Here is a 115343-nt window from a genome sequence, read left to right as displayed (position 1 = left end):
TCACCAGCGAGCCGAAGATCGCCGGCGTGCTCTCCGCCAACGACGGCCTCGGCAACGCAGCCATCACCGTGCTGAAGAAGAACAACCTCAACGGCAAGGTGCCGGTCACGGGCCAGGACGCCACCGTGCAGGGCCTGCAGAACATCCTCGCGGGCGACCAGTGCATGACCGTCTACAAGGCCGTCAAGAAGGAGGCCGACGCCGCCGCCAAGCTCGCGGTCGCGCTGGCCAAGGGCGAGAAGCCGGCCGCGAGCGGCAGCGTCAAGGACCCGGAGACGGGCCAGGACGTCCCCGCCGAGCTGCTGGACCCGCAGGCCATCTACGCCGAGAACGTCAAGGACGTGGTGGCCGACGGTTACGTGACCAAGGAAGAGCTGTGCACCGGCGACTTCGCCGACAAGTGCACCGAGGCGGGAATCCAGTAACAACCAGGCACCTCGTAGAACCGGTAGAAGGCACGGCTCGCGCTCAGGGGCGCGGGCCGTGCCCCTCGTGAGGGAGCCCCATGACCCCCCTGCTCGAAGTCCGCGGGATCGACAAAAGCTTCGGTCCCGTGCAAGTCCTGCACGACGTGGCGTTCTCGGCCAACGCCGGAGAGGTGACCGCACTGGTCGGCGACAACGGCGCCGGCAAGTCGACGCTGGTCAAGTGCATCGGCGGCATCTACCCGATCGACTCGGGTGAGATCCTGTTCGACGGCAAGCCGGTGCACGTGCACGGCCCGCGCGACGCGGCGGCGCTCGGCATCGAGATCGTCTACCAGGACCTGGCGCTCTGCGACAACCTCGACATCGTCCAGAACATGTTCCTCGGCCGCGAACGCCGCCGGGGCATCATGCTGGACGAGGCCGCGATGGAGGAACAGGCCCAGGAGACGCTCACCGGCCTGTCGGTCCGCACGGTCAAGTCGATCAGGCAGCAGGTCTCCAGCCTGTCCGGCGGCCAGCGCCAGACCGTCGCCATCGCCAAGGCCGTGCTGTGGAACAGCAAGGTCGTCATCCTCGACGAGCCCACCGCCGCGCTGGGAGTCGCCCAGACCGCGCAGGTGCTCGAACTGGTGCGCAGGCTGGCCGACAAGGGCCTGGCCGTCGTGCTCATCTCGCACAACATGAACGACGTGTTCGCGGTGTCCGACAGGATCGCGGCCCTCTACCTCGGCAGGATGGCCGCCCAGGTCCGCACCGCCGACGTGACTCACGCGCAGGTCGTCGAACTGATCACATCCGGCCGCAGCGGAGACCTGGGGATCACGCAATGAACAAGGTCAAAGAACTGCCCGGCGACGCGATCGCCGCCGCGAAGACGTCGCCGTCGATCGGCCTCAGCGTCCGCGCCTACGCCGAGCGGGTGCGCGGCGGGGACATGGGCGCGCTGCCCGCGGTGCTCGGGCTGATCGTGCTCTGCACGGTGTTCGCCGTCGCCCGGCCGGCCTTCCTCACGGCGATCAACTTCGCCAACCTGTTCACCCAGGGCGCCGCGATCACGGTCATCGCGATGGGCCTGGTGTTCGTGCTGCTCGTCGGCGAGATCGACCTGTCGGCCGGGTTCGCCAGCGGCGTCTGCGCGGCGGTGCTCGCGGTGACGCTCACCAGCCTGGGCCTGCCCTGGTACGTCTGCGTGCTGGCCGCGATCGTCACCGGCGTGGTCATCGGCGTCACGCTCGGCGGCCTGGTCGCCAAGGTGGGCATCCCGTCGTTCGTCGTCACGCTGGCCGCGTTCCTCGCCTTCCAGGGCCTGGTGCTGGTGCTGGTCAGGGAAGGCACGAACATCTCGATCAGGGACGACGTGATCGTCGCGATCGCCACCAGGAACCTGCCGCCGTGGCTCGGCTGGGCCCTGTTCGCGGTCTGCGTGGCGGTCTACGCGGGCATCCAGCTCCTCCGGGCCAGGAAGCGCACCGCGCGCGGCCTGGTGGCCGACCCGATGTCGCTGATCGCCGCCCGGGTGGGGGCGCTCGTGGTCATCGGCGGCCTCGCGGTGTACGTGCTCAACCTGGAGCGCAGCCGCAACCCGCTGCTCACCTCGCTGACCGGTGTGCCGATCGTGGTGCCGATCATCCTGGCGCTGCTGGTGCTGTGGACGTTCGTGCTGCACCGTACCGCGTTCGGCCGGCACATCTACGCGGTCGGCGGGAACCCGGAGGCGGCCCGCAGGGCCGGCATCCCGGTGGACCGGATCAAGGTCGCCGCGTTCGTCATCTGCTCCTCGATGGCCGCGGTCGGCGGCATCATCGCCGCCTCGCGGGCCAGCTCCGTCGACCCGAACACCGGCGGCAGCTCGGTGCTGCTCTACGCGGTGGGCGCCGCCGTCATCGGCGGCACCAGCCTGTTCGGCGGCAAGGGCAGGGTGCTCGACGCCATACTCGGCGGCGCCGTGGTGGCGGTCATCGAGAACGGGATGGGCCTGATGGGGTACGGAGCGAGTGTGAAGTATCTGGTCACCGGATCGGTGCTGCTGCTCGCCGCGGGCGTGGACGCCATCGCGCGCAAACGGGCCTCCGCCGCTGGTCTAAGGTGATCAGCGACTTCCACCCGTTGAAGGAACCACAGCCTATGCGTGCCGGTCCGTCCCAGGAGGACATCAGGCGCCACAACCTCGGCGCGCTGCTGCGTCATGTCCATCTGGGCGGGCCGATCTCGCGCGCCGAGCTCACCTCCAGGATGGGGCTCAACCGCAGCACCATCATGGCGCTCACCTCCGACCTGACGGCGGCCGGGCTGGTGCGCGAGGAGCTGCCGCGCGAGACCGGCCGCGCCGGGCGGCCCTCCCTGGTGGTCCGTCCCGAGTCGTCGCGGGTGTACGTGTTCGCGTTCGACGTGGGGCCCGACCGGCTCGTGGCCGCCCGTGTCGGGTTGGGCGGGGTGATCCTCGACCGGCGGGAGCTGCCACGCCGGCGCGGCCCGTTCGAGCTGCCGGAGCTGGTCGGCGCGCTGGCCGGGTTCGCCCGGCAGATGCGACGCAAGACCAGGCCCGACACCGTGTGCGTGGGCGCCGCCGCGGCCGTGGCCGGCGGGGTGCGCAAGGGCGACGGCGTCATCACCTTCGGCCCCAACCTGATGAAACCCCATCAGGAGGTGCCGTTCGGTGAGGAACTGGGCCGCAGGCTCGGCCTCGGCCTGCCGGTGAGCGTGGGCAACGACGCCAACCTGGGCGCGCTGGCCGAGCACAGCCGCGGCCTGGGCGTGTCCGTCAAGGACCTCATCTACCTGCACGGCGACGTCGGCATCGGCGGCGGCATCATCGCGGGCGGCCACCTGCTGGGCGGCCACGACGGCTACGGCGGCGAGGTCGGCCACATGGTCGTTAACCCCGGCGGCCGGGCGTGCGGCTGCGGCTCGCACGGCTGCCTGGAGGCCGAGGTGGGGGAGCGGGCGCTGCTGGAGGCGGCGGGCCGGGCCAAGGCGGACCAGAACGGGGACGCCCAGCAGGGCAAGCACGGCCGGGAGGCGGTGCGCGCCGTCGTCGACGCCGCCGACCGGGGCGACATCGTGGCCCAGGAGGCGCTCAAGCGGGTCGGCGACTGGCTCGGCCTGGGCGTCGCCAACCTGATCAACATCTTCAACCCGGAGATGGTCATCTTCGGCGGCATGCTGAGGGAGATCTACCTCGGCTCGGCTGCGCGGGTGCGCAGCCAGCTGACCCTGCACGCCATGACACCCCAGCGCGAACGGTTGCGGCTGCGCACCTCGGCACTGGCCGACGACGCGACGCTGGTGGGCGCGGCCGAGCTGGCCTTCGCCCACGTCCTCGCGGACCCGCTGGAGGTGCTGGCCAGGGCGGGCGGCTAGGCGACCCGCGCGTTCGGCGCCGTCCAGGTGTTGCAGGCGCCGGCCGAGCCGGCGTCGTAGCCGCGGTCCTGCCAGTAGGCGAGGTTGCGCGGCTTGCCGTGGATCTCGCTCTCGCGGCTCCGCTTCACCCCGTCGATCCACTGCGCCCAGGTGATGTCGGAGTTGAGCGTGTCGAGCGTGGACCGGTAGAAGACACCGGCGAAGCACTCGGCCTGCATCTCCAGCCGGCGGCTCAGCGCCGCGCGCCGGGTCTTGCCGGAGCGCCAGTAGAGCGTGTTCTGCGCGTCCAGGATGCCGGTGAGCTCCTGTACGTGGTGGCCCCACTCGTGCGCGACCGAGTGCGCGAGGTTCAGCTTGATCTGGTCGCGCAGGTCACGCTTCATGATCCGGATCGCGACGGTGCGCTGCTGCGGGCAGTACTGCGCGCCGTTGGTGGTGATCTTCCCGCAGACCGAGCGGCTTCCGGTCGTGATCTGCAGCTTGGGCGGGCTGTAGCGCAGGCCCGCGGCCTTGAACCGGGCGGCCCAGAAGCGGTTGGCGCACCGGGCCAGCTCCTGCTGGAACCTCTTCACCGAGGCGGCGCTGCCCGGCCTGACCTCGGAGGTCGCGCAGGACATGGGGGCCGCGGTGCCCGACCGGTAGATCTTGTTCTTGGTGAGGACGGCCGGCAGCGCGGCGGTCGCGGTGGTGCTCGCGGCCGCCGCGCTGCTCGCCGTACCCGTGAGGCCCAGACCCGCGATCATGCAGGACGCCACTGCGATAAGGGGAATACGCACGATCGCGGATCTTAGACCAGTTCATGGTGTTTTGTTTACGCAACCTTGGCATTCGGCCGTGGAAGGCACGGCCGCGCCGGTGACGCGGCCGTGTGTCACGACGTCAGGCGACCGCCCTGGAGGACGCCTTCCAGGTGTTGCAGGAGCCCGGCTGCGCGGAGTTGTAGCCCCGCTCCATCCAGGCAGCCTGGCTCCGGCCCTTGCCGTGGTCGTTCTGCGCCCAGCCCTTGTGGCCGTTCTCGCGGAACCAGTTCACGGTGTGGTCCCAGTGCTCCTGGGGAACCGGCAGCGAGTGGGCGATCGTCCGCATGAAGACCGCGGAGAAGCACTCGGCCTGGAGCTCGTGGCGGCGCGACAGCTGCAGCTGGGCCGAACGGCTGGCCCGCTGCCTGGCCTGGAAGTAGTAGTTCGAGATGCCGGCCAGCTGCTGGACGTGGTGGCCGTACTCGTGGGCCATCAGCCGGGCGATGCCGACCGCGAACGGGTCGCGCAGCTCGCGCTTGGTGATCAGCATGTACATGGTGCGGTCGGCGCTGCAGTACACGCCGGCGGCGCCCGAGACCCAGCGCCCGCAGGCGTTGTTGACCTTCCTGGTGACGATGCGCAGCCTCGGCTTGCTGAAGCGCAGGTTCGCCTTGCGGAACTGGGTGGCCCACGCCTTGTTCAGGCAGTTCGTCATCCGCTGGAGGAAGCGCTTGTACGCGGCCGTGCTGCCCCGCTGGATCTCGCCCGGCGAGCAGTTGGTGGCGGCCAGGCGGCCGGTCCGGTAGAGCCGGCTGTTCGTCGCCGCGGACTTGGGGGCGGCCTGCAGGGCCGCGACCTGCTGCGCCGCCGCGGGCCGGCTCGTGACCTGCTGGACCCCGGGCTGGGCGCTGTGCGTCTGTGCGACCGCCGTCCCCGTGCCGGCCAGCGTGATGACCACGCCGGCCGCCGTGAGTGACGCCAGTTTCTTCATGGGGAGAGTGTTCATAATGTGCCAAAGACTAGGTCAAGAGCTGACAAATGTGGGTGGATTTAAGTCGATGGGTCTAGTGCGGCATCGGCGAACTAGACTCGTCCCAGTCGGCGAACAAGAGCAGAGGGGAGCCGAATCCGTGAGCGGGTTGCTGGGCTCGATCAAGGGACCGCACGACGTCAAACGGCTCGCGGCGGGAGACCTGCCGCTGCTGGCGGGTGAGATTCGCGACCTGCTCGTCGACTCGTGCGCGCGCTTCGGCGGCCACCTCGGCCCCAACCTCGGTGTGGTGGAACTCACCATCGCGATCCACCGCGTCTTCGACTCGCCGCGCGACCCGGTCATCTGGGACACCGGTCATCAGGCGTACGTGCACAAGCTGCTCACCGGCCGGGTGGCCGGCTTCGGCGCGCTCAAGCAGGAGGGCGGCCTGTCGGGCTACCCCAGCCAGGCCGAGTCCGAGCACGACTTCGTGGAGAACTCCCACGCCTCCACCGCCCTGTCCTACGCCGACGGCCTGGCCAAGGCGTTCAAGCTGCGCGGCGAGCGCGACCGCACCGCCGTCGCGGTGATCGGCGACGGCGCGCTCACCGGGGGCATGGCCTGGGAGGCGCTCAACAACATCGCCGCCGTCAAGGACCTGCCGGTCGTCATCGTGGTCAACGACAACGGGCGCTCCTACTCGCCGACCATCGGCGGCCTCGCCTCCCACCTGTCGTCGCTGCGCGTCGACCGCCGCTACGAGGACGCGCTGGAGTTCGTGAAGGAGAAGCTCGGGAACGTTCCCGTGCTCTACGACGCCCTCCACGGCCTCAAGAAGGGCGTCAAGGACGCCATCGCCCCGCAGGTCATGTTCGAGGACCTCGGCCTCAAGTACGTCGGCCCCATCGACGGCCACGACGAGCAGGCCATGGAGGCGGCGCTGCGCAGAGCCCGCGGCTTCCGCGGCCCGGTCATCGTGCACGCGCTCACCCAGAAGGGCCGCGGCTACAGCCCGGCGGAGAACCACGACGAGGACCAGTTCCACTCGCCGGGCGCCTTCGACCGCGCCACCGGCGCCGAGAAGCCCAAGGGCCGCATCTGGACCGACGTGTTCAGCGACGAGCTGGTCCGGCTCGGCAAGGAGCGCGAGGACGTGGTCGCGATCACCGCCGCGATGCTCCACCCGACCGGCCTGGCGCGCTTCGCCGACGCCTTCCCCGACCGCACCTACGACGTCGGCATCGCCGAGCAGCACGCCCTGACCAGCGCCGCCGGCCTGGCCATGGGCGGACTCCACCCGGTCGTGGCCGTCTACGCCACCTTCCTCAACCGCGCCTTCGACCAGCTCCTCATGGACGTCGCCCTGCACCGGCTGCCCGTCACCGTGGCGCTCGACCGGGCCGGCGTGACCGGCGACGACGGCGCCAGCCACAACGGCATGTGGGACCTCTCCATCCTCCAGGTCGTGCCCGGCCTGCGGCTCGCCGTCCCGCGCGACGGCGAGCGGCTGACCGAGCTGCTGCGCGAGGCGGTGGCCGTCACCGACGGGCCGACCGTGCTGCGCTTCCCCAAGGGCCCCGTCGCCGAGGCGATCGAGCCCGTACGCAAGCTCGGCGGCATGGACGTCCTGCGCGACCCCGATACCTCCGACCCCGACGTGCTGCTGGTCGGCGTGGGCCCGATGGCGCACGTCTGCCTGGAGGCCGCCACCCTGCTCGACGCGCAGGGCATCAGCGCCACGGTGGTCGACCCGCGCTGGGTCAAGCCGCTCGACGAGGCCCTGATCGGCGCGGCGGCCGGACGCCGGCTCGTCGCCGTCGTCGAGGACAACGGCCGGGTCGGCGGCGTGGGCGACGCGGTCTCGCGGCTGCTGCGCGACGCCGACGTCGACGTGCCCGTGCGCAACTTCGGCATCCCGCAGCGCTTCCTCGACCACGCCAAGCGGGCCGTCATCCTCGGCCGGATCGGACTCAACGGCCAGGACCTCGCCCGCCAGATCACCGAGGCGGTCGCCAAGCGCAGCTCGCAGGTCGTCAGTCCTTCGTAGGAGAGCCTTCCCGGGTTACGCTCACGTGAGATTCCGCACCTCGCATGATCGCCCCGGACCCGGGAAGGATCACCGACCGTGGACATCTTTCGCACGAAGAGTGTCGAGCAGTCGATCCGTGACACCGAGGCGCCCGAGCACCGGCTCCGCAAGCGTCTCACCGCCGTCGACCTGACGGTCTTCGGCATCGGTGTGATCATCGGCACCGGCATCTTCGTGCTGACCGGTCAGGTCGCCAGGGAGATGGCCGGGCCGGCGGTGGCGATCTCGTTCGTGGTGGCCGGGGTGGTGTGCGGGCTGGCCGCGCTGTGCTACGCGGAGTTCGCCTCCACGATCCCCGTGGCCGGATCGGCCTACACCTTCTCCTTCGCCACGCTGGGCGAGTTCCCCGCCTGGATCATCGGCTGGGACCTGCTGCTGGAGATGGCGCTGGCAGCCGCCGTGGTCGCCGTCGGCTGGTCAGGCTACTTCAGCGCGCTGCTCACCTCGGCCGGCGTGCACCTGCCCCCGTCGATCGCGGGCGAGGACCCCGTGGTGGACGTGCCCGCGATGGCCGTCGTGCTCATCCTCACCGCGGTCCTGATCGCCGGCATCAAGCTGTCGTCCCGGGTCAACCTGGTCATCGTGATCATCAAGGTCACGGTCGTCCTGCTGGTGATCCTGGCCGGGCTGTTCTTCATCTCCATGGCCAACTACACGCCGTTCGTCCCCGAGCCGCAGCCGACCCCGGCGGTGGAGGGCGTGCAGGCGCCGCTCATCCAGGTGCTCTTCGGCATCACGCCGGTGGCGTTCGGCGTGCTGGGCATCTTCACCGCCGCGGCCATCGTGTTCTTCGCCTTCATCGGCTTCGACATCGTGGCCACCGCCGCGGAGGAGACCATCGAGCCGCAGCGCGCCCTGCCGCGCGGCATCCTCGGCTCGCTGGTGATCTGCACGCTGCTGTACGTGGCGGTCTCGCTGGTGGTGGTGGGCATGCAGCCCTACACGGAGCTGAGCACCGCCGCGCCGCTGGCCGACGCGTTCACCGCGGTCGGGCAGCCCTGGGCGGCGGCGCTCATCAGCATCGGCGCGATCGCCGGCCTGACCACCGTGGTGATGATCCTCATGCTGGGGCAGACCCGGGTGCTGTTCGCCATGTGCCGCGACGGGCTGCTGCCGCGCCCGCTGGCCAAGGTCCACCCGAGGACCGGCACGCCCGCGCTGCTCACCGCGATCGTCGGCGTGGTCGCCGCCCTGCTGGCCGGGTTCATCTCCCTGAGCGCGCTGGCCGAGCTGGTGAACATCGGCACGCTCTTCGCGTTCGTGGTGGTGTCCGCCGGTGTGATCATCCTGCGGCGCACCCGTCCGGACCTCCCGCGGGCCTTCAGGGCGCCGCTGGTGCCGCTGCTGCCGATCCTATCGGTGCTCGCCTGCCTCTACCTGATGCTGAACCTGCCGGTCGAGACCTGGCTCCGGTTCCTCATCTGGATGGTCATCGGCGCGGTGCTCTACTTCGCGTACGGCTACCGCCACAGCATGGTGGCCGGGCCCGACCGGCGGTCGTGAGGGGCGGCCGGAGCCGCCCCCGCCGAGACCCGCGGATCAGGGCGTGAAGAGCGCCCCGCCTGCCGACTTCATCAGGCACGCGTTCGAGTACATCCGGCCGAACGAGATCGGCTCGCCGCGCCACCGGCCCGTCACGACCACGGCGGCGGGCCGGAACTCGCGCGTGCAGGCGGCCTTCGAGCTGCCCACCAGCCGGGCCGGATCGCCGCCGGCCCGCGCCAGCAGCTTGCAGGCCGCGCTCGCCGACCGGTGGGTGCCGCCCGCCGGACGGCAGGTGAGCGTGGCCGTCCGCGTGGGACCGTTCTTCACCGTGACCAGGATCCGCAGGACCGCTCCCGGCGTGCTTGCCGCGACCGCCGGGGCCGGGACCGTCAGGAGGGACCCGCACAGCGCGATCGCGCCGAACGCCTTCATCATGATCTTTTCCCTTCGTAGCACACGGCATCAGAGGCTACGACGGAGAGTGACGACCGGGAGGGAGGCCCGCCGGGCGAGCCTCCCCAAAGGCAGGTCAAGCGGGGAGCGAGGCGACTCCCGGCGGCAGGAACCGTGACGGCGAGTGACCGGCGCGGTCCAGGTACGGGGTGATGCCGCCCAGGTGGAACGGCCAGCCGGCGCCCAGGATCATGCACAGGTCGATGTCCTGCGGCGCCGCCACGACGCCCTCGTCCAGCATGATCCGGATCTCCCCGGCCAGCGCCCTCAGCACGCGCACGCGTACCTGATCGGCGGTGGACGGCCCGTCCGCGACGCCGGAGCCGCCCGCGAACAGCGCGACCGCCTCCTCGTCCAGCGAGAAGTCCGGCCGGTACACGCCCGGCTTGCCGGCGGCGACCAGCTTGGCCAGGTTGGCCGAGACCCCGAACCGGTCGGGGAACGCCTCGTGCAGCGTCTCCGCCACGTGCAGGCCCACCGCCGGGCCGACGAGCTGCAGCAGCGCGAACGGCGTCATCGGCAGCCCGAGCCGGTCCAGCGCGTGCTCGGCCGTCTCCAGCGGGGTGCCCTCGTCCACGGCCCCGATGACCTCGCCCATGAACCGGGTGAGCAGCCGGTTGACGACGAACGCGGGGGCGTCCTTGACCAGCACCGACGACTTCTTCAGCGCCTTGCCGACGGTGAACGCGGTGGCCAGCGTGGCATCGTCGGTCGCGCCGCCCCTGACGATCTCCAGCAGCGGCATGACCGCGACCGGGTTGAAGAAGTGGAAGCCGACCAGCCGCTCCGGGTGCGCCAGGTCCTCGCCCATCGCGGTGACGCTCAGCGAGGAGGTGTTGGTGGCCAGCACGCAGTCGGCCCGCACCACGGCCTCCACCTCGGCGAACACCTGCTTCTTGACCGCCAGGTCCTCGAAGACCGCCTCGATCACGAAGTCGGCGTCGGCGAAGGCGTCCTTGGTCAGCGAGCCCGTCACCAGCGCCTTGAGCCGGTTGGCCTGGTCGGGCGAGACGCGGCCCTTGCCGGCCAGCTTGTCGACCTCGGCGTGCACGTACGAGACGCCCTTGTCGAGCCTGGCCTGGTCGAGGTCCGTCAGCACGACCGGGACCTGCAGCCGGCGGGCGAACAGCAGCGCCATCTGCGAGGCCATCAGGCCCGCGCCGACGACGCCGACCTTGGTGACCTTGCGCGCCAGCGACGCGTCCGGCGCGCCCGCGGGCCGCCTGGCCCGGCGCTGCACCAGGTCGAAGGAGTAGAGACCGGCCCGCAGCTCGTCGCTGAGCAGCAGGTCGGCGAGCGCCTCGTCCTCGGCGGCGAAGCCCTCGTCGCGGGAGGCGGTACGGGCCAGCGCGATCAGGTCGAGCGCCCGGTACGGCGCGGGAGCGGCGCCGTGCAGCTTCATGTCGACCAGGAAGCGGGCGTCGGCGACCGCCTTGTCCCAGTCGGCGGCGGTGTGGTCGGGGCGCTCGACCGTCACCTCGCCGGTGAGCACGCGGGCCGCCCAGCGCAGCGACTCCTCCAGGAAGTCGGCCGGCTCGAAGAGGGCGTCCGCGACGCCCAGCTCGAACGCCTCGCGGCCCCTGGTCATGCGGTTCTGCGCGAGCGGGTTCTCCACGATCAGCTTGATCGCGTTTGCCGGGCCTGTCAGGCGGGGGAGCAGCTGCGTGCCGCCCCAGCCCGGCACCAGGCCGAGCGAGCATTCCGGCAGCGCCACCGCGGGGACGCCCGAGGAGATCGTGCGGTAGGTGCAGTGCAGCGCCACCTCCAGGCCGCCGCCCATGGCCGCGCCGTTGACGAACGCGAACGACGGGACGTCCAGCTCGCCCAGCCGGCGGAACACGTGGTGGCCCAGGGCGCCGATCGCCAGCGCCTCCTCACGGGTGGTCAGCGCCGCCGCGCCCTTCAGGTCGGCGCCGACGCCGAACACGAACGGCTTGCCGGTGACGCCCACCGCCGCCAGGTCGGTCCGCTCGGCGATCTCCGACAGCGCGCCGTTGAGCGCGAACAGGCCGTGCGGGCCGAACGTGTTGGGCTTGGTGTGGTCGAAGCCGTTGTCGAGCGTGATCAGCGCCATCGTGCCCGCGCCGCCGGGCAGCTCCACGTCGCGGACCAGGGCCTTGGTGACGACCTCGTCCGTGGCCCGCTCGGTCAGCAGCGCGCGCCAGGTGTCCAGAGTGCTCATGCCAGGTTCTCCCAGATCACGGTGCCGCCCATGCCCATGCCGACGCACATGGTGGTGATGCCGTAGCGCACGTCGGGGCGCTCGCCGAACTGGCGGGCGAGCTGCGTCATCAGCCGTACGCCGGAGGAGGCCAGCGGGTGGCCGAACGCGATCGCGCCGCCGTACGGGTTCACCCGGGGGTCGTCGTCGGCGAGGCCGAAGTGTTCCAGGAAGGCGAGGACCTGGACGGCGAACGCCTCGTTGATCTCGATCAGCCCAATGTCCGACATTTCGAGATTCGCCAGGCGGAGGGCGCGCTCCGTGGACGGGATCGGGCCGACGCCCATGACCTCCGGGTCCACACCGGCGAACGCGTACGAGACGAGCCGCATCTTCGGCGTCAGGCCGAGCTCCGCGGCGACGTCGGCGGCCGCCACGACGCAGCCGGTCGCGCCGTCGTTGATGCCCGAGGAGTTGCCGGCCGTCACGTGGCCGTGCGGGCGGAACGGCGTCTTCAGCGTGCCCAGCGCCTCCAGGGTGGTGCCGGGACGCGGCGCCTCGTCCTGGGTGGCCAGGCCCCAGCCCTTCTCCGCCGTGCGCACCGCGGTCGGCACCAGGTCGGGCTGGATCTTGCCGTCCGCGTACGCCTTGGCCACCTTCTCCTGTGACAGCACCGCGTACGCGTCGGCGCGCTCCTTGGTGATCGTGGGATGGCGGTCGTGCAGGTTCTCCGCCGTCATGCCCATGACCAGGGCGCTCGGGTCGACCAGCTTCTCCGACAGGAACCGCGGGTTCGGGTCGACGCCCTCGCCCATCGGGTGGCGCCCCATGTGCTCGACGCCGCCCGCGATGGCCACGTCGTAGGCGCCGAAGGCGATGCCGCCGGCGACCGTGGTCACCGCGGTCATCGCGCCCGCGCACATCCGGTCGATCGCGTAGCCGGGCACGGACTTCGGCAGCCCGGCCAGCACCGCCGCCGAGCGGCCGATGGTCAGGCCCTGGTCGCCGATCTGGGTGGTGGCGGCGATGGCGACCTCGTCCACCCGCTCGGGCGGCAGGGCGGGGTTGCGCCGCATGAGTTCGCGGATGACGCGCACGACCAGGTCGTCAGCGCGGGTCTCCGCATACAGCCCCTTCGGCCCGGATCTGCCGAAAGGGGTGCGCACGCCGTCGACGAACACGACGTCACGAGAGGAAGGCACGGATCAGCTCCTCGTTGCTGGACAGCTTCCGCCCTTATGCTACTCATCAGTAACTACCGCGCACGCGACCCCCGCGGCGACCAGGGCGCAGATCACCACCGGATCGAGGTCCCACACCCTCCCCCTTACCCCCAGCACCCCGGTCACAGCCACCATCACCCCTGCTCTCCGTGTCACCGCCCGCACGCGCCCGAGGCGGGGACCCGCTCGATGCCTGGGCGCCCTCCCGCTCGTGGGGGCCTGAGGTCCGGCGGTGTTCCCGGCGAGCCGGGCGGGGTCCCAGGGGTCGCTGGGAGGTGTGCCCGGGTGGCCGACGCGCGCTGCCAGGTCACGGGCCCACCAGGCGGCGAAGCAGACCGCCGCTCCCGCCCCGGCCCAGCCGAGCGCCGTCATCGCGCTCTCCAGGACGGCGGCGAGCGCGGACTCCCCGAACAGGCCCGGCAGCGTGCCGCCGAGCAGCAGCACCACCGCCCACCCGCACGCCATGACCAGCCTGCCCACCGGCAGCAGCGGTGGGGGTGGCGGCACCGCGTACAGCTCCCGCTCCCGGCGCCGGGCGGCGCGCGCCCGCGACCCCCACACCACCTGCGTGACGGCCAGGGCGGCCAGCGCGCCGGCGAAGCACGCCAGCGAGAGCAGGGCGAGCGGCGCCGCCCACGCGCCGTCCGCCCGCTCGGCGAGCACCTGCGTGGCGGCCGGGAACAGGAGTGCGGCGGCCAGCGCCACACGGGCGCGGCGCCGCGCGTCCCGGACCCGCGCCCGCAGCGCCGCCACGGCCACGGCGCCGGGAGGGGGCGCGATCTCGCTCGTGAGCATGGTGGTCATGATGCGGGACAACGCTCCGTGACGTCCCGGTTTCGGCAAGCTGGAGTCACCGATCCACCCGACTCCCGAATCCGCGCCCAAGCGAGGCGGAATCGTCGGTGGTCCCGTCGGGTCGTGACCGGCCGTCTGTGTGAGTTGGGAACGTTGGGGGTGTCGTCAGGTTGTGACGCCGGCGTCCACGGGGATGGCGGCGCCGGTGATGTTGCGGCCGCCCTTGCCGGCCAGGTGGGCCACGGTCGCGGCGATGTCCTCCGGTGAGCAGTAGCGGCCCAGTGCGGTGTACGAGCGTTCCTCGTCGGCGCTCGGCCCGTCGGCCGGGTTCATCTCGGTGTCGGTGGAGCCGGGATGGACCAGGTTGGCCGTGATGCCGCGGGAGCCGAGGTCGCGGGCCAGCCCTTTGGTGAGGCCGACGAGCGCGGACTTGCTCATCGCGTACAGCGTCCAGTCCGGGTACGGGACGCGCTCGGCCAGGCTGCTGCCGATCATGATGATCCGCCCGCCGTCAGGCAGGTGCCGCGCCGCGGCCTGGGCCAGCACGAACGACGCGCGGGCGTGCACCGCGAGCACACGGTCCACCTCCTCAAGCGTGACATCCTCCAGTGGCCCGTACGGGGCGATGCCGGCGTTGCCGACCACCACGTCGAGCCGGCCCAGGGTGGCCACCGTGCGCTCGACCGCCGCCACCACCTCGCCCGCGTCCTCGGCCCTGGCCCTGATCGCCAGGGCACGCCGCCCCAGCGCCTCGGCCTCCGCGGCCACGGCCGCCGCCCGGCCGGCCTCGGCGGCGTACGTGATCGCCACGTCGAACCCGTCGGCGGCGAGCCGGCGGGCGATGGCGGCGCCGATCCCCCTGCTGCCTCCGGTGACCAGCGCGACCTTGCGTCCCATGATTCCTCCAATGAAGCGGAATGGATTCCGCTTGAGATAGTAACCGGAATCTATTCCGTTTGTCTCGGGTGGAAGGATGGACGCCGTGAGAAGCGAGCGCAGCGACGCCGCCCGCAACCGGGCGAAGATCCTCGCCGCCGCCGCCGGCATCGTCGCCGAGCAGGGGGTGGAGGGCCTGGCGATGGCGGAGGTCGCCGCCGCGGCAGGGGTCGGCGTCGGCACGCTCTACCGCCGCTTCGGCGACCGCTCCGGGCTCGCCTACGCGCTCATCGACGAGCGGGAGCGCGAGTTCCAGGCGGCCTTCGTCGGAGGGCCGCCGCCGCTCGGGCCGGGGGCGGAGCCGCGCGAGCGTATCCGCGCGTTCCTGCACGCCCTGCTGGAGCGTACGGTCGAGCAGCTCGACCTGCTGCTGATGGCCGAGACGGCCGCGCCGCTGGCCCGCTTCGGCGGCGCCTACCAGGCCCACCACGCCCACCTGGCGATGCTGGTCGCGCAGGCGGCGCCCGGCGCCGACGCCGCCCCGCTGGCCGACGCGCTGCTGGCGCCGTTCGCCGCGCCGCTGCTGGCGCACCGGCTGCGCGAGGGTGTGACGCCCGAGCGGGTCAGGTCCGCGCTCGACGCCCTCCTCGCCGGGATCCGCTGAAGGCCCTCCGGCGTCTCCGATGGTGGGACGTCGAGTCACGGCAGGGGCCGATGTGACTGTGAGTAGTCTTCGGGAAACGAGTGAAATATCCGGACAGATGTTGGTTAAATCTGTTATGAAAGGTTGCACTCCGTATTCGCACTAGAAGAGGTTCAGCGTGGCGCGCGACGACAACGACAGGCCATACGACGACGGGCAGGGCAGGCCGGTGAACCCGGACCTGACCGGCGATGTCCTGTCTCCGCGCTGGAGCACGGATGACACCGACGAGCAGCCCGCCATCCAGGTCTCGGGCAACGAGACGTACATCCTGCCCCCGGACGACACCCCCGCCGGCGACCCGTACCCGGCCAAGGACGAGCCCTCCTACCTCGACGCCCCGTACGCCGAGAGCGGCCCGTATGCCGAGGGCACCCAGTACGCCGAGGGCACCTCGTACGCCGAAAGCGGCCCGTACGCCGTGAGCGGCGGTTACACCGACGACCAGGGTGCCTCCTACATCGACGGCTACCCCGACTCCCAGGGTCCGGTGTACACCGACGCCTTCGCCGAGAGCGCGGCCGGCGAGTACGCGGGAGACGAGCCGAGCGACCCGCGCAGGCCCGCCGACGACCCGGATGGGGCCGGTTACCTGCCCCTCGACCGGGGCTACGAGGAGCCCGAGGAGGAGCCCAAGCGCGGGTTCCTCGGCTCCGGCTGGACCGGCTCCTCCGGCGACGGCGACGACCACGGCAAGGACTACGGCAAGGACTACGACAACGGCGACGGCGAGGTGCGGCGCCGCACCAGGCTGCTGCTGGCCGCCGCCGCGGCCGTGGTGGTGCTCGGCGTGGGCGGCGGCTGGATGCTCACCAGCACCTCCTCCGACGACCCCTGCGCGGGCGGGCGGTGCGCCTCCGTCAGCGACCTCAGCTCGCCCTCCGCCGACGAGGAGGCGGAGACGGACGTCCCCATCGAGGAGGCGACCGATACGGCCACTCCCGAGCCCGAGGTCTCCGAGACCCCCACCACCGCGCCCACGACGCAGACCAGGGTCCGCCCGACCCGGACGGCCTCGGCCGAACCGGAGCCCGAGCCCGAGCCCACCCGCACGCGGACCCGTGCCGCCGAGCCGGACCCGGAGCCGTCGAGCAGGGCCACCCGCGCGCCGGTCAACGAGATGAACGAGGCCAAGGTCAGTGCCCGGCCCGAGCCGGACCGGACGGAGGACACCGAGTCGAGCGCGCCGACCAGTGATCCCGTCACCGACATGCCGCAGCCGGAGGAGACCAGGCGAGGCCTGCTGGACATCCTGTTCCCCTGGGGCTGAGACGTGTAAGGATGCGGTTCCGGACGCTTGTTTTCCGGCATACTGGAAACCGTTTTCCTGGAGGGTCTCTTGGTCACGCTGGAAGACGTCGCCAAGCAGGCGGGCGTCTCGCTCGCGACCGCCTCGCGGGTGCTCAACGGCAGCACCCGCCAGGTGGGCGCCACGCTGCGGGCGCGCGTCGAGCGCGCCGCCGACGAACTGGGCTACCGCGCCAACATCGCCGCCCAGACGCTCGCCCGCGGCGCGAGCAACGTCATCGGCATCGTGGTGCATGACCTGACCGACCCGTACTTCGCGGCCCTGGCCGACGGCGCCATGCGGGCCGCCGCCGGTGAGGGCCTGCTGGTGATGGTCGGCACCACCCACCGCGACCCCGAGCAGGAGATCGCGTACGTGTCCACCCTGCACGCGCAGCGGGTCCGCGCCGTGCTGCTGGCCGGGTCCCGCATGGCCGACCCCGAGGTCACCGGCCGTTTGGCCGCCGAGCTCGCCGCCTACCGCGCGAGCGGCGGGCGGGTGGCCTGCGTCGGCCAGGACCTGCTGGGCGTGAACACCGTCGCGCCCGCCAACCGGGAAGGCTCCGCCGCCCTGGCCCGCGCGCTGGCCGGGCTCGGCCACACCCGCTTCGCCGTGCTCGCCGGGCCGCCCCACCTCATGACCGCCGCCGACCGGTGCGCCGGGTTCACCTCGGCCCTGCGGGAGCTGGGGCTGCCGGAGCCGCTCGTCCTGCACGGCCCGTTCGACCGCGACGGCGGTTACGCGGCGGCCCGGCGCACCGGCGACGCGACCTGCGTGTTCGCCGTCAACGACGTGATGGCCGTGGGCGCGCTCGCCGCCTACCGGGAGCACGGCATCCGGGTTCCGCAGGACGTGTCGGTGGCCGGTTTCGACGACATCGCCACGCTGCGTGACCAGGTGCCCGCGCTGACGACGGTCCGGCTGCCGCTGAAGGACATGGGCGCGCGGGCGCTGGAGCTGGCGCTGACGACCGACGAGGGCGTGGTCGTGGAGCGGGTGGCCGGCGAGGTCGTGCTCCGCGAGAGCGTCCGAGACCTGCGGTGACGGGAGAACCCACCTGATGCGACTGGCCTTCAGCACCCTGGGCATGCCGGGCGCCGGCCTGGACGAGGCGATCGAGACCGGCCTGCGGGCCGGCTGCGCGGGGCTGGAGCTGCGGCTGCATCCCGACACCGGCGTGCACGCGGGGCTCGGCGGCCCGGAGCGGCTGTCGGTGCGGCGGCGCGTCGAGGACGCCGGGCTGGAGATCGCCGCGCTCGCCGGCTACGTCGGCGTCTGCGAGCCGGCGGACGACGAGGCGGTGATCGGGGCGCTCCGCGCCGACCTGGAGCTGGCCGCCGACCTGGGCGCGCCGGCGGTGCGGGTGTTCCCGCGCGGCGACGATCCCGCGCTGGGCGCGCGCCGGCTCAAGGCGGTCTCCGGTACGGCGGCGGCGCTGGGCGTGCGGGTGCTGGTGGAGACCCACGACAAGATGGCCACCGGGGCCGCGGTGGCCGCCCTGCTGGCCGAGGCCGGCACCCCCGCGACGGCCGGCGCGCTCTGGGACCTGCTCCACCCGTGGCGCCACGGCGAGTCCCCGGCCGCCACGCTCGCCGCGCTCGGCCCGAGCCTGGCCTACGTCCAGGTCAAGGACGCGGTGTCGGCCGCCGACACCACCCCGGTGCCGATGGGGACCGGTTCCGTGCCGCTGGACGAGGCGGGCGAGCTGCTCCGCGCGGCCGGATACCGCGGCTGGGTGTCGCTGGAGTGGGAGCGCACCTGGTATCCGCAGGTCGCGCCGGTGGAGGAGATCCTGCCGGGGGCCGCCGCGTGGGTGCGGCGGTTCGGCGTCTAGACGATTGATTCCAAGGGGTGTGGGATATCCTTCTTCGCCGACGTGACGCACCAGATACTCGAACAAGACATCCACGCCAACGCGAATGACCTTCGAGTCATCGGGCGGAAGGTGATGGCGGGCATGCACGAGGAGATCATCGATGCCATCGAAGCGGGTAACCCCATCGCGGCGGCGGGCGCTGTCGACCGCCTCTTCGCGCGGCACCTGTGTGTGCCACGAGCCGTCGACGTCCGCGGCTGATACCGGCGACGTCGCCCCAGCCGCGCTGAGGGCCGGCGAGCCCTGCCTGGGAGCCGGCGAAGGTGCTCGCCGACCTGCCTGAAGGGGCAGCAGGGCTGGCGTACCGGGACGCGGGTGGCAGTCGAGCGCCTGGTCGAGGAGTGCGCGCGGGTCGACGTTCACGCGGGTTGACCAGGGACGACAAGGAGACAGCCGCGCAGACGCACATCACCGCCCCCGTACGGGGTAACCGGTACGGGATGCGGATCGAGGACTGGTTCCTGACCGAGGAGGAACGCGGCAACGGGGCGACCAGGCTCGGCCCGTGGACGACCGGCAACGACGTACGCCCGCTCGTCCACGGAGCGACCTATTTCGCCGAGCTGCGGGCCTGCGTCGAGCGGCTCGGCGAGGACGACCTGCTGCTGTTCGCCGACTGGCGCGGCGACCCCGACGAGCGCCTGACCCCCGATGGCCCGACCGTGGGCGAGGCGATGGCCGCGGCCGCGCGGCGCGGCGCCCTCGTACGTGGCCTCATCTGGCGCTCCCATATGGACCTGCTGCGTTTCAGCTCGGCCGAGAACCGCCGCCTCGGCAGGGAGATCGAGGACTCCGGCGGCCAGGCCCTGCTGGACACGCGGACCAAGCCGGGCGGCGCGCATCACCAGAAGTTCGTCATCCTGCGCCACGACGGCGACCCTGCCAGGGACGTCGCCTTCGTCGGCGGCATCGACCTGTGCCACAGCCGCCGCGACGACGCGGACCATCTGGGCGACCCGCAGAGCTGCCCCATGCCCGCCGTGTACGGCCACTGCCCGCCCTGGCACGACGTCCAGGTCGCCATCCACGGACCGGCCGTCGCCGAGGTGGAGGCGGTCTTCTGTGAACGCTGGGAGGACCCCGCCCCCGAGACCCGCGACCCGCTGCGCCGGCTGCGCGACCACATCGGCCGGCTGGACGACGCCCCGCCGCTGCCGAAGCCGGGTCCGCCTCCGCCGCCGGCCGGGCGGCACGCGGTGCAGTTATTGCGTACCTATCCGGCGCGGCACGACCGCTATCCGTTCGCGCCGGACGGCGAGCGCAGCATCGCCCGCGCCTACCGCAAGGTGCTGGCCCGCGCCCGCTCCATCGTCTATCTGGAGGACCAGTACCTGTGGTCCACCGACGTCATCGAGCCGTTCGCGGAGGCGCTGGAGCGCGAGCCCGGCCTGCGCATGATCGTCGTCGTGCCGCGCCATCCCGACCAGGACGGCCTGCTGGCCGGCCCCGCCAGCCTGATCGGCCGCGCGGACGCCCTGGCCCGGCTGCGCGCCGCCGGCGGCGACCGGGTCGCCGTCTACGACCTGGAGAACCACCGGGGCACGCCGATCTACGTGCACGCCAAGGCCTGCGTGGTGGACGACGTGTGGGCCACGGTCGGCTCCGACAACGTCAACCTGCGCTCGTGGACGTACGACTCGGAGCTGAGCTGCGCGGTGCTGGACGAGCGGGAGGACCCGCGTCCGCCGTACGGCGCGCTGCGCTTCGCCCGCGACCTGCGGCTGACCCTCATGGCCGAGCACCTGGACCTACCCGGCGGCGAGCAGGACAAGCTGTGCGATCCGGCCGCCGCCTTCGCGGCGTTCGCGCGGGCCGCGTCCCGGCTGGAGGAGTGGCACCGGGGCGGCGAGGAAGGGCCGCGCCCGCCGGGCCGGCTGCGCCCGCACCCGGAGCCCACCCTGTCGAGGCTGCAGAAGGCGCTGGCCATGCCCCTCTACCGGTTCGCGGTGGACCCGGACGGGCGGCCGGCCGAGCTTCGGCGGTCGGGCCGGTTCTGACCGCTGCTGGATGACTGATCCCACACCCCTTGGAATCAATCATCCAGACGGGGGCGCTTAGATGGGGGAATGTCCCAGCTGAGAAACAAGGTGCTCGTCGTCGGCATGGACGGCCTGCGCTTCGACCGGCTGCGCGCGCTGCGCCCGCCGGTCCTGACGTCGCTGATGTCCGCGGGCGCGTACGGCACGAGCCTGCTCCCGTACGGGGAGGAGGACGCGCCGCGGACGGAGTCGCCCGGCGAGGTCGTCCCCGAGCCGCCGGCGGAGCCGGCTCCGCCCGGGGAACGCGTGATCAGGGCGCGGACCGACTCCGGGCCTGGCTGGTCGTCGATCGCCAGCGGGGTGTGGCCGGACAAGCATGGCGTGGTGGACAACGGGTTCGCCGGAGCACAGTTCACGAAATATCCGGACTTCTTGTCGCGGGCGCAGGCCGCGCGCCCCGACCTGACGACGGCGGCGTTCTTCTCCTGGGCGGCCCTCGACGAGCACGGCGCCTTCGGCCGGACCATCGGCCACCGGCTCGTCCTCGACGGTTACGCGCTCACCTTCGCCGGCGCCGACAAGCAGGTCACCGCCGAGGCCGGGCGTCACCTGGCGGAGGCCGGCCCCGACCTGTCGTTCGTCTACCTGGGCGACACCGACGAGGTGGCGCACGAGCTGGGGCCGTTCTGCCCCGAGTACACCGCCGCGCTCATGACCCAGGACACCGCCCTGGGCGGCTTCCTCGACGCGATCCGCGCCCGGCCCTCGTACGCGGGGGAGCGGTGGACGGTTCTGGTGACCACCGACCACGGCCACGTCGACGAGGGCGGCCACGGCGGCGCCTCGGACGAGGAGCGGACGGTGTTCGTCATCGCCGCCCGGCTGGGCGCCGACCTGGGCGGCGTGCCGCTGGCCGGGCCGCGGCCGGTGGACGTGGGCCCGACGGCGCTGGCCCAGCTCGGCATCCCGGTGGACCCGGCGTGGGACCTGGACGGTGTGCCGCTGCCGATCTGATTGTTCATCAAGTGTTGAATTTATCGCCCACTAGGGGAAGACTCGTGTTCAGGGACCACGAGGGGCGGGAGGCCCGATGGTGCTTGACCTTTCCCAGGTGCGCGGCGGGATGCTGGCGGAAGCCGGCGGGAAGGCCGCCAACCTCGGCGAGCTGATCGGGGCGGGCCTGCCGGTGCCGCCGGGCTGGGTGGTGACCACCGACGCCTACCGGCGGGTCGCCGCCGAGGCGGGCCTGGACGGGCTGATCGCCGCCGGCGGTGACGGGCTGGCGGAGAAGGCCAGGGAACGGCTGCTCGCCACCCCCGTCCCGCCGGACATCGCGCGGGCCGTCGCCGTCGCGTACGAGAAGCTGCCGGCGGGCGCGGCGGTGGCGGTGCGGTCGTCGGCCACGGCCGAGGATTTGCCGCACGCCAGCTTCGCCGGTCAGCAGGACACCTACCTCAACGTGACGGGCGCCGAGGCGGTGCTCGACGCGGTGCGCCGCTGCTGGGCCTCGCTCTGGACCGACAGGGCCGTCGCCTACCGCGAGGCCAACGGCGTCGATCACGCCGGCGTCAGCCTGGCCGTCGTGGTGCAGGAGATGGTGGACGCCCGGGTGGCCGGCGTGATGTTCACCGCCAACCCGGTGACCGGCAGGCGGCACGAGGCGGTCATCGACGCCGCCCCCGGTCTCGGCGAGGCCGTCGTGTCGGGCGCGGTCAACCCCGACCGGTTCGTCGCCGACGCCCGCACCGGCGAGATCCGCGAGCGCCGCGCGGGCGACAAGCGGCTGCTCGTCCGGGCCCTGCCGGGCGGCGGCACCGAGCGGCTCGACACGCCGCCGCGCGACGGGTTCTGCCTCACCGACGACCAGGTGCGGGAGCTGGCCGCGCTGGGCGCCAGGGTCGAGGAGCACTACGGCGCCCCGCAGGACACCGAGTGGGCCATCGGCGCCGACGGCGGGCTGTGGCTGACCCAGGCCAGGCCGATCACCACCCTGTACCCGCTGCCCGAGCCCCGGGACGGCCTGCGGGTGTACTTCTCGTTCAACGTCGCGCAGGGCGTCATGGGCCCGCTCACGCCGCTGGGGCAGGCGACGATCAAGCTGCTCGCCTCCGGCGCCGCGGGCGCGTTCGGGCGCCCGCCCGCCGACCCGCGCGAGGGGCCGCCGGTGCTGGTCTCGGCGGGGGAGCGGCTCTGGATCGACATCACCACCCCGCTGCGCAGCCGCGCGGGACGGGTGATCCTGCCCCGGGTCATGCAGGTTGGTGAGGCCCGCACCGTGGCGCTGGTGCGCGAGCTGGCCGCCGACCCCCGGCTGCCGGTGACGCACACCTCGCGCCGCCCGCTCCTGCGGGCCGCCGCCCACTTCGGCCGCCGCCTGCGGGTCCCCGCCAAGGTGCTGCGGGCGCTCACCCGCCCGGAACGCGCGCTCGCGTACACCCGCAAGCTCGGCGAGGACCTCGACGGGCACCTGCGGCTGCCCGAGACGGCCACGCCCGCCGACCGGTTGCGGCACGCCCAGCGGATGCTCGGCGGCGCCTTTCCCGCGATCGTCTCGATCATGCCGACGGCGCTCACCGGATACGGGCTGTACGCGCTGGCCGCCAGGCTGTCCGGAACGCCGCTGGGGGAGATGCAGGAGGTGCTGCGCAGCGTCCCGAACAACCCGACCACCGAGATGGACCTGGAGCTGTGGCGGCTCGCCACGCGCATCGAGCCGGAGGTGTTCCGGCGCGAGCCGGTCGCCGAGCTGGTCCGCCGCTACCGCGCCGGCACGCTGCCTCCCGTCGCCCAGCGCGAGATCACCGCGTTCCTCGGCCTGTACGGGCACCGCGGCGTCGCCGAGATCGACATCGGCGTGCCCCGCTGGTCGGAGGAGCCGGGCCACATCCTCGGCGCGCTGGCCAACTACCTGCGCATGGACGCGGACGCCGACCACGCCCCGGCCGCGCTGTTCGCCAGGGGCGAGGTGGCGGCCCGGCGGGCGGTGGACGAGGCCGTGGCCGCCGCCCGCCGCCGCGGCCGGCTCCGCGCGGCCGTCGTGCGGTTCGCCCTGGGCCGCGCCCGGCAGTTCGCCGGGCTCCGCGAGCTGCCCAAGTTCTACGCGGTCAAGGCCATCGCGGGCGTACGGGCGAGCCTGCTGGAGGTGGGCGGCCACCTGGTGGGCGAGGGCGTGCTGGACTCGGCGCAGGACGTGTTCTTCCTGGACTTCGCCGAGCTGGAGGCGGCGGTGGCCGGGAAGGGCGGTGCCGTGCGGGAGACCGTCGCCGCCCGCCGGGCCGTCCACGAGCGGGAGCGCCGCCGCAGGCACGTGCCGCGGGTCATGCTGTCGGACGGCACCGAGCCCGAGGCGGCGATGGCCGGCGCGGCGCCGGAGGGGGCGATCACCGGCACCCCCGCCTCGTCGGGCACCGTCACGGGGACGGCGCGGGTGGTGCTCGACCCGGTCGGCGCCCAGCTGGAGCCCGGCGAGATCCTGGTCTGCCCGTCCACCGACCCCGGCTGGACGCCGCTGTTCCTCACCGCGGGCGGCCTGGTCATGGAGATGGGCGGCGCCATGTCGCACGGCGCGGTGGTGGCGCGGGAGTACGGCATCCCCGCCGTCGTCGGCGTCCCCGACGCCACCCACCGCATCGCGTCAGGCGCTCAGGTCACGGTGAACGGCGCTGCCGGCACGGTCACCACGCCCGCGTAGCGCTCCTTCATCGTGGCCACCACCTCGTCAGGGTCCGCCGCCCAGACGTCGGCGTTGAAGATCTCCACCTCGACGTCGCCGGCGTATCCGGCGGCGGCCACCGCCCGGGTGATCGGCGGGAAGTCGATCACCCCGTCGCCCATCATGCCCCGGCCCAGCAGCACGTCAGCCGGCAGCGGGTGCAGGTAGTCGCACACCTGGTAGGAGGCGATCCGCCGGCCCGCCCTGGCGATCTGCTCGTGGAGCGCCGGGTCCCACCACACATGGAAGGTGTCGACCACCACGCCGACCTGCTCCTCCGGGTACGGCAGCGCCAGGTCGAGCGCCTGCCCGAGCGTGGAGAGCACGGCCCGGTCCGGGCAGTAGACCGGGTGCAGCGGCTCCAGGGCCAGCTTCACGCCGCGCTCTCCCGCGTACGGGGCCAGCGAGGCGAGGGCCTCGGCCACCCGCTCCCGCGCCCCCGCGACATCGCGCGAGAACCCGGCCGGCAGCGGCTCGCCCGGCCGCACCCCCGGCAGCCCGCCGACCACCATCACCAGGCAGGCCGCGCCCAGCTCGGCGGCCTCGTCGACGGCCCGCCGGTTGTCCTCCAGCGCCTCCGCGAACGCCCGCCGGCCCTCCTCGCCGGGCAGCCCGCCCGCCGTCAGGAAGCCGCCCCGGCACAGCGACGAGACTCGCAGCCCGGCCTCGCGCACCAGCTTGGCGCTGCGCGCGAGCCCCGTCTCGGCCACCTTCTCCCGCCACAGGCCGACGGCCTCCAGCCCGTGCCTGGCGCAGCCGTCGACCGCCTCGGGCAGCGACCACCGCCGTGTCGTCCACTGGTTCAGCGACAGGCTCACAGCCCGTTCACCTCCAGCAGCGCCCGCATCCGGCGCACCGCGAGCTCCTGGTCGGCCAGCAGCCCCGCCCGGTCGGCCAGCCGGAACACCTCCGCCAGATGCGTCAGCGACCGGGCCGACTGCGCGCCGTTCACCATCGCGAACGCGTCCTGGTGCCCGTTCAGCCACGCCAGGAACACGATCCCGGTCTTGTAATGGAACGTCGGCGTCTCGAAGATCTTGCGTGACAACGGCACCGTCGGCGCCAGGATCTCCTCGTACGAGGCCAGCAGCCGGTCCCTGTCCGGCCCGGCGGGCGCGGCCTCGGCGGCGTCCAGCGCCCGCAGCGCCGCGGCGGCGGCCGGGGCGATCGCGTCGAAGATGCCCAGCAGCGCGTGCGAGCCCGTCCTGATCAGCGACGGATAGTTGAAGTCGTCGCCGGTGTAGAGCCTGACGCCCGCGGGCAGCGCGGCGCGCAGCCGCACCTCGTGCTCCTCGTCCAGCAGCGACACCTTCACCCCGTCCACCATCGGGGCGTGCGCGTGGACCAGCTCCAGGAACGACTCCGTGGCCGCCGCGACGTCGCGCGCCCCCCAGTAGCCGGCCAGCTGGGGGTCGAACATCTCGCCCAGCCAGTGCAGGATCACCGGCCGGTCCGCCAGCCCGAACAGCTTCCCGTACACCCGGTGGTAGTCCTTCGGGCCGTCCGCCACCCGGGCGAGCTGCCGCGACGCCATGATGATCACTCCGGCGCCGGTCTCCTGGACGGTCTCCACCTGTTCGGCGTACGCGGCGACGATGGCGTCCAGGTCGTCCGCGCCGGGCGCGTGATCGGTCCCGGCGCCGCACGCGACCAGCTCCGCCGGGTCGCCGAGCGTCCGCGCCTCGGCGGCGCTGCGCCTGATCAGCTCACGGGTGGCGGCCCAGTCCAGGCCCATGTTGCGCTGCGCGGTGTCCATCGCGTCGGCCACCCGCAGCCCGTACGACCACAGATGGCGGCGGAAGCGCAGCGTGGCTTCCCAGTCGACGGCGGCGGGCGCGCCGGGGGTGTTGTCGCCGAGCGGGTCGGCCACCACGTGCGCGGCCGCGTACACCACGCGGCTGGTGGCGGGGCCGCCGCCGGCCGGCCAGGTCACCGGCTCGCTCAGCGTGTACGGGCCGCCGGGCAGGTCGATCCTCACAGCTGCGGCACCTCGATCCTGCGGCCCTCCGCCGACGAACGCAGGCCCAGCTCGGCCAGCTGCACGCCGCGCGCGCCCGACGCGAAGTCGTACGGGAACGGCGCGTCCTCCAGGACGTGGCGGACGTACAGCTCCCACTGGATCTTGAAGCCGTTGTCGAACTCGGCGTTGTCGGGCACCGTCTGCCAGTCGTCGCGGAAGCGGGCGGTCACCGGCAGGTCGGGGTTCCACACCGGCTTGGGGGTGGCGGCGCGATGCTGCGCCCGGCAGTCGCGCAGGCCCGCGACGGCGCTGCCGTGGGTGCCGTCCACCTGGAACTCCACCAGCTCGTCCCGGTTGACGCGGACCGTCCAGGAGGAGTTGATCTGCGCGACGACGCCGCCCTCCAGCTCGAAGATCCCGTAGGCGGCGTCGTCGGCCGTGGCCGCGTAGCGGTCGCCCCGCTCGTCCACCCGCTCGGGGATGTGCGTGGCGGCGTGCGCGTACACCGAGGTGACCCGGCCGAAGAGGTTCTCCATCACGTAGTGCCAGTGCGGGAACATGTCGAGCACGATGCCGCCGCCGTCCTCCGACCGGTAGTTCCACGACGGGCGCTGCGCCTCCTGCCAGTCGCCCTCGAACACCCAGTAGCCGAACTCGCCGCGCACCGACAGGATCCGGCCGAAGAAGCCGCCGTCGACCAGGCGCTTGAGCTTCAGCAGACCCGGCAGGAACAGCTTGTCCTGCACCACGCCGTTCTTGACGCCCTTGGCCGCGGCGGCCTCCGCCAGCGCGACCGCCTCCTGCACCGACTCGGCGGTGGGCTTCTCGGCGTAGATGTGCTTGCCCGCGTCGATGGCCTTGAGCACGGCCTTGACCCGGGCCGAGGTGACCTGGGCGTCGAAGTAGATCAGGTTGCCGTCGTCGGCCAGCGCGGCGTCGAGGTCGGTGGTGTGGTCGGGGATGCCGTGGGCGGCCGCGATCCGGGCGAGCTTGTCGGCGTTCCTGCCGACGAGCACCGGCCTGAGGGTGACCCTGCTGCCGTCGGAGAGCGTCACACCGCCCTGTTCGTTGATCGCCAAAACGGAGCGGACCAGATGCTGCCGGTAGCCCATCCGTCCGGTGACGCCGTTCATGATGACGCCGATGGTGCGCACGCTCATGGGGATCCTTTCGGGGAAAGCGCTTTCCCGAACCGTACGGCGGAGCCGCCTGAGGCGTCAAGAGCCGCTCAGTCCTCGCTCGCGAGCTCCAGCCTGGCCAGCGCCTTCGCGATCGGGTGGGCGGTGAGTGAGAGCTGCCACTCGCGGGCGCCGAGCTTGCGCAGGCGGGCGGCGACGCTCTCGTCGGTGATGTCCTCAGGCGGCTCCCACGTGAGCCTGCGCACCGCGTCGGGCTGCAGCAGGTTCTCCGTGGGCATGCGGTGCTCCTCGGCCAGCGCGGCCACCACGGCGCGCGCCGCCGCGAGCCGCTTGGCGGCGGCCGGGTCGCGGTCGGGCCAGCGGTTGGCCGGCGGCGGCCCGTCGCCGGGCGTGCTCGGCTGCGGGAGCTGGCTGTCGGGCAGGTTGCGCGCCCTGGCCACGGCGGCCAGCCAGTCGTTCATGTGGCGGCGGGCGCTGCGCCCGGTGAAGGCGGTGATCTCGGTGAGCGCCTTCTTGGTGCGGGGGACCTCCAGCGCGGCCGTCACGATCGCGGCGTCGGGCAGCACCCGGCCGGGGGCCAGGTCGTTCTCGCTGGCGATCCGGTCGCGCATGGTCCACAGCTCGCGCACGATGGCCAGGGCGCGCACGTTGCGCACCTTGTGGATGCCCGACGTGCGCCGCCACGGGTCGGCCCGCGGCATCGGCGGCGGCGTGTTGAGCACCGCCTCGAACTCCTCGCGCGCCCACTCCAGCTTGCCGGCCTCCGCCAGCTCGCGGTGGAGCGCGTCACGGAGCTCCACCAGCACCTCCACGTCGAGCGCGGCGTAGCGCAGCCACGCCTCGGGCAGCGGCCTGGTCGACCAGTCGGCGGCCGAATGCCCCTTCTCCAGCCGCAGGCCCAGCACGGTCTCCACCATCGTGCCGAGCCCCACCCGCTCGTAGCCGAGCAGCCGGCCCGCCAGCTCGGTGTCGAAGATGTAGCGCGGCCGGAAGCCCAGCTCCAGCAGGCACGGCAAATCCTGGGACGCGGCGTGCAGCACGATCTCCGTCTCGGCGACGGCCGCGTCGAGCCCCGACAGGTCGGGGCAGGAGACCGGGTCGATCAGCGCGGTGCCGGCGCCCTCGCGGCGCAGCTGCACGAGGTAGGCGCGGTTGCCGTAGCGGTAGCCGGAGGCGCGCTCGGCGTCGACGGCCACCGGCCCGGAGCCGGAGGCGAACGCCTCGACGGTGCGGGAGTAGGCGGCGTCGTCGGCCACGATCGGCGGGATGCCGTCGCGCGGCTCCAGGAGCGGGACGACGGTTCTCTCTTCGGTCATGAGGTCACCGCCCTCGTGACACCGGTGCTGTGTTGTCTGGTGCCCTCACGTCGTTCGGTCACTCTCCGGATCTTCGGGTCTGCGGGGCATGGCGGCCACGTCAGGGGGAAGCGGCGGGATCCCGGCAGCCACGCACATGAGGTCGCACCAGGCGGCGACATGTCCGGACAGATCCTCCTGCGCGGGGGACCAGGACGCCCGCAGCTCGAGCTCGGTGGTGACCGGATCGTCGGCCTTGTTGCCGAAACCCTCGGACACCGCTCTTGTCACGGTACCGCCGGCGGCGGAGTAGTCGGCGTGGTGAGCGTCGAGCGCTTCGGTCAGCCAGCTCCACGCGACCGGCCCGAGCATCGGGTCGGAGGTGATCTCCGGCTCCATGTCGGCCCGCACGTAGGCCACCAGCCGGAACGGCCCGTCCCAGCCGCGCTGGCCGTCGGGGTCGTAGAGCAGGATCAGCCGGCCGACCGCCAGCTCGTCGTCGTCGCGGTAGACCGAGGCGCCGATGGCCGCCGAGTGGGGGGCCAGGCGCTGCGGCGCGGGCAGATCCTCCAGCTCGATCTCCGGCCTGACCTCGGCCGGACGCAGGCTCTCGACCGCGCGGAGGAACGCCGCGGGAGCCGACGGCCCGTCACCGAGGGTCATAGTCGAAGAGTAGGCCGGAGCGGGACGGAAGGGGACCACGGGGGTGCTCATCGTGCGTGGTCACACCGTCGCCAGCAGGCGGACCGGGCGGGCGGTCTGAGCCGAACCGAGGAGGATCGCGTGGCCGCACGAGACGCAGGCCCACTCCGGGCACTCACCCGGCTCGTGCCCGTCGGCGCAGCCCGGCTGCTCGAACGGCCGCTCGCCGGCACAGGACGCGCAGTGCTCGCTGCGGCACTCCGCGGAACTCCACAACGCTGTCATGAACCGGGGCCTTTCTTCGGGTCGTGGCTCCGACGGTGGCACGAGCGACTGACATTTCCGCGCAACGCGCTCGGCGTGTCCCGAAAGTGGATGCCGAATCGATGCCGCGCGGCGCCTTTGCCGATAATTGGCCCACCCGAGACCGGCATCCGGCCGTCCCGAGGGGCGACCTCGACCCCGCGGGCCGGCGTTGAAACGTCCACCCCCACATCTGATCATGAATCGGGGGTGAACCGGCGGGATTTTCCGCACAACGCGCCGATGGCGGGACCGCCACCCCGTCATGGCACCCTTGAAGGGTGAACCTCGACGACTCCGCCTTCCTGCGCGCCTGCCGCCGCCAGGAGGTCCCGCACACCCCTGTCTGGTACATGCGCCAGGCCGGGCGTTCGCTGCCCGAATACCTCAAGGTGCGCGAGGGCGTGCCCATGCTCACCGCCTGCGCCACGCCCGACCTGATCGTCGAGATCACCATGCAGCCGGTCCGCCGTTACGGCGTCGACGCGGCCATCTTCTTCAGCGACATCGTGGTGCCGCTCAAGGCCATCGGCATCGACCTCGACATCAAGCCGGGCGTCGGCCCGGTCGTCGCCGACCCCATCCGCGACCGGGCCGGGCTCGGCGCGCTGCGCCCGCTGGAGCCCGGCGACGTGCCGTACGTCACCGAGGCGATCGAGGCGCTCACCGGCGAGCTGGGCGGCACGCCGCTGATCGGCTTCGCCGGCGCCCCGTTCACGCTCGGCTCCTACCTGATCGAGGGCGGGCCGTCCAAGAACCACGACCGCACCAAGGCCATGATGTACGGCGAGCCCGAGCTGTGGCACGACCTGATGGACCGGCTGGCCGGCATCGTCCTCGAACACCTGCGCGTCCAGATCCGGGCCGGCGCCTCCGCCGTCCAGCTGTTCGACTCCTGGGTGGGCGCGGTGGCGGCCGACGACTACCGCGAGTTCGTGCTGCCCCACACCCGCCGCATCTTCGAGGGCCTGGCCGGCCTCGGCGTGCCGCGCATCCACTTCGGCGTCGGCACCGGCGAGCTGCTGGGGCTGCTCGGCGAGGCGGGGGCCGACGTGGTCGGCGTCGACTGGAGGGTGCCGCTCGACGAGGCGGCCCGCCGGGTCGGGCCGGGCAAGGCGTTGCAGGGCAACCTCGACCCGGCCGTCCTGCTGGCCCCGTGGGAGGTCGTCGAGCGCAAGGCTCGCGAGGTGCTGCGGCGCGGCGCGGCGGCCGAGGGCCACGTGTTCAACCTCGGCCACGGCGTGCTGCCGTCCGTCGACCCCGACCAGCTCAAGCGGCTCACGGACCTGGTCCACGAGTTCTGAGCGGGTCAGGCCGCCGACGGGTCCGGCGCGGGTGTCCTGCGACGTCGCCGCCGCCGTACCATCACCAGCGCGAGCACGACCGGCGGGGTGATCACCGCCAGCCACGGCAGGGCCGCCCCGAGCGCCGTGACCAGCACCATCAGGAAGGTCACGAGAGAGTCCCAGCCCGCGCGCAGGCCGCCGAGGAACCCCGCGGGCTCGTCGGCCGGCAGCGACACCGCCGCGGCCGGGCCCACCAGCCGCAGCGTGAGCGTGGCCATGGCGGTCTGCTCGGCCAGGCTCTTGCGCTGGGCCTGCAGCGACTCCAGGTCGGCCGCGCGAGTGGCGATCTCGCGCTCCACGTCCAGCACCTGGCCGATCGTGTCCGCCTTGGTGAGCAGCGTGCGCAGCGACTCGAGCGCCCGCTCGGCCGACTTCACCCTGCTCTCCACGTCGGCCACCTGGACCGTGACGTCCTCCGTCTCCTGGTTCAGCGACAGCCGTTCGCCCAGGTCCCGCCCGAGCCGGGTCAGCACGTGCGGGTAACGCGCGGGCGGGATCTTGAACTCCAGCTCCGCCGACGCGCTCGCCCGCTCGGACGACCGGCTCTCCTCCTTGGCCAGATGGCCGCCCGCCCCGGTGACGGCGTCCTTGGCCTGCTGGGCGGCCGCCGTCACGTCCTTCACCCGCACCGTCATCCGGCCGGTGTAGATGACCTGCCGGTCCTGCCGGGTGACCTCCACCCCGGAGGCGGGGTTGCGCCCGCCCGAGTCCTGCTTCTGGGCTTCGGCCCTGGCCGGAGCCTCCGAGGCCATGACGGAGGCCTCGCCGGTCGCGTAGGCCGGGGCGGCCGCGGAGTCGGCCGCCGACCCGCCGCCGCCGGCGCAGCCGGTCACCATCAGGGCCGCGCACCCCGTCACCAGCGCGGCGATCATCTGTGCTCTCCTCATGCCCCTGAGACGGCTCCCGGCCTGGGCCGGTTTGATGGCAAGGATCACGTTACGGTCACGCCCCCGAGCAGCTGACCGGCCCTCCGGGGCGGTAGCGTCGGAAAGCGTGGAAGGTAATCGGGCACACGTGGCCGTCATCGGCGGCGGGATCTCCGGCCTGGCCGCCGCCTGGCACCTCAGGCAGAGCGCGGGCGAGCGGGTCAAGGTGACGGTGGTCGAGGGCGCCCCCCGCATCGGCGGCAAGCTGTACGCCACGGAGGTGGCCGGGGTGAGCCTCGACGCCGGCGCCGAGGCCATGCTCGCCAGGCGGCCGGAGGGCAAGGACCTCGCCGGGGCGGTCGGGCTCGGCGACGACCTGATGACCCCCGGCGCCGCCTCGTCGGCCATCTACACCAGGGGCGCGCTCCGGTCGCTGCCCAAGGGCCAGGTCATGGGCGTGCCGTCCGACCTGGCCGAGCTGGCCAGGTCCGGCATCCTGTCGGCGGGCGGCCTGCTGCGGGTGCCGCTCGACCAGATCATGCCCGCGACCCTGGTCCGCACCGACGTGTCCGTCGCCGCCTACATCCGGGCCCGGATGGGCGGCGAGGTGCTCGACCGGCTGGTCGAGCCGCTGTTGGGCGGCGTCTACGCGGGCCGCTCCGACATGCTCTCGCTGGAGGCGACGATGCCGCGCGTCGCCGCCGCGGCCCGGGCCGAGCGCTCCCTGCTCGCCGCCGCCCGCCACATCGTGGCAGAGACCCCGAAGGACGCCGGCCCGGTCTTCACCACGCTACGCAACGGCATGGGCAGCCTGCCGGAGGCCGTCGCCAAGGCGTCCGGGGCCGACGTCAGGACCGGCGTCACCGTACGCGAACTGCACCGCACCCCGCACGGCTGGCGGCTCGTCGCCGGGCCGGTGCCGAGGCCCGAGACCATCGAGGCCGACGCGGTGATCGTCGCCGTGCCCGCCCCCGCCGCGGCCCGCATGCTGAAGGCCGAGGTGCCGGGGGCGGCCGCCGAGCTGGCGCGCGTCGAGTACGCCAGCATGGCCGTCGTCACCCTCGCCTACCCTGCCGGCGCCTTCCCCGAGCGTCCCGCGCGCAGCGGCTACCTGGTGCCGCCGGTCGAGGGGCGGGCCGTCAAGGCGGTCACGTTCAGCTCGGTCAAGTGGCCCCACCTCTCGCGCGACCTCGTGCTGGTGCGCTGCTCGATCGGCCGGATCGGCGAGGAACACCTGCTGCAACGCGACGACGCGGAGCTGGTCTCGGTGGCCATGGCCGAGATGAGCGAGGTCATGGGGGCGCGCGGGCTCCCGCTCGACACCCGCGTCACCCGGTGGGGCGGAGCCCTGCCGCAGTACAACGTGGGTCACATCGACCGGGTGGCGCGCGTGCACGCCGCCGTCGCCGGGCAGCCGGCGCTGGCGGTGTGCGGGGCCGCCTACGACGGGCTGGGGATCCCCGCCTGCCTGGCGACCGCGCGCACGGCCGCCTCCCGGATCCTGGACCACCTGTCCCGACGAGGAGAATCGACATCATGACGCAGGACGCAGCGCGGCCGAAGGCCCGCGATCTCAATCAGGTGATCCGCTACACCATGTGGTCGGTGTTCCAGGCGAGCGCGCCTGTCACCGGCGCCCGCGACGCGGTCGGCGAGGAGGTCGAGGAGCTCCTGGAGCAGGCCGCGGGCAAGGACGTCGTCACCCGGGGCCTCTACGACGTGGGCGGGTTCCGCGCCGACGCCGACTTCATGTTCTGGTGGCACGCCCCGACGGCGGAGGCCCTGCAGGAGGTCTACTCCCGCTTCCGCCGCACCGAGCTGGGCCGCCACAGCCGCCCGGTCTGGTCGGCGATGGCGCTCCACCGGCCCGCCGAGTTCAACAAGTCGCACATCCCGGCGTTCCTGGCCGAGGAGGAGCCGCGGGCCTACGTGTGCGTCTACCCGTTCGTCCGCTCGCTGGAGTGGTACCTCCTGGAGGACTCCGAGCGCCGGGCGATGCTCGCCGAGCACGGCCGGATGGCGCGCGACTACCCCGACGTGCGGGCCAACACCGTCTCCTCCTTCGCGCTCAGCGACTACGAGTGGATGCTGGCGTTCGAGGCCGACGAGCTGCACCGCATCGTCGACCTGATGCGCACCCTGCGCGGCGCCGAGGCCCGGCGGCACACCCGGCTGGAGATCCCCTTCTACACCGGCACCCGCAAGCCGGTCCGCGAGCTGGTGGCCGATCTGCCCTGAGCCTTCCCGGCTGTCTCAGCGGGTGACCGCGTCCTGCTCGGCGTCCGGCGACTCCGCGGCCGGCGGTTCGTCCGGGCGGCCGGTGCCGAGGACGAGCGCCGCCAGCAGCACCACCGCGCAGACCACGCCCAGCATCACCCGGTAGTCGAGAGCCGCGATCAAGCTGGCGCCCACGGCGATGGAGGCGACCTGCGGCACGGTCACCCCGAACTCGAACGCGGCGAAGACGCGTCCGCGCAGGTCCTCCGGGGTGCGCCGCTGGAGCGAGGTGGTGGCGCCGATGACGATCCACGGCGCCGCCACGCCCAGCACCAGCATGCCCGCGATGACCACCGGGGCGATCGGCACGGTCAGCAGCAGGCTGCTCGCGCCGACCATGACGAGCGCGACGACCACCAGCCCCCGCTCGCCGGCGCGGCGGATCACCCCGCCCGCGAGCGCGCCGCCGGCGATGGTGCCGACCGCCTGCGCCCCGGCGAGCACGGCGAGGAAGGTGGCCTGGCGCGCCAGCCCCTCGGTGACGACGGCGATGGCGATGGACTCGAAGAAGCCGATGACGAGCATCGTGAGCGCGCAGGCGATGACGAGCCTGCGCAGGTTGGCGGCGTCGCGCAGGAAGCGCAGCCCGCCCGTGGTCTCGGCTATCAGGGACTGGCCGGTCCTGGTGGGGCGCGGCTCGGAGACCCGGATGAGGAGTACGGCCACGGCCGCCACGACGAAGACCACCGCGTCGATCACCACGACGACCTGGGCGCCCTGCCAGACGAACACCCCGGCGCCGATGATCGGGGCGAACACCCGCAGGAGGCCGCGCATCGCCTGCACCGTGCCGTTGGCGTCGCCGAGCTGGTCTTCCGGGACGACGGCGGGCAGGAGGGCGTTCTGCGCGGGTCCGGTGACGCTGCCCAGCGCGCCGTACAGGAACATGATCACGTAGACGAGCCAGACGTCGTCCCGGTCGTCGACCAGCAGGAGCAGGAGGACGACGGCCGCCGAGGACAGGTACGAGGCGGCCAGGAGCGGGCGGCGGCGGAAGCGGTCCACCAGCAGGCCCGACAGGGGTAACACCAGGCTGCCGCCGGCGAAGGCGAACATGACGAGCCCGGCGGCCGGCGTGCTTCCCGTGAGCGTTTTCACCCAAATGGCCATTGCCAGGAAAAGCGCGTAGTCGCCGAGATTGGAAAGCACGTCACCGAGAATGTAGAAGCGCATCTGCGGGCGCTTGAGTAGTTGCGCCATTTTCGGCTCTCTTCCCATCGCGGCTGCTTATCGGGCGTCACTGTAACACCGGCCGGAGGCGGCCCGGCCCAACCTGGCGCGAACTTGCCACCTTGCCGTCCCCCTGCTCGTGGCGGGGCGCGACCCCGGGATAGCTTCCTGCTCAGCACGCGGAGTTTCGTGGAATTCCCACTCTTGCGAATTGGCGTGGTCCACATGGAAAATCAGATATTCGAGGCCGCGGAACGGCTCGCGGATAAACTCGACGTCCCTTCCGGTGCGGTGGTCGCGGCGGCCGGGCTGGTGGTGCTCGCCCGCCGGGCCGGCGCCGATGAGCTGAGCGGCGAGATCTGCGGGCACGAGGTCCGGCTGCCGTGGCGGGCGCCCCTGAGCGCGGTGGCCGGGCACGCCGCGGCCGTGCCCGGTGTGGCCGGTCCTGTGGTGCCGGTGAGCGCGGGCGGGCGGACGCTCGTGGCCGACCTCGGCGCCCGCTCCGTCGAGGCGGAGCCGCTGCTGCGCGGGCACCTGGCCGCCGTCCTCGCCGCGGACGCCGAGCAGCCGGCGGGGCGGGCGTGGCTGTGGGGCGAGGAGGATGAGCGCGTCGTCGCGGGCGCCCACACCGAGCGCGCCTGGGACACCGACCGCACCGTGGCGTCGATGATCCGGGAGCACATGGTCTCCCGGCCCGGCGAGGTGGCCGTCGAGCAGGGTGGCGAGGTCGTCACGTACCGGCGGCTCGGCGAGCTGACGGCGGCCGTCGCCGCGGGCTTCGCGCGGGCCGGGGTCGCCCGTGGCGACCTCGTCGGCATCGGCCTGCCGCGCCGGATCGAGACCATCGCGGCGCTGCTGGCCACCTGGTCGCTGGGCGCCGGCTTCCTGCCGCTCGACCCGGCGCACCCGCCGCTCCGGCTGGGCCGCCAGCTTGAGGCGGCCGGAGCGCGCTTCGCGGTGCTGCCGTCCGGCGTCGACGTCCCCGGCTGCGTCCAGCTCAGCCTGGACACCGGCGCCGAAGCCGCGGTCGCACCGCCGGACTTTCCGGTGGAGCTCGACGGCGTGGCCTACGCGCTGTCCACGTCGGGCTCCACCGGCACGCCGAAGGCGGTCGCCATCCCGCACGCCGCGCTGCGGCACTGCGTGGGCGCCATCGCTCACCTGATCGGCGCCGACCGTCCGCGCGTCACCTGCATGGCCACGCTGACGTTCGACATGTCGACCATGGAGATCTTCCTGCCGCTCGCGACCGGCGGCCGCCTCCTGCTGGTCGGCGAGGACCTGCAGCGGGACCCGGAACGACTGGCGGCCTGGCTCTCCGGCAGACGCCTGGACCTGGTCCAGGCCACGCCCACCACCTGGCGGATGACCGTGCCGTACCTGGAGCCGGGCAGCCTGGCCGGCGCGGACGTCATCGCGGGCGGCGAGGCGCTCAGCGCCGCCCTGGCCGCCGGGCTGCAGCGCACCGGAGCCCGCGTGTGGAACGGCTACGGGCCGACCGAGACCACCATCTACACGGTCCTCCATCACGTGCCCGATCCGCCGGCGGACCCGGTGCCGATCGGCAGGCCGCTGCCCGGCATCCGCGCCGCCGTGCTCGACCAGTGGGACCGCGCGGCCCCCGTCGGGCAGATCGGCGAGCTGGTGCTGAGCGGCCCGCAGCTCGCGCTCGGCTACGTCGGCGACCCCGCGCGGACGGCCGCCGTCTTCCAGGAGCATCCCGGCCTGGGCCGGGTGTACCGGACCGGCGACCTGTGCGCGTGGCGCCAGGACGGCACGCTGGCCTACCACGGCCGCGTCGACCACCAGGTGAAGCTGCGCGGCCAGCGCGTCGAGCTGGAGGAGATCGAGTCCGTCGCCGAGCGGCACCGGCAGGTCGTCAGGGCGGCGGCGGTGGTGGTGGAGCACAGCGCCAACGACAAGCGGCTGGTCCTGTACGCCCAGGCGGACGGCCTGCGCGGGGCCGAGCTGCGGGAGCACCTGGAGCAGTGGCTCCCGCGCGCGCTGATGCCGCAGCACGTCGCCATCCTGCCCGCCCTTCCCCTGACGGGCAGCCAGAAGATCGACAGGTCCGCGCTCCAGACGCACGCGGAGACCCTCGTGGAGGCGCGATGAGAATCCTGGGTATCAGTGGCCTGCACGACTCCGAGGAGTTCAAGCGGCGCGAACTGCCGGGGCTGTCGGAGCGGGAGTACCGCATCAGCCAGGGCCGCGACTCGGCAGCGGCGCTGGTCGTGGACGGCCGGATCGTGGCCGCCGCGGCCGAGGAGCGGTTCACCGGCGACAAGTCCACCGGCCGCTTCCCGGTCAACGCCATCAGGTTCTGCCTCGACAGGGCCGGGCTCGGCCTGGACGACCTGGACCTGATCGGCCACGGCTTCGCCCACGAGCGGTCCGAGCTGGAGTCCGGCGACGGTTACCTGGCCAGGCGCTTCACGGAGGTGTACGACCCGGAACGCCAGGTGGGCTGGTTCGCCGAGCACTTCCCCGGCGCGGCGGTGCGCTCCCGCTTCACGCCGGTCCCGCACCACCTGGCCCACGCGGCCAGCGCCTACTACGTGAGCGGGTTCGACGACTGCCTGGTGCTCGTGGCCGACGGCCGGGGCGAGACCGACAGCCTGACCGTGCTCGCCGGGACCGGCGGCAAGCTGGAGGTCCTGCACACGGTCCCGGCCATGCACTCGCTCGGCACCCTCTACGGCGTGTTCACCCTGTACCTGGGCTTCGAGATGGCCCTCGACGAGTACAAGATGATGGGCCTGGCGTCGTACGGCGACCGCACCCGCTACGAGCGCGAAATGCGGCAGCTGGTGCGCCTGCGCCCCGGCCCCGAGTTCGCCCTCCCGCTGCTGGCCCGCGACGGCGACCTGCTGCAGCGCGAGACGCACCGGGGCGTGCTGGCCGTACTGGAAGAGACGTTCGGACCGGCCAGGGAGCCGGGCGGGCCGATCGAGCGGCGGCACATGGATGTCGCGGCGGCGGCGCAGGCGGCGCTGGAGAACTGCCTGCTGCACGTGCTGCGGCACTTCCGCCGCCAGACCGGGCTGCGGGACCTGTGCTACGCGGGCGGTGTCGCGCTCAACTGCACGGCCAACGGGCTCATCCTGCGCAGCCGCCTGTTCGACCGGGTCTTCGTGCCGCCGGGCGCGGGCGACGATGGGACGGCGGTGGGCTCGGCGCTCTACCTGCACGCGACGCGCAAGCCGGAGACGCCGATCCAGCCGATGCGGATGCCGTACTGGGGCACCGCGTACGAGTCCGGCGAGATCGCCGAGCACCTGGCGGCCAGGGAGGACGTGCGGGCCCGGCGGGTGACGGACGAGGCGGAGCTGCTGGCGGAGGTCGCCGAGGCGCTGGAGCGGGGCGAGGTGGTGGCCTGGTTCCAGGGCGGCATGGAGTTCGGCCCGCGCGCGCTGGGCTGCCGCAGCATCCTGGCCGACCCGCGCGAGGCGCGCATGCGCGACCACATCAACAACCTGATCAAGAAGCGGGAGGACTTCAGGCCCTTCGCCCCGGTGGTGACCGAGGCGGACGCGTCGACGTTCTTCGAGATCGGGCGCGGGCGGGAACGGCAGTACGCGCACATGCTGTTCACCACGCGCACCCGCCCCGAGCACCGCGACCGGCTGGGCGCCGTCACCCACGTCGACGGCACCGCCCGGGTCCAGGCGGTCGGGCCCGACGCCAACCCCCTCCTCCACGGACTCCTGGAGGCCTTCGGTGCGCGCACCGGGATGCCCGTGCTGCTGAACACCTCGTTCAACATGCGCGGCCAGCCGATCGTGCGCACGCCGCGCGAGGCGGTCGACACCTTCCTGCGCGCCGGCCTGGACCGGCTGGTCATCGGCGACCACGTGGTGCTGCCGGGGAGCACGACGTGAACCGCGCGACCACGCTCCCGGCCGACGTCGCGCCGACCGTACGGCCCCGCTATGTCCGCGGGCACCTGTCGGCCGGCCTCTCCGTCCCGGCCGCACCGGGGACGCCCCTGGCCTGGCTCGCGGCGGCGGCGATGGCGTTGATCGCCGGGCCGGACTCGGACGAGGTCATGGTGGGCGCGGCGGGCGCGTCAGGCGCGTCAGGCGCGGCAGGCGCGTCAGGCGCGGCAGGCGCGGCGGGCGCGGCAGGCGCGGCGGGCGCGGCGGACGCCGGGCTGGTGGCACTGAGATCCGCCGTGGGTCCCGGCACCCGGCTGAGCGATCTGCTGAGCTCCGCCTCGCGCGACGGCGCCCGGCTGGGCGGGGACCGGGACGACGAGCCCCGGGTGCTGGTGGCGGCCGGGATCGGGCGGGCCGAGGCCCAGCGGGTGGCACTGGAGCTGCGTGACTGCGACTGCGTGTTCCTGCTGAACGGCGCCGCGGACGGCTGGCTGCTGGAGTGCGACTACGACGCCGACCGCTACACCGAGCCGGCGATGCGCTGGCACCTGGACCGCCTGGAGACGCTCCTGCTGCTCCTGGCCGAGGAGCCGGACGCGCCGCTGGCGGATGTGGTGGTCGCCGCCGAACCGGTGGCGGCGCCCCGGGACTGGGACGAGACCCCCTACGTCGCCCCGCGCACTCCCACCGAGCGGAAGCTGGCGGCCATCTGGGCCGAGGTGCTGGAGGTCCCCAGGGTCGGCGTGGACGACGACTTCTTCGCCGTCGGCGGCCATTCCATCCTGGCCGCCATGGCCCTGAGCAGGATCCGCGCGGCCTTCGGCGTCGAGGTGCACTTCGACGAGCTGTTCACCGCCCCGACGCTGGCCGCCTGCGCCAAGGTCGTCGAACGCGCCGCGGCCGGCCCGGCCCGCCCGCTGACCGGCGCGTCCGGGCCCGCCGTGGCGTCGCTGGAGCAGGAGCGCCTGTGGTTCCTGGAGCAGTGGCGTCCCGGCACCGCCCTCTACAACGTGCCGCTGGTGCTGGAGCTGACCGGGCCGGTGGACCCCGACCGGCTGGGCGAGGCGCTGCAGCGCGTGGCCGACCGCCATCCGGCGCTGCGCACCGCCTTCGAGAGCGTGGACGGCCGGCCGAGGCCGCTGACCCGCGACGCCGAGGTGCCGTGGCGGCGGGAGGAGGCCGACGACCGGGCGCACGCCTGGCGGCTGGTGCGCGAACACGTCGCCGAGCCGTTCGACCTGAGCGTCCCGCCGCTGATCCGGGGCGGGCTGGTCAGCTTCGCGGCGGACCGGCACCTGCTGTACCTGTGCATCCACCACCTGGCCGTCGACGGCTGGTCGCTGGGTCACCTGCTCGACGACCTGGGCGCGGCCTACCGCGGGCTGCCGCTGCCGCCGCCGGACGAGTTCGGCTACGCCGACTACGCGGCCTGGCAGCGCGGCCGTCCCGTCGCCGACGACCTGCGGTGGTGGCGTTCCTACCTGGCAGGGCTGCCGCCGGTGCTGGAGCTCCCTGGTGACCGGCCGCGCCCGGCGGTGCAGAGCTTCCTCGGCGGCACCGGACGCCGGGTGCTGCCGCCGGACCTGGCCGCGGCCCTGGCGGACTTCGCGCGGTCGCGCTCGGCGACCGTGTTCGACGTGACGCTGTCGGCCTTCGCGCTGCTGTTGCGCCGCTGGACGGGCCGGAGCGACCTGCCCATCGCCACCCCGGTGGCGGCCAGGCCGCTGCCCGAGCTGGAGCCGCTCGTCGGCTTCTTCGTCAACACCCTGGTCGTCCGCGCCGACGTGAGCGGCGACCCGAGCTTCGCGCAGCTCGTCGAGAGGGTACGGCACAGCGCGACCGCCGCGCTCGGCCACCAGGAGCTGCCGTTCTCCCTTCTGGTGGAGGCGCTGCAGCCGGAGCGGGCGCTGAGCCACGCGCCGGTGGTGCAGGTGGCCTTCGCGCACTACCGGCCCTCGCACCACGACTGGGAACTGGCCGACGGGCTGGCGGCACGGCTGCGGCAGGCCGACACCGGGACGGCCAAGTTCGACCTCATGTTCACCCTGCACGAGGCGCCGGGGGAGATGCTGCTGGAGGTGGAGTACGCCACCGACCTGCTGGACGCGGCCACCGCCGACCGGCTGGCCGACCAGTGGCTGGAGCTGGTGCGCGGGCTGCTGGCGGGGCAGGGGGAGCCGGTGTCGCGGATCGGCGTGCTGCCTCCCGGCCAGCGACGCCGGCTCACGAGCTGGGCCCGCGCCGCTGACGAGCAGGCGAGCTGGGACCGCGTCACGGACGCCGGTGCCACGATCCCGGAGCTGGTCGCCCGGCAGGTGGCCGATCGCGGTGACGCGGTGGCCGTGTCGGCGGGACGTGTCCAGCTCACCTACGCCGAGCTCTGGGCCAGGTCCGGAGCGCTGGCCGCACGGCTCGGGCCGCGTCGCGGCGAGCTGGTCGGCCTGGCCTGCCACCGCGGCGCCGACCTGGTCGTCGCCATGCTCGCGATCCTGCGCACCGGTGCGGCCTACGTGCCGTTCGACTCTTCCTACCCGGCGGCCCGGCTGTCCTTCATGATGGAGGACACCGGCGTGGGCACGCTCGTCGGCCACCGCGGCCTGCTGGCCGCGCTGCCGCGTACGGGAACCGAGACGATCGCGATCGACGGCGACCTGAGCCCGGCGACCGGACCCGAGGTGCCGATCCGTCCCGAGGACGCCGCCTACGTCATCTACACCTCCGGTTCCACGGGCCGCCCCAAGGGCGTCGTCGTCCCGCACCGCGGCGTCGTCCGCCTGGTGCACGGCGCCGACTACGTCCCGCTGGACACCACGACCGTGCTCGCCCAGGTGTCCAACGCCTCCTTCGACGCCATCACCTTCGAGGTCTGGGGCGCGCTGGCCAACGGCGGCAGGGTGGTCGTCGTCCCGCCCGCGACGGTCCTGGCGCCGTCGGCGCTGACCGAGCTGCTCCGGGCCGAGCACGTCACCACGCTCTTCCTGACCACCTCCCTGTTCAACGCCGTCACCACCGAGGAGCCGGGCGCCTTCGCCACCGTCGACCACCTCTGCGTCGGCGGTGAAGCGCTCGACGTGGCCAGGGTGGGCGAGGTGCTGCGCGGCGGGCGCGGTCCGCGCACCCTGTACGACGCCTACGGCCCGACCGAGGTCACCACCTTCTCCGTCTGCCAGCCGCTCGCCGAGCCGCCCACCACCCGGGGCCCCATCGGCCGGCCGATCTCCGGCACCACCGCTTACGTGGTCGACCTGGACACCGGTGACCTCGCCCCCGAGGGGGTGCCGGGCGAGCTGTGGCTCGGAGGCCCCGGCGTGGCCTGGGGCTATTGGCGGCGGCCCGGCGCCACCGCCGGTGCCTTCGTTGCCGACCCCTTCTCCGTCGAGCCGGGGCGACGGCTCTACCGCACCGGTGACCTGGCGCGCTGGACGCCCGCCGGGACCCTCGAATACCTCGGCCGCATCGACAGGCAGCTGAAGATCCGCGGATTCCGCGTCGAGCCCGGCGAGGTCGAGCTGGCCCTGTCGGCGCTGCCCGGCGTGCGGGCCTGCGCCGTCGTCGCGCGCAACCCGCAGGACGCCCCGGTGGAGCTGATCGCCTACCTCCAGCCCGCAGGCGGAGCCGGGCTGACGTCCGGGGCGGTGCGCGAGGCCCTGGCACGTGAGCTGCCCGATCATCTGGTGCCCGCCCACGTGATCCTGGTGGACCGGATCCCCTTCGGCCCCAACGGCAAGGTCGAGACGTCCTCGCTGCCGGTGCCCGAGGAGGGGCGCGCCGAGACCGAGGCGGTCGCCCCCGCGGGTCCGGTGGAGGAACTGCTCGCCGAGATCTGGGCCGAGGTGCTCGGCCTGGAGCGGCTGGGCGCCACCGACGACTTCTTCGAGCTCGGCGGCCACTCGCTGCACGCCGTCAAGGTCACCACTCGGGCCGAGCGCGCCCTGCGCACCTCGATGTCGGTCCGCGACCTGTTCCGGCACAAGACCGTCCGGCGTCTGGCCGCCGCGTTACGCGAGGCGGATCCCGACCGGCTGGACCGGATAGCCGCCATCGTCCTGCAGGTACGGCACGCCCGCGTGGGCGCGGAGGAAGAGATCGCAGATGCACACTGACCGCGCACAAGAGCTGCTGATCGACAAGCTGCTCGCCGAGGCAGGCCTCGGCGACACGGTCGCCGCCTCGCCGGCGGTGCCCCGCAGGCGGCCGGGCGACGACCCGCTGTCGTCCGGCCAGGAGCGGCTCTGGTTCCTCGACCAGTGGCGGCCCGGCACCCCCCTCTACAACGTGCCCGTGCTGCTGGAACTGCACGGTCCCGCCGACCCGGAAGAGCTGCGCCGTGCCGTACAGGGGCTGGCCGACCGGCACGCGGTGCTGCGCACCGCCTTCACCGTGGGCGCCGGCGGCCGTCCGCGCACGCGGGTCCACGAGCGGGCCGACGTGCCGTGGAGTCACGAGCAGGCGTCCGCCTGGCCGGCCGCCACGAGGCTCGCCGGCGAGCGGGTCAGGGAGCCCTTCGACCTGGCGGCGGCGCCGCTGCTGCGCGCCGGCCTGATCAGCCGCACCGCCGAGCACCACCTGCTGTGGATCTCCTTCCACCACATCGCCGTCGACGGCTGGTCGCTCGGGCTGCTGCTGGACGAGCTGGCGGGCGGCGAGCCCGCCGCGCCTCCCGTCGAGTACGCCGACTACGCGGCGTGGGAGCGGGCCAGGCCGCTGGAGGAGGGGCTGGCCTGGTGGCGTGAGCACCTGGAGGGCCTGCCGCCGCTGCTCGAACTGCCCGCCGACCGCCGCCGCCAGCCGGTCCAGGAGTACGGCGGCGCCACCGAGCACTTCCTTCTCCCCGCCCCCGAACGGGTCCGCGACCTGGCCAGGGCGTCCGGCGCGACCGTGTTCGAGGTGCTCTTCTCGGCCTTCGCGCTGGTGCTCGGCCGCTGGAGCGGGCGCACCGACCTGGTGATCGGCACACCGGTGGCCGGAAGACCGGCTCCCGAGTTGGAGGAGCTCGTCGGCTTCTTCGTCAACACGCTCGTCGTCCGGGCCGACCTGAGCGGCGACCCCACCTTCGCCGAACTGCTGGAGCGGGTGCGCGAGTCGTCGGCCCAGTCGCAGGCGCACCAGCAGGTGCCGTTCGCGGCGCTGGTCGACGCGCTGCAGCCGGAGCGCGAGCTGTCACACCCACCCCTGGTCCAGGTGCAGTTCGGCCTGCACAGGCAGGAGCGCTCCCGCTGGCGGCTGGGCGCCGCCGAGGCGGTCCAGCTGCCCGCCGACACCGGCACCGCCAAGTTCGACCTGACCGTCACCGTGGTCGACTGCGACGGCGAGCTGCGCGTCGAGCTGGAGTACGCGACCGCGCTCTTCGACGCCGGGACCGCGCGGCGGCTGGCCGACCAGTGGCAGACCCTGCTCGCCGGTCTGCTGGCCGCGCCCCACCTGCCCGTCTCGCGCATCAGCGCGCTGCCGGAAGCCGAGCAGCGGCTCATCGAAGGCTGGTCGGGCCCGGCCCGCCGGATCGAACCGGGCACGACCCTGCCCGGTCTGGTCGCCGAGCAGGTCAGGGCACGGCCGGATGCCGTGGCCATCACCGACGGACCGCTGCGGCTCACCTACGCCGAGCTGTGGGAGCGGTCGGGCGCCCTGGCCGCGCGGCTGGGCTCGGGGCCGGGCGACCTGGTCGGCCTGGCCTGCCGGCGCAGCGCGGAGCTCGTCGTCGGGATGCTCGCCATCCTGCGCACCGGCGCGGCCTACGTGCCGCTCGACCCCGCCTACCCGGCGGCGCGGCTGGCGTTCATGCTGGCCGACGCCGAGCTGGAGATCGTGGTCACGCAGCGCGGCGTCGAGCTGCCGGACGGGGACCACCGCACGGTCCTGGCCGACGCGCCGGCCGCCGAGGCCGACTACGACGGCCGCGGGCCGGACCCCGGCGACCTGGCCTACCTGATCTACACCTCCGGCTCCACCGGCACGCCCAAGGCCGTCATGGTCACCCACCACAACGTGGTCAGGCTGCTGGAGAGCACCCGGCCCGCCTACGGCTTCGGCCCCGATGACGTCTGGACGCTCCTGCACTCCAGCTCCTTCGACGTCTCCGTCTGGGAGGTGTGGAACTGCCTGGCCACCGGCGGCCGGCTGGTCGTCGTGAGCCACTGGGAGAGCCGCGAGCCCGAGGCGTACTACGACCTCGTGGCCCGCGAACGGGTGACCGTGCTGAACGCCACCCCGGCCGTCTTCCGCCAGTTCGTCGGCGTGGACGAGCGCCGGGCCGCCGGGCTGGCGCTGCGGCTGGTCGTCTTCGCGGGTGACGCGCTCGACCGGGACTCGGTGCGACGCTGGTGGGAGCGCCACCCCGAGGACGCCCCGCGGCTGGTCAACATGTACGGCATCACCGAGACCACCGTGCACAGCACCTACGCCCCGCTCACCGGTGACCTGCTGGACGGGCGGACGAGCCCGATCGGCGTGCCCCTGCCCGACCTGGGCATCCACGTCCTGGACCGCGACGGGCTGCCGGTCGCGGCCGGGGTGATCGGCGAGATCCACGTCAGCGGCGACGGTGTGGCGCGCGGCTACTGGAAGCGGCCCGACCTGACCGCCCAGCGCTTCCTGCCGGACCCGTTCTCGGGCCGGCCGGGGGCGCGCATGTACCGCAGCGGCGACCTGGCGAGCTGGCGGCCCGACGGCACACTGGAGTTCCACGGCCGCGCCGACCACCAGCTCAAGATCCGCGGCTTCCGCATCGAGCCGGGCGAGGTCGAGGCCGCCGTCTGCGAGCACCCCCGGGCAGGCCGGTGCGTCGTCGTCGCGCACGGCTCGCCGGAGCGACGCCTGGTCGCCTACGTCGAGTCGCGCGGCGAGCTGAGCGTCGAGGAGGTGCACGAGTTCCTGGAGCCCAGGTTGCCCGCGCACCTCATCCCCTCGGTCGTGATCATCCTCGACGAACTGCCGCAGAGCCGCAACGGCAAGATCGACCGGGCCGCGCTGCCCGACCCCGCCGAGGAGCGGCCCGCGCTGGGCCGGGCCCACGTCGCGCCGCGCACGGAGACCGAGCGGGTGCTGGCCGCCGTCTGGGCCGAGGTGCTCGAACTGGAACGGGTGGGCGTCACCGACAACTTCTTCCACCTGGGCGGCGACTCCATCCGCAGCGTCCAGGTGCTGGCGCTGGCCCGCGAGCGCGGGCTCGACTTCGAGCTGCAGCGGCTCTTCCAGCTGCCGACCGTGGCGCAGCTGGCCACCGGCATCACGCCCGCCGCGCCGGTGGAGCGGGAGCGGGAGCTGTTCGCGCTGGTGTCGGAGCAGGACCGGGCCAGGCTGCCCGAGGACGTGGTCGACGCCTACCCGATGGCCGCGCTGCAGGTCGGGATGGTCTTCCACATGGAGTCCGACGACCGCATGCTCTACCAGAACGTCGACAGCTTCCACCTGCGGGCGCCGTGGGACGAGCAGGCGTTCCGCGAGGCGACCGCGCAGGTGGTGCGGCGCCACGACATCCTGCGGACCTCGTTCCACCTCAGCGGCTACAGCGACATGCTGCAGCTTGTCCACCGCGCCGCCGAGCTGCCGATCGAGGTGGCGGACCTGCGCGGGATGGACGCCGAGGAGCAGGGGCGGATCATCGGCGAGCTGGTCGACCGGGAGCGCGAGCGCCCCTTCGACCTGGCCAGGCCTCCGCTGTGGCGCTTCTTCGTCCACCGGCGCGGCGACGACACCTTCCAGTGGACGCTGGTCGAGCACCACGCCATCCTCGACGGCTGGAGCCTGCACTCGACGATCGCCGAGATCCTGGAGCGATACCTCGCTCTGCTGAAGGACCCCGCCGCCGCGGCCGAGCCGCCTCCGGCCTCCACCTACCGCGACTACGTCGAGGCGGAACGGCAGGCGGTGGAGTCGGGCGAGGAGCGCGCCTGGTGGATTGAGCGGCTGGCCGGCCTGGAGCGGCTGACGCTGCCCCGCTGGCCGGCGGAGTGCCCCGCCGACGAGATCGCCCCGGCGTACACGGTGGAGGACTGGACCCTTCCCGAGGGCAGCAGCGAGTTCTACGCCTGGCGCGAGACCAAGATCCCGGCCGATCTGTGCCAGGGGCTGGAGCGGGTCGCCGAGCAGCTCGGGGTGCCGTTGAAGAGCGTGCTGCTGGCCGTGCACCTGCGCGTGCTCGCCTACCTGGCGGGTACCGAGGACGTCGTCACCGGCATGGCGTTCAACGGGCGGCTGGAGGAGGCCGACGGCACCGAGTCGCGCGGCCTGTTCCTCAACTCGCTGCCGATCAGGGCGCGGGTCGGCGGCACCTGGGCGGAGCTCATCAGGGCCGTCTTCGAGGAGGAGAACGCCCTGCTGCCGCACCGCCGCTTCCCCATGTCGCAGATCCAGCAGCTGGTGGGCGGCGGCCCGCTGTACGAGACGCACTTCGTCTACAACCACTTCCACGTGCTGAAGGACGTGCTCGACGGCGGCGAGGTCGCCTTCGTCGACCCCAAGCTGGACGCCTTCACCACGGTGCGGGTCGAGCCGACCAACTACCCGTTCGTCTGCGGCTTCCTGCGCAACCCGCGCTCGGGCACGGGGCTGCTGATGAGCCTCGACTTCCACTCCGGCGAGTTCGCGCCCGAGCAGGTCCGCCGCATCCGCGACTCCTACCTGACCGCCCTGCACCAGGTCGTCGCCGCCCCCCGGTCGCCGGTCGCCGCCGCGTCGCTGGCCGCCCCGGCCGAGCGGGCGCAGGTGGAGCGCTGGAACGCCACACGACGCCCGGCGCCGCTGGAGCGGTCGCTGGAAGAGCTGGTGGCCGAGCACGTACGGCTCAGGCCGGGAAGCGTGGCCGTGGTGGACGGAGACGTACGACTGAGCTACGCGCGGCTGTGGGAGCGCGCGGGAGCGGTCGCCGGGCGGCTCCGCGAGGCGGGCGTGCGGCCCGGCGACCTGGTGGGGCTGTGCGCCGAGCGCTCGGCCGACCTGGTCACGGCGATCGTCGGCATCCTGCGGGCCGGCGGGTCGTACGTTCCGCTCGACCCTTCGTACCCCGCGGAGCGGCTGTCGTTCATGCTGGCCGACACCGGCGCGGGCGTGGTGCTCGGGCACCGCCGCCTGCTGGCCGGCCTGCCGCTCACCGAAGGACAGGGCATGCCCCTGGAGGACATCGCCGAGCAGCCCGGCACGGTGGAAGGGACGGGCCACGGCGGCGGCGACCGGGTGGCGACCGTCGTCTACACCTCCGGCTCCACCGGCCGGCCCAAGGGCGTCGCGGTGGCGCACCGCGGCATCGTGCGCCTGGTGTGCGGCACCGACTACGTGCGGCTCGGCCCCGACAGCGTGGTGGCCCAGCTGTCGAACGCCTCCTTCGACCCGCTGCTGTTCGAGCTGTGGGGAGCGCTGCTCAACGGCGGCCGCCTGGTGATCGTCCCCAACGAGACGGTGCTGTCGCCGCCCCGCCTGGCCGAGCTGGTCAAGGCGGAAGGCGTCACCACGCTCGCCCTGGTCACCGCGCTGTTCAACTCGGCGGTCGGCGCGGAGCCCGCCGTGTTCTCCACCGTCGGCCAGGTCTACATCGGCGGCGAGCGCGTCAACCTGGCCAGCCTGCGCCAGGCGGATCACCCCGGCCTGCACAACATCTACGGCCCGACCGAGGTGACCAGCATCTCCACCTGCCTGCCGCTGGCGGACATCCCCGCCACCAACGGCCAGATCGGCCCGCCGATCGCCAACACCCAGGCCTGGGTCGTGAGCACGACCCTCTCCCCGGCCCCTGTCGGCGTGCCGGGCGAGCTGTGGCTGGGCGGCCCCGGCGTGGCCGTCGGCTACTGGCGGCGGCCCGGCCTGACCGCCGACCGCTTCGTCGCCGACCCGTTCTCCGGCACGCCGGGGGCCCGGCTCTACCGCACCGGCGACCTGGCCCGCTGGCGGCCCGACGGCACGCTGGAGTTCCTCGGCCGCCGCGACCACCAGGTCAAGGTCAGGGGCTTCCGGGTGGAGCTGGGCGAGGTGGAGGCGTCCCTGGCCGCGCACCCGGCGGTGGCCACCTGCGTGGTGACCGCGCCCGCGGGCAGGCTTCTCGCCTACGTCCAGCCGAACGCGGCCGTCAGCGCCGAGGAACTGCTCGGCCACCTCGCCGAACGGCTGCCGGAGCACATGGTCCCCACCACCGTCATGATCATGGACCGGCTCCCGCTGAACCCCAACGGCAAGATAGACCGCGCCGCGCTCCCGGTCCCCGACGCCGACCGGCCCGCCGCCCGCACCCCGTACGTGGCGCCCCGCGACCCCGTCGAGGAGGCGATCGCGGACATCTGGCGCGACGTGCTGCAGATCGAGCGGCCCGGCGTGGAGGACGACTTCTTCGAGCTCGGCGGCAACTCGCTCGACGCCGTCCAGATCGCCTTCCGCATCCGCACCGCGTTCGGCGTGGATCTCGGCATCAAGCAGATCCTGGCCGAACCCCGCATCTCGGCGCTGGCCGTACGTCTCGCCGCGGAGCTCGACCGGCTCGTCCTGGCCCTGCCGGACGACGAGCTCGCGCGGCTCCTGCCGTCCGAGTCATGAGAGGACCCGCACGCATGTCGGAGACCTTCGCCGCGCGGATCGCGCAGCTGCCGCCGGAGCGGCGCAAGCTCCTGCTGGAGCGGCTGGCAGGCGAGCGGCGGCCGCGCGCGCCGCGCACCGGGGAGCCGCCGGCCCTCTCCTTCGCGCAGGAACGGCTGTGGTTCCTGTGGTCCATGGCGCCGGACAGCTCCGCCTACAACGCCCCCGCCGCGGTACGGCTGCGCGGCCCGCTCGACGCCGAGGCGCTGGGCCGGGCGGTCGACGGGGTGGTGGCCAGGCACGAGATCCTGCGCACCCGCTACGTCGCGGAGGGCGGCGTGCCCGCCCAGGTCGTCGACCCCGCCGCCCCTGTCGGGCTGCCGGTCGTCCCGGTGACGGAGGGCGAGCTGCGCCGGCTGGCCGACCGCGAGTGCGCGGCCCCGTTCGACCTGGAGCACGGTCCGGTGCTGCGCGCCACGCTGTTCCGGCTGGCGCCGGACGACCACGTGCTACTCCTGGTCCTCCACCACATCGCCGCCGACGGCTGGTCGCTGCCCATCCTGTGGCGGGAGCTGGACGCGCTCTACCGCGGCCAGGACCTGCCCGCGCTGGAGATCCAGTACGCCGACCACGCCCACCGCCAGCGTGCCGAGTCCGGCGGCGACGGGCTGGACCACTGGTGCGGCCAGCTGGCCGGGGTGGAGGAACTGGCCCTGCCGCTGGACCGGCCGCGCCCCCCGGAACCCGCCCACCGGGGGCAGCTCGTGCCGGTCCGGGTGCCTGACGACAGCGCCGCGCGGCTGCGCGAGCTGGCCAGGCGGAACGGCTCGACCCCGTTCATGGTGCTGCTCGCCGCGGTCCAGGCACTGCTGTCGCGGGTGACCGGTCAGCACGACATCGCCGTGGGCACCCCGACGGCGGGACGGGATCGGCAGGACGTCGCGCCGCTGATCGGCTTCTTCGTCAACACGCTGGTCGTCAGGACCGGCACGGCCGGCGACCCCACCTTCCGCGAGCTGCTGGCCAGGACCAAGGAAAGCGTCCTGAACGCCTTCGCCCACCAGCACATCCCGTTCGAGCGCGTCGTCGAGCGGCTCAACCCGGTGCGCGAGGCCGGGCGCAACCCGCTGTTCGACGTCATGGTCACCGGCGACAGCGACGCGGCGGGCGCGCGGCCCGAGCTCGGCGGGCTGGCGGTGGAGCCGTACCCGTGCGACGGCGGCGGCGCCCTGTTCGACCTGACCTTCAGCCTGGACGACTCCTTCGCGGGCACGCTGGAGTACGACGCGGAGCTGTTCGACCCGGGCACCGCCGAACGCCTGGCCGGCCGGCTGGCCGAGCTGCTGCGGCAGGCCGCGGCCGACCCCGACCGCCCCGTCTCCGCGTACGACCTGATCAGCGAGGCCGAACGGCGGCGGCTGGCCGGATGGAACTCCACCGGGCTCGCCTTCGATCCGGAGACCGGGCTGGAGGCGCGCTTCGAGGCCTGCGCCGACGCCGCGCCCGGCGACCTGGCCCTGGTGTGCGGCGCGGAGCGGCTGACCTACGGCCAGGTGGAGGAGCGGGCCAACCGGCTCGCCCACCTGATCGCCGAGCTCGGCGCCGGGATCGACGACGTGGTGGCGGTCTGTGTGGGCCGCGGCCCAGACTCGGTGATCGCCCCACTGGCCGTGCTCAAGGCGGGCGCCGCCTTCTTCCCCGTCGACCCCGACCAGCCCGCGGACCGGCTGGCCGCCATGTTCGCCGGGGTCGCCCCCGCGGTCGTGCTGACCGGACCCGGCTTCGGCGCGGCCGTCCCGCCGGGGCCGTGGCGCGTCGCCGACGTCGCCGGGGCGGCCGGGCGGCCCGCGCACCGGCCCGGACGGCGGGTGCACCCCGACGCGCTGGCCTACGTCATCCACACCTCGGGTTCGACCGGCACGCCCAAGGGCGTCATGGGCACCAGGAGGGGCCTGGCCAACCTCCGGGCCGACTGGGCCGCCCGCGAGCTCGCGGTCCGCCGCTGGCTGACGGTCGCCAGCCCGTCCTTCGACGTCTTCCTCGGTGACGTGGTCAGGAGCCTGACCTTCGGAGGGAGCCTGGTGATCGCGCCGCGCGCCCTGGCGCTCGACCCGGCCGCGCTGGCCGGCGCGCTGGCCGCCGAGCGGATCGAGGCGTTCGACAGCATCCCCGCCGTCCTGCACGGCCTGGCGGGACACGTGGCGGCCGGTGGACCGGAGCTGCCCGAGCTGCGGCTGCTGGTCTCCGGCGGCGACGCCCTGCCGGTGGCCGACTGCGACGCCCTCATGGCGACGTTCGGCCCCCGGGTGCGGGTGCTGAACGCGTGGGGCGCCACCGAGACCACCATCGACAGCACCATCCACGAGGCGCGCCGGGGCGCCCGCACCGTCTCGGGGATCGTGCCCGTCGGCCTCGCCGCCGCCAACACCGCCGTCCACGTGCTCGACGAACACGGCCGCCAGGTGCCGATCGGCGTCGTGGGCGAGCTGCACGTCGGCGGCCCCGGCGTCGCGCGCGGCTACGCGAACCAGCCCGCCGCGACCGCCGCGAGCTTCGTGCCCGACCCGTTCGCCGCGGCGCCCGGCTCACGCCTGTACCGGACGGGGGACAGAGGGCGGCGGCTGCCCGACGGCAGCATCGAGTTCCTCGGCCGTGACGACGACCAGGTGAAGATCCGCGGGCACCGGGTGGAGCCCGGCGAGGTGCGCGCCGTCCTGCGCGCGCATCCCGCGGTGGCCGACTGCCACGTGCTGGCCTGGCCGGACGGGCGTGACCACCGCCTGGTCGGCTACGCCGTGCCGGACGGCGCAGCGGACGCCGCCGCGCTGCGCGACTTCTGCAACGAGCGGCTGCCGCGGCCGATGTGGCTGTCGTCCGTGGTCCTGGTGGACGAGCTGCCGCGCACGCTGAGCGGCAAGGTCGACCGCTCGCGCCTGCCGGACCCGGGCCCGGGGACGCAGGGCAGGCGGGCCGCCTACGAGGCGCCGCGCACCGAGCTGGAGGTGGCCGTGGCCGCGATCTGGCGGCGCGTGCTCGACCTCGACGGCACTCCCGGCGCCGAGATCGGCGCGCACGACGACTTCTTCGACCTCGGCGGCCACTCCATGCTCGCCACGCGGCTCCGGTTCGCGCTGCGGCAGGAGCTCGGCGCCGACCTCCCGGTCACCACCGTCTTCGAGGCGCCGACCGTGGCCGCCATGGCCGCCCGCGTCGCCGCCGCCCGCCCGGCGCCCGCCCCGATCGAGCCGGCACCGCGCGAGAGCGCGCTGCCGCTGTCGTTCGCGCAGGAACGGCTCTGGTTCCTGTGGAAGCTCGCGCCCGGCAGCACCGCCTACAACATGCCGGTCTCGGTACGGCTGCGCGGCCCGCTCGACCGGGCCGCCCTCGCCCGCGCGCTCAGCGGCGTCGTCGCCAGGCACGAGATCCTCCGCACCCGCTACGTCGAGACCGACGGCCGGCCCCGCCAGGTCATCGACCCGCCCGCCCCTGTCGAGCTGGGCGACGGGCTCGACGACGCCCTGGGGCGGCCCTTCGACCTGGAGCACGGACCCGTGCTGCGGGCCAGGCTGCACCGCGAGCCGGACGGCGCGCACGTGCTGCTGCTGGTCTTCCACCACATCGCCTGCGACGGCTGGTCGCTGCCCGTCCTGTGGGACGAGCTGGCCGCCCTCTACCAGGGCCGCGAGCTGCCGAGACTCGACGTCCAGTACGCCGACCACGCCGTCCACCAGCGGTCCGCGGCCGAGCCGGGAAGCCTGGAGCACTGGACGGCCCGGCTGGCCGGCCTGGAACCACTCGACCTGCCCGCCGACCGGCCGCGCTCGCACACGGTCGCGGGACACGGCGACCACGTCCCGCTCGACCTGCCGACCGACGGCATGCACCGGCTCGCCCGCGAGCACGGCGTCACCGTCTACATGGTGCTGCTCGCCGCCGTGCACGCGCTGCTGTCGCGGCTGACCGGCCGGCACGACGTCGCCGTGGGCACCCCGGTCACCGGCCGCGACCACCCCGCCACCGAGCCGCTGATCGGCTTCTTCGTCAACACCCTCGTGCTGCGCGGCGACACCACGGGCGACCCGGACTTCGCCGAGCTGCTGCGGCGCACCAGGCGGACCGTCCTGGAGGCGTTCGCCCACCAGGACACCCCGTTCGAGCGCATCGTCGAGCGGCTCAACCCGGTGCGCGTGCCCGGCCGCAACCCGCTGTTCGACGTGCTGGTCACCTACTCCAAGGAGGAGCGCCGCGACGTCTGGACGCTGCCCGGCCTGGACGTGGAGCGCCTGGACACCCGGGTGCCCACAGCCCAGTTCGACCTGACCTTCGCCGTGCACGAGACCGGCGGCAGGCTGCACGGCGCGCTGCACTACGCGTGCGAGCAGTTCGACCGGCCGACGGCCGAGGCGATGGCGGCCCGGCTGACGCGGCTGCTCGGCGCGGCCGTCGCCGGCCCGGCCGAGCCGGTCTCGCGGCTGCCGCTGCTGAGCGCCGAGGAGAGCGGCTGGGCGGAGGGCCCCCGCCGCGACGCGGACCCCGAACCGCTGCCGCACGTCTTCTCCGGCCATGTCGCGCGTACGCCGGACGCCCCGGCGCTCGTCGCCGGAACGGCCACGTGGACCTACGCCGAGCTCGACCGCGAGGCCAACCGGATCGCCCACCACCTGATCGCGGCGGGCGCCGGACCGGAGAGCGTCGTCGCGCTCGCCCTGCCGCGCTCGGCCGAGCTGATCGCCGCCATCCTGGGCGTGCTCAAGGCCGGCGCCGCCTACCTGCCGCTCGACGTGAGCCACCCCGCCGAGCGCGTCGCGTCGACGCTGCGCGACGCCCGGCCCGGGCTCCTGCTCACCTGCCGCGCGGCGGACGTGCCGTACGAGCGCAGACTGCTGGTGGAGGAACTGGGCGGCGGGCCCGACCACGATCCGGGCACGCCGCTGACGCCGGAGACGGCGGCCTACGTCGTCTACACCTCGGGTTCCACCGGCACCCCCAAGGGCGTCGTGCTGGAGCATCGCGGTCTGGCGAACCTGACGGCCAACCTGGGCGAGCGGCTGGACGCCGCGGGCGGGCCCGCGCACCGGGTGCTGCAGCTCGTCTCTCCCGGTTTCGACGTGATGGTCTCCGAACTGGCGACGGCGTTCACGCGCGGCGGCTGCCTGGTGGTCGCGCCGGCCACGTACACCGGCGAGGAGCTCGGCGCCTTCCTGCGGGAGCAGCGGGTCAGCCTGGCCCACGTGCCGCCCGCGATCCTGGCCACCGTGCCGCGCGAGCCGTTCCCCGACCTGCGCGTGCTCGTCGTCGGCGGCGAGGGCTGCCCGGCCGGGCTGATGGAGTGGTGGTCCACCGGCCGCACGATGATCAACGCGTACGGTCCCAGCGAGGTGACCGTCGACGCGACCGCCTGGCGCTGCGAGCCGGGCACGATGCTCATCGGCCACCCGCTGCCCCGCGTCCAGGCGCACCTGCTGGACGCAACCCTCCAGCCGGTGCCCCCCGGCAGCCGCGGCGAGCTGTACGTCGGCGGCCCCGGCGTCGGCCGCGGCTACCTCGGCAGGCCGGGGCTGACCGCGGCGCGTTTCGTCGCCTGGCACGGCGGCGCCCGCCTCTACCGGACCGGCGACCTGGCCCGGCGGCTGCCCGGCGGCGCGCTGGAGTTCCTCGGCCGCGCCGACGACCAGATCAAGCTGCGCGGCCACCGCATCGAACCGGCCGAGATCGAGCACGCGCTGGGCCGGGCGCCCGGCGTCACCTCGGCGGCGGTGATCTCCCGGGGCGACCAGCTGATCGCCTACGTCGTGCCCGCCCGCGCCAACCCGGCCGCCGTCATGGCGCACGCCCGCACCCAGCTGCCCACCCACCTGCTGCCCGCGGCGATCCTGCCGCTGGACGCGCTGCCGCTCACCCCCAACGGCAAGCTCGACAAGGCCGCCCTGCCCGAGCCGCCGGCCACCCGGCACCGGCCGCCCCGCACGCCGCGCGAGGAGACGCTGCTGCGGCTGTTCAACGACACGCTCAACGCCACCCACCTGGGCATCGACGACGACTTCTTCGCCAACGGCGGCCACTCCATCCTGGCCACCCGGCTGATCAGCCGCATCCGGGGCGCGCTGAGCGCGACGCTGACCATCCGCGACCTGTTCGACCATCCGACCGTGGCGGGGCTGGCGGAGGTGCTGCGCGAGGACGCCAGGCCCGCGCTGCGCCCGATGGCCCGGCCTGACCGGCTGCCGCTGTCCTTCACCCAGCGCCGCCTGTGGTTCCTGAACCGGCTGGAGGACGCGGGCGACCACGCCCAGAACACGCTCACCTGCCTGCGGCTGCGCGGGCCGCTGGCCACCACCGCGCTGGCCGCCGCGCTCACCGACGTGGTGGCCAGGCACGAGCCGTTGCGCACCGTCTTCCCCGAGGACGCCGGCGGCCCGTACCAGCGGATTCTCGCCCCCGCCGTCCTCGGTCTGGCCCCCGAGCCGGTCACCGAGGACGACCTGCCCGGCCTGCTGACCGACGTCGCCTCGCAGGGCTTCGACCTGACCCGCGAGACGCCGCTGCGCGCCAGGCTCTTCCAGCCGGCGGCGGACGAGTACGTGCTGCTCCTGGTCGTGCACCACATCGCCTGCGACGGCTGGTCGATGGCGCCGCTCGCGCGCGACCTGGCCGAGGCCTACCGCGCCAGGCTGGAGAACCGGGCTCCCGGCTGGCGGCCGCTGCCGGTGCGCTACGCCGACTTCGCGCTCTGGCAGGACCCGGGCGACGACCACCTGGACTTCTGGCGCACCACCCTGGAGGGCCTGCCCGACCAGCTGGAGCTGCCCACGGACCGGCCGCGCCCGGCCATCGCCAGCTACCGCGGCGACACCGTGCCCTTCACCATCCCCGCCGGGGTGCACGGGCGCATGGCCGAGGTGGCGCGCGAGCACGGCGTCAGCCTCTTCATGGTCACGCAGGCGGCGCTCGCCGCGCTGCTCACCCGGCTGGGCGCGGGGAGCGACATCCCGATCGGCACCGCGGTGGCCGGCCGTACGGACGAGAGTCTCGACGACCTGGTCGGCTGCTTCATCAACACGCTGGTGCTGCGCACCGACACCTCGGGCGACCCGAGCTTCGGCGAGCTGCTCGCCCGGGTGCGGCACGCGAACCTGGCCGCCTACGAGCACCAGGAGACCCCGTTCGAGCGGGTCGTCGAGGCGGTCAACCCGACCAGGACGCTCGCCCGCTTCCCGCTCTTCCAGGTGCTGCTGGTCTTCCAGAACAACGCCGCCGCCGACCTGTCCTTCCCCGGCGTGCGCTCGGCCCACGAGCCGGTACGGCACGGCACCGCGGACTACGACCTCACCCTCGACGTCATCGAGCGCTACGACGAGTGCGGCCGCCCCGAGGGGATGGACGCCTACCTGGAGTACGCCGTCGACCTGTTCGACCGCTCGACGGCCGAGTCCATGGCCGAGCGCCTGCTGCGCCTGCTGGAGGCCGCCGTCGAGGACCCGGGCACCCGCGTCGGGGCGCTGCCCGTGCTCACGTTCGACGAGGTGGAGCTGGAGTTCGCCCGCTCGCGCGGTCCCCGGATCGAGCCGCCGGAGCTGACCGTGCCGGAGAGCTTCGCACGGCAGGCCGCCAGGACCCCGGACGCCGTCGCGGTCGTGGCGGGTGACCGCCGGTGGAGCTTCGCCGAGCTCAACCGCCGGGCCAACGCCATCGCCCACCACCTCCGCGCCCGGGGCGCGGGACCGGAGCAGCTGATCGCGCTGGCCCTGCCCCGCGGCGCCGAGATGATCGCGGCCGTGCTGGGCGTGCTGAAGGCGGGCGCCGCCTACCTGCCGCTGGACCTGGAGCACCCGGCGGAGCGCATCGCCTACACGCTGGACGACGCGCGACCGCTGCTGGTGCTGGCCACGCGGGAGAGCGCGGTGCCGTACGAGCGGACCGCGCTGCTGGAGGAGGTGCCCGACGGCCCCGGCCACGACCCGGGCACGCCGCCGCGCCCCGGGCACGCCGCCTACGTCATCTACACCTCCGGTTCCACCGGGCGGCCCAAGGGCGTGGTGCTGGAACACGGCGGCCTGGCGCACCTGCTCGGCGCGCACCGGCACGGGCTGTTCACCGCGGCCCGCGGCGAGCGGCTGCGCATCGGCTTCGTGGTGCCGCTGACCTTCGACACCTCGTGGGACTCGATGCTGTGGCTGATGGACGGCCACGAGCTGCACGTCATCGACGACGTCACCCGCCGGACGCCGGAGGACCTGGTCGACTACATCGACGTGCACCGCGTCGGCTTCGTCGACCTCACCCCCGTCTTCATGGAGCAACTGGTCGCGGCCGGGCTGTTCGCGCCGGGCAGGCACCACCCGAAGGCGCTGATGGTCGGCGGCGAGGCGGTCTCGGCGGGGCTGTGGCGGTCGATGCGGGAAGCGCCCGTCACCGACAGCTACAACTACTACGGCCAGACCGAGTGCACCAACGACAGCACCGGATACCGGGTGCGCGACGGCGACATCCCGCTGATCGGCCACCCGCTGGCCAACACCGAGGTGCTGCTGCTCGACGACAACCTGCTGCCGGTGCCGCCCGGCGTGCGCGGCGAGCTGTACATCGGCGGTCCCGGCGTCGGCCGCGGCTACCTCGGCCGGCCGGGCCTGACCGCCCAGCGCTTCGTGGCCGCCCCCGGCGGGCGCCGCTGGTACCGCACGGGCGACCAGGCCAGGCGGCGGGCCGACGGCGCGCTGGAGTTCGTCGGCCGGGCCGACAACCAGGTCAAACTGCGCGGCCACCGCATCGAGCTGGCCGAGATCGAGAACACGCTCGGGCAGGCGCCCGGCGTCGCCCAGGCGGCGGTCATCGTCCGCGACGACCAGCTCGTGGCCTACGTGACCCCCGAGCACGCGGACCCGGCGCGGCTGCACAGCCACGCCCTGGCCCACCTGCCGACCCACATGCTGCCCGCCGCCTACCTGCCGCTGCCCGAGCTGCCGCTCAACGCCAACGGCAAGCTCGACCGCCGGGCGCTGCCGGAACCGCCGCGCACCGGGCACCGGCCGCCGCGCACCCCGCGCGAGCACACCCTGCTCGGCCTGTTCACCGAGGTCCTGGAGCGGCCGGAACTCGGGGTCGACGACAACTTCTTCGCCGCCGGCGGCCACTCCATCCTGGCCGCCCGGCTGATCAGCAGGGTGCGTTCGACGCTCGGCGCCTCGCTGAGCATCCGCGACCTGTTCGCCGCGCCCACGGTGGCCGAACTGACCGAGCGCCTGTCCGGCGGCGGCGCCGGCGACGACCCGTTCGACGTGCTCCTGCCGCTGCGGCCCTCGGGCACGCTGCCGCCGCTGTTCTGCGTGCATCCCGTCGGCGGCGTCAGCTGGTGCTACAGCAGCCTGCTGCCGCACATCGAACCGGACCGGCCGGTCTACGGCCTGCAGGCCACCGGACCCGACCAGCCCGGCTCGGTGGCCGAGATGGCCGAGCGCTACCTGGAGGTCATCCGCCGCGTGCGGCCGGAAGGGCCCTACCACCTGCTCGGCTGGTCGTTCGGCGGCCTGGTGGCGCACGCCATGGCCGAGCGGCTGCCGGGTGAGGTCGGGCTGCTGGCCCTGCTCGACGGCTATCCCGCCTTCTCGGGCGCGGAGCGGCCGGGCATCGAGGACGCCGCCGAGGCCCGCGCCCTGCTCATGGACTCCGTCGGCTACGCGGCCGACCTCGACGAGGAGCTCGTCGCGTCGATGACGGAGACCGTGCTGCGCAACTCCAAGCTGCTCGACACCCACCGGCCCGGCCGCTACGACGGCGACGCTCACCTGTTCGTCGCCACCCGGACCTGGCCGGCCGGGCTGTCGGCGGCCGGGATCTGGGCGCCGCACGTGGCGGGACGGCTGGCCGTACACGAGATCGACTGCGACCACGACGCCATGGCCAGGGCCGAGGCGATGGCCCTGATCGGGCCGATCGTGGCCGGACACTGCCGGGAGGCATGAAGCGATGTTCAAAGTCGTCGTCAACCACGAGGAGCAGTACTCCGTCTGGCCCGAGGGCCGCGACAATCCCGCCGGCTGGACCGACGAGGGGGTCCGCGGCAGCCGTGAGGAGTGCCTGGAGCACATCTCGGCCATCTGGACCGACATGCGGCCGCTCAGCCTGAGAGGACAGCACTGATGATCAACGACGTGGTGATCGTGGGCGGCGGGACCGCGGGCTGGATGACCGCCACCTACCTCAAGAGGGCCTTCGGCGACCGGGTCTCCGTCACCCTGGTCGAATCGCCCCGCATCCCCACCATCGGGGTGGGCGAGGCGACCTTCAGCACCGTCCGTCACTTCTTCGACTATCTCGGCCTCGACGAGCGGGAGTGGATGCCGCAGTGCTCCGCCTCCTACAAGCTGGCCATCCGCTTCCAGAACTGGCGCGGCGACGGCACCCACTTCTACCACCCGTTCGAGCGGCTGCGGGTGAGCAACGGGTTCACCCTCGCCGACTGGCACCTGCAACTGAACGGCGCGGCCGAGCCGTTCGACCGGCACTGCTACCTCACCCCGTGGCTGTGCGAGGCCCGGCGCTCGCCGAGGCTCCTCGACGGAAGCCTCTTCGCCTCCGGGCTGGACGGCTCGCTGGGCCGCTCCACCCTGGACGAGCAGCGGGCCCAGTTCCCGTACGCCTACCACTTCGACGCCGCCCAGCTCGCCGCCTACCTCACCGGCATCGGCGTACGGGGCGGCGTGCGCCACGTGCTCGACGACGTCACCGCGGTCGGCCGGGACGAGCGGGGCTGGATCAGCCACGTCTCCACCAAGGGGCACGGCGACGTGACCGGGCAGCTCTTCGTCGACTGCACCGGCTTCCGCGGCCTGCTGATCAACCAGACGCTCGGCGAGCGCTTCCGCTCCTTCACCGACGTGCTGCCCAACAACCGCGCCGTCGCGCTCCGCGTCCCGCGCGAGGAGCAGGAGCTGATCAACCCGTACACCACGGCGACGGCCATGGACGCGGGCTGGATCTGGACCATCCCGCTCTACGGCCGCAACGGCACCGGCTACGTCTACTCCGACGAGTACTGCTCCCCGGAGGAGGCCGAGCGCACGCTGCGCGCCTTCGCCGCACCCGGCCGCGACGACCTGGAGGCCAACCACATCCGGATGCGGATCGGCCGCAACGAGCGTTCCTGGGTCGGCAACTGCGTCGCGGTCGGCCTGTCCAGCGGGTTCGTCGAACCCCTGGAGTCGACCGGCATCTTCTTCATCCAGCACGCCATCGAGCAGCTGGTCAAGCACTTCCCCGACGAGCGGTGGGAGCCGCGCCTGATCGACGGCTACAACGACAGGGTCGCCAGGGTGATCGACGGGGTGCGGGAGTTCCTGGTGCTGCACTACCGCGCCGCCGCCCGCGCCGACACGCCGTTCTGGAAGGAGACGAAGGTCCGCCCGATCCCGGAGTGGCTGGCCGGGTTCCTGCCGGTCGCGGCCACCCGGCTCCCGGACGAGAGCATGATCTACCCCTACTACCACGGGTTCGAGCTCTACTCGTGGATCACGATGCTGCTCGGCCTGGGCCACTACAAGCCCGGCCCGCGCCCCGCGCTCGCCCATCTCGACCCCGCGGGGGCCAGAGCGGAGTTCGCCGCCCTGCGCGCCGGGGCCCAGCGGATGGCGGCGGCGCTGCCCGCCGCCCACGAGTACCTGACGAGCTTGCGTTGACCCCGCTCGCCGAGTCCTGCCGCGCGTTCATGAGCGCCTATCCGACGGGCGTGGCGGTGGTGACGGCGATGAGCTCGGACGGCGAACCCTGCGGGCTCACCTGCTCCTCGCTGATCAGCGTCACGCTCACCCCGCCGACGCTGCTGGTCAGCATGAACGTGCACAGCCGCACCCTGGCGGCGACCGTCGACGCCGGCGGATTCGGCGTCAACCTGCTGCCCGCCAGGTCGCGGCCGGCCGCCGAGCTGTTCTCGTCGCTCACCGCCGACCGGTTCTCCGCCATCCGGTGGGCTCCCGCGGGACCGCGGCGGCTGCCCCGGCTGGAGGAGGACCTGCACGGCTGGGCGGAGTGCGCGGTGGAGCAGGTCCTGACCGTCGGCGACCACGCGGTCGTGCTCGGCCGGGTGGTCGACATCGCCAGTGACCCCGAATCCCCGCTCATGTACGGCTTCCGGGAATACGCCACGTGGCACCGGGACGCGGAAAGGACCCTTCGTGCTTGACATCGCCCTGGTCAACATGCCGTTCGCCGACCGCAGGCGGCCGTCGTTCGCGCTGAGCCAGCTCTCCTCGCTGGTGCAGCGCGACTTCGGCGACGAGGCCAGAGTACGGGTCTGCTACCTCAACCACGACGTGGTGCGCTTCTTCGGCGCCGAGCTGTACGACGCCGTCGCCGAGGGCATGGAGCACCACGTCGCCGGCATCGGCGACTGGCTCTTCCGCCAGGTCGCCTTTCCGGACGCGCCCGACAACGGCGAGGAGTACTTCAGTCGCTACTTCGCCGGCCCCGCGCACGCGGCTCTGCGGGCCCGGCTGATGCGGCACCGCGAGCGGCTGGGCGAGTTCTGCGCCCACCTGGCGGAGAAGTACCGGCTGGCCGAGGCCGACGTGGTCGGGTTCAGCTCGATGTTCATGCAGACCGTGCCCAGCCTGGCCATGGCGGCCGTCGTCAAGGAGCGCTCTCCCGGCACCGTCACGGTCATGGGCGGCGCCAACTGCGAGGCGCCGATGGGCGCGGCCCTCGTGGAGCACGCCGGCCAGCTCGACTACGCCTTCTCGGGCCCCGCCCTGCGGAGCTTTCCCCGCTTCCTGCGCGCGGTGATCGACGGCGACGAGGAGACCCCGCACCGCATCCCCGGCGTCGTGTCGCGGCGCAACTGCCAGGAGGATCGCTACCGGCGGGCCATCGGCGCCGACACCGACATCGACGACTGCCTGGAGCCCGACTACGCCTCGTTCGTCTCGTCCTTCGACGAGCTGACCGCGGCCGTCGAGGACAAGGTCGAGCCGATCCTGTTCTTCGAGACCTCGCGCGGCTGCTGGTGGGGTGAGCGCTCGCACTGCACGTTCTGCGGGCTCAACGGGCAGGGCATGGCCTATCGCGCGATGACGCCGGACCGGGCCGTCGCCCAGTTCGAGCGGCTCTTCGAGTACGCGCCCTGGTGCACCGTCTACTCCTGCACGGACAACATCATGCCGCTGGAGTACCTCACCGAGGTCCTGCCCCGGCTGCGGCCGCCCTCCGGCGCGTCGATCTTCTACGAGGTCAAGGTCGGCCTCGACCAGCAGGACATGAGCGAGATGGCCAGGGCCGGCGTCGACCGGATCCAGCCCGGCATCGAGGCGCTGTCGACGGGCACGCTGAAACTGATGAAGAAGGGCTCCTCGGCGTTCCAGAACATCCAGTTGCTGAAGAACTGCGTGCGGTACGGCATCGCCCCGGCGTGGAACCTGCTCATCGGCTTCCCCGGCGAGCCGGAGTCGACCTTCGCCAAGTATCTCGACGACCTGCCGTCGCTGGCCCACCTGCCGCCGCCGGAAGGCGTCTTCCCGGTACGGTTCGACCGCTACAGCCCCTACTTCAACCAGGCCGGCGACTTCGGCCTCGACCTGCACCCGGTGGACCACTACCGGCTCACCTACCCCTTCCCCGAGGAGTCGCTGAGCCGGCTGGCCTACTACTTCAACGACCGGGCCGTCGCACCGTACATGATCGGTGTGGCCAGGTGGATCCGGCCGCTCACCGCGGCCGTGGCCGACTGGTCACGCGGCTGGGAGGACGGCGACCCGCCCGTCCTGCGGCTGGAGGAGGAAGCCGGGTCGTGGTTCGTGCGCGACTCCCGCCCGGGGACGGCGTCCTGCTACGAGCTGGACGAGGCGGTGGCGCGCACGCTGCTCGTCCTCGAACGCCCCACCCGCGTGGACCGCCTGACCCCCGAGCAGGCCGGGCACCTCGGCGAGCTGCGCGAGCGCGGCCTGATCTTCACCGAGGGGGAGCGGGCGATGAGCCTCGTGCTGGCCGAGACCGGGACCGATCCGATGCCCCGGCCGAGGCGCTCACTGGTCAGCTCCCGCCGCCGGCCGCTCGTGCTGACGACCGGCTAGACGGCATCTTTGTGCCAGTCACGCGGCCGGGCCCGCCGGGCCTGCGGGCCCGGTGATGTGATCGAAGTCCCGACACCGGAGAGCGTGATGCACGACTTCGACCACTGGGCGGAGCTCTACCTCGCCTGGACCGCGATGGGCGGCGCCGATCCACGGGAGATCGCCTACTACCAGCGGCTGACCGGCAGTGCGGACGGGTCCGTCGCCGATCTCGGCATCGGCGCGGGCCGGTTGGCCGCCGAGCTCAAACCCCGGGTCGGGGTGGACGTCTCGGCGGCGATGCTGCGCGCGGCCCGCGAGCGGCTGGGCGACGGCGTCCGGCTGATCCAGGCCGACCTGGCGGCCTGCGAGCTGCCCGAGCCGGTGGCGCTGCAGTACTGCGGCCAGAACACCCTCAACCATCTGCCGCGCGGGGCCGTCCGCGACGCGCTGGCCTGCGCGTTCCGCAACGCCCTGCCGGGCGGGCGGCTCGCCTTCGAGGTCGTCCAGCCGCGCCCCGAGCGGCAGAAGGCCCGGGACGGCGTGCCCAGGCTGCGGGTCTGGGACGAGCGGCGGGCCGTGTGGGAGGTCACCCGCATGCTGGACAAGCAGGGGCTGGAGGTGGAGATGATCGGGCTGCTCGAAGCGCTCGATGAGCGCCGGGTGGTGGACCGGCGCTACTTCCCGCCGATCCGGATGTGCTTCCTGACCATGGCCGAGATCGAGCGGTGGGCGGGCGAGACGGGCTGGGAGGTGGAGAGCGCGCACGCCGGGTTCACCGGCGAGCCGCTCGCGCCCGGTTCCTCGACGGCCGTGTGGTGCCTGCGCAGGCCGGCATGAACGCGCCCGTCGTCAGCGCGGAGCAGGTGGTCGCGACCCTTGAGCTGATCACCGGCCAGGAGCTGGAGACGCCCGGCGAGGTGCTCTACGCCGCCAGGCGCGAGCAGCCCTCTCTGGTGGCGACGCTGCTCAGCGCCTGGGAGAGCGAGGGGCGGCGGCTCAGCCCGGCCCTGGCGCACGAGCTGGAGCAGCAGCGCGGCCGGATGGCCTTCTACCGCGACCAGTGGGCGCGCCTGCCCGACCGGCCCGTCTCGCTCAAGGGGCTGGAGTTCGCCGACCGCTATCCGGGTGGCCTGCTCAGGTACATGAACGACCTCGACCTCTGGATACCCGACCGCGACCGGCTGTGGGCGCTGACCGGGTGGCTGCTCGCCGAGGGCTGGTCGATGCACACCGCCTCGTTCGTCAGGCTCGGCGGCGCGACCCAGGTGATCGTCAGCCTGCGACGCCTGCCGGATGATCCGTACGCCCTGCCGTACGGGATCGAGCTGAGCACGCTCGCCTACATCGGCGACGGGATCGCGGCGCCGCATCGCACGGAGGCGCCGGCGGACCCGGTGGTCAAGAACCTCCTGGCACTGCTGTACGAGCGCTTCGAGCAGCCGTACCGGGTCAGGGACCTGATCGACGCCGCGCTGCTGCTCGGCGGCGCGGACGAGGCCACGCTCGCCCGGTGCGCGCCGGCGGTCGGCGCGGCGGAGCTCTGGCCCGAGTACGCCGAGCTGGCGCGGCTGCTGCGGCAGAGCCCGTTCGCGGTGCCGGACCTGCCGGGCGAGCGCCGGGCACAGGTCCGGCAGAGCCGGTCGCGGCGGCGGGCCAGGGTGCTGAGGGCGCTGCGCCGCCCGCTCCGCCTGGCGGCCACGACGCTGCAGCTGCGCAGGCCGGGAACGGCGATCCTGGAACGGCTGAGCCCGCGGGCCGCGCTGGAGGCGGGGCTGATCCTCTTCGCGCTGCCGGTCGAGGGCGGCGAGCGTGCGGACGTGCTGACGCTGCGTGAGTACGGCGGCGCGATGTGGGCGCACACGCCGGTGGGACGGTTCATCCTGGTCCACGGGACTGAGGTGGACGAGGACCTGCTGGCCGGGGCAGAGCCGGTGGGCGCGCTGTGAGCCGCCCGGTCCACGTCGCCGAGCGCGGCGCGGCGCCCGCCTGGCTGGCGCATCGGCCCGGCGCCGCGGTGACCACGGTCAGCGTGTGGCTGCGCGCCGGTTCCCGGCACGAGCGGCCCGGCGTCGAGGGCGGCACCCACCTGCTTGAGCACATCCTGATGCAGGTCCCGTCGGCCGGCGGGGAGCGGGTGATCGACCTGCTGGAGGATCTCGGCGGCGAGGCGAACGCGATCACCAGCCGTGAGCATCTGGTCCTGTACGCGCGGGTGCCGAGCGAGGAGGCGGCCGCGGCGCTGGACATCCTGGCCCGCGCCCTGGCCGAGCCCGAGCTGAGCGCGCCGGTGCTGGAGGCCGAGCGCAAGGTCGTCCAAGAAGAGCTGCGGCTGGCCGCGGCGGACCCCCTGGACGTGGTCCACGACATCTTCTTCGGACTGGCCTATCCGGGCCACCCGCTGGGCAGGCCGGTCGGCGGGACGATCGAGGAGGTCGACCGGCTGGAGCTGGACGCGCTGCGCGACCATCACCGGCGCTTCCTCGGCTCGGCCGGCGTGGTGGTGTGCGGCGGCGCCGACCCCGACGACCTGCTGCGTGTCCTGGACAAGGGACCGCTGGCCGCGCTGCCGCCGTGGCAGGAGAGCGATCCCGGCGAGCCGCCCGCCTGGGGCGGCGGGCGCGAAGCGCTGCGGCTGAACGCCGACACCACCGGGGTGGTGCTGGGCGGCCCGGCGGCCGCGTACCGGGATCCGCTGCGCCACCGCTGGCCCGTGCTGATGGAGCTGCTGGCCGGGGCCAGCTCGGCGCTGCTCACCGAGGAGCTGCGCAACCGGCGGGGGCTCTGCTACGAACTGTGGCCGATGGTGGCCCCCTACCGCGACGCGGGGACCTGGCGGGTCTTCCTCGCCACCGCGCCCGAACATCTGGACGAGGTCGTCGACCGCGCGACGGAACTGCTCGCCGAGCCGCGCTGGACGGAGGCGGAGGTGGCGCGGGCCGCCAGGCGCGCGGCCGGGCTGCTGCGGCTGGAGGCGGAGCAGTCGCTGGAGGAGGTCCTGCTGTACGGCAAGCACGCCCTGGTGGCGGGCACCTCCCACTGGACCCTCGCCGACGAGCTCGCGGCGATCGAGGCGGTGCGCGGGCCCGGCCTGGCCGAGATCCCTGGCCCGCTCGCCGTGGCGACCGCGGGCGGCGCGTGATGGCGTCTTGCTGCCAACAAACGCGGCGGCCCGCGAGAAGGCTGCGGGAAACAGCGACCATGGGGCCCAGGAAATCGCCGTGTGGAAAGGAGAGAAATGGACCGGCAGCGTCGAGTCAGTCTTCGCCCCAAGCTGACCAGGAAATGAGGCAGGAAAACATGGACCGGCGCCATTTCGTCGTCCGTCGTCCCAAGCTCCGGAGAAAGTGAGACGATCCCGTGGATCGGCACATCTACATTGTCATCAAACGCCCCCGCGTCCGGAAATCCCGTAAGAGCTAGAAACTAAGGAAGTGACGGATGGCCGAGATCGTGTGGGACAGGACGATCCTGTTCCTGTTTCCGCCCGACGCGTTGATGCGGCATCTCGTCACTCCGGTCCTGGAACGGCTGGAGGAGCACGGGTTCGAGCCGACTCGCTACGAGGTGCTGTGGCACCGGCCGCCCGGGCAGGACGCCTTCCAGGAAACCAAGATCACTTCCGTCTGGAAGGCCTACTTCTACCGGCAGGTCGACGTGGTGTTCGATCTCGGGCCGAGCCTCGCCCTGCTGGTAGAGGACAGGTCGTCCGCGCCGGAGCCGCACCGGCGGCTGCGTGCCCTGAAGGGCGCCAGCGACCCGGCGGCGGCCGAGCCCGGCACGATCAGGCGTGACCTGCGCGGCGTCAACGTGCTGCTGGACCTGGTGCACAGCTCCGACAGCCCGGAGGATTCCCGGCACGAGGCCGGGATCTTCATGGGCGACGGCCACGGCACGGCGCTCCACGGCGACCAGGGGCCGCTCCGCGACCTGGTGGCGCTCCTGGAGGCCGGTGTGCCCCGCGAGAGCAGGGAGTTCGACGACGTGCGCGCCGGGTTGCGCTCGCGGGTCGTGGCCGCGCTCTGGCACGAGCTCGACGACGGGGCGCGCAAGCTGGCCCCCGAACTGGCCGTGTCGGACCGGGACGGGGCGGGCGCCGAGCTCGCCGCGCTGCTCCCCGCCGGCCATCCGCTGGCCGAGCTCCTGGCCTGCGAGTTCCTGCCGGAAGGCGAGCGTCTCGACCTGCGGCGGGCGGCGGCCAAGCTGGCGGTCCACGGGGTGTCGATGGACCGATGGGAGCACGCGGTGCTGCAGACGTCGATGCTGTTCCCGCCCCTGCGCCGCTGGCAGTGAGCCCGTCACGGCGAGAGCGTGGTCGTCCTGGCGCTCCACTCGATCAGCGGCTTGAGCTCCGGGTCCAGCGCCAGCACCCAGATCGGCAGCTCGACGGCCCGGCATCCCCGTGACAGCTTCGCCCGCCAGGCGCCGTGCCCGTAGTGCAGGCGGCTGATCCCGGCCTCGGCGGCGTGGCGGGCCGGCTCGTAGAAGGCGGTCGCGAAGTACGTGTGCCGCGCCTCGTGGACGTCGTACGCCATGGCCGTGCTCACGCAGTACCAGGTGCCCCGGTGGGGGACGAAGAGCCCGTATCCCACGAGCCGTTCGCCGAGTTCGGCGCCGAACAGCAGCGCGCCGCCCGAGCAGAGCGCCTGCAGACGGCGAGCCACGGCCGCCGGATCGGGGCTGCCGCCATATTTCCGGGAATGTCCGCATTTCAGATCGACCATTCCCGGCACAGGCCGCCCGATCTCGGTCATGCGGAGCCGCACCCCCGCCTCCGCCAGCCGCCGCGTCTCCCGCCGCGCCTCCTTAGCTCGGCGCGCCGGCAAGGGCGTGCCCGGAGTGAGCTCGCACGAGTACGACATCGGGATCCCGGTGAAGCCCTGCCCGCCGAGCGCCCGCTCCAGCGCCGGCCCCCGCGTGTACAGGAACGCCACCGCCCGCAGCCCGCGTGCCCGCGCCCAGGCGACGATCTCGGACACCAGGGTCTCCACCGCCGCGGCGTCGTCCCCGGCCGGGCCGAGCGCGTGACACTCGTACCCGGGCAGCATGACCACCAGGTGCGGCGTGCACCCGGGCCAGGCCGTCCGCCGGGCCCGCGCCGCCCTGGTGGCCGCGCTCAGCGGCAGCTTCGGGGTGTCCGCCGTCAGCAGGTGCCCGAGGTCGAACACCTCGCCCGGACACGGCCGCTCGACGACGGTCCCGTGCAGGATCGCCCCGCCCAGCTCGAAGGTGTACGGCGAGCCGGGCACCCGCCCGCCCATGGCGGCCAGCCAGCGGCCGGTGCTGAACAGCGGTCCCTCGGCCGGGAGCAGCCCGGCGGTCACCCGCATCAGACCTTCACCAGGCACGCGTCGAGCCCGAGCCGGCTCAGCCCGTGCCTGAGCTTGAACCGCGGGTTGCCCCGGCCGCCCTCCAGGACCTCGCATCCCTCGCGCACGGCCTGCTCCGCGGTCGCGGCGTGCAGGAGCGCATACGGGCTGAACCCGCCCGTCACGTCGTAGTCCACCCCGCACGCCCAGGCGTGGAAGCGGCGGCCGTCGCGCAGCGCGATCCCGGCCGCGACGAGCCGCTCCTCCTGGCGGATCTCGATGGCGAGAGCCAGGTCGCCCAGCCCGGTGACGAAGCCGGCGAACAGCTCGGGCGGGTAGAAGCCGCCGGTGCCGTGTCTGGCCGCGGTCCTGGCGCACAGCCGCCCGATCTCCATGAGGTCCGCCTCGCCCGCGATCCCGACCCGCTGCCACACGCCGGACTCCTCTGCTCTGCGCCGGCCCCGGCGCAGGTTGGCGCGCGCCTTCCGGGTGGCGTGGACGAAGGGGTGCGGCAGTCCGCGCAGGTCGAGACGGAAACGGTCCTCGATGTGCTCGGCGGAAAAGCCCAGCTCCACGAGACCGGCGCGGAGCGGTGAGTCGTGCGCGACGTTGACGAAGCCGTACCAGTCGGCCTCCAGCTCCAGGGCCAGGGCGCGCATCGCGTCGGCCACGGCCTCCAGCGCCGGCGCGCCGGGCAGCCAGGCGTCGTAGCAGTGCCAGACGTGGCTCAGCAGCCCGCGCTCCGCGCCGGTCACCGGGTAGCGGGCACGCAGCTGGCCGAGGGGGTCCAGCCCGTCCATCAGCGAGACGGGAAGCACCGCGACCGGACGCCCGCCCTCGCGCACCACCAAATAGCGGAATAACTGCACGGCCGCCAGCGGATGACGGGCGTAGGACCGCAAATAGCGATGCCGATAGAAAACCGGCGCCCCGCAGGACGAGACAATCGCATCCCATTCCGCGCCGTCAAGGGCGTCGATTGACGTGAAGATGCCAATTTCCAGGCTGTCGCTCATGTCGCCCTTTCGCCGACTGTAGAAACGATATTAAGCACAATGAACAGCGAGGAGAAAGCCGTGGCCCAAGTCGTCTTCCATAACAAGGTGGGCGGTTCCGAAACTCTGGAGGCCGCCGCCGGCCGGCCGCTCACGGAGGTCCTGACCGCCCACGGCATCCCCGTCAACGCGGTCATCACCACCCGCAACGGGAAGATCGTCCCCGAGGAGACGACGATCGTCGGCGAGCACGACGTCATCGAACTGCGCCAGGTGCGCCACTACGACCTCGACGTCACCCGCCGGCCCGCGACCACGGTGTACGGCACGCCCGACCCGATCTACACCAAGTCCATCCTGTTCGACACCATGGGCCGCCTGGAGCGGCGCGTGGAGCAGTTCGACGAGGAGAGCTTCGTCCGCTACGTCGAGGAGACCTTCGTCCAGAGCGTGCTCGGCCACGGCGTGCTCCAGGCGGACGACAACGTGGTCATCGGCCTGTCGGGTGGCCGCGACAGCGTCGCCTTCCTGAAGCTGCTCGAACGCACCAGGCACCGGCTGCCCGCCTTCACGATGACCTCGGTGACGATCACCGGCCTGCCCGACTGGGAGGAGCCGGCCACCTTCGCCGCCGCCCGCGCCTCGGCCGAAGGGCTCGGCATCGACCAGGTCATCGTCGACGCCTCCGACATCGAGCGGGTCTTCAAGCTCCGCCGCCCCTTCGTGGAGGCGATGAACGAGGTGGTCGGCGGCGACCGGAGCCACCTGAACATGGTCGTGGGCCACCAGGTGCTGCGGCGCATGCTGGAGGACCACGCCCAGCGGATCGGCGCCGGTACGGTCGCGTTCGGGTTCAACGGCGACGACCTGGTGGCCAGCATGGTCACGTGGCTCACCAGCGGCTTCCGGATGGGCGGCATCCCGGTCAGGCAGATCGGCGGGATGCGCTACGTCTTCCCGCTCTACCGCATCCCGAAGAAGGAGCTGACGATCTACCTGGAGCTGGTCGCTCCCGAGCTGAACCGCCAGGGCACCCCCGGCCGCTTCACCACCGGCCCGCAGGAGCGCTCGATGGCCTACGCCATGGCCGACCACCTGTACGGCCTGTGGCCCGGCATCGACTACTACCTGTTCGAGTCGTTCTCCACCATGCAGCGCTACATGTTCCCGCTGGTCGAAGAGAAGTGCCGGGTCTGCGAAGGCGTCTACGTGGCTCAGGAGGGCGTGCGCAATCCCGTCGACATCTGCGACGTGTGCGACTTCTTCGCGCGCCAGGAGTACGCGTGACCCGTTGGTACGCCGAGTACTTCACCGCCGACTACTGGAGCTTCGCCCGGCACGAGTACACCCGGGAGCGCACCGCCGCGGAGACCGCCTACCTGCTGCAGGTCCTGGGCGAGCACGCGCCGGGACGGCGGCTGCTCGACCTCGGGTGCGGCACCGGCCGGCACGCCGTCGAGCTGGCCCGCCACGGCTACCGGGTGACCGGGGTCGACGTGTGCGCGTGGGCTCTGGAGCAGGCCAGGTCGGCGGCCGCCCGGGAGGGCGTGCGGGTCGGCCTGATCGAGGGCGACCTGCTGGAGCGGGTCGAGCTGCCGGAGGCCGACGCGGCGATCTGCGTGCAGGCCTTCGGCTGGGGACGGGACGACGAGCAGCTCGCCCTGCTGCGGCGGGTGCGTGAGCGCCTGGTGCCGGGCGGGCTGCTGGTTCTCGACCACTCGAACGTCGCGGCCATCCTGAGCCGGTACCGGGCCCGCGACCGCTTCGAAGCGGCCGGCGACACCTTCGACTTCTTGCGTTCCTACGACCCGCTGGACGGCCGGAGCCGCGGCGAGCTGCGCGTGGCGCACGCCGACGGCCGCGTCGCCGTGCTGCGCGACGACGTCAGGCTCTACCTGCCGAGCGAGGTCGTGTCGCTGGTGCGGGCCGCGGGCTTCGAGCTGGTACGGGCCGACGCCGGCTTCACCGCCGGCGCCGCCGTCCAGCCGGAGACCCGCTACGTCCAGATCCTCGCCGTCGCGGCGCCGCGCCCCCGTCCCGCCGTGCTCGGTCACCGGGGCCGCGGCGCCGAGGTGGACCTGCGGTGGGCGCCCGACGAGATCGACTTCGTACGGGACGCGATCGACGACGCCTGGGCCGCCGTCGGCGATCCCCGGGAACCCGCCCGCGCCTACTCCCTGGACGACCCGTACGGCTCGGGGAGCGCCGCCCCGGTGCTCGCCCGCCACTTCGGCGTGCCGCTCGACCCCGGCCAGGTGGTGACGGGGGCGGGCACGACCGGGCTGCTCCACGCGCTGGCCGGGCCCGGCAGGCTGCTGCACACCGCGCACGCCCACCCCGACCTGCCCGCCTGGTCCGCGCAGCGCGGCGCGGAGCTGCGCGTGTACACGCCCGGCCAGGACGTGGCGGGCGAACGGCCGACGACCGTCCTGCTGGAACGGCCCGGCGTGCGCGGCGACGTGCTGCCGCTGGAGCAGGTGGCGGAGCTGGCCGAGGCCGCCGCCGCCGCGGGCGGGATGCTCGTCGTCGACGAGGCCTGCGCCAACTACCTCGGCCCGCGGGCCAGCGCGGTGCCGCTGACCACCCGGGTGCCCGGCCTGGTCGTGCTGCGCAGCGTGTCGAAGGGCTACTGCTGCGGCGGGCTGCGCGCGGGCTTCGCCATGTGCTCCCCCGACGTGGCGGGCGCGGTCCGCCAGGCGGTGCCGCCTCTGGGGATGTCGGCGCTGTCGCTGGAGGTGGCGCTGCGGCTGCTCGACCAGGGCGACGTGCTGGCCCCGCTGCGGCAGGCCGTCGCGGCGGCCAAGCCGGAGCTGGTGGAGATGCTGAGCGGGCTCGGCTGCCGGGTGGAACGGGGGCATCCCGCGCTGCCCTGGGTGGTGACCGAGGACGAGCTGCCGCCGTGGCTGGCCGGGCGGCGGCTGCCGGGCCTGACCCGGGTCAGCGTGCCGCTCTCGGCCGTCCGCCGCGCCGCGCTCCGCCGGGCGGCGGCATGAGGACCGTCGGCGACGCCGTACAGGATGCGTTCGACCGTTGCGACGTACGGCGGGCGGTCGAGGACGTCGCGGAGCTGGCCGCGTTCGACCGATACCAGGCGTCCGACGGGATCCGCGCGGCCGCCGAGTACGTCGCCGGCCGGGCGGAGCGGGCGGGCCTGAGCGACGTGCGGCTCCTGGAGTTCCCCGCCGACGGCGCCAGGCGCTGGTGGAGCTTCCGCGCCCCGCTCTCCTGGACCCCGGTGCGGGCCGCGATCGACGACGTCGTGCGTTACCCGGAGCAACCGTTCGCGCTGGCGGCGGGTTCGGCGGCGACCCCGCCCGGCGGCGTCACCGTCACCGTGGCGCCTCTGGCGGACGCCGGTGAGGGCTCGCTGGCCGTACACGACGACCCCGGCACGCCGGTGCCCGTCGCGATCACGCGAGCCGCGAGCGCCGGCGCGTTCGGCCTGGTCACCGACCGCCTGCCCGGCCCCGGCAGGGTCGAGCTGCCGGCCGGGAGCGGCCTGGCCGCCTTCAGCGTGACCCCTGAGCAGGCGGCCGAGCTGCTGCGGCGGGGCAGGGTCCGGGTCGAGGTCGAGACGCACCGGCGGGCGGCCATGCCCGTCGTCACCGGGCTGCTGCCCGGGACGGGGCCGGAGGAGGTGCTGCTCTCGGCGCACCTGTGCCACCCGCGCCCGAGCGTCAACGACAACGCCTCGGGGGCCGCCGCGCTGCTGAGCGTGGCCGGGATGCTCGCGGGGCGGCGGGGGAGGCGCGGCATCAGGTTCGTCTGGGGTCCCGAGTTCACCGGGATGGCCGCCTACCTGCACGACGTCGCCGCCCGCCCGCCGGTGGCCGCCGTGAACGTGGACATGGCGGGGCAGGACCAGCGCCGGTGCGGCGGGCCGCTCATCGTCGAGCGCAGCCCCGACCACCTGCCCGGCTTCGTCAACGCGCTCACCGAGCACGTCGTGGCGGCGCTGCCGCAGGCCGCGCGCTCCTACTCGGGTGCGGTGGCCTGCGACACCTGGGCCTGGCGTGCCACGCCGTTCGTCGGGGCCTCCGACCACAGTCTGCTCGTGGACGCCTCCATCGGCTGCCCGACGGTGTCGCTCGGGCACTGGCCCGACCGGTTCAACCACAGCGCCGCCGACACGCTCGACAAGCTCGACCCGGCGGAGCTGCGCCGTACGGCCACGGTCGCGGGCGCGGTCGCGGCGGTGCTGGCCGGGCTCGCGGGCGAGCGTGCCGAACTGGAGGACATCGCGGTGGGCTGGGGGGCGGCGCGGTTGCTCGGCTGCCGGCAGGGGTCACGGGTGCTGCTGCGGCACCGTACGGCCGTCGCGCTGGGCGCCCTGGACGGGGTGGAGGCGCTCCACGGCCGCGCGGGCGGCCGGGCACGCGCCTGGCTGGCCGACCTCGCAAATCACGTGGCCGCGCTCTCACCGGCCGGAGCGGGCGCCGCGCTGTCACCGGCGGGTGAGGGTGGCGTGCTGTCACCGGCGGGTGAGGGTGGCGTGCTGTCCCCGGCCGGTGAAGGCGCCGCGCTCTCACCGGTCGGTGAAGGCGGCGAGGTGTTCGCCGGGCCGGTGCTCAGTCGTGCCTGGGATGGGCCGTTCAACCTGCGCGGGCTGGCCGAGGCGGCGAGTCCCGCCGGGCGCGTGTGGCTGGATCGGCAGGCGGCGCGGGCCAGGGCCCGCTCCTACGCCCTCATGCTGGCCCTCGCCCACGGCATCGACGGCGCAAGAGACCGGGCGGCGCTCGCCGCCTACGCGGAGTGCGCGGCCGAGCTGCCGGTGCCGGAGGAGTTCGCGCACGAGTTCCTGGCCGTGCTCGTCGAGGCCGGCTGGGCGAAGGAGGGCTGATGCGCGAGTTGCTGCGCGACCGCCGGTTCCTGCTGCTGTTCTTCGGTCAGACGGTGAACATGATCGGGGACCGGGCGCTCCTGGTGGTGCTGGGCATCTACGTCAAGGAGCTGACCGGCTCGGACACGATGGCCGGGGTGGTGTTCATCCTGCTGGCGGTGCCGTCGTTCTTCGCGCCGCTGACCGGGCTGCTCGTCGACAGGTTCCCAAGGCGCAAGGTCCTGATCGTCAACGACCTGCTGGCCGGGGCGCTGGTGCTCTGCCTGCTGCTCGTCAGGCATCCGGGCGATCTGTGGATCGTGTTCGCGGTCACGCTCGGCTACGGCTTCGCCAACCATGTCTTCAACGCGGCGAGGGGCGGCCTGATCCACTCCATGGTCCCCGAGCGGCTGCTCGGCGACGCGAACGGGCTGCTCAGCTCACTCGGCCAGGGACTGCGGGTGCTCGGCCCGCTGATCGGCGCGGCGCTCTACGTGGCGCTGGGGCTGTCCGCGGTGGCGATCCTGGACACGGCGACGTTCCTGGTGTCGGTGCTTGTGCTGCTCATGCTGCGGCGGGCGCCCGACCTGGCCGCTCCGGCGCCGCGGGAGCCCGGCCGGTTCCGCGCCGATGTGCTGGCGGGGGTGCGCCACATCATGGGCGACCGGGAGCTGCGTGGCGGCGTGCTGGCGGTGGCCGCGGCGCTGTGCGCGGCGGGGCTGGTCAACCCGGCCATGTTCGCCGCCGTGGAGCAGGGGCTCGGCCGGCCGGCCGCGTTCGTCGGGGTCATCGCCGCTTTCCAGGGCGCGGGTTCGGTCGCCGGGGGCTTCGTCGTCGCCGTGCTCATCAGGCGGTACGGGGAGCATCGCGCGGCGGCTGTGGGCTTCGGGCTCAGCGCGGCGGGCCTGGCCCTGGTGATTCCCGCGACGGAGGTGACGATGTGCGCGAGCGGCGTTCTGGTGGGTCTTTCCATCCCGATTTTCATGGTGGCCACGACGACGCTCGTGCAGCGCCGTACCACGAGCGGTATGCAGGGCCGCGCGCTTACCGCAATGGACGCGATCATCGACCTGCCGTTCGTGTTGTCCATGGGGATCGGGGCGCTCGTCGTGGGGTTCCTCGATTTCCGGGTGATCTACGCGGCGGCGGCGGTGATTTTCGCCATGGTGACCGCGTCAGTGCTGGTGGGGCGAGGGTGGCGGATTGATGCCATCCTGGCGAAAGTTGATTGACCAAAACAATCACGATTTTTATCGTTGAATCACAGAAAATGGGCTGAAAGGCCCGGCCCAATTCCAGGAGGCGCCCGTGTTGCATGAAAGCATCCAGACCAGTGTGAAAACCCCCATCATGACGACTCCGGAATTCGTCGAGAAGATGCTCGCCGCGCGCCAGGAAGTTCAGGTCGTGAAGTTCCGCACGACGTGCACCGACTGCGTGCCGAACTACTGACATGACCGAGGCCGGGACGTTCGCGCGCCCCGGGCTCGACCTGCGTGCCGTCCCCGGGCTGGTTCTGTCGGAACTGGACCGGGGCGGTCGCGGCGTGCTCGTCCTGGCCGTGGACGGGCTCTCCTGGCAGGTCGCCCGGCGGGTCTGGCGGTCCGCCGAGCTCTCCTGCCTGGCCTCCACCTTTCCCAGCACCTCGGCCACGGCGTGGCTCACCTCGGTCACCGGCGCGCCGGTGACCGAGCACCTGACGGTGGGCGCCGCCTATAGAGAGCGGGCCGGCGGTCCGCTCGTCAACGCGATCACGGGGGACGTCCTGGCGGGAGCGGCGGCGCCGCGCGAACCGGTCCGGCCGCTGCCCACGGTCTTCGAGCGGGCGGAGGGCGCCGAGGCGGTGGTGGTGGGCCGCGAGCTCGACCTGCTGTCCGGTCCCTGGGTGGACGCGCTCACCCGCGGCGCCGCGCGGCAGCCGGCGCGGGAGGCGCTGACCCGCGACCCGTACCGCCTGGTGGCGGGGGTGGCGGCGGACGTCGGAGCGGCGATCGGCGCGCGGCGGACCCGCCCGCTGCTGCTGTGGGTCTACGTCAACCTCGACGACCACCTGCACCGGCACGGCTACGACGAGCGGGCCGTAGAGGCGCTGGCCGAGCTGGAGCGGCACGCGACCGCCTGGGCTCGCCGGGGGTGGCACGTGCTCGCCTACGCCGACCACGGCCTGGTGCCCGTCGGCTCCGACCCCGGCCTGGCGCGACGCTGGGCGGAGGTGGACACGCCCGAGCTGTGCGAGCTGCCGGGCGGCGGGGCCGGCCGGGTGCGCTGGCTCTACCCGCACCCGGGCAGGGAGCGGGAGGTGGCGGAACGTCTCGCCGAGGCCCTCGACGGCCATGCCATGGTGCTGCCCGCGACCGCGCTCGGCGAGCTGGGCCTGATGGAGTTCGCCGGCCCGGTGCGGGAGCGGCTCGGCGCGGTGATGGCGATCGCCACCTCACCGCGCTTCCCGCTCCCCGATCCCGGACTGTCCTACGAGCACGGGGCGATCAGCGACGGGGAGACGCTGGTCCCGCTGGCGCGCTGGGTCAGATCCAGCCGCGCCTGACGGCCTCCGCTCCGGCCTGGAAGCGGCTGGTGGCGTTGAGGCGCTCCATCACTCCCGCCACCCGCCTGGCGAACGTGCGCTTGCTGAGGTGCAGCCGGGCGGCGGCGCGGTCGTCGGTGAGCCCGTCGTCGAGCGCCCGCAGCACCTCGTCCTGCCCCTCGTCCTCGTGAGCGCCGCTGCGCCGGTCGTCGAGGATGTGGCAGATGGTGTCGAAGACACCCGCCACGGAGGCCGCGACCACAGGATGGGGGATCCTCTCCAGCCGCCCGGTGTGGGCGGGGCCGGGGTGCGCGACGTAGGCGACCACGCGATCCCGTACGAGCACCTGATAGGGCAGGCCGGTCACCGCCCGGACGGTCGCGCCCGCCTGCCAGGCCTGCGCGAGAGGGGACGTGCGGCCGGGCCGGCCGGGCCCGTGGAGGATGCGGACGGCGACCCGGCGCCGGGCGAGCTGGGCGAACAGGCGCGGCAGGGCGGGGTGTATGCGCTCGGGCTCGGCGGACAGCACGAGCAACTCGGCGTGGGTCTGCTCCGCCAGTTCCAGCTCCAGGAGGGGGAGCCCGAGCTGCGCCGCGGAGTGGTCGGCGGGTTTGAAGGGGAGGGTTCTGCTGGTGTTAGGAGACATCGATACCAACCCGGTTGCCAGTCGAAGTATCACTACTTCGCACGCTAGAGGGGAGGTATGTGCATGCGATTTCGGTGCGTTATCGGTCACTCTGACTGAAGTGTCATCACAGTAGATGTGGACATTTTTTGTCATTTCTTGTTATATCGCCTATGCGTGGATATCTTACGATCTCCCCGTATGGAGTCGGCGGGAACGCCATGGCCCTAGCTGAGACGACCCAGTGGGTGTGTGCATGGAGTTCCGCGTCCTCGGTCCACTGACGGTGATCACGGGCAACCTGCAGATCCCGCTGGGCGGGCCGCGACGGCGCATCATGCTGGCGACCCTCCTGCTCAACGTGGGCCGGGTCGTCTCGACCGACAGGCTCAGCGCCGCGATCTGGGGCCAGAACCCGCCCGCCACCGCCCGCAACCAGGTGGCCATCTGCGTGTCGGGGCTGCGCCGGGAGTTCGCCGCCGCGGGAGTGGCCCACGACCCCATCGTCACCGTCTCCTCCGGCTACCTGCTGCGGCTCGCCGACGACGACAGGTTCGACGTCAAACAGGTCGAGGAGGCGCTGCGCCAGGCGCGCACGGCCCGGACCGCGGGCGACCTGGAGAAGGCGTCCGAACAGCTCTCCTCGGCCCTGGCCGTGTGGCGGGGCGACCCGCTGACCGGCGTCGAGGGAGAGCTGGTGCGCGCCGAGTCCGAGCGGCTCGGCGAGTGGCGCCTGGCCATCCTGGAGGAGTACTTCGAGGTCGAGCTGGAACTGTCGCACGATCTCCAGATCGTCGGCGAGCTGGCCGCGCTGGTCGCCGAATACCCGTTGCGCGAGCGCCTGCGCGGCCTGCTCATGCTGGCCCAGAGCAGGGCCGGGCGCCGCGCCGAGGCGCTGGCCACCTACCAGGAGGGCTACCGGCTCAGCATCGAGCGGCTGGGGCTCGAACCCGGCGCCGAGCTGGCCGGCCTGAACGAGGCGATCCTGCGCGGGGAGACGGGCCAGCGGCAGGGCCGCCTCGTCATGGAACACGCCGCGCCGGAGGCGGCGCCGGCCGTGCCCGCCCAGCTGCCGCCCGACGTGACCGGCTTCGTCGCCCGCGACGCCGAGCTCGGGCGGCTCGACGCGCTCCTCGACCGCAAGTCCCAGGCATGCCAGCCGTTCATCGCCGTCATCACCGGGATGGGCGGGGTCGGCAAGAGCGGCCTGGCCGTCCACTGGTCGCATCGCGTCGCCCCGCGCTTCCCCGACGGCCAGCTCTTCGTCGACCTCAACGGCTACTCGGAGACGGGCCCGCCGGTCTCACCCTTCGACGTGCTCGACACCCTCCTGCGCGCGCTGAACGTGACCCGCCAGCATCCCCTGACCACGCTGGAGGAACGGGCCGCCCTGTTCCGCACCGTCCTGGCCGGGCGCCGGCTGCTGCTCGTGCTCGACAACGCGCGCGACTCCAGCCAGGTCAGGCCCCTGCTGCCCGGCGCGCCCGGCTGCGCCGTGATCGTGACCAGCCGCGACCAGCTCGCCGGGCTCATCACGCTGGAGGGCGCGACCCCGCTCCGGCTGGACGTGCTGCCGCCCGACCAGGGGGTGGACGTGCTCGCGTGCATCGCGGGGGAGCAGCGGGTGCACGCCGACCCGGAGGGGGCCAGGCAACTGAGCGAGCTGTGCGGCGGGCTGGTGCTGGCGCTGCGCGTGGCGGCCGCCCGGCTGGCCGTGCGGCCGTCGTGGACCAGCGCCGACCTCGTCGCCAGGCTCACCGACGAGAGCCGCCGGCTCGACGAGCTCAGCCAGGGCGAGGTGGACCTGCGCACCAAGTTCATCCTCAGCTACCGCGACCTGTCGCCGCAGGCGGCCATCATGTTCAGGCGGCTGGCGCTGCTGGACGTGGCCGAGTTCGGCCCGTGGCTGGGCGCCGCCCTGCTGGAGATGGATCCGGAGCGGGCCCAGGACCTGATCGAGCAGCTCGTCGACGCGCAGCTGCTGGAGCTGAGCCAGCCCTGGCCCGGCGGCCAGGCCCGCTACCGCTTCCACGACCTGCTGCGCCTCTACGCGCGCGAGCGCGCCCTGATCGAGGAGAGCGAGCAGGAGCGCAACGCCGCGCTGCGCCGGGCCCTCGGCTGCTGGCTGGCCCTGGCCGAGGCCGCCCACGCCCGCCTGCTCGGCGGCGACTACGCCGTCCTGCACGGCCCGGCGGAGCGCCGCAGGCTGCCCTTCGCCGTGATCGACCGGATGATGCCCGACCCGATCGAATGGTTCGAGGCCGAGCGCCCGCACCTGCTGGCGGCGATCGGCCAGGCGGCCGCGCTCGGCTTCAGCGCGCTCTGCTGGGACCTCACGATGACCTCGGCGACGTTCTTCGAGGTACGCGGCTACTACGACGACTGGCGCTCGGCGCACGAGCTCGCGCTCGCCGCCGCCCGCCGCGACGGCGACGTCCGCGGCGAGGCCGCCATGACCTACGGCCTGGGCAGCCTGGAACTGTTCCGCCAGCGCTACGACGACGCCGACAGCCTCCTGCGTAAGGCGGTGCGCATGTTCGAGGAACAGGGCGAGGAGCACGGCCACGCGCTGGCCCTGCGCAACCTCGCCCTGCTCGATCGCATCGCCGGCCGGTTCGACCTGGCGCTCGAGCGCTACGCGCGGGCCGGGGAGATGCTGCGCGCGCTCGGCGACCACGCCGCCGGTGCGCACGTCATGGCCAGCACCGCGCAGGTGCTCCTGGAAAGGGGCGCGTACGGCGAGGCCGAACCCCTGCTCAAGGCCGCGGTGAGCACCTTCGAGGAGATCGGCTACCAGCGGGGCCTGGCCCAGGCGCTCTACCGGTTCGGCGAGGTGCTGCTGCTCACCCAGCGCGTCGACGCCGCCCGTCAGACCTTGGAGAAGGCGCTGGAGACGGTGCGGGAGCTGCGCGACGTGGTGGGCGAGTCCTACGTGCTGCGGGTCCTGGGTGAGACCTACGCGCAGCAGGGCCGTACGGACGCCGCGGAAAGCGCGCTGCTCACCTCCCGGCAGATCGCCCAGCGGGTCGGTGAGCAGTTCGTGGTGGGGGTCACCTCGCTCGCGCTGGGCAACCTCTACTTCGGGACGGGGAACGCGACGTCGGCCCGCAACAACCTGACGCTCGCCTCGAAGGTCTTCGAGGAGCTGGGCGCCAGGATCTGGCACGCGCGGGCGCTGGAGGCGCTGGCGGCGACGGAGGCCATGCTCCGCAACGACCAGGGCGCCCACGAGCTGTGGGCTCGCGCGGCCGCCCTGCTCGCGGAGGACGAGGGGCACTGAGCGACGTCAGGGGAGCTTGCTGATCATGCGCTCGCCGGGCCAGGGCAGCTGGATGTCGCGCTCGCCGGTCCAGTGGAAGTTCCTGAACGGGTCGACGTCCGGCTCCGCCACGGCGGGCGAGACGAGCAGGGCGGTGAGGAAGGCGGTCGCGATGCTCACCAAGGTGATGCGGCGCTTCATGGGAGTCCTTTCTCGGAGAAGTGTCGATCTGTCACGCGGGTCCCGCTAAAAAGTAACGTCGCCGGCCCGCAGGGTCGAGGAGAGCGGCCAGGCCGCGGGCCCCGGCACATCCGTGGTGCCGCCCGTGCCGAAGGCGGACGTGGTCGCGCCGGCGATCTCGCCGCCGTCCACGACCAGCTCCTGCCCGGTCAGGAACGCGGCGGCCGGCGAGGCCAGGTAGTGGAAGGCCGCGCCGATCTCCGACGGCTGCGCGTGCCTGCCGAGCGGGATGGAGCGGTTGACCTCCTCCAGCATCTCCGGGGTGTACTCCGCCTCCTGCATGGGCGTCAGCACCGCGCCCGGACTGACGCACGCCACCCTGATGTTCGGGCTGAGCTCCAGCGCGAAGGTGCGGCACAGGGCCAGGACGCCGGCCTTGGTGGCGTTGTAGTCGGCGTAGTACGGATAGGCGCGTGAGGCGTTGACGGACGCCGTCGCCAGCAGCACGCCACGCCCCTGCCTCGTCATGTAACCGGCCGCGCAGCGCCAGAGGCCCAGCACGCCCAGCAGGTTGACGTCCACGACGCGGCGGGCGGTGGCCTCGTCGAGGTTGAGCACGCCGTGCCTGACGCTGATGCCCGCGTTGGCGATCACCACGTCCAGCCGGCCCTGGTCCGTCCAGACCGCCGCCACGGCCGCCTCTATCGCCGGCCAGTCGGTCACGTCCGCCTCGACCCAGGTGACACCCGGGCTCGGCGCCGCGATCGGCGGCTGCACGTCGAGGTTGAAGACGGTGTCACCGGAGCGCGCGAAGTGCTCGGCGGCGGCGAACCCGATCCCGCTGGACGCGCCGGAGATGACCACGGTACGCATGGCAGCACCCCTTAGAAGATCACCCGAGGGCTGGTCGTCGCCCGGTTGCCGATGGACCTGCGCAGGTTCCTGCTGACCGTCAGCTTCTTCAGCCACCGGTCGGTGCCGTCGTAGCGGGGATGGAACGGCCTGCGCCCGTGGACGGCGAGGTAGTTGTCGACGATCAGCAGGCTGCCCGGCCCGACGGCCACGTCCTGCTGCCCGGCCTCCAGCCCGGCCACCAGCGCGTCGAGCGCGCTCTCGGCCTCTGGATCTCCGTCCGCGCAGGTCATGAACGGGCGGTCGAGCCGCAGGTAGGGGTTGCCCGGCTCGCCGACGAGCACGGGGACGGCCTCGGGCCTGTCGCGCATCTCGCGCATCAGCGCCAGCGCGGGATGGCCCGGCTGGGTCGCCTCCAGCTGCCGCAGGTGCTCGTCGTCGGGCATGATGTGGAAGCGCGGGCGCGACAGCAGCCGGGCCTGCTCCGGCGACAGCTCCACATCACGCACCGACGCCACGACCGTGGGCACGCGCTCGTGGTTGCGCAGCCCGAACAGCAGAAGATAGTCGCAGCGCAGCGGGTGGAACCCGTCCTCGGTGTGGAACTCCAGCGACGACTGGCTGCCGTGACCGCTCTGCTGCATCTCGTCGCCACGGATCGGCACGATGTTCTGGATCATCCGCCCTCCCTGCAGGGTGGACCAGGCGAACGGCTCGCCCAGCACCATCCCGCACAGGGCGAGATAGACCTCCGCGTCGCCCGCGGCGGCCGACTGCGAGGGGACCGACCAGTGGCCGGGCGTCGGCCCGACGGCGTCGTCGTCGATCGGGAAACCGTGCACCAGGCACAACGCGGCCGGCTCCGTGCGGCGGAAGTCCTCCAGAAACCGGCGCAGCCCCACCGGCAGCTCCTCGCGGATGTGCCAGCAGCGGTCGAAGAAGCCCGGGTCGGCGGGATCCTCGCCGAGCGCCCTGACCCGCTCGCCGACGGCCGTGATCGAGTCCACCTCTTTGCCGTCGAGGACGTATTCGATCGTGTCGGCGCTCATGCCAGTGCGCTCCTCACGCCGGCGGGCCGGATGTCGGTCCAGTTGCTCTCGACGTACTCCAGGCTCTCGGCGCGGGAGGCCGGGCCGAAGGCGACGCTCCAGCCGCTGGGGACGGGGAAGGCCGACGGCCACAGCGAGTGCTGCTCCTCGGCGTTCACCAGGACCAGGAAGGAGCCGTTCTCGTCGTCGAACGGGTTGCTCATGTCAGCTCTCCGGGCTCAGGTCGAACAGGACGCCGCGGGGAGGGGCGGCGAAGTCCCGCTCGCCGTTCAGCACCCAGCCGGACTCGCGGAACGCCTCACGCCACTCCGTACGGGTGGGCAGGTAGACGCCCATCGCGGCGTGCACGAGCTCGAAGCCCAGGGTGAAGATCGTCGTGTCCGCCCCCGGCGGTTCCTCGCTGCGGACCACGTCGCACAGCAGGAGCCGCCGCGCGTCGGGGAAGGCCGTGCGGAGCTTGCGCAGGCCCGCCACGCAGGTGGTCTTCGGCCAGAAGTCGTGGCCCAGGAAGACGCAGGTGATGAGGTCGACGCCGGCGAACTCGGGCAGCGGTTCGAGGTCGCGCACGTCGCCGGTGACGACGCCGATCCGGCCGGCGAGACCGGCCTGCGCCACCGAGGTCGCCGCCAGTTCCACCGCCGAGGGCGCGATGTCGACGCCCACCCCGCGCACGCCGGGCCGGCGGGAGACCGCGTCGATCAGCCGCTGGCCGGAACCGCAGCCGAGATCGGCGATGGCCGAGTAGTCAAGCTCGCCGAGCAGCTCGACGAAGTGCGGCTCGACCTCGGTCTCGCCGATCAGCTTGGAGCCGACCGCCACCGCCCGCATGTCCCTGGTGTAGAAGTCGCCGGTGCGGTTCGCGGTCCTGCTCACCTCGGGCAGGACGGAGAACAGCTCGCCGCAGCCGCGGACCATCCAGTAGAAGTATCCCCGCGCGCGGTAGGCGTCGTCGAAGCGCGGCCCGGTGACCGCCTTGTCGTCGGCGACCTCGACGATCTCCGCCCAGGAGAGCGTCACCAGCAGCTGGCGCACCAGCCGCGGGTCGAGCCCGTCCGCGTTCGCCGTCTCGATCGAGTAGCTGTCCTCCCGCCTGAGCGCGTCGAGGATGCCCAGCTCGCCGGCGGCCGACAGTGACACCGCGACGAGGTAGGACGAGAAGACGTCGGCGACCGGGCCGCGGGTGAAAGCCGTGTGCATCGGGTTCTCCATTTCGGTCGGCATCGTGCTCACGCCTGCTCCGCCCACAGCGCGTCCATGGTCTCGTGGGACGTGACCGTCTCCAGGTCGGGCTTGGACGCGTACCCCATGTTGACGATCGTCCGCACGCCAGCGGTGATCGGATAGACGCGGTGCAGCGTGGTGTTGGTGCGCATCACGTAGAGGTCGCCGGCCCCCACCTCGAACGACCAGATGGGGTTGTCGAGCAGCGCGCGGTGGATGGCGGGGTCGCTCTTGTCCCAGCTGGTGCCGGCGACGCACTGGACGAACCCGCCGTGCTCCGGTGGCGGGCACTGCACCAGCCACACCAGCGCGAAGCTGTAGTCGTCCCAGTGCCAGCCGTGAGTGTCACCGCTGTGCTCCAGACGGGTGATCACATACTGCTCGGGCTCGTACGGGCAGGCCAGCACGGGCTCGCCGACGATCTCGGCGAGCAGGCCGACGAGGGCCTCCGACCGGTACACGGCGGGGATGAGGGCGCTGTGCTCGGCGATCTCCGATCGCGTCACGTTGCGCATCCGGCGGGGCGTGCCGCCGGTTTCCTTGAACCTGAGGTCGCGCCGGACCCCGGATTCCTCGATGAGGGAGAGCACGTCGTCGGCCACGGCCTGCTTGACACTCGCGGGCGCCAGGAACGACACCATCGCGAATCCGCGCTCGGCGAACTCGCGCCGGGCGGCCGCCACCTCGCCGGACAATCCGGCGTGGCGTACGTGCTGGTTCAGCTCCTGCACAATTCGGGCATTCACTGCGGGGATCCTTCGCTTCTCCTGAGGGGATCTCGCTGCCTCGGACCGTAGAACCGTGGCGGAGGCCGGAGAAGCGTCCGCCGCCGTTGTGGCGAGAAATCGCCATTCGCTCGCCGCCCCGGCCGGGGCCGTACGGAGGCTTCCTACGCTGAGGGCCATGCTCACTGGGGTCCCGCTGTTCCTCCTGCAGCTCGTCGTGATCCTGGCCTCGGCCGTCCTCCTGGGCCGGCTGGCCTCCCGGCTCGGCCAGCCGGCGATCGTGGGCGAGCTGGCGGCCGGGGTCCTGCTCGGGCCCGCCGTTCTGGGACAGCTGGCGCCGGGCTGGGCCCAGTGGCTGCCGCGGCCCGGCTCGGGCGCGCTCATCGACGCCGTGGCCCAGCTCGGGCTCCTGCTGCTCGTCGGACTCACCGCCGCCGAGCTCGACCTGGGCAGGCTGCGCGAGCAGGCGGGCACGCTGGCCCGGGTCAGCGCCTGGGCGCTGGTCCTGCCGCTCGTGCTGGGCGCGGCGGCGGGCTTCGTGGTGCCGGCGGCTCTCCTGGGGCCGGCCGCCGACCGGGTCACGTTCGCCGCCTACCTCGGCGTGGCGCTGTCGGTCACCGCCATCCCGGTCATCTCCCGTACGCTCAGCGACCTGCGCCTGCTCGGCCACCGCGTCGGCCAGATCACCCTGGCCTCCGGCGCCTGCCAGGACTCGGTCGCCTGGATACTGCTCGCGGTCGTCGGCGCCATGGCCACCAGCGGCGCGGGGCCGGAAACGATCGGGATGCCGCTGCTGTGGCTGGCGGTCATGCTCCTGGCGGCCCTGGTGCTGCGGCCGGTCGCCCGGCGCGTGCTGAGCGTGGCCGACCCGGCGCCCGTCATGACCATGTCGGCCGTCGTGATCATCGCCGGCGCGCTCGCCGCGCACCTCGCCGGGCTGGAGCCGGTCGTCGGCGCCTTCGTCGCCGGGCTGGTCGCCGGAGCCGCCAAGGGCGAGGGCGCGCGGCACCTGGCCGGGCTGCGCACCGCCGTCATCGCCGTCCTCGCCCCGGTCTTCCTGGCCTTCGCCGGGCTGCACCTGGACCTCGCGGCACTGGCCGAGCCGGTGGTCGCCCTGACCGCGGCGGGACTGCTGGCCCTGGCCGTGGCGGGCAAGCTGGCCGGCGGCTACATCGGCGCCCGCACCAGCGGAATGCCCCGCTGGGAGTCGTTCGCCATCGGCGCGGGGCTGAACTCGCGGGGCCTCATCGAGATCATCGTCGCCACCGTCGGACTCCGGCTGGGCATCCTGACACCCGCCGCGTACTCGATCGTCGTCCTGATCGCGGTGGCCACCTCCTTGCTGGCGCCGCCGCTGCTGCGGGCGGCCTTCGAGCGAGCACCAGAACAGAACGGAGAGCGGCATGGCCGTGGCGCGAGTGAACGGGACCACCCTGACCTACACCGACCAGGGCACCGGTGACCCCGTGATCCTGGTGATGGGCACCGGCAGCCCCGGGCACGTCTGGCACCTGCACCAGGCGCCCGCGCTGCTGGCCGCCGGCTACCGCGTCATCACCTTCGACAACCGCGGCCTGACGCCGGACTCCGGGGCGCCGCCCGAGATCGATGACCTGGTCGGCGACCTCGCCGGGCTGGCCGAGACCCTGTGCGGAGGGCGCTGCCGCCTCGTCGGCGTGTCGATGGGCGCGCACGTCGTCCAGGAGCTCCTGCTGCAGCGGCCGGAACTGGTGGAGCAGGCCGTGCTGATGGCCACGCGCGGACGGCCCGACCACTTCCGCGCCAGGCTCGCCGCGGCCGAGGCCGAGCTGAACTTCGGTCCGGTGGAGCTGCCCGCCGCCTACGGCGCGGCGCTGCGCGCGGTGCTCAGCCTGTCGCCGCACACGCTCAACGACGAGAGCCGGGCCCGGCACTGGCTGGACCTCTTCGAGCTCTTCCCGACGGCCAAGGCGGTGATGCGCGCCCAGAGCAAACTGGAGATCATGGACGACCGGCTGGGTGACTACCGCGCCATCCGCGGCCGCTGCCTGGTCGTCGGCTTCGAGGACGACCTCATCACGCCGCCGCACCTCGGCCAGGAGGTCGCCACCGCCATCCCCGGCGCGAGGTACGCGCAGGTCGCCAAGTGCGGGCACTACGGGTATCTGGAGCAGCCGGACGAGGTCAACTCCCTGATGGTGGACTTCTTCGCGACCGCCTAGGGACGCGCGGCACCCGCGCGTCCCCTGATCTCACCGCACCCGCACCCGGGTCTTCGTGCACACCTCGCACCGCTGCGTGACGACGCGGCCGATCGTCTCGATCGTCACCCACCGGTGACGAAAATGGATCCGGCTCACGGCGATGGTCTACCCGCCACCCCTGTCCGATACGCCGTGTCAACGAGCTGTCACTCCACGGGTTCGAGTCTCAGCGAGATCGAGTTGATGCAGAAGCGGTCGTCGGTCGGCGTCGGGTAGCCCTCGCCGTGGAAGACGTGCCCCAGATGGGAGTCGCAGCGCGCGCACCGCACCTCGGTGCGGACCATGCCGTGGCTGCGGTCCTCGATCAGCGTCACCGCGTCGGAGTCGGACGGCTGGAAGAAGCTCGGCCAGCCGCAGTGGGACTCGAACTTGGTGTCGGACCTGAACAGCTCGGCGCCGCACGCCCGGCAGGCGTAGACGCCCTCGGTCTTGGTGTCGACGTACTCGCCGGAGAACGGGCGCTCGGTGCCCGCCTCCCGCAGCACATGAAACTCCTCCGGAGAGAGCTGGACCCGCCATTCGGTCTCGCTCTTGACCACCTTGTCCATACGTTCAGCGTACGAGATGCGGCAAAAAGAGATCTCCATAGGGGGAGCATCCTTTCTGGGGCGAATTCGCGTCTTTGTGAGCAAGGGGGTGTCATCGCCTCCTGTAAAGGGGCGAGACCACTCGCCGGATCGCCAGAGCGGCACAGCCCACGCCCGTGCTGGCGCCGCCGGCGATCGCCACGGCCGGCCGGGTGGCGCGCCAGCGCCCGGAACGGCGGCGCGAGTGGTCTCGTTGACGGGCCCGTTCCGTCGAGCTCCCGGTCCCGCCACCGGTGCGGCTCCGGGACGGGCCCCCTTCTCTCGCCCGGTGGTTTGTCGGAGGCGCGGGGTAGGTTCGTTCCCATGGCATCGCCGTACATCGAGCTTGAGGTGGGAGACCGCACCGTCAAGGTGACGAATCCCGGCAAGATCTACTTTCCGGAGATCGGCGCGACGAAGCGCGAGCTGGTCGAGTACTACGTCAGTGTGGGCGAGGGCGCGCTCCGGGCGCTGAGAGACCGGCCCACCAACCTCAAGCGCCACCCCGACGGGGTGCAGAGCGAGGCCATCTACCAGAAGCGGATGCCCGCCAAGCGCCCCGACTGGGTGGAGACCGCGACCGTCACCTTCCCCAGCGGCCGGACGGCCGAGTCGCTGAAGGTCACCGAGGTCGCCGCCATCGCCTACTGCGCCAACCTGGGCACCATCGACTTCCACCCCTGGCAGGTCCGCGCCCCCGACGTCGAACACCCCGACGAGCTGCGCGTCGACCTCGATCCGCAGCCCGGCGTGGGCTTCGACGCGGTGCGCAAGGCCGCGTTCCTGACCAGGGACGTGCTGGAGGAGCTCGGCATGCCCGGGTTCGTCAAGACCTCGGGCAACCGCGGCGTCCACATCGCGGTGCGCATCGAGCCGAGGTGGGACTTCGTGCAGGTGCGCCACGCCGGCATCGCGCTGGCCAGGGCCGTCGAGGAACGCGACCCCGGCCTGGTCACCACCGCCTGGTGGAAGGAGGAGCGGGGCGACCGGGTGTTCATCGACTTCAACCAGAACGCCCGCGACCGCACGGTGGTCAGCGCCTACTCGGTCCGGGCCCGCCCGCACGCGCCGGTCTCGACCCCGCTCACCTGGCCCGAGCTGGAAGACGCCGACCCGCGCGACTTCGACATCCGCACGGTCCCCGCGAGGTTCGCCGAGCTGGGGGACGTGCACGCCGCCATCGACGACCAGGCCTACTCGATCGAGACCCTCCTCGACCTGTACGCGAAGGACGAGCGCGGCGACATGCCCTATCCGCCCAACTATCCGAAAATGCCCGGCGAGCCGAAGCGCGTGCAGCCGAGCAAGGCCCGCGACGACTGACCACTCCGTGCTCCCGGCGGGGGAGTGGTCACGGGTCGCGCGGGAGCCCCAGCGCGCGCTCGGCGATGATGTTGAGCTGCACCTCGGTCGTCCCGCCGCCGATCGTGAAGGCGCGGGTGGTGAGGATCATGCGGCTCCAGTAGGGGTCGGCGGGCGCCAGCGCCCAGCAGAACTCGGCCACCGCCTGGGCGTGCCGCATGCCGAGCAGCTTACGGACGCTGGACGCGGTGGCGACCCCGCTGTCCTTGCCGCCGCTGGTGCCGGTGGCGACGCTGCTCTTCTTACCGCCTCTGCTGCTGGTGGCGACCCCGCTCTCCACGCCGCCGCTGGTGCCGGTGGCGAGCTGGGCGAGGGTCACGCGCAGGCCGAGGGCGGAGATGGCCTGGCCCTCGGCCCACAGCCGGCCCGCCTGCTCGCGCTGCGCCTCCCGCAGCGGCAGCCGGGCGGCGAACGCGGCCATGTCCGTGTGCCTCGACCCCGGCCCCCACGAGTCGCCGAGCGCGACCCGTTCGTGCGAGAGGGTGTCGCGGGCCACCCGCCAGCCGCCGTCCACCGCGCCGACGACCTGCTCGTCCGGCACGAACACGTCGTCGAGGAAGACCTCGTTGAACAACTCGTCGCCGTTGATCTCCTTGAGCGGCCTGACGGTGACGCCGGGCGCGGCCATGTCCACGAGGAAGTACGTGATGCCCTCGTGCTTGGGCTTGCCGGGGGAGGTCCTGGCCAGGCAGATGCCCCAGTGGGCGTACTGGGCCAGGGACGTCCAGATCTTCTGCCCGGTCAGCGTCCAGCCGCCCTCCACACGGACCGCCCTGGTCGACAGCCCCGCCAGGTCCGAGCCGGCGCCTGGCTCGCTGAACAGCTGGCACCACACGATCTCGCCGGCGAACGTCCCGGGCAGGAAGCGTTCCCGCTGCTCCCGGGTCCCGTGCCGGACGATGGACGGCACGGCCCACGCGCCGATGCCCAGGTTCGGGCGTCTCAGGTCGCGGAACTCCTCGTGGATGATCACCTGTTCGAGCGGTGACGCCCCGCGGCCCCACGGCTCCGGCAGGTGCGGCATGATCCACCCCTCCTCGGCGAACCGCCGTCGGCGCTCGGACGGATCGGCGGCCCGCAGCGACGCGGCGTGCGCCCGCACCGAGTCCCTGACCGGGGCGGCGTCCTCGGGCAGATCAGGCTCCATCGTCCGCCGCACCCCCGCGAGAGCCAGCGCCGCCACCTCATCGGCCCACACCCCCGGATCCCCGGCCACCATCCGATCCGACAACGCCCGGCGGTAGTAGCGGTGCGCGTCGTGCTCGAACGTGTAGCCGATGCCGCCGAGCACCTGGATCGCATCCGCCGCACACCGCACCCCGGCCTCCGCCCCGAGCACCCCGGCCACCCCCACAGCCAGCCGCACCTCCGGCGCCAAGGCAGCCACCTCCCCGGCAAGCTGTCCCTGCGGCGGCAAGGTGGTCGCCTCTTCGGCAAGCCGCACCTCGGGCGGCAAGGTGACCCCAGGTTGTCCGTGGACTCCGTGCTGTCCGGGGTCGTCCAGGGCTCTGGCGGCGTCCCATACGGCGGCGCGGGCCTGCTCCAGGGTTACCAGGGCGGCGGCCAGCCGGTGCTTGACGCCCTGGAACTGCCCGATGGGCCGGCCGAACTGCTCACGTACCTCGGCGTACTCCGATGCCGTGGCCACGGCCCAGGCCGCGACCCCGCAGGCGTCCGCGCCGAGCAGCACGGCGGCCAGCTCCCGTACCGGCACCGCGCCGAGCACGCGTTCCCGGGGCACGTCCATGACGGTCACGGTGCACAGGTCACGGTCCAGGTCCACACCTGCGGCGGGCTCCGCCACGACATCCCCGCGATCGAGCAACGCCCAGCCATCCGCACCTACCGGCACCAAAAACAGATCGGCCCCCGCCGCCCCGAGCGCGAGCAGGGCGGTCGGGCGGTCCGCGCTGGACGGCAGAGCGCCGGTGAGGTCGCTCGCCCCGGACGCGGCGGCGGGACCGCCTGTGACGGGCAGGACGACGGTGGCGGTGAGGGAGCCGTTGGCGAGGCCGTCGGTCAGGTCCTTGGCGGCGGGGGAGCGGGCCGCCGCCGCGGCGGCGAGCACCGTCGGCAGGTACGGTCCGGGGACGCGCAGCTCGCCGAGCGCCTCCAGTGCCACGCACAGCTCCAGCAGCCCGTACCCCTGCCCGCCCCGCTCCTCCGGCAGGTGCAGCCCGAGCACCCCGTGCCGGGCCAGCGCACCATGGTCCGCACCCCGCTCCGCCAGCCCGCGCACGGACCCCGCGAGCGCCCGATGGTCAGTGGTCAGCCCGATTCCCATGGACCGAACCTAGAACGTTGTTCGGTCCTTCTCCACCCCCAACGTGAAGCCGGGGCGGGGAAAATCGGTGGCGGTCCCGGACCGGGCCTGGTTACGCTCCCGATGTCCATGTACGAGTCATACGGGCGGTCACGCCCTGGAAAGCGGGGGGTTTATGCCCGGGACCGCGCCACGCGCGCCTCGTCGTACCGTCATACGGACCCGTACATGACACGTCATCCCTGACCGTCCCGAGGCCCGCACGGCGCTTCCTTGCTGCCCTTTCCCATCATGTCCGGCAAGGAGTACCCCAGGGTGTCCACCCACAAGACCCGTCAGGTCCTGACCGATACGTTCACCTGCGTACGGTGCGGGCTGACCGTGACCGGAGCCGCCCCCGGAGGCGGCCGCCGCAACCACTGCCCGAGCTGCCTGCACTCGCTGCACGTGCTCGACCGTGCCGAGGGCGGGCCGTCCGAGTGCGGATCACGCATGGCGCCGATTTCCATCGCGGTGCTGCGCGGCGGCGACTGGATGCTCATCCATCGCTGCACCCGCTGCGGAGAGCTGACGTCCAACCCGATCAGCGGCGACGACAACCAGCTCATCCTCATGCGCATGGCCGTCCGCCCGCTCGCCGAGCCGCCGTTCCCGCTGGAAACGTTCGGCGACCTGTGACGGGAGCGGACCGCATGCCACGCAGGAAACCGGCGGAGCGCCGGCCGCAGCGGCGCAAGGACGTCAGGCACGGCGAGCCGGGCGACGCGTTCCGGTGCGTCGGCTGCCGCCTCGACGTGCCCGTCACCGCGCCGGGCACCGCGCACCGCAACCACTGCCCGAACTGCCTGACCAGCAGGCATGTCGACCACCGCGTCCCCGGTGACCGCCGGGCGGCGTGCCGGGGCCGCATGGCGCCGGTCAGCGTCACGGTGCGGGACGACGGCGAGTGGCTGATCATCCACCACTGCCAGTCGTGCGGCGGGCTCAGCGCCAACCGCATCGCGGGCGACGACAACGCGCTCGTCCTGGTCCGCATCGCGATGCGACCGCTGTCGGACGACCGGCTGCGGGTCGGCGCGCTGCTCTCGCTGTGACCCGAGGGCCCCGGGCGACCCCCGGGGCCCTCAACAGCCGGCCCGCTCCCGGCAGAACTACGGCGTCGCGGCGCTCCCGGACCATGGAAAGATCGGCTTCATGACGATCGTGTCGGGCGATTTCGAGCTGACCATGGACGAACTACGCGTCGTGGCGCGCTACGTGGCCGAGAGCGCTCAGGACGTCCTCCCGGTGTTCGAGGAGGCCGTGCCGGGTGATCTCCGCCCGCGCGCGGCCATCGACGCCGCATGGGAGTTCGTCAACGGCGCGAGAAGGACCAAGCTGCAGCGCGTCACCTCGCTGGACGCCCATCGAGCCGCCAGGGAGGCGGGCGCCGAAGCCGCGCGTCTCGCCGCGCGCTCCGCCGGTGACGCCGCGTCCGCCGCATACCTGCACCCGATAGCGAAGGCCACCCAGGTGGGCCACATCCTGCGCGCCGCCGCGAGTGCCGCACGCGTCGCCGAGCTGAACGCGGGCGGCGATCCCGCGGTCGGAGACATGATGATCGACCAGGCGCGGCAGCGCGCCACGCCCACCCTGATCGCCGTTCTGTGCCGGTATCCCCTCGCGCCGACCGCCAAGAACCGTGTCGCGCAGCTCATGAGCACCTTGGACGCTTCCCTGCGCGCGTCCCGCTGAGAAGGCGCCACAGCACACGGGTCCTCAGTCGCCGAACTCCAGCCGCAGGGCGTGGGTGAAGTCGGCGATCGCCTCCTCGTGGCGGTCCTCCTCCTGGAAGATCTCGCCGCGCACCCGGTAGGCCCACACGTACTCGGCGTCCAGCTCGATCGCGCGGTCGAGGTCCTTCAGCGCGGCCTCGTTGTCGCCCAGCTCGCTAAGGACCGCGCCGCGGCTGCCGAGCGCGCGGTCGTGGTCGGGAGCCAGCTCGACGGCCCGGTTCAGGTCCGCCAGCGCGTCCTCGTACTGGTCGATCATGCGCAGCGCCTCCCCGCGCCGGCTCAGGGCGCGCACGAGGTCGGGGTCGATCTCCAGCGCGCTGGTGTAGTCGGCGATGGCTTCGGTATAGAGGCCCAGCCGCTGGTAGAGGTCGCCCCTGGACACCCAGGAGTGCGCCAGGCCGCCGTCCAGCTCGATGATCTTGGCATGCTCGGCCAGCGCCTCGTCCAGCCGGTCCAGGTCCGCGAGCGCGTCCGCCCTGGCCTCCAGGATCCACAGCGAGTCCGGTGACAGGGTCAGCGCGTGCTCGAAGTCCGCCATGGCCTCCTCGTGGCGGTCGAGCGCCGCGTACGCCTGGCCGCGCGAGCCCAGCGCGTACGCGCTGTCGGGCTCCATCCGCAGCGCCTCGTCGAAGTCGGAGATCGCGGCCTCGTACCGCTCGATGAGCCGGTGGCTCTCGCCGCGCAGCCGCCAGGCGCGCGCGTTGTCCGGCACGAGGGCGATCGACTCGGTCAGGTCGGCGATCGCCGCGTCGTGCCGCCCCAGCGCGATGTACGACTCGGCGCGGCTGCGCAGCACCGACGCCCGCGACCGGGCCGCGCCCTCGTTGATCTCCTCGCTCATGGGGGGAAATCTATCGGCCCTTTGTCGATCATGACGCCCTTTCGCCGCCACCGCAGCCCGCCGTCCGGGGCGGTCATAGGATCGGGGCATGGAACTGGCCCCCGGCGTGCACGTCGCCGTCACCGACCGCCATGGCGGCGTCAGCGCGCCGCCGTACGCGACGCGCAACCTCGGCGGCCTGACCGGCGACGACCCCGCCGCCGTGCGCGCCAACCGCGACGGCGTCGCGGCCGAGCTGGGCGTGCGGGCGATCGTGTTCATGAGGCAGGTCCACGGCGCCGGGGTCGCGTACGTGAGCGAGCCGTTCGGCGACGACCCGCCGCCGGTCGACGCGGTGTTCACCACGGAGCCGCGGCTGGCGCTGGCGTCCCTGGGCGCCGACTGCCCGGCGGTGCTGGTGGCCGATCCGGTGGCGCGCATGGCCGGTGCCGCGCATTCCGGGCGTCCCGGCACGGAAGCGGGGATCTCCACTGCGCTGGTCGAGGCCATGGCGGCCAAGGGCGCCGAGCCGGGGCGGATGGTGGCGTTCGTCGGGCCCGGGGCGTGCGGGCGCTGCTACGAGGTGCCCGCCGAGCTCCGCGACCGGGTGGCCGCGAAGGTGCCGCCCGCCCGTTCCACCACCTCCTGGGACACCCCCGCGCTCGACCTGCGCGCCGGCATCGAGGCGCAGCTCCGCGACGCGGGCGTGCCCGACGTGCGCCACGACGCCCGCTGCACCATCGAGTCCGGCGAGCTCTACTCCCACCGCCGCCAGGACGCCGGCCGCTTCGCGGGACTCATCTGGCTCGCCTAGCCCCGCGAAGATCTGGTCCAGTCCATGGACGCCGGGATCGCTGGTCACACAGCGGTTCAGCCTTGGCGAATCCGTTGACGCGTGGACGGAAGCCCGCACGCCGGGCCGGCATGCGTTCAGTCCAGGATGCGGAGTCTCCATGGATAGTTCGCGGGGCCCACCTCATCGCACGCCCACGCCTTCGCGCCCTGGGCGCCGACGTAGGCCACCCCGGTGTCCCTGCACTCCTGCCAGGTCATGTAATAGCCCTCGCACCACCACACGAACGGCGCGGAGACCCCTGAGAGCTGCGCCGGCGCCTCGCAGTCCTGCGACGCCGCGCCGGCGTTCCCGGGGAGTGCCAGGCACAGTCCGACCGCGGTCACGAGGCCCGCGAACAGGGTCGTGACGGTCCTCTTGCGCATCATCGTCTTGCTCCCTTCGGTTTGCTCTCCGCCCTGTATGGAGCGGAGTCACTCGGTGCGATCTTCATCCTCATGCGCCTGGATGGACCGGGCCAGGGCGTCATGAGGACGTTCGCCGGACATGACGAAGGAAGCGGAAACGGGCGAGGGCGACCTCAGGGCGAGCCGTCCGGGTCAGGCGCCGGGGCGGTTGAAGACGAAGTTGACCGCGACGATGCCCAGCCAGATCACCAGGAGCGCGGGGTTGAGCGCGCCGAGCGCGGCGAGCGCGATCGTGGCCCCCGTGCCGAGCGCCAGCGAGACGATGGCGAGCGCGAGCCGCTGGCCGTCGGTCGGGCCGGGCCGTCGCCTGGCGGGAGCGGCCCGGAGACGTTCGTCGACCCGCCGGTCGACCTCCTGCCCCACCTTGTCGAGGAACGACGCCGCGATGGCTTCCTCGAAGTCGGGGCCGAGATCACGGCGGGCGGCGAGGGCCGCCTTCAGTTCTTCACTGCTGCTCATACAGCGATATATAGACGATGGTCAGGGTCAGCGGGCAAGGATGTCGTCGAGGTTGTACGAGACCGGCCGTTCGAGCTGCTCGTACGTGCACGACTCCGGCGTGCGGTCGGGCCGCCAGCGCCGCCACTGCGCGGTGTGGCGGAACCGGTCGCCCTCCATCTGGTCGTAGGCGACCTCGATCACGAGCTCCGGCCGGAGCGGGATGAACGAGAGGTCCTTCTTGGCGTTCCAGCGCGAGATCGCCCCCGGCACCCGCTGGCCCCCGGTGGCGGGCGTGGCGGCCGGCCGGCCCAGGTTGGCCTGCGCCTGCTCGGCCCAGTGGCCCCACGGGTGCTCGCCCAGCTCGGCGAGGTACGGCTTGAGCTCCTCCACCAGCTCGGCCCGGCGCGCCATCGGGAACGAGGCCGCCACCCCCACGTGGTGGAGCCTGCCGTCGTCGCCGTAGAGGCCGAGCAGGATGGAGCCCACGATCGGCCCCGTCTTGTGCTCGCGGTAGCCGGCGATCACCACGTCGGCGGTGCGCTCGTGCTTGACCTTGAACATCACCCGCTTGTCGGGGGTGTAGGGCTGGTCGCCCGGCTTGACGATGATGCCGTCGAGCCCGGCGCCCTCGAACATCTCGAACCACTCGCCGGCCTGCTCGTCGCTCTTGGTCACCGGGGTGAGCCGCACCGACCGGCCCTTCTGGGGGAACAGCTCCTCCAGGCGGGCCCGCCGGTCGGCGAACGGCGCGTCCATCAGCGCCTCGTCGCCGACGGCCAGCAGGTCGAAGGCGACGAACGAGGCCGGGGTCTGCTCTGACAGCATCTTGACCCGCGAGGCCGCGGGGTGGATGCGCTGCTGCAGCGCCTCGAAGTCGAGCTCCGAGCCGCTCGGCAGCACGATCTCACCGTCGACGACACACCGCTCGGGCAGCTCCGCCTTGACGGCCTCGACCAGCTCGGGGAAGTAGCGGGTGAACGGCCGCTCGTTGCGGCTGCCGAGATAGACCTCGTCGCGGTCGCGGAACACGATGCACCGGAACCCGTCCCACTTCGGCTCGTAGAACAGGGTGCCGTCCTGCTTCGGCATCGCCTTGACCGGCTTGGCCAGCATCGGCCCCACCGGCGGCCTGACCGGCAGGTCGAGATCGGGGATCGGCTCCGGCTCCTTGGGCTTCCGCGCCGGCCTGGGCGTCGTCGGCTCGCTCATGGTCACATCTCCCTCGTGTAGCGGCAGAAGAGGACGCCCTCCTCCTCCAGCACCTGGCCCAGCCGGAGCCGCTCCCGCGACGGCTCACCGTCGAGGATCCGCGACGCGTCCCCGCCCAGCAGCAGCGGGCTCACCGACAGGCACAGCTCGTCGACCAGCCCGGCGGCCGCGAGCTGGGCGTTGAGCCGCGGCCCGCCCTCGCACAGCACCCGGGTCAGCCCGCGCGCGTGCAGCGCGGCCACCGCGCCGGCCAGGTCGACCCGCTCGCCGCCGGCCACGATCACCTCGCCGGCCTCGGCCGCCGCCTCGCGCCGGTCGGCGGGCGCGCTCTCGCAGGTGATCACCAGGGTCGGGCTCACCGCCTCGCGGAACAGCGGCGCGCCGAAGTCGAGGTCGAGGCCGCGGCTGACGATGGCGAGCGGCGCGGCCGCCGGCCGCCCCGCGCGCAGCTCGCGCCAGGACTCGCGCGGCCTGACCGGCCCGTAGCCCTCGGCCCGCACGGTCGCGGCGCCCACCAGGACCACGTCGGCCAGCCCGCGCAGCACCCCGAACACCCGCTTGTCGGCCTTGCCGGACAGCCCTCCGGACAACCCCTTGTCCCAGGCCGCGCCGTCGGCGCTGGCCACCATGTTGAGGCGCAGCCAGGGCCTGCCCTCCGGGTAGGCGTAGGCCTGCACGATGTCCGGATCGTCTTTTATGTCGGGATGGATGCGGCGCACCCCTCTACCTTGGCACACGCCTCCGACAAGTCACTCTCGCGGCCTGCGCAGCACCTGCATCGAACGCGACGTCACCGCCACCACGTCGCCCGCCCGCCACCGCTCGTCGCCGAACAGCCCCTCAGAGCTGTCGTCGGCGGTGTCGAGCTCCAGCAGCCAGCCCGCCCCGAACGTCTCGCCGGGCAGCGTGAACGCCATGTCCTCGTGATGGGCGTTGATCAGCAGCAGGAACGAGTCGTCGGAGATCCGCTCGCCGCGGGGCCCCGGCTCGGTGATCGCGTCACCGTTCAGATAGACCATCAGCGACTTGGCGTAGCCGACGTGCCAGTCGGCCGCCGTCATCTCGGCGCCCCCGGGCGTCAGCCACACCAGGTCGCGCTCGCCGTTCTCGGGGTGACGGCCGTGGAAGAACCGCCGCCGCTGGAACACCGGGTGCCTGCTGCGCAGCTTCGCCAGCTTGCGCACGAACTCCAGCAGTTGCGCCTCCGTGCGCAGCGCCGACCAGTCGACCCAGGCGATCTCGTTGTCCTGGCAGTAGGCGTTGTTGTTGCCCCGCTGCGTGCGGCCGAGCTCGTCGCCGTGGGACAGCATCGGCACGCCCTGCGACAGGAACAGCGTGGCCAGGAAGTTGCGCCGCTGCCGGTGGCGCAGCCGCACGATCGCCGGATCCTCCACCGGCCCCTCGGCGCCGCAGTTCCACGACCGGTTGTCGTCGGTGCCGTCGCGGTTGTCCTCGCCGTTGGCCTCGTTGTGCTTGCGGTTGTACGAGACGAGATCGGTGAGCGTGAACCCGTCGTGGCACGTCACGAAGTTGATCGAGGCCACCGGCCGCCGCCCCGACGTCTCGTAGAGGTCGGCCGAGCCCGTCAGCCGCGAGGCGAAGTCCGGCAGCGCCGAGTGCGTGCCCCGCCAGAAGTCGCGGACCGTGTCGCGGTACTTGCCGTTCCACTCCGTCCACAGCGGCGGGAAGTTGCCCACCTGGTAGCCGCCGGGCCCGACGTCCCACGGCTCGGCGATCAGCTTGACCTGCGAGATCACCGGATCCTGCTGGATCAGGTCGAAGAACGCGCTCAGCCGGTCGACGTCGTGCAGCTCGCGCGCCAGCGCCGACGCCAGGTCGAACCGGAACCCGTCGACGTGCATCTCCAGCACCCAGTAGCGCAGCGAGTCCATGATCAGCTGCAGCGCGTGCGGGGACCGCACGTTCAGCGAGTTGCCGCAGCCCGTGTAGTCCAGGTAGTAGCGGCGGTCGGCGTCGTGCAGCCGGTAGTAGGCGGCGTTGTCGATGCCCCTGAACCCGAGCGTCGGCCCCATGTGGTCGCCCTCGGCGGTGTGGTTGTAGACCACGTCGAGGATCACCTCGATGCCCGCCTCGTGCAGCGCCCGCACCATGGCCTTGAACTCCTGCACCTGCTCGCCGCGCGTGCCGGAGCTGGAGTAGTCGCCGTGCGGGGCGAGGTAGGCCATCGTGTTGTAGCCCCAGTAGTTCGTCAGCCCGCGCGCCACCAGGAAGTGCTCCGGCATGAAGTGGTGGACCGGCATGAGCTCGACCGCCGTCACCCCCAGCGACAACAGGTGGTCGACGACCGCCGGATGCCCCACCCCCGCGTACGTGCCGCGCAGCTCCTCCGGCACGTCCGGATGGCGCATGGTGAGCCCGCGCACGTGCGTCTCGTAGATCACCGTCTGGTGGTACGGGACGCGCGGCGGACGGTCGTTGCCCCACTCGAAGAACGGATTGATCACCACGTTCTTCGGCATGAAGGGAGCGCTGTCGACCCGGTTGACCTTCGCCGGGTCGGTGAAGTGGTAGGAGAAGACCGCCTCGTTCCACTGCAGCTCACCGTCGACGGCCTTCGCGTACGGGTCGAGCAGCAGCTTGGCGGGGTTGCACCGGTGGCCGTGCGCGGGCTGGTAGGGGCCGTGCACGCGGTAACCGTAACGCTGGCCCGGCATGATGCCGGGCAGGTAACCATGCCAGACGAACCCATCCACCTCGGACAGATCGACGCGCTCCTCGGAGCCGTCATCGTGGAACAGGCACAGCTCGACCCGCTCGGCCACCTCGGAGAACACCGCGAAACCGGTGCCCACGCCATCCCAGGTAGCGCCGAGTGGATAGGGTTCGCCCGGCCAGACGTCGCGCATGTGACCTTATTGTCGCATGCGATCGGGTCTTGCTACAGCAGTTCGGCGTTCAGCGTGATCGTGGTGCCGGTCAGGGCCTTGCTGACCGGGCAGTTGACCTTGGCGGTCTCGGCCGCCTGCTGGAACTGCTCGGCGGTGACGCCCGGCACGTGGGCCTTGACCGTGAGCACGATGCCGGTGATGCCCTCACCCGGCTGGAAGGTGACGTCGGCGCTGGTCTGCACCGACTCCGGCGGCGTGCCCGCGCCGGCCAGCCCGTGCGAGAGCGCCATGGAGAAGCAGGCGGAGTGGGCCGCGGCGATGAGCTCCTCGGGCGAGGTCTTGCCGTTGGCGGCCTCGGCCCTGGACGGCCAGGACACCTCGAAGCTCCCGACCCCTGAGGTGTCGAGCGAAACAGTGCCGGAACCGTCGAGCAGCGCGCCCTTCCACTGCGTCGTGGCGGTGCGGGTCGTGGCCATGCGAGTGCTCCCTCTTGTTGATGGACGACCTTCCGACCCTATCGCGGGGCGGGAAAGCGGCCGTGGCCGACATCCGTCTGCCGTTTCGCGGCGAATGATGAAATGCTGGGTCGCGGCGCACCCGCCGTCTAGTCCGGATCATCGGGAGTGTGGTGCCAGTGGAGGCACCGTACGACGACCGCCTGCTGCACCAGCGGGTGGTCGGCGGCGACGAGGCCGCACTCGGAGAGATCTACGATCGGCTCGCCTCGCTGATCTTCGGCCTGTCCCTGCGCGTGACGAGGGACCGGGTGATCGCCGAGGACATCACCCAGGAGGTCTTCCTGGTCTTCTGGGAGCGTCCGCTGGCGTACGACCCGGAGCGCGGCACCCTGCGCGCGTGGCTCGCCACGATCGCGCACCGCCGCGCCGTCGACCACGTGCGCGCGGAGGAGCGCAGGCGCGTGTCCGCGATCGGTCCCAGGCTCTTCCAGCGGGAGCCCGAGAGGCTGGAGGACACGGTGCTCGCCGGCGACGAGGCCGATCGGGTGCGGCAGGCCGTCATGGCCCTGCCGGACGCGTTACGCCAGGCCGTCGAGCTGGCCTACTTCGGGGGCAGGACCTACCGGCAGGTGGGGGAGGAGCTGGGCGTGCCCGAGGGCACGGCCAAGTCGCGCATCCGGCTGGCGCTGCGCCGCCTGGCGGAGGCGCTGGCGGAGGAAGAGGTGTGATGGAGCCGCTCGAGCGTCTGTATCTGGACGCGCTGCTCGAAGAGCCGGCGGAGCCGAAGGGCTCGCTGCGTCCGCAGATGCTGGCCGGAGCCCGGGCGCGGCGCCGCCCGGCGGCTCCCACGGCGCCGTGGGCGGAGCCCTACGCGGGCCGGGTCGCCGCCATGGACGCCCTGCTGGCCGCCGCCGTGGACGACGACTGGTCGCGCGTCATCGTCGAGGGCTGGACGCTGCAGGAGCTCGTCGCCCACCTGGCCGCCAAGGACGGCCTGGTCGCGGCCGGCGTCGGCGCCTCCGTCCTGGGGCCCGAACTCGCCGCCGCCGACGCGCTCGGCCGCACCGCCGACGTGCAGGCGTACGAGCGGGCGCGCAGCCCCGAGCAGACCCGCCGCGACTGGCGGGCGCAGGCCGACGCCCTCTGCCGCCACCTGGCCACGGTCCCGCCCGGCACCACCGCCTCGGTCGACGGTCTGACGGTCCCGGTCCGCGACCACGTGCTCGCCAGGATGCTCGAAACCTGGATCCACACCGACGACGCGGCCAGGGCGGCCGGCGTCCGGCTGCCGGAGCCCGTCCCCGAGCACGTCCACCCGACGGCCGACCTGTGCGCCCGGCTGCTGCCGTGGACGATGCTGCTGTCCGGGCTCGACGGGTCAGGGCGCAGCGTGCTGGTGACGCTCACCGGAGCGGGCGGCGGCGAGTGGCACGTGGCGCTGGGCGTCGAGGACGCCCCCGCGTCCGGTCCCCCGGACGCGCGGATCACCGCGGGCGTGGTCGAGTTCTGCTTCCTGCTGGGTGGCCGGGGCGACCCCGAGCGCTTCCCCGCGCGGCTGGACGGCGACGTGGGCCTGGCCCGCGACGTGCTGCGCACGGCCCCGGCCCTGTCAGGACCCTGACGGTCCCGGGGATCGCTCAGGCGTTCCGGACGTCGCCGACCAGCTCGTGCAGCTCGGGGTCGTCGGACTCGGCCAGGACCCGCTCGGCGCCGCGGGCCGCGCGCGGGTCGCCGCGCCTGGCCAGGCCGCGCGCCGCCTCCGCCACCGTGCGCAGCACCTCGTCGTCCAGCCGGGCCGCCAGCGCGTCGCGGATCCCGGGCGTGTCCGCGTCCAGCCCGGCCAGGCCCGCCGTGGCCCAGTCGCGCACCTCGCCGTCGTCGTCGCCGGTCATCTCGACCAGCAGCGCCACCCCTTCGGCGTGGTCCGGCGTCAGCACGTCGGCCAGCGCGATGGCGTCGGTCATGGTGCGCTGGTGACCGGGGCGGGTGATGAGGCCGAGCACGAGCGGCAGCGCCCGCGGGTCGCCCTGGTGGCCGAGCGCCGCCAGCACCGAACGCAGCACCTGCGGGCCGGACTCGGTGACCGTCATCCGCCGCAGCAGCGGCAGCGTCCGCTCCAGGTAGGGCTTGTCGTCGCCGGTCAGGCCGAACTGGGCGATCGCGTCCACGCCGAACTCGCGCTCCCTGGCGTCCTCGCTCACGCACAGCCGCGCCAGCGCCTCGTACGTCTCCTCGTCGCCCCGCGCGGCCAGCGCGTCGGCCGCCGCCCACCACGTCTCGGCGTCCTCGTCCAGGTCGCGGTGCGCGAGCGCGCGCGCCAGCAGCCGCTCGACCGGCGCCCACTCGCCCGCCGCCGCCTCCAGCAGGGTCGCGATGGCGGCATGGCCGCGCTGCGCCGCCACCTGCTCGGTCTCCGACCCGTCGGGCGAGGTGGCGGTGACCGTGACCAGCCCGGTGCCGTCGCCCGCCCACTGGCGGTGCACCGCGTACGTCCAGCCCTCCTGCTCGACCTGGTCGAGCAGCGCGCTCTCCAGGTGCACGCCCACCCAGTCGGCGGCGATCTCCAGCGGCGTGTCGCCGTCGCCGTCGTACTTGGCGGCGTCCGCGCCGGCGTCGAGCAGCTCACGGACCACGCCGAGCGCGCCGCGGCGGGCGGCGAGCGTGAGCGGCGTGTCACCCGTCTCGTTGGCGGCGTCGACGTCGGCGCCCGCCTCGATCAGCACCCGCGCGGTGCCCGCCGCGCCGTTGGTGGCGGCCCACATCAGGGCGGTCCAGCCGCCGCTCTCCCTGGTGTCCACGCCGGCGCCGGCGGCCAGCAGCATCCCGGCGACCTCCACCCGGTCGCGGGCGGCGGCCGCGCACAGCGGCAGGCCGCCCTCGTCGCCCTCGTACGGCCGATCGGGGCCGGCGCCCTCGGCGAGCAGCTCGCCGACGGTCTTCTCGTCGCCGTCCAGCGCGGCCCGGTAGAGCTGTTCCTCATGCATGACAACGGACCCTAGCCTGGCCCGGCCGCGCCCCGGGACCATGCTGGGGTCCGTGTCACTATCTGGTACGGGGTGCGTGTCGATAGTGGTTCACCCCATTTCCTCCTTGGGGAGGACCGCGACACCGTCAAAACGCGATATGTTGCGAGTATGACTGACCCCGGGGAGGTACGCGCCTCCGACGCCGAGCGCGAGGCCGTGGTCGAGCTGCTTCGCGAGGCCTCCGTCGAAGGCAGGCTCACCCTTGCCGAGCTCACCGACCGCACCGAGGCCGCCTACACCGCCACCACCCAGACCGAGCTCGCCCTGCTCACGCAGGACCTGCCCGCCGCCGCGGCCTTCACGCCGCCCGCGGAGCGGCGCGAGGGCAAGAAACGACGCTGGTTCGTCGGCGTCCTGGGCGACACCAAACGGCGCGGCACCTGGCGCATCGACCAGGAGCTGGGGGCGGTGGCCGTGATGGGCGACGTCGTGCTCGACCTGCGCGAGGCCGAGGTGCGCACCGGCGTGGTGGAGATCATGGCCGTCTCCGTCATGGGCGACGTGAAGATCATCGTCCCCGACGGTGTGAACGTCGACCTCGACGGCATGGCCATCATGGGCGACAAACGGGTCGACGTGCAGGAGGCGCCGCGGGGCATGAACGTGCCGATGGTGCGGGTCCACGCCTACGCGATCATGGGCGACGTGAAGGTGCTCGGCGACTCCCGGGCCAAGCCCATCAAGCGCGGCTGGTCGGCCTGGCGCGAGCACTGGCGCCAGCTCCACGGCGACGACCACGGCGACCGCTCTCTCGGCCGCGGCTACTGACCCCACCCCGGCACCGGCGCCCCGGGCGCGTTCCGTAGGGCATGTGGTGGCGCGCCTGAGTGATCGGCGTCCGTGGGCACGGCTCCGCACATCGGGGTCTCGTACGGTCAGGCGGTCCTGACCGCGCCCGGGCGCGTTCCCATGGCCCTGCGGTGTCGCGCCCGGGCGCGTTCCGTACGGCATGTGGTGGCGCGCCTGAGTGATCGGCGTCCGTGGGCACGGCTTCGCACATCGGCGTCTCGTACGGTCAGGTGGTCCTGACCGCGCCCGGGCGCGTTTCCGCGGCCCTGCGGTGTCGCGCCCGGGCGCGTTCCGTACGGTATGCGGTGGCGCGCCTGAGTGATCGGCGTCCGTGGGCACGGCTCCGCACATCGGCGTCCCGTACGGTCAGGCCGTCCTGAGGTCGCCTGCCGGGGACCGCAGCGCGGACTCGTACCGTTCCAGCAGCACCCGGGCCAGCTCCGGCGCGGGCCCGAGCACGTCGGCGACCACGTCGGCGCCCGCCTCCAGGGTGGTGCGGCGCACCTTGTCGGCGAAGTAGCCCGGCGCCAGCAGATAGGGCGCGACCGCCACCCGAGGCGCACCCGCCTCCTTGAGCCTGGCGACGGCCTCAGCGGGCGTCGGCGCCGCCGCCGACGCGTAGGCGGCCTCCACGGCCCACCACCCGCACCCCGCCCCCGTGGCGGCCCATACAGAGCCGCCGTCGAACCGCCCGGCGTGGGACGGCACAACCTCCGCCCATGCCGCGCCCGAACCCGCGGTGCGGGACTGCGCGGCACCTGAGCCCGCGGTGCGGGATCGCGTGGCACCCGAGCTTGTAGCACGAGACTGCGCGGGCTCCCATACCCCCTCGGGAGACCCGGCCGCGCAGGGGGTGGTGCCGGGGCGGGCGGCGAAGGAGCGGGCCGCGAAGGACGGCGCGGCGGCGGGGCGGCGCCAGGCGCGGGCGAGCCGGGCGATCACCTCGTTGGCGCGCGCGTCGCTGGAGCCCGCCGACACCAGGACGACCGCGGTGTCCGGGTCGCCGGCGGGCACGCCCGCCTCCTCCAGGCGCCGCTCAAGGGCGGCCGTCAGCAGCGGGTGCGGACCCAGGGTCGTGCCGTAGCGGACGCGCAGACGAGGCTCGCGGGCGCGCGCCTCACGCAGCGCCGCGGGCAGGTCGACCCGGCTGTGGTACGCCTCGGTCAGCAGCAGCGGCAGCACCACCGCGTCGGTCAGGCCGTGCAGCGCCTGCCCGAGGGTGGGCGTGGCGTGGTCGAGGTAGGCGGAGCGCACCGGGAGCCAGGGGCGCAGCCGCCGCACCTCGACGAGCAGCGCCTCCACGGTGGCGGCGGCACGGGGATCTCGCGAACCGTGCGCGACCGCCACCAGTGGGACGCTCGGGCCGGCCCCGCCTGCCAACGGAACCGGCCGGCCGGGGGTCACAGGTGAATGCCGCATTCGACCTTCCCCAGCCCCGCCCAGCGGCCGCTGCGCGGATCCTCTCCCTCCAGGACCTGCCGGGTGCACGGCGCGCACCCGATGGAGGGGTAGTCGTCGTAGTGCAACGGGTTGATCAGCACCCCGTTGTCGGAGATGTAGTTGTCGACGTCCTCCTGGGTCCAGGAGGCGATCGGATTGATCTTCACCATCTGCCGCTTGGCGTCCCACTCCACGACCTTCGTGCCGGTGCGCGAGGGGGACTCGTCGCGGCGGATGCCGCTGATCCACGCGAGGTACGGCTCCAGCGCCCGGTTGAGCGGCTCCACCTTGCGCAGGAAGCAGCACAGGTCGGGGTTGCGGCCGAACAGCCGCGGGCCGAGGTCGCGATCCTGCTCCTCGACCGTGCGCGACGGCTTCACATTGATCACGTTGACGTCGTAGACCTGCTCCACGGCGTCGCGGGTGCCGACCGTCTCGGCGAAGTGGTAGCCGGTGTCGACGAACAGCACGTCCACCCCCGGCTTCACCCGGCTCACCAGGTCGATCAGCAGCGCGTCGCTCATGGACGAGGTCAGGCACAGCCGGTCCCCGAACGTGGCCGCCGCCCAGCGGATGACCTCGCGGGCGGAGGCGTCCTCCAGGAAGACCGCGGCGGACTCGACGATGTCCTGCAGGTCGAGGACGCCGCGCTGCTGCCGCAGATCGATTTCGATGTCGGCGAGCGTCATATGTTGACCCCGATTCCGAGAAACTTCAGCTTGAACGCACGAGCGCAGGAGCGGCAGTACCAGCCCCCGTCATCCTGGTAGGGCTCCAGATCCTCGTCGCCGCAGTACGGGCAGTGGAACGGGACCGCGCGGCCGCTCATTTGAGATCGGCCTCGTCGGCGCGCTGCACCCAGTCGGCGAAGGTCTCGCCTTCCTTCTTCTGCTCGTCGAAGTGGCGCGCGACCCGCTCCACGTAGTCGGGCAGCGCCGCCGCGGTGGTCTTGAGCCCGCGCACCTTGCGGCCGAAGCCGGAGTTGACGCCCAGCGAGCCGCCCAGGTGGATCTGGAAGCCCTCGACCTGCTTGCCGTTCTCGTCCAGGACGAGCTGGCCCTTGAGCCCGATGTCGGCCGTCTGGATGCGGGCGCAGGAGTTGGGGCAGCCGTTGACGTTGATGGTGAGCGGCTCGGTGAACTCCGGCAGGCGCCGCTCCAGCTCGTCGATCAGGTTGTCGGCGGTGTTCTTGGTGTCGACGATGGCCAGCTTGCAGAACTCGATGCCGGTGCAGGCCATCGTCTGGCGGCGGAACGTGGACGGCTTCACCCGCAGGTCGTTGGCCTCCAGCTCGGCCACCAGCGAGTCGACCCGCTCGGGGGCGACGTCGAGGATGACCATCTTCTGCTCGACCGTGGTGCGCACCCGGCCGGAGCCGTGACGCTCGGCGATGTCGGCGATCAGGTGGAGCTGGTCGCCGCTGAGCCGGCCGACCCTGGGCGCGAACCCGACGTAGAACCGGCCGTCCTTCTGGCGGAAGACGCCCACGTGGTCGCGGCGGTTGGCGCGCGGCTGCTCGGGCGCGGGCCCGTCGGGCAGCGGCTCCTTGAGGTACTCGGTCTCCAGCACCTCGCGGAACTTCTCCGGCCCCCAGTCGTTCATCAGGAACTTCAGCCGGGCCCGGTGGCGCAGCCGCCGGTAGCCGTAGTCGCGGAAGATGCCGATGACGCCGCCGAACACGTCGCCCGCCTGCTCCGGCGCCACGAACACGCCCAGGCGCTTGCCCAGCATCGGGTTGGTCGACAGGCCGCCGCCGACCCACAGGTCGTAGCCCTTCTCGCCCCGCTCGTTGACCACGCCGACGAACGCCACGTCGTTGATCTCGTGCACCGTGCAGTGGGAGGGGCAGCCGCTCAGCGCGGTCTTGAACTTGCGCGGCAGGTTGGAGTAGGCGGGGTCGCCGATGTAGCGCTCGTGGATCTCGCGGATCTGCTCGGTGGCGTCGAGCACCTCGTCCTCCTCGATCCCGGCCAGCGGGCAGCCCAGGATCGTGCGCGGGGTGTCGCCACAGGCCTCCGTGGTCGACAGGCCCACGGCCTCCAGCCGCTGCCAGATGTCCGGCACCGACTCGATCTCGATCCAGTGGAGCTGGATGTTCTGCCGGTCGGTCACGTCGGCGGTGCCGCGCCCGTACTCGTTGGAGAGGTCGGCGATCACCCGGAGCTGGCGCAGGTCGAGCTGGCCGCCGTCGATGCGGATGCGCATCATGAAGTAGCGGTCGTCGAGCTCCTCCGGCTCCAGGATCGCGGTCTTGCCGCCGTCGATCCCGGGCCTGCGCTGGGTGTAGATGCCGTACCAGCGCATGCGCCCGCGCAGGTCGGCGGGGTCGATCGAGTCGAAGCCCCGCTTGGAGTAGACGTCGATGATCCGCTGGCGGACGTTCAGCCCGTCGTCGTTCTTCTTCAGCTCTTCGTTCTTGTTCAGCGGCTCCCGGTAACCGAGAGCCCACTGACCTTCGCCGCGCGGGCGCTTGTGATGCCGGCTGGCAGGGGTGCTCATTGCGCGTCCTTAGAGATCATGGGCGCGCGCACGCGGATGTCCTCCTGCCTCGTCATCGAGTGCAGGGGAAGAAGGAGTGCGACGCGCTCAGCGGTGGGAAACGAGTGGTTACCGGGCGTCGCAACAGATGGCACTGCGGACACGCAGAAGGTCGACGTGGCGTCGGCCGACAAGCATGGGGTCCGCTGGCATGCTTATGAAGATACTCTGGCCGTCCGAGATGTCCAATACCGGGTCCAGAGTCTGGACTCGATCATCCCTGACGCGGCCAGTCGAGCTCCGACTCCTGGGCCTCTTCGGCGGGCAGATGCTGGCAGTCGCACCACGAGCCGCCCCGGCAGTCGTCGTGGCGTCTGTCCTTGCAGCTGTCGCAGATCACGACAGCATTATCGCCCCGGGCTAGGCTGGCGTCGTGGATCTCATGGCCGAGCTGCTCGACGACCTCCGCGCCGAAACCGCCTCACTCGAAACGCTCCTGGAGCCGCTGCGTCCCGGCGACTGGGAGCTGCCCACGCCCGCCGCCGGATGGGCGGTGCGCGACCAGGTGAGCCATCTGGCCTGGTTCGACGACGCCGCCCGCACCGCGATCACCGATCCGGACGCCTTCCGCGACCTGCTCGCCGCCTCGGCCACGACCACCCCCGACGACCTGGCCGGGCGGTCGCGCGAGATGCCCGCCGGCGAGCTGCGCGCGTGGTTCGCCTCCTCGCGCGCCCGGCTCGTCGAGGCGCTCGCCCCGCTGCCGCCCAAGCACCGGCTGCCCTGGTACGGGGTCGACATGTCGGCGGCGTCGTTCGCCACCGCCCGGCTGATGGAGACGTGGGCGCACGGCCAGGACGTCGCCGACGCCCTCGGCCGCACCCGCGAGCCCACCGACAGGCTGCGCCACGTGGCCCGCATCGGGGTCATGGCCCTGCCCTACTCGTTCGCCGTACGCGGCCTGCCCGTGCCGGCCGAGCCGGTGCGGGTGGAGCTGACGACGCCCGGCGGGGAGCTGTGGACGGCGGGCCCGGAAGGCGCCGCGGGCGTGGTGCGCGGGCCGATGCTCGACTTCTGCCTCGCCGTCACCCAGCGCGCCCACCTCTCCGACACCGCCCTGGAGGTCACCGGCGAGCCTGCGGCCGCGTGGATGCCGATCGCGCAGGCGTACGCGGGCCCGCCGGGGCGGGGACGCCCGCCGGGATCACGCTGACGGGCGCCCGGTGACATGCTGGAAGCATGCGCACGCTCCTGAACGTCATCTGGCTCGTCTTCGCCGGGATCTGGCTCGCCATCGGATACGCCGTCGCCGGGATCATCTGCTGCATCCTGATCATCACGATCCCGTTCGGCATCGCCTCGTTCCGCATCGCGGCCTACGCCCTGTGGCCGTTCGGCCGGACCGTGGTGCGCGACCCCGAGGTCGGTGTCTTCTCGCTCATCGGCAACATCATCTGGTGCGTCGTGGCCGGCGTCTGGCTGGCCATCGGGCACGTGCTCACGTCGATCCCGCTGTTCATCTCGATCATCGGCATCCCGATGGGCATCGCCAACATCAAGATGATCCCCGTCTCGCTGCTGCCGCTGGGAGCGCGCATCGAGGACAACGACTAGGGCAGGACAACCCGGGACGTAAGCTGAGCCGGAGAGTCACTGCGACAGAGCGTTGGGTGCCATGACGTCCACGGAAGCGCCAAGCGGGTCCAAGAGGCCCGCCGCCTCGGCCGCCCGGGCCAGGCTGAGCTTGGTGCGCGACACGAGGTCGTGGGCGACCGTGCGCGCCACCACGAACGCCGGGATCAACTACCGCGTCACCGGCCTGGCGGGCGAGGCGGCGTTCTTCGCCCTGCTGTCGCTGCCGCCGTTCGTGCTCGGCCTGATCGGCGTGCTGGCCAAGCTCGGCGGCTGGATCGGCAAGCAGGCCGTGGTCGACATAGAGGCGTGGGTCATCCAGCAGGCCGGCGTGCTGTTCACCGCCGACACGATCGACACCGTGGTCCGCCCGCTGCTCGCCGACGTGCTCAGGGACGACGCCAGCAAGGTGTCGATCATCTCGCTGGGCTTCCTGCTGTCGCTCTGGTCCGGTTCGCGTGCGCTGTACGTCTACGTCGACCTGATCTCCGTCTCCTACGGGCTGGGGGAGGAGCGCAGCATCATCCGCACCCGGCTGATGTCCTTCGGCCTGTACGTGATCGGCCTGGTCGTCGGCATCGTCGTGATGCCCATCCTGGTCATCGGCCCGACGCTGCTCAAAGGGGCGCTGCCCGCCGACTACGCCGCCGCCGTCGACCTGCTCTACTGGCCCGTGGTGGTCGTCGGTTCCGTGCTGTTCCTGTGCGTGCTCTACCACGTCAGCGTGCCCGTGCGCACCCGCTGGTTCCGCGAGCTGCCCGGGGCCATCCTGGCGCTGTTCCTGTGGATCGTGTGCGCCGCGGTGCTGCGCGCGGTGCTCGCCGCCTGGTTCTCGCCCGTGTCCGTGTACGGGTCGCTCGCGGCGCCCATAGCCCTGCTGCTGTGGCTCTACATCACGGCCCTGGCCGTGCTCATCGGGGCGATACTCAACGCCGAGGTCGACCGGCTCTGGCCCGGCGACGGCCGCGCGAAATGAGATCGGGCCCCCGATGACCGCGGAGAAGGCCCAGATCACGGCGGAGTGAGCTCCCCGGCATCCGATATCGTCAATGACGTCGCGACTGGCGCATCAGGTGGGAACGACCACCGGGGAGCGGGAAGGAGCGGAGGCCGGGCGCCTGGGTCTTCGCAAGACACGTCAATATGACAGGAGAGTCATGGGTTCTCTCGCTAGCGTCGACCCTGAGATCGCCGAGCTGATCAAGGCGGAGGAGCGGCGCCAGGCCGACACGGTCAAGCTCATCGCCTCGGAGAACTACGTCTCCAAGGCCGTGCTCGAAGCCACCGGCACCGTCCTCACCAACAAGTACTCCGAGGGCTACGTCGGCAAGCGCTACTACGAGGGCCAGCAGGTCATCGACCAGGTCGAGACCGTCGCCGTCGAGCGGGCCAAGGCGCTGTTCGGCGTCAACCACGCCAACGTCCAGCCCTACTCGGGTTCCCCCGCCAACCTCGCCATCTACATGGCGTTCCTGCAGCCGGGCGACACCGTGATGGGCATGGGCCTGCCGTTCGGCGGCCACCTCACCCACGGCTGGTCCGTCTCCGCCACCGGCAAGTGGTTCAACCCGGTCCGCTACGGCGTCCGTCAGGACACCGGCCGCATCGACCTCGACCAGGTGCGCGAACTCGCCCTCGAACACCGGCCCAAGCTGATCTTCTGCGGCGGCACCGCCATCCCGCGCACCATCGACTTCGAGGGCTTCGCCGCCATCGCCCGTGAGGTCGGCGCCGTCCTGGCCGCCGACATCGCGCACATCGCGGGCCTCGTCGCCGGCGGCGCCCACCCGTCGCCCGTCGGCCACGCCGACGTCATCTCCACCACGACCCACAAGACGCTGCGCGGCCCGCGCGGCGCCATGCTCATGGCGACGACCGACGAGCACGCCACCGCGCTCAACAAGGCCGTCTTCCCCGGCCTGCAGGGCGGCCCGCACAACCACACCACCGCCGCCATCGCCGTCGCGCTGCGCGAGGCCGCGACCGACGACTTCAAGGCCTACGCCCACCAGGTCGTCGCCAACGCCAAGGCCCTGGCCGAAGAGCTCGCCTCGCGCGGCTTCGACCTGGTCTCCGGCGGCACCGACAACCACCTGATCCTGCTCGACCTCACCCCCAAGGGCATCGGCGGCAAGCCGGCCGCCCAGGCGCTCGACCGGGCGGGCCTGGAGACCAACTACAACGCGGTGCCGTTCGACACCCGCAAGCCGTTCGACCCGTCGGGCATCCGCATCGGCACGCCCTCCGTCACCTCGCGCGGGATGAAGGAGGCGGAGATGCGGCAGATCGGCGCGTGGATGGACGAGGTCGTCACCGCCCTGGCCAAGGGCGACGCCGAGGACGTCATCACCCGCGTCCACCGCGAGGTCAGCGAGCTCACCGCCCAGTTCCCGGCCCCCGGCCTGTAACCCGGCCGGTCCCGGAGTTCCCGCCCCGGTGTTCTGAAAGAGCACGCTTTACGGCCGGCCGGAACGCCTCGGACCCGGCAGGGGACGCCCCGCCGCACGGGCTCCCGTGGTGCGGCGGGGCGTCGTCGCGGCCGGGGCGGGCCGGACGGCCCCGGGGCGACGGCCGGATGGCGGTGAGGGGGAGGACCGCCACTGGCCGGCGGACCCGTCCGGACGGTTCCCGAACGTCCCGGCGGGCCGGTGCGAACTCGGGGTGACCGGCATGTCCCCTGACATGCCGGTCACTTCCTTGGAGGGAATCCCTGTTCTGGCAAGCAGTACGGCCCCCGGATCGCCCCGGGTTCAACGATTCGCGAAAAATTCTCCCGTACCCTCGGAAAAGCCCTCCCACCGCAGGTGAGAGGGCTCGTGGCGGAAGCGTCAGACGTCGACGGTGAGCAGGTTGCGGCCGGTCGCGGTGATGACCTCGAACCGGTCGATCTTGTCGACGGTCAGCGCGGCCGCGCCGTGCATGTAGAGCGGCTCCGGGTTGGCCTCGGTGCCGTAACCGGCCGGCGGCACCGACCAGCCCATCATGACCCGGCGGTCGCCGCTCTTGCCGACGGCCACCAGCTCGCACTCCAGCGGCCCCTTCACCCCCGACAGCTTGAGCGCCGCGTGGGTGCCCCAGCCCTTGGACTCCAGCACCAGCCCGCCCGTCACGCCGTCCCTGCCGGTGCCCGGCACCGGCGTGCCCATCGCGTAGAACTGCTCGGCGGGACCGAGCTGGGTGTGGGCGGCCGGCGGGGTGTTCTGCGCGCCGATCTGGGCGCCGAGCACCAGCCCGCCCGCCACCAGCGAGATGCCCGCCGCGATCCCGACGAGGAACGTCCCCCTGCGCGAGCGCCGGTCGGCGGCCTGCTTGCGGTGCAGCAGGTCGATCACCTCGGCCGGCTCCTCCTCAGGGGGGTCGTCGGTCACCGGCCCCAGCCCGTGCAGCGCCTGGGCCACCCCCGCCAGGTCGGACAGCTCGGCGGCGCAGGCACGGCAGCCGAGGAGGTGCGTCTCGAACGCCATCCGGTCGTCGTCGTCCAGCAGGCCCAGGGCGTAGGCGCCCACGTCGGTGTGCTCCACTCGCGAGGTCACGCCGTCACCCCCCTCTCCTCCAGTGCCACGCGCAGCGCGCGCACCGCGTAGTAGACCCGGGACTTGACGGTGCCCACGGGGATGCCGAGCGCCCGCGCGGCGTCGTTGACGGAACGATCGCGCAGGATCGTCTCGTTGAGGATCTCGCGATGCGCGGGCGACAGGGCCTTGAGCGCTTCGGACACGACCACCTGGTGCAGCAGCTGCTCCATCTCATCCGGCACGGGCATGTGCTCCAGCGGGCCGTCGCCCTGCTCCTGGGGGCGGGCGTCCCTTCGCCGCCGGTCATCGATCACGATACGTCGGGCGACGGTCGCCAGCCAGGGCATCAGCGAGGCCGCGTCGGGATCGAGCTGCTCGGCGCTGCGCCAGGCGCGGATCATGGTCTCCTGTACGACGTCCTCGGCCCACTGCCGGTCACCCGCGGTCAGCCGCACGACGAAGGCCAGCAACGGCCGGTGGTACTGCCGGTAGAGAGCCGACACGACCATCTCCGGGTCCGGCCGTACGCGCCTCAACCACTGCCGTAACCGCGGCTTGCCCATGGGGGCTGCTCCCTCGGCCGAGGGTGGGGGATACGTGCTCAGTCGCATCATTCCCCTTTCTCGAGTCCGTCGGCAGGTGGTACGGACCACGGCGCCCCGACGGTTCAACCGCGGGGTGGCCGAAAACCCGTTGCGGTCCCGCGCGGCCGGTGCGTAGAGTCACCGGCAACGGATCGAGGAGGTGAGGACTATGCGGGTCGTCCTGTTCTGCCTGCCGTCAGTCCCCCTCCGGGTGCTCGCCTGAGACCACCCGGGTTCCTTCTCAACCTCAAGGGTGCAATTCCGTTGTCTTACGATCTTTCTCTGCTCGGCTGGACCGATTCCCGCGCCGCCGAGCTGCCCGGCGACACCGTGCCCGGCCGCGTCTCCCGCGTCGACCGCGGCACGGCCGAGGTCGTCACGAGCGCCGGCCGGCATCACGCCCGCTACGGCGCCCGCGTCCGCAGGGCGTCCGCCGCCGACCCCGTCGCGCTGCCCTGCGTGGGCGACTGGGCCGCGCTCAAGCCGCTGCCCGCGGGCGACTACGAGCTCGCCGAGCTCCTGCCCAGGACGACCGCGTTCGTCCGCGGCGGCGTCAGCCGCGACTCCCGCGGCGGGCTGTCCGGCGACGGCCAGGGCCAGGTGCTCGCGGCCAACGTCGACATCGTGTTCGTCGCCGAACCGTCCATGCACGCCACCGACCTGGCCGACCTGGGCCGCATCGAGCGCCTGACGGCGCTCGCCTGGGAGTCCGGCGGCACTCCGGTGGTGCTCGTCACCAAGTCCGACCTGTTCGGGCCCGGTCTGGGCGATCTGCTCGACGACGTGCGGCAGGCCGCGCCCGGCGTCGACGTGCACGCGGTCTCCTCCATCCGCGGCGAGGGGGTCGAGCTCGTCCGCGACTATCTGGACGGGTCCCGTACCGCCGTCGTGCTCGGCCCCTCGGGGGCCGGCAAGTCCACCCTCGTCAACGCGCTCGCGGGCGGCGAGGTGATGGAGACCCAGCGGGTGCGCGCCGCCGACGGGCGCGGCCGGCACACCACCGTCCACCGGGAGCTCATCCCGCTGCCCGGGGGCGGGCTCGTCATCGACACGCCTGGCATCAGGCGGGTCGGCCTGTACGACATGAACGAGGGCGTGGAGCGGGTCTTCTCCGACCTGGAGGCGCTGGCGGCGGAGTGCCGCTTCCACGACTGCGGCCACGAGACCGAGCCCGGGTGCGCGGTGCTGGCGGCGCTGGAGAGCGGCGAGCTGCCGGAGCGGCGGCTGGAGAGCTGGCGCAAGCTCCAGCGGGAGGCGGCGTGGATGGCCTCCCGGACGGACGCCAGGCTGCGCAAGGACCTGCAGAGCAAGTGGAAGTCGATCCACAAGGAGATGCGCCGCTCGGGCCGCAACCGGCCGTGACGCCCCCCGGGGAGCGGGCCCGCACGGGCCTCTCCCCGGCGGGCCTGCCCGTCGGCGGCGTGGGTACGGGTTCGCGTATGGAGTGCGTGTTCGTCGACCGTGCGCAGGCGGGGGAGCGGCTGGCCGAGCGGCTGGCGGGCATCCCCGGCCCGGTGGTGCTCGC

94 protein-coding genes (2 of these 94 running past the window's edge) are annotated in these 115343 nt (G+C 73.0%); 52 read left to right on the top strand and 42 right to left on the bottom strand.

The window, feature by feature from the left end; genetic code table 11:
• From AB0K05_RS17140 to AB0K05_RS17125, 4 genes are all read left to right on the top strand, one after another.
• Positions 1–425: the 3' portion of a substrate-binding domain-containing protein gene (locus tag AB0K05_RS17140; protein WP_219543159.1), read on the top strand. It extends 697 nt beyond the left edge of the window; the window shows 425 of its 1122 coding nt (coding positions 698–1122); the start codon falls outside the window, past its left edge; the stop codon is at positions 423–425.
• A gap of 80 nt (positions 426–505) precedes the next feature.
• The gene (locus tag AB0K05_RS17135; protein ID WP_148030340.1) at positions 506–1258 is read left to right on the top strand and encodes an ATP-binding cassette domain-containing protein; all 753 of its coding nucleotides are present in this window, start codon (positions 506–508) and stop codon (positions 1256–1258) included.
• Positions 1255–2517 carry an ABC transporter permease gene (locus tag AB0K05_RS17130; RefSeq protein WP_364229986.1) on the top strand — a complete coding sequence of 421 codons (1263 nt, stop codon included), beginning with the start codon at positions 1255–1257 and terminating at the stop codon, positions 2515–2517. The genes AB0K05_RS17135 and AB0K05_RS17130 overlap by 4 nt, the downstream gene beginning before the upstream one ends.
• Positions 2518–2552: 35 nt before the next feature.
• The gene (locus AB0K05_RS17125; protein WP_219543161.1) at positions 2553–3788 is read left to right on the top strand and encodes an ROK family transcriptional regulator; all 1236 of its coding nucleotides are present in this window, start codon (positions 2553–2555) and stop codon (positions 3786–3788) included.
• On the opposite strand, the gene AB0K05_RS17120 is transcribed toward AB0K05_RS17125, so the two are convergent.
• Together AB0K05_RS17120 and AB0K05_RS17115 are read right to left on the bottom strand one after the other, a co-directional pair.
• Positions 3785–4564, bottom strand: a complete 780-nt coding sequence (locus tag AB0K05_RS17120; RefSeq protein ID WP_219543162.1) for a neutral zinc metallopeptidase — start codon at positions 4562–4564, stop codon at positions 3785–3787. The two genes, AB0K05_RS17125 and AB0K05_RS17120, sit on opposite strands and share 4 nt — an antisense overlap.
• Before the next feature lie 103 nt (positions 4565–4667).
• A complete protein-coding gene (locus AB0K05_RS17115; protein WP_271277583.1) occupies positions 4668–5519 on the bottom strand; it encodes a neutral zinc metallopeptidase in 852 nt (283 codons plus the stop codon).
• Positions 5520–5667: 148 nt separating this feature from the next.
• On the opposite strand from AB0K05_RS17115, the gene dxs reads away from it, so the two are divergent.
• On the top strand, positions 5668–7548 hold the full coding sequence (gene dxs, locus AB0K05_RS17110; protein ID WP_246639193.1) for a 1-deoxy-D-xylulose-5-phosphate synthase: 1881 nt from the start codon (positions 5668–5670) through the stop codon (positions 7546–7548).
• A 78-nt stretch (positions 7549–7626) separates the two neighbouring features.
• Positions 7627–9093 carry an amino acid permease gene (locus tag AB0K05_RS17105; RefSeq protein WP_364229983.1) on the top strand — a complete coding sequence of 489 codons (1467 nt, stop codon included), beginning with the start codon at positions 7627–7629 and terminating at the stop codon, positions 9091–9093.
• 36 nt (positions 9094–9129) lie between these two features.
• Here the strand turns inward: AB0K05_RS17105 and AB0K05_RS17100 are convergent, their stop codons facing one another.
• The 5 genes from AB0K05_RS17100 to AB0K05_RS17080 all read right to left on the bottom strand — a co-directional run bounded on the left by AB0K05_RS17100 (position 9130) and on the right by AB0K05_RS17080 (position 14604).
• On the bottom strand, positions 9130–9510 hold the full coding sequence (locus AB0K05_RS17100) for an SSI family serine proteinase inhibitor (protein ID WP_148030347.1): 381 nt from the start codon (positions 9508–9510) through the stop codon (positions 9130–9132).
• A gap of 94 nt (positions 9511–9604) precedes the next feature.
• Complete coding sequence (locus AB0K05_RS17095; protein WP_364229981.1) at positions 9605–11710, bottom strand: 3-hydroxyacyl-CoA dehydrogenase NAD-binding domain-containing protein; 2106 nt, start codon at positions 11708–11710, stop codon at positions 9605–9607.
• Positions 11707–12891 carry a thiolase family protein gene (locus AB0K05_RS17090; protein ID WP_219543167.1) on the bottom strand — a complete coding sequence of 395 codons (1185 nt, stop codon included), beginning with the start codon at positions 12889–12891 and terminating at the stop codon, positions 11707–11709. Before AB0K05_RS17090 ends, AB0K05_RS17095 begins: the two co-directional genes overlap by 4 nt.
• A 39-nt stretch (positions 12892–12930) precedes the next feature.
• Positions 12931–13716: a hypothetical protein gene (locus AB0K05_RS17085; protein ID WP_364229979.1), complete on the bottom strand. Its 786-nt coding sequence runs from the start codon at positions 13714–13716 to the stop codon at positions 12931–12933.
• A 156-nt stretch (positions 13717–13872) separates the two neighbouring features.
• Positions 13873–14604, bottom strand: coding sequence for an SDR family oxidoreductase (locus AB0K05_RS17080; RefSeq protein ID WP_271277587.1), 732 nt, complete (start codon positions 14602–14604; stop codon positions 13873–13875).
• 76 nt (positions 14605–14680) lie between these two features.
• Here AB0K05_RS17080 and AB0K05_RS17075 point away from each other — a divergent pair, with 76 nt between their 5' ends.
• The 8 genes from AB0K05_RS17075 (at position 14681) to AB0K05_RS17040 (ending at position 24120) form a co-directional block, all read left to right on the top strand.
• Positions 14681–15247 (top strand): TetR family transcriptional regulator, encoded by a 567-nt coding sequence (locus tag AB0K05_RS17075; protein ID WP_364229977.1) that lies wholly within the window; start codon positions 14681–14683, stop codon positions 15245–15247.
• 157 nt (positions 15248–15404) lie between these two features.
• On the top strand, positions 15405–16556 hold the full coding sequence (locus AB0K05_RS17070) for a hypothetical protein (protein WP_364229975.1): 1152 nt from the start codon (positions 15405–15407) through the stop codon (positions 16554–16556).
• A 69-nt stretch (positions 16557–16625) separates the two neighbouring features.
• Entirely contained in the window at positions 16626–17618 is a 993-nt protein-coding gene (locus AB0K05_RS17065; RefSeq protein WP_148030353.1) for a LacI family DNA-binding transcriptional regulator, read from the top strand.
• Positions 17619–17634: 16 nt separating this feature from the next.
• The gene (locus AB0K05_RS17060; RefSeq protein ID WP_364229973.1) at positions 17635–18408 is read left to right on the top strand and encodes a sugar phosphate isomerase/epimerase family protein; all 774 of its coding nucleotides are present in this window, start codon (positions 17635–17637) and stop codon (positions 18406–18408) included.
• A 42-nt stretch (positions 18409–18450) separates the two neighbouring features.
• Positions 18451–18651 carry a hypothetical protein gene (locus tag AB0K05_RS17055; RefSeq protein WP_364229971.1) on the top strand — a complete coding sequence of 67 codons (201 nt, stop codon included), beginning with the start codon at positions 18451–18453 and terminating at the stop codon, positions 18649–18651.
• A gap of 167 nt (positions 18652–18818) precedes the next feature.
• Positions 18819–20447, top strand: a complete 1629-nt coding sequence (locus AB0K05_RS17050) for a phospholipase D-like domain-containing protein (RefSeq protein ID WP_364229969.1) — start codon at positions 18819–18821, stop codon at positions 20445–20447.
• Positions 20448–20516: 69 nt separating this feature from the next.
• A complete protein-coding gene (locus AB0K05_RS17045; protein ID WP_271277592.1) occupies positions 20517–21443 on the top strand; it encodes an alkaline phosphatase family protein in 927 nt (308 codons plus the stop codon).
• 76 nt (positions 21444–21519) lie between these two features.
• Positions 21520–24120 carry a PEP/pyruvate-binding domain-containing protein gene (locus AB0K05_RS17040; RefSeq protein WP_364229967.1) on the top strand — a complete coding sequence of 867 codons (2601 nt, stop codon included), beginning with the start codon at positions 21520–21522 and terminating at the stop codon, positions 24118–24120.
• On the opposite strand, the gene AB0K05_RS17035 is transcribed toward AB0K05_RS17040, so the two are convergent.
• The 6 genes from AB0K05_RS17035 to AB0K05_RS17010 all read right to left on the bottom strand — a co-directional run bounded on the left by AB0K05_RS17035 (position 24072) and on the right by AB0K05_RS17010 (position 29462).
• Positions 24072–24959: a sugar phosphate isomerase/epimerase gene (locus tag AB0K05_RS17035; RefSeq protein WP_364229965.1), complete on the bottom strand. Its 888-nt coding sequence runs from the start codon at positions 24957–24959 to the stop codon at positions 24072–24074. The genes AB0K05_RS17040 and AB0K05_RS17035 overlap by 49 nt on opposite strands.
• Positions 24956–26119 carry a dihydrodipicolinate synthase family protein gene (locus tag AB0K05_RS17030; protein ID WP_364229963.1) on the bottom strand — a complete coding sequence of 388 codons (1164 nt, stop codon included), beginning with the start codon at positions 26117–26119 and terminating at the stop codon, positions 24956–24958. The genes AB0K05_RS17035 and AB0K05_RS17030 overlap by 4 nt, the downstream gene beginning before the upstream one ends.
• A complete protein-coding gene (locus tag AB0K05_RS17025) occupies positions 26116–27261 on the bottom strand; it encodes a Gfo/Idh/MocA family oxidoreductase (protein ID WP_364229961.1) in 1146 nt (381 codons plus the stop codon). Before AB0K05_RS17025 ends, AB0K05_RS17030 begins: the two co-directional genes overlap by 4 nt.
• 68 nt (positions 27262–27329) lie before the next feature.
• A complete protein-coding gene (locus AB0K05_RS17020) occupies positions 27330–28556 on the bottom strand; it encodes a ribonuclease D (RefSeq protein WP_364229959.1) in 1227 nt (408 codons plus the stop codon).
• Between the two features lie 45 nt (positions 28557–28601).
• On the bottom strand, positions 28602–29198 hold the full coding sequence (locus AB0K05_RS17015; protein ID WP_364229957.1) for a DUF3000 domain-containing protein: 597 nt from the start codon (positions 29196–29198) through the stop codon (positions 28602–28604).
• Between the two features lie 60 nt (positions 29199–29258).
• The gene (locus AB0K05_RS17010; RefSeq protein ID WP_148030362.1) at positions 29259–29462 is read right to left on the bottom strand and encodes a hypothetical protein; all 204 of its coding nucleotides are present in this window, start codon (positions 29460–29462) and stop codon (positions 29259–29261) included.
• Positions 29463–29785: 323 nt separating this feature from the next.
• Here AB0K05_RS17010 and hemE point away from each other — a divergent pair, with 323 nt between their 5' ends.
• Entirely contained in the window at positions 29786–30784 is a 999-nt protein-coding gene (gene hemE / locus AB0K05_RS17005; protein WP_364230417.1) for a uroporphyrinogen decarboxylase, read from the top strand.
• Positions 30785–30789: 5 nt separating this feature from the next.
• Here hemE and AB0K05_RS17000 read toward each other — a convergent pair whose 3' ends face one another.
• The gene (locus AB0K05_RS17000; protein ID WP_364229955.1) at positions 30790–31698 is read right to left on the bottom strand and encodes a DUF4349 domain-containing protein; all 909 of its coding nucleotides are present in this window, start codon (positions 31696–31698) and stop codon (positions 30790–30792) included.
• Positions 31699–31819: 121 nt separating this feature from the next.
• Between AB0K05_RS17000 and hemG the strand changes: the two genes are divergently transcribed.
• Positions 31820–33232 (top strand): protoporphyrinogen oxidase, encoded by a 1413-nt coding sequence (gene hemG / locus AB0K05_RS16995; RefSeq protein ID WP_271279331.1) that lies wholly within the window; start codon positions 31820–31822, stop codon positions 33230–33232.
• Positions 33229–33930 carry a hydrogen peroxide-dependent heme synthase gene (gene hemQ / locus AB0K05_RS16990; RefSeq protein ID WP_148030366.1) on the top strand — a complete coding sequence of 234 codons (702 nt, stop codon included), beginning with the start codon at positions 33229–33231 and terminating at the stop codon, positions 33928–33930. Before hemG ends, hemQ begins: the two co-directional genes overlap by 4 nt.
• 15 nt (positions 33931–33945) lie before the next feature.
• Here the strand turns inward: hemQ and AB0K05_RS16985 are convergent, their stop codons facing one another.
• Positions 33946–35169 carry an MFS transporter gene (locus AB0K05_RS16985; RefSeq protein ID WP_187281040.1) on the bottom strand — a complete coding sequence of 408 codons (1224 nt, stop codon included), beginning with the start codon at positions 35167–35169 and terminating at the stop codon, positions 33946–33948.
• Between the two features lie 195 nt (positions 35170–35364).
• On the opposite strand from AB0K05_RS16985, the gene AB0K05_RS16980 reads away from it, so the two are divergent.
• The 13 genes from AB0K05_RS16980 to AB0K05_RS16920 all read left to right on the top strand — a co-directional run bounded on the left by AB0K05_RS16980 (position 35365) and on the right by AB0K05_RS16920 (position 67843).
• The gene (locus AB0K05_RS16980) at positions 35365–37254 is read left to right on the top strand and encodes an amino acid adenylation domain-containing protein (protein ID WP_271279332.1); all 1890 of its coding nucleotides are present in this window, start codon (positions 35365–35367) and stop codon (positions 37252–37254) included.
• Positions 37251–39020, top strand: a complete 1770-nt coding sequence (locus AB0K05_RS16975; protein WP_271279333.1) for a carbamoyltransferase C-terminal domain-containing protein — start codon at positions 37251–37253, stop codon at positions 39018–39020. The genes AB0K05_RS16980 and AB0K05_RS16975 overlap by 4 nt, the downstream gene beginning before the upstream one ends.
• Positions 39017–43120, top strand: a complete 4104-nt coding sequence (locus AB0K05_RS16970; protein ID WP_364229952.1) for an amino acid adenylation domain-containing protein — start codon at positions 39017–39019, stop codon at positions 43118–43120. The genes AB0K05_RS16975 and AB0K05_RS16970 overlap by 4 nt, the downstream gene beginning before the upstream one ends.
• A complete protein-coding gene (locus AB0K05_RS16965; RefSeq protein WP_364229950.1) occupies positions 43110–49535 on the top strand; it encodes an amino acid adenylation domain-containing protein in 6426 nt (2141 codons plus the stop codon). Before AB0K05_RS16970 ends, AB0K05_RS16965 begins: the two co-directional genes overlap by 11 nt.
• A 14-nt stretch (positions 49536–49549) precedes the next feature.
• A complete protein-coding gene (locus AB0K05_RS16960; protein ID WP_364229948.1) occupies positions 49550–59473 on the top strand; it encodes an amino acid adenylation domain-containing protein in 9924 nt (3307 codons plus the stop codon).
• Positions 59474–59477: 4 nt separating this feature from the next.
• Positions 59478–59651 (top strand): MbtH family protein, encoded by a 174-nt coding sequence (locus tag AB0K05_RS16955; protein WP_148030373.1) that lies wholly within the window; start codon positions 59478–59480, stop codon positions 59649–59651.
• Entirely contained in the window at positions 59651–61186 is a 1536-nt protein-coding gene (locus AB0K05_RS16950) for a tryptophan halogenase family protein (RefSeq protein WP_364229946.1), read from the top strand. The genes AB0K05_RS16955 and AB0K05_RS16950 overlap by 1 nt, the downstream gene beginning before the upstream one ends.
• On the top strand, positions 61183–61689 hold the full coding sequence (locus tag AB0K05_RS16945; RefSeq protein WP_148030375.1) for a flavin reductase family protein: 507 nt from the start codon (positions 61183–61185) through the stop codon (positions 61687–61689). The genes AB0K05_RS16950 and AB0K05_RS16945 overlap by 4 nt, the downstream gene beginning before the upstream one ends.
• Positions 61682–63571, top strand: a complete 1890-nt coding sequence (locus tag AB0K05_RS16940) for a RiPP maturation radical SAM C-methyltransferase (protein ID WP_364229944.1) — start codon at positions 61682–61684, stop codon at positions 63569–63571. The genes AB0K05_RS16945 and AB0K05_RS16940 overlap by 8 nt, the downstream gene beginning before the upstream one ends.
• An 87-nt stretch (positions 63572–63658) precedes the next feature.
• The gene (locus AB0K05_RS16935; protein ID WP_148030377.1) at positions 63659–64390 is read left to right on the top strand and encodes a class I SAM-dependent methyltransferase; all 732 of its coding nucleotides are present in this window, start codon (positions 63659–63661) and stop codon (positions 64388–64390) included.
• Positions 64387–65499, top strand: a complete 1113-nt coding sequence (locus AB0K05_RS16930) for a hypothetical protein (RefSeq protein ID WP_364229942.1) — start codon at positions 64387–64389, stop codon at positions 65497–65499. The genes AB0K05_RS16935 and AB0K05_RS16930 overlap by 4 nt, the downstream gene beginning before the upstream one ends.
• The gene (locus AB0K05_RS16925; protein WP_364229940.1) at positions 65496–66692 is read left to right on the top strand and encodes a pitrilysin family protein; all 1197 of its coding nucleotides are present in this window, start codon (positions 65496–65498) and stop codon (positions 66690–66692) included. Before AB0K05_RS16930 ends, AB0K05_RS16925 begins: the two co-directional genes overlap by 4 nt.
• Before the next feature lie 299 nt (positions 66693–66991).
• Positions 66992–67843 carry a nucleoside-diphosphate kinase gene (locus tag AB0K05_RS16920; RefSeq protein WP_364229938.1) on the top strand — a complete coding sequence of 284 codons (852 nt, stop codon included), beginning with the start codon at positions 66992–66994 and terminating at the stop codon, positions 67841–67843.
• 5 nt (positions 67844–67848) lie between these two features.
• Here the strand turns inward: AB0K05_RS16920 and AB0K05_RS16915 are convergent, their stop codons facing one another.
• Positions 67849–68880: a GNAT family N-acetyltransferase gene (locus AB0K05_RS16915; RefSeq protein WP_364229936.1), complete on the bottom strand. Its 1032-nt coding sequence runs from the start codon at positions 68878–68880 to the stop codon at positions 67849–67851.
• Complete coding sequence (locus tag AB0K05_RS16910) at positions 68880–69761, bottom strand: GNAT family N-acetyltransferase (protein ID WP_364229934.1); 882 nt, start codon at positions 69759–69761, stop codon at positions 68880–68882. Before AB0K05_RS16910 ends, AB0K05_RS16915 begins: the two co-directional genes overlap by 1 nt.
• A 174-nt stretch (positions 69762–69935) precedes the next feature.
• Between AB0K05_RS16910 and AB0K05_RS16905 the strand changes: the two genes are divergently transcribed.
• The 5 genes from AB0K05_RS16905 (at position 69936) to AB0K05_RS16885 (ending at position 77218) form a co-directional block, all read left to right on the top strand.
• Positions 69936–71141 carry a hypothetical protein gene (locus AB0K05_RS16905; protein WP_246639155.1) on the top strand — a complete coding sequence of 402 codons (1206 nt, stop codon included), beginning with the start codon at positions 69936–69938 and terminating at the stop codon, positions 71139–71141.
• Positions 71138–72847: an aminotransferase class I/II-fold pyridoxal phosphate-dependent enzyme gene (locus AB0K05_RS16900; protein WP_364229932.1), complete on the top strand. Its 1710-nt coding sequence runs from the start codon at positions 71138–71140 to the stop codon at positions 72845–72847. Before AB0K05_RS16905 ends, AB0K05_RS16900 begins: the two co-directional genes overlap by 4 nt.
• Positions 72844–74694, top strand: coding sequence for a DUF4910 domain-containing protein (locus AB0K05_RS16895; RefSeq protein ID WP_271276772.1), 1851 nt, complete (start codon positions 72844–72846; stop codon positions 74692–74694). The genes AB0K05_RS16900 and AB0K05_RS16895 overlap by 4 nt, the downstream gene beginning before the upstream one ends.
• Entirely contained in the window at positions 74694–75905 is a 1212-nt protein-coding gene (locus AB0K05_RS16890) for an MFS transporter (protein ID WP_271276773.1), read from the top strand. Before AB0K05_RS16895 ends, AB0K05_RS16890 begins: the two co-directional genes overlap by 1 nt.
• 221 nt (positions 75906–76126) lie before the next feature.
• Positions 76127–77218: a hypothetical protein gene (locus AB0K05_RS16885; protein WP_271276774.1), complete on the top strand. Its 1092-nt coding sequence runs from the start codon at positions 76127–76129 to the stop codon at positions 77216–77218.
• Here AB0K05_RS16885 and AB0K05_RS16880 read toward each other — a convergent pair.
• Positions 77199–77843, bottom strand: coding sequence for a hypothetical protein (locus AB0K05_RS16880; RefSeq protein WP_148030388.1), 645 nt, complete (start codon positions 77841–77843; stop codon positions 77199–77201). The two genes, AB0K05_RS16885 and AB0K05_RS16880, sit on opposite strands and share 20 nt — an antisense overlap.
• A 235-nt stretch (positions 77844–78078) precedes the next feature.
• Between AB0K05_RS16880 and AB0K05_RS16875 the strand changes: the two genes are divergently transcribed.
• Entirely contained in the window at positions 78079–81102 is a 3024-nt protein-coding gene (locus tag AB0K05_RS16875; protein ID WP_364229929.1) for a BTAD domain-containing putative transcriptional regulator, read from the top strand.
• A gap of 6 nt (positions 81103–81108) precedes the next feature.
• On the opposite strand, the gene AB0K05_RS16870 is transcribed toward AB0K05_RS16875, so the two are convergent.
• From AB0K05_RS16870 to AB0K05_RS16845, 6 genes are read right to left on the bottom strand one after another with little or no spacing between them, the layout of a single operon-like run.
• Positions 81109–81282: a hypothetical protein gene (locus AB0K05_RS16870; protein ID WP_219543196.1), complete on the bottom strand. Its 174-nt coding sequence runs from the start codon at positions 81280–81282 to the stop codon at positions 81109–81111.
• 45 nt (positions 81283–81327) lie between these two features.
• Positions 81328–82134 carry an SDR family oxidoreductase gene (locus tag AB0K05_RS16865; RefSeq protein ID WP_219543197.1) on the bottom strand — a complete coding sequence of 269 codons (807 nt, stop codon included), beginning with the start codon at positions 82132–82134 and terminating at the stop codon, positions 81328–81330.
• Between the two features lie 11 nt (positions 82135–82145).
• Complete coding sequence (gene gntD, locus AB0K05_RS16860) at positions 82146–83162, bottom strand: guanitoxin biosynthesis L-enduracididine beta-hydroxylase GntD (protein WP_148030391.1); 1017 nt, start codon at positions 83160–83162, stop codon at positions 82146–82148.
• A complete protein-coding gene (locus tag AB0K05_RS16855; RefSeq protein ID WP_148030392.1) occupies positions 83159–83365 on the bottom strand; it encodes an MbtH family protein in 207 nt (68 codons plus the stop codon). The genes gntD and AB0K05_RS16855 overlap by 4 nt, the downstream gene beginning before the upstream one ends.
• A 1-nt stretch (position 83366) precedes the next feature.
• A complete protein-coding gene (locus tag AB0K05_RS16850; protein WP_364229926.1) occupies positions 83367–84359 on the bottom strand; it encodes a methyltransferase domain-containing protein in 993 nt (330 codons plus the stop codon).
• Positions 84360–84388: 29 nt separating this feature from the next.
• A complete protein-coding gene (locus AB0K05_RS16845; RefSeq protein ID WP_364229924.1) occupies positions 84389–85129 on the bottom strand; it encodes a hypothetical protein in 741 nt (246 codons plus the stop codon).
• Positions 85130–85286: 157 nt separating this feature from the next.
• Here AB0K05_RS16845 and AB0K05_RS16840 point away from each other — a divergent pair, with 157 nt between their 5' ends.
• Complete coding sequence (locus AB0K05_RS16840; protein ID WP_364229922.1) at positions 85287–86570, top strand: cation:proton antiporter; 1284 nt, start codon at positions 85287–85289, stop codon at positions 86568–86570.
• Positions 86512–87309 carry an alpha/beta hydrolase gene (locus AB0K05_RS16835; protein ID WP_219543200.1) on the top strand — a complete coding sequence of 266 codons (798 nt, stop codon included), beginning with the start codon at positions 86512–86514 and terminating at the stop codon, positions 87307–87309. Before AB0K05_RS16840 ends, AB0K05_RS16835 begins: the two co-directional genes overlap by 59 nt.
• Positions 87310–87497: 188 nt before the next feature.
• On the opposite strand, the gene msrB is transcribed toward AB0K05_RS16835, so the two are convergent.
• Positions 87498–87899: a peptide-methionine (R)-S-oxide reductase MsrB gene (gene msrB / locus AB0K05_RS16830; protein ID WP_364229920.1), complete on the bottom strand. Its 402-nt coding sequence runs from the start codon at positions 87897–87899 to the stop codon at positions 87498–87500.
• A gap of 342 nt (positions 87900–88241) precedes the next feature.
• Here msrB and ligD point away from each other — a divergent pair, with 342 nt between their 5' ends.
• Complete coding sequence (gene ligD, locus AB0K05_RS16825; RefSeq protein ID WP_364229918.1) at positions 88242–89240, top strand: non-homologous end-joining DNA ligase; 999 nt, start codon at positions 88242–88244, stop codon at positions 89238–89240.
• A 28-nt stretch (positions 89241–89268) separates the two neighbouring features.
• Here ligD and AB0K05_RS16820 read toward each other — a convergent pair whose 3' ends face one another.
• Positions 89269–91563, bottom strand: coding sequence for an acyl-CoA dehydrogenase family protein (locus tag AB0K05_RS16820; RefSeq protein WP_364229916.1), 2295 nt, complete (start codon positions 91561–91563; stop codon positions 89269–89271).
• A 294-nt stretch (positions 91564–91857) separates the two neighbouring features.
• Here AB0K05_RS16820 and AB0K05_RS16815 point away from each other — a divergent pair, with 294 nt between their 5' ends.
• The 3 genes from AB0K05_RS16815 to AB0K05_RS16805 all read left to right on the top strand — a co-directional run bounded on the left by AB0K05_RS16815 (position 91858) and on the right by AB0K05_RS16805 (position 93276).
• Entirely contained in the window at positions 91858–92220 is a 363-nt protein-coding gene (locus AB0K05_RS16815) for an RNHCP domain-containing protein (RefSeq protein ID WP_261808410.1), read from the top strand.
• Between the two features lie 14 nt (positions 92221–92234).
• A complete protein-coding gene (locus AB0K05_RS16810) occupies positions 92235–92636 on the top strand; it encodes an RNHCP domain-containing protein (protein WP_271276782.1) in 402 nt (133 codons plus the stop codon).
• Between the two features lie 100 nt (positions 92637–92736).
• Complete coding sequence (locus AB0K05_RS16805; RefSeq protein WP_271276783.1) at positions 92737–93276, top strand: putative immunity protein; 540 nt, start codon at positions 92737–92739, stop codon at positions 93274–93276.
• A gap of 24 nt (positions 93277–93300) precedes the next feature.
• Here AB0K05_RS16805 and AB0K05_RS16800 read toward each other — a convergent pair whose 3' ends face one another.
• The gene (locus tag AB0K05_RS16800; protein WP_271276784.1) at positions 93301–94158 is read right to left on the bottom strand and encodes a tetratricopeptide repeat protein; all 858 of its coding nucleotides are present in this window, start codon (positions 94156–94158) and stop codon (positions 93301–93303) included.
• A gap of 88 nt (positions 94159–94246) precedes the next feature.
• On the opposite strand from AB0K05_RS16800, the gene pgeF reads away from it, so the two are divergent.
• Entirely contained in the window at positions 94247–94951 is a 705-nt protein-coding gene (gene pgeF, locus AB0K05_RS16795; protein ID WP_364229913.1) for a peptidoglycan editing factor PgeF, read from the top strand.
• A gap of 116 nt (positions 94952–95067) precedes the next feature.
• Here pgeF and AB0K05_RS16790 read toward each other — a convergent pair whose 3' ends face one another.
• The 6 genes from AB0K05_RS16790 to AB0K05_RS16765 all read right to left on the bottom strand — a co-directional run bounded on the left by AB0K05_RS16790 (position 95068) and on the right by AB0K05_RS16765 (position 100372).
• The gene (locus tag AB0K05_RS16790) at positions 95068–95358 is read right to left on the bottom strand and encodes a hypothetical protein (protein ID WP_364229911.1); all 291 of its coding nucleotides are present in this window, start codon (positions 95356–95358) and stop codon (positions 95068–95070) included.
• Positions 95359–95529: 171 nt separating this feature from the next.
• The gene (locus tag AB0K05_RS16785; protein WP_148030405.1) at positions 95530–95856 is read right to left on the bottom strand and encodes a hypothetical protein; all 327 of its coding nucleotides are present in this window, start codon (positions 95854–95856) and stop codon (positions 95530–95532) included.
• 27 nt (positions 95857–95883) lie between these two features.
• The gene (locus tag AB0K05_RS16780; RefSeq protein WP_148030406.1) at positions 95884–97047 is read right to left on the bottom strand and encodes an ATP-dependent DNA ligase; all 1164 of its coding nucleotides are present in this window, start codon (positions 97045–97047) and stop codon (positions 95884–95886) included.
• 2 nt (positions 97048–97049) lie between these two features.
• Positions 97050–97766 carry a pyrimidine reductase family protein gene (locus tag AB0K05_RS16775; RefSeq protein WP_364229909.1) on the bottom strand — a complete coding sequence of 239 codons (717 nt, stop codon included), beginning with the start codon at positions 97764–97766 and terminating at the stop codon, positions 97050–97052.
• Positions 97767–97796: 30 nt separating this feature from the next.
• Positions 97797–99914 (bottom strand): glycogen debranching protein GlgX, encoded by a 2118-nt coding sequence (glgX, locus tag AB0K05_RS16770; RefSeq protein ID WP_271276789.1) that lies wholly within the window; start codon positions 99912–99914, stop codon positions 97797–97799.
• Positions 99915–99946: 32 nt separating this feature from the next.
• Positions 99947–100372, bottom strand: coding sequence for an OsmC family peroxiredoxin (locus AB0K05_RS16765; protein ID WP_148030409.1), 426 nt, complete (start codon positions 100370–100372; stop codon positions 99947–99949).
• A 149-nt stretch (positions 100373–100521) separates the two neighbouring features.
• Here AB0K05_RS16765 and AB0K05_RS16760 point away from each other — a divergent pair, with 149 nt between their 5' ends.
• Positions 100522–101082 (top strand): sigma-70 family RNA polymerase sigma factor, encoded by a 561-nt coding sequence (locus tag AB0K05_RS16760; RefSeq protein WP_364229906.1) that lies wholly within the window; start codon positions 100522–100524, stop codon positions 101080–101082.
• Complete coding sequence (locus tag AB0K05_RS16755; RefSeq protein WP_364229904.1) at positions 101082–101975, top strand: maleylpyruvate isomerase family mycothiol-dependent enzyme; 894 nt, start codon at positions 101082–101084, stop codon at positions 101973–101975. Before AB0K05_RS16760 ends, AB0K05_RS16755 begins: the two co-directional genes overlap by 1 nt.
• A 16-nt stretch (positions 101976–101991) precedes the next feature.
• On the opposite strand, the gene AB0K05_RS16750 is transcribed toward AB0K05_RS16755, so the two are convergent.
• Entirely contained in the window at positions 101992–103338 is a 1347-nt protein-coding gene (locus tag AB0K05_RS16750; protein ID WP_364229902.1) for an ankyrin repeat domain-containing protein, read from the bottom strand.
• A 150-nt stretch (positions 103339–103488) separates the two neighbouring features.
• Between AB0K05_RS16750 and AB0K05_RS16745 the strand changes: the two genes are divergently transcribed.
• Positions 103489–104148 carry a DUF1707 domain-containing protein gene (locus tag AB0K05_RS16745; RefSeq protein ID WP_271280046.1) on the top strand — a complete coding sequence of 220 codons (660 nt, stop codon included), beginning with the start codon at positions 103489–103491 and terminating at the stop codon, positions 104146–104148.
• 387 nt (positions 104149–104535) lie between these two features.
• Here the strand turns inward: AB0K05_RS16745 and AB0K05_RS16740 are convergent, their stop codons facing one another.
• The 6 genes from AB0K05_RS16740 to AB0K05_RS16715 form a co-directional block, all read right to left on the bottom strand.
• Positions 104536–105516, bottom strand: coding sequence for a CbiX/SirB N-terminal domain-containing protein (locus AB0K05_RS16740; protein WP_364229900.1), 981 nt, complete (start codon positions 105514–105516; stop codon positions 104536–104538).
• A 53-nt stretch (positions 105517–105569) separates the two neighbouring features.
• A complete protein-coding gene (locus tag AB0K05_RS16735; RefSeq protein ID WP_364229898.1) occupies positions 105570–106298 on the bottom strand; it encodes a phosphoadenylyl-sulfate reductase in 729 nt (242 codons plus the stop codon).
• Complete coding sequence (locus tag AB0K05_RS16730; protein ID WP_148030414.1) at positions 106295–106438, bottom strand: Insertion element protein; 144 nt, start codon at positions 106436–106438, stop codon at positions 106295–106297. Before AB0K05_RS16730 ends, AB0K05_RS16735 begins: the two co-directional genes overlap by 4 nt.
• Positions 106435–108108, bottom strand: a complete 1674-nt coding sequence (locus AB0K05_RS16725) for a nitrite/sulfite reductase (protein ID WP_271280048.1) — start codon at positions 108106–108108, stop codon at positions 106435–106437. Before AB0K05_RS16725 ends, AB0K05_RS16730 begins: the two co-directional genes overlap by 4 nt.
• Before the next feature lie 108 nt (positions 108109–108216).
• On the bottom strand, positions 108217–108300 hold the full coding sequence (locus AB0K05_RS16720) for a putative leader peptide (protein ID WP_354532976.1): 84 nt from the start codon (positions 108298–108300) through the stop codon (positions 108217–108219).
• A gap of 61 nt (positions 108301–108361) precedes the next feature.
• Entirely contained in the window at positions 108362–108487 is a 126-nt protein-coding gene (locus tag AB0K05_RS16715; RefSeq protein ID WP_261808413.1) for a hypothetical protein, read from the bottom strand.
• Between the two features lie 42 nt (positions 108488–108529).
• On the opposite strand from AB0K05_RS16715, the gene AB0K05_RS16710 reads away from it, so the two are divergent.
• The 4 genes from AB0K05_RS16710 to glyA all read left to right on the top strand — a co-directional run bounded on the left by AB0K05_RS16710 (position 108530) and on the right by glyA (position 112127).
• Positions 108530–109300, top strand: a complete 771-nt coding sequence (locus tag AB0K05_RS16710; protein WP_364230414.1) for a TIGR03084 family metal-binding protein — start codon at positions 108530–108532, stop codon at positions 109298–109300.
• Between the two features lie 26 nt (positions 109301–109326).
• Positions 109327–109701 carry a YccF domain-containing protein gene (locus AB0K05_RS16705; protein WP_364229895.1) on the top strand — a complete coding sequence of 125 codons (375 nt, stop codon included), beginning with the start codon at positions 109327–109329 and terminating at the stop codon, positions 109699–109701.
• Between the two features lie 133 nt (positions 109702–109834).
• A complete protein-coding gene (locus tag AB0K05_RS16700) occupies positions 109835–110695 on the top strand; it encodes a YihY/virulence factor BrkB family protein (protein ID WP_364229893.1) in 861 nt (286 codons plus the stop codon).
• A gap of 181 nt (positions 110696–110876) precedes the next feature.
• On the top strand, positions 110877–112127 hold the full coding sequence (gene glyA, locus AB0K05_RS16695; RefSeq protein WP_219543215.1) for a serine hydroxymethyltransferase: 1251 nt from the start codon (positions 110877–110879) through the stop codon (positions 112125–112127).
• 420 nt (positions 112128–112547) lie between these two features.
• Here the strand turns inward: glyA and AB0K05_RS16690 are convergent, their stop codons facing one another.
• Both AB0K05_RS16690 and AB0K05_RS16685 read right to left on the bottom strand, forming a co-directional pair.
• Positions 112548–113252: a zf-HC2 domain-containing protein gene (locus tag AB0K05_RS16690; protein ID WP_271280334.1), complete on the bottom strand. Its 705-nt coding sequence runs from the start codon at positions 113250–113252 to the stop codon at positions 112548–112550.
• Positions 113249–113737 carry a sigma-70 family RNA polymerase sigma factor gene (locus AB0K05_RS16685; protein ID WP_219543287.1) on the bottom strand — a complete coding sequence of 163 codons (489 nt, stop codon included), beginning with the start codon at positions 113735–113737 and terminating at the stop codon, positions 113249–113251. Before AB0K05_RS16685 ends, AB0K05_RS16690 begins: the two co-directional genes overlap by 4 nt.
• A 345-nt stretch (positions 113738–114082) precedes the next feature.
• On the opposite strand from AB0K05_RS16685, the gene rsgA reads away from it, so the two are divergent.
• Both rsgA and AB0K05_RS16675 read left to right on the top strand, forming a co-directional pair.
• Positions 114083–115180 carry a ribosome small subunit-dependent GTPase A gene (rsgA, locus tag AB0K05_RS16680; RefSeq protein ID WP_271280335.1) on the top strand — a complete coding sequence of 366 codons (1098 nt, stop codon included), beginning with the start codon at positions 114083–114085 and terminating at the stop codon, positions 115178–115180.
• A gap of 77 nt (positions 115181–115257) precedes the next feature.
• Positions 115258–115343, top strand: partial view of a phosphoribosyltransferase family protein gene (locus AB0K05_RS16675; protein ID WP_271280336.1) — the 5' portion only. The gene runs 556 nt beyond the window's last position; only the first 86 of its 642 coding nucleotides appear in the window; it begins with the start codon at positions 115258–115260; its stop codon lies beyond the right edge, outside the window.

This window comes from Nonomuraea sp. NPDC049486 (genome assembly GCF_040676925.1).
Classification (GTDB): domain Bacteria; phylum Actinomycetota; class Actinomycetes; order Streptosporangiales; family Streptosporangiaceae; genus Nonomuraea; species Nonomuraea ferruginea.
The sequence above is the reverse complement of the archived record's forward strand: the minus strand, read 5'-3'. Positions and strand labels throughout refer to the sequence as shown.

Coding starts and splice junctions, on each gene's coding strand:
- AB0K05_RS17135 (WP_148030340.1), top strand. CDS start 506: ATGACCCCCCTGCTCGAAGTCCGCGGGATCGACAAAAGCTTCGGTCCC.
- AB0K05_RS17130 (WP_364229986.1), top strand. CDS start 1,255: ATGAACAAGGTCAAAGAACTGCCCGGCGACGCGATCGCCGCCGCGAAG.
- AB0K05_RS17125 (WP_219543161.1), top strand. CDS start 2,553: ATGCGTGCCGGTCCGTCCCAGGAGGACATCAGGCGCCACAACCTCGGC.
- AB0K05_RS17115 (WP_271277583.1), bottom strand. CDS start 5,519: ATGAAGAAACTGGCGTCACTCACGGCGGCCGGCGTGGTCATCACGCTG.
- AB0K05_RS17100 (WP_148030347.1), bottom strand. CDS start 9,510: ATGATGAAGGCGTTCGGCGCGATCGCGCTGTGCGGGTCCCTCCTGACG.
- AB0K05_RS17095 (WP_364229981.1), bottom strand. CDS start 11,710: ATGAGCACTCTGGACACCTGGCGCGCGCTGCTGACCGAGCGGGCCACG.
- AB0K05_RS17085 (WP_364229979.1), bottom strand. CDS start 13,716: ATGACCACCATGCTCACGAGCGAGATCGCGCCCCCTCCCGGCGCCGTG.
- AB0K05_RS17080 (WP_271277587.1), bottom strand. CDS start 14,604: ATGGGACGCAAGGTCGCGCTGGTCACCGGAGGCAGCAGGGGGATCGGC.
- AB0K05_RS17075 (WP_364229977.1), top strand. CDS start 14,681: ATGGACGCCGTGAGAAGCGAGCGCAGCGACGCCGCCCGCAACCGGGCG.
- AB0K05_RS17060 (WP_364229973.1), top strand. CDS start 17,635: ATGCGACTGGCCTTCAGCACCCTGGGCATGCCGGGCGCCGGCCTGGAC.
- AB0K05_RS17045 (WP_271277592.1), top strand. CDS start 20,517: ATGTCCCAGCTGAGAAACAAGGTGCTCGTCGTCGGCATGGACGGCCTG.
- AB0K05_RS17040 (WP_364229967.1), top strand. CDS start 21,520: ATGGTGCTTGACCTTTCCCAGGTGCGCGGCGGGATGCTGGCGGAAGCC.
- AB0K05_RS17025 (WP_364229961.1), bottom strand. CDS start 27,261: ATGAGCGTGCGCACCATCGGCGTCATCATGAACGGCGTCACCGGACGG.
- AB0K05_RS17020 (WP_364229959.1), bottom strand. CDS start 28,556: ATGACCGAAGAGAGAACCGTCGTCCCGCTCCTGGAGCCGCGCGACGGC.
- AB0K05_RS17015 (WP_364229957.1), bottom strand. CDS start 29,198: ATGACCCTCGGTGACGGGCCGTCGGCTCCCGCGGCGTTCCTCCGCGCG.
- AB0K05_RS17010 (WP_148030362.1), bottom strand. CDS start 29,462: ATGACAGCGTTGTGGAGTTCCGCGGAGTGCCGCAGCGAGCACTGCGCG.
- AB0K05_RS17000 (WP_364229955.1), bottom strand. CDS start 31,698: ATGATCGCCGCGCTGGTGACGGGGTGCGCGGCCCTGATGGTGACCGGC.
- hemQ (WP_148030366.1), top strand. CDS start 33,229: ATGACGCAGGACGCAGCGCGGCCGAAGGCCCGCGATCTCAATCAGGTG.
- AB0K05_RS16985 (WP_187281040.1), bottom strand. CDS start 35,169: ATGGCGCAACTACTCAAGCGCCCGCAGATGCGCTTCTACATTCTCGGT.
- AB0K05_RS16980 (WP_271279332.1), top strand. CDS start 35,365: ATGGAAAATCAGATATTCGAGGCCGCGGAACGGCTCGCGGATAAACTC.
- AB0K05_RS16975 (WP_271279333.1), top strand. CDS start 37,251: ATGAGAATCCTGGGTATCAGTGGCCTGCACGACTCCGAGGAGTTCAAG.
- AB0K05_RS16965 (WP_364229950.1), top strand. CDS start 43,110: ATGCACACTGACCGCGCACAAGAGCTGCTGATCGACAAGCTGCTCGCC.
- AB0K05_RS16960 (WP_364229948.1), top strand. CDS start 49,550: ATGTCGGAGACCTTCGCCGCGCGGATCGCGCAGCTGCCGCCGGAGCGG.
- AB0K05_RS16955 (WP_148030373.1), top strand. CDS start 59,478: ATGTTCAAAGTCGTCGTCAACCACGAGGAGCAGTACTCCGTCTGGCCC.
- AB0K05_RS16950 (WP_364229946.1), top strand. CDS start 59,651: ATGATCAACGACGTGGTGATCGTGGGCGGCGGGACCGCGGGCTGGATG.
- AB0K05_RS16935 (WP_148030377.1), top strand. CDS start 63,659: ATGCACGACTTCGACCACTGGGCGGAGCTCTACCTCGCCTGGACCGCG.
- AB0K05_RS16930 (WP_364229942.1), top strand. CDS start 64,387: ATGAACGCGCCCGTCGTCAGCGCGGAGCAGGTGGTCGCGACCCTTGAG.
- AB0K05_RS16920 (WP_364229938.1), top strand. CDS start 66,992: ATGGCCGAGATCGTGTGGGACAGGACGATCCTGTTCCTGTTTCCGCCC.
- AB0K05_RS16915 (WP_364229936.1), bottom strand. CDS start 68,880: ATGCGGGTGACCGCCGGGCTGCTCCCGGCCGAGGGACCGCTGTTCAGC.
- AB0K05_RS16895 (WP_271276772.1), top strand. CDS start 72,844: ATGAGGACCGTCGGCGACGCCGTACAGGATGCGTTCGACCGTTGCGAC.
- AB0K05_RS16890 (WP_271276773.1), top strand. CDS start 74,694: ATGCGCGAGTTGCTGCGCGACCGCCGGTTCCTGCTGCTGTTCTTCGGT.
- AB0K05_RS16885 (WP_271276774.1), top strand. CDS start 76,127: ATGACCGAGGCCGGGACGTTCGCGCGCCCCGGGCTCGACCTGCGTGCC.
- AB0K05_RS16880 (WP_148030388.1), bottom strand. CDS start 77,843: ATGTCTCCTAACACCAGCAGAACCCTCCCCTTCAAACCCGCCGACCAC.
- AB0K05_RS16875 (WP_364229929.1), top strand. CDS start 78,079: ATGGAGTTCCGCGTCCTCGGTCCACTGACGGTGATCACGGGCAACCTG.
- AB0K05_RS16870 (WP_219543196.1), bottom strand. CDS start 81,282: ATGAAGCGCCGCATCACCTTGGTGAGCATCGCGACCGCCTTCCTCACC.
- AB0K05_RS16865 (WP_219543197.1), bottom strand. CDS start 82,134: ATGCGTACCGTGGTCATCTCCGGCGCGTCCAGCGGGATCGGGTTCGCC.
- gntD (WP_148030391.1), bottom strand. CDS start 83,162: ATGAGCGCCGACACGATCGAATACGTCCTCGACGGCAAAGAGGTGGAC.
- AB0K05_RS16855 (WP_148030392.1), bottom strand. CDS start 83,365: ATGAGCAACCCGTTCGACGACGAGAACGGCTCCTTCCTGGTCCTGGTG.
- AB0K05_RS16850 (WP_364229926.1), bottom strand. CDS start 84,359: ATGCACACGGCTTTCACCCGCGGCCCGGTCGCCGACGTCTTCTCGTCC.
- AB0K05_RS16840 (WP_364229922.1), top strand. CDS start 85,287: ATGCTCACTGGGGTCCCGCTGTTCCTCCTGCAGCTCGTCGTGATCCTG.
- AB0K05_RS16835 (WP_219543200.1), top strand. CDS start 86,512: ATGGCCGTGGCGCGAGTGAACGGGACCACCCTGACCTACACCGACCAG.
- msrB (WP_364229920.1), bottom strand. CDS start 87,899: ATGGACAAGGTGGTCAAGAGCGAGACCGAATGGCGGGTCCAGCTCTCT.
- ligD (WP_364229918.1), top strand. CDS start 88,242: ATGGCATCGCCGTACATCGAGCTTGAGGTGGGAGACCGCACCGTCAAG.
- AB0K05_RS16820 (WP_364229916.1), bottom strand. CDS start 91,563: ATGGGAATCGGGCTGACCACTGACCATCGGGCGCTCGCGGGGTCCGTG.
- AB0K05_RS16810 (WP_271276782.1), top strand. CDS start 92,235: ATGCCACGCAGGAAACCGGCGGAGCGCCGGCCGCAGCGGCGCAAGGAC.
- AB0K05_RS16805 (WP_271276783.1), top strand. CDS start 92,737: ATGACGATCGTGTCGGGCGATTTCGAGCTGACCATGGACGAACTACGC.
- AB0K05_RS16800 (WP_271276784.1), bottom strand. CDS start 94,158: ATGAGCGAGGAGATCAACGAGGGCGCGGCCCGGTCGCGGGCGTCGGTG.
- pgeF (WP_364229913.1), top strand. CDS start 94,247: ATGGAACTGGCCCCCGGCGTGCACGTCGCCGTCACCGACCGCCATGGC.
- AB0K05_RS16790 (WP_364229911.1), bottom strand. CDS start 95,358: ATGATGCGCAAGAGGACCGTCACGACCCTGTTCGCGGGCCTCGTGACC.
- AB0K05_RS16785 (WP_148030405.1), bottom strand. CDS start 95,856: ATGAGCAGCAGTGAAGAACTGAAGGCGGCCCTCGCCGCCCGCCGTGAT.
- AB0K05_RS16780 (WP_148030406.1), bottom strand. CDS start 97,047: ATGAGCGAGCCGACGACGCCCAGGCCGGCGCGGAAGCCCAAGGAGCCG.
- glgX (WP_271276789.1), bottom strand. CDS start 99,914: ATGCGCGACGTCTGGCCGGGCGAACCCTATCCACTCGGCGCTACCTGG.
- AB0K05_RS16765 (WP_148030409.1), bottom strand. CDS start 100,372: ATGGCCACGACCCGCACCGCCACGACGCAGTGGAAGGGCGCGCTGCTC.
- AB0K05_RS16755 (WP_364229904.1), top strand. CDS start 101,082: ATGGAGCCGCTCGAGCGTCTGTATCTGGACGCGCTGCTCGAAGAGCCG.
- AB0K05_RS16750 (WP_364229902.1), bottom strand. CDS start 103,338: ATGCATGAGGAACAGCTCTACCGGGCCGCGCTGGACGGCGACGAGAAG.
- AB0K05_RS16745 (WP_271280046.1), top strand. CDS start 103,489: ATGACTGACCCCGGGGAGGTACGCGCCTCCGACGCCGAGCGCGAGGCC.
- AB0K05_RS16735 (WP_364229898.1), bottom strand. CDS start 106,298: ATGACGCTCGCCGACATCGAAATCGATCTGCGGCAGCAGCGCGGCGTC.
- AB0K05_RS16730 (WP_148030414.1), bottom strand. CDS start 106,438: ATGAGCGGCCGCGCGGTCCCGTTCCACTGCCCGTACTGCGGCGACGAG.
- AB0K05_RS16725 (WP_271280048.1), bottom strand. CDS start 108,108: ATGAGCACCCCTGCCAGCCGGCATCACAAGCGCCCGCGCGGCGAAGGT.
- AB0K05_RS16720 (WP_354532976.1), bottom strand. CDS start 108,300: ATGCCAGCGGACCCCATGCTTGTCGGCCGACGCCACGTCGACCTTCTG.
- AB0K05_RS16710 (WP_364230414.1), top strand. CDS start 108,530: ATGGCCGAGCTGCTCGACGACCTCCGCGCCGAAACCGCCTCACTCGAA.
- AB0K05_RS16705 (WP_364229895.1), top strand. CDS start 109,327: ATGCGCACGCTCCTGAACGTCATCTGGCTCGTCTTCGCCGGGATCTGG.
- glyA (WP_219543215.1), top strand. CDS start 110,877: ATGGGTTCTCTCGCTAGCGTCGACCCTGAGATCGCCGAGCTGATCAAG.